Raw genomic sequence first — 115,343 nt, 5'->3', positions numbered from 1 at the left:
AATTAGGCGTTGATACTAACGAATTGTTAATTTCACAACCAGATCACGGTGAACAAGCATTAGAAATTTGTGATGCATTAGTTCGTTCTGGGGCTGTTGATGTGATTGTTGTGGATTCAGTTGCTGCATTAACACCAAAAGCTGAAATTGAAGGGGATATGGGCGATTCTCATATGGGATTGCAAGCTCGTTTAATGTCTCAAGCATTACGTAAACTGACTGGAAATATCAAAACTGCAAACTGTTTAGTGATTTTCATCAACCAAATTCGTATGAAAATTGGGGTGATGTTTGGAAATCCTGAAACAACAACAGGGGGAAATGCATTAAAATTCTACGCTTCTGTACGTTTGGATATCCGTCGTTCTACACCAATTAAAAATGGTGATGAAATTATTGGTAATGAAACCAAAGTTAAAGTGGTTAAAAATAAAGTTGCTCCACCATTTAGAGAAACCGTTTTTGATATTATGTATGGCGAAGGTATTTCTAAATATGGTGAATTATTGAATCTTGCTGTAGATCAGAAAATGATTGGTAAAGCAGGTGCTTGGTTCTCTTATGAAGGCGAGAAAATTGGTCAAGGAAAAGCAAACGCTATTAAATGGTTAAAAGAAAATCCAGAAACAATGGCGAAGATTGAAGCGGATATTCGTGACTTGTTAATGAATAAAAAAGAAGCTGATTTTGTTGAACTAGACTATGTTGAAGATGAAACAGTAGATAGTGTAGTAACAGAAGACGAATTCTAGTCTTTAATCTAATTATTCCCTCTATTTGAGAAAAGTAGAGGGAGTTTTTCTAAAAAAAATTTTATGTCTAAATATACCGCGATACAATATGTCGTTTACTTACTTGCTCGCCGAGATTATAGTGAATATGAGTTACGCCAAAAAATGGCTCAAAAAGAGTATTCTGAAAATGAGATAGATGAAGCTATTTTTGATGCACAAACACAAAATTGGCAGAGTGATGAGCGTTTTTGTGAGAGCTATATACGTTACCGTTCATCTGCTGGTTTTGGAATAAGAAAAATTCAGTATGAATTACAACGTAAAGGTGTTTCATCAGATATTATTTCAAGAAAAATAGATGAGAGTGAAGTTGATTGGTATAGCTTGGCAGAAACTGTCTTTTTTAAGAAAAAACCATCTGACTGGGATATGAAAGCAAAGCAGAAAATGTGGCGATTTATGATGAGTCGAGGTTTTGACAGTGAATATTTTAGTGATTTAATGAATGGACATTATGATGAATAAAATTACTTTTTTTACTCGTTTCGAACAAGATATTCTTAGTGGCAAAAAAACAATTACTATCCGTGATCATTCAGAATCACATTTTAAACCAAATCAAATTTTAGATGTATTTACTAATGAAACGGATCGCTTTTTTGCTAAAATCAAAGTGAAATCTGTGACGCCTATTCTATTTGATGAGTTAAATGAAACTCATGCAAAACAAGAGAATATGTCGCTAGATCAGCTAAGGGACGTTATTAAAGACATTTATCCAAATGATAATGAATTTTTTGTTATTGAATACCAATTAGTATCATAAATGAGTATTTTTCAATCTAAAAAACACGCTGAAAATTGCCCTGAATGTGGTGCTTCTTTACAAATGAAGCGAAGCAAACAGGGATTATTTTTAGGCTGTTCAGCCTATCCAAGTTGTGACTATTTAAAACCGCTACACAATGCAACACATATAATTAAAAATCTTGATGAACACTGTCCAGAATGTCATAACCCATTACAGTTAAAGCAAGGGAATTATGGTATGTTCATAGGGTGTAGCAACTATCCCGATTGTGATTTTACTGTACATGATGAAACCGAAGAAATAGAGTGTTTCTGTCCACAATGCGATGAGAATAAATTAGTTGCTAGGCAAGGTCGCTCAGGAAAAACATTTTACGGTTGTGCTGGATATCCTCAATGTAGATTTACATTGTTTAGCAAGCCTATTCAAAAAGAATGCCCGCTTTGTCATAGTCATATTGTGACGGCAAAAAAAGTAAGAGGAAAAAAAGTCTATACTTGTATAATGCCATCTTGCCAACATTCATTTATAGAGGAAGAATAATGTATTCTTTGGAACAAGTCGTTGAACAATTTTTTCAAAATAACGTCATTGCTTATCCAACAGAAGCTGTTTTTGGCTTAGGTTGTAATCCGAATAGTGAAGAAGCTGTAAATAGATTACTCGCATTAAAAAAACGCCCGAAGGAAAAAGGGCTTATTCTGATTGCATCAGAGCCAAAGTTTCTATTGTCTTATATTGATACCGAAAGATTAACAGAGGCTGAATGGCAACGATTTAATACAATTCAAGAGCAGGCGATTACTTGGATAATGCCCGCAAAATCAAGTGTTCCTGATTATTTAACAGGACAATTTGATACTATAGCGGTCAGATTATGTAAACTTTTTGCAATTTCTCAGCTTTGCACTGCAACACAAAGTGCTATTACATCAACGAGTGCTAATTTATCTGGAATGCCACCGTGTCGTACATCTGATGAAGTTCAACAACAATTTGGTATATCTTTTCCTATTCTTAATATGCCAACAGCAAACAAAGCAAATCCGTCCGAAATTAGAGATATTTTCACTCAGAAAATTTTTAGAGAAGGATAATTTATGAATCGTTATGCTGTTTGGGGGAATCCTATTAAACATAGTCTATCCCCAGTTATTCATCAACATTTTGCCAAACAAACAAATAAACAAATCGAATATGTTGCTCAACAAGGGGATAACACCTTATTTAAACAACAGATCTCACAATTTTTTGAATTAGGGGCAAAGGGAGCAAATATAACAGCACCCTTTAAGGAAGTAGCCTTTCAGCTTGCTGATGAGCATAGTGAATATTGTTTATTAGCAGAAGCTTGTAATACCTTGAAAAAGTTATCAGATGGGCGATTATATGCAGATAATACCGATGGAATGGGGCTTATTTTTGACTTGAAGCGATTAGGTTGGTTATCAAAAAATCAAAAGGTTCTTATCTTAGGGGCTGGCGGAGCAACACAAGGTGTTTTGTATCCTCTGTTAAAAGTACAACAGAAGATAACTATTTATAATCGAACTTTTAGTAAAGCGGTTAAATTATCAGAGAAATTTGCAAAATATGGCAATATTGGCGTGAACTCTTTTGATGAACTACAAACCAACTCTTTTGATTTGATTATCAATGCAACTTCTGCTGGCTTACAAGGGCAATGTATTGTATTACCAGAAAATCTTTTTCAAAAAAATACAAAAATTTATGATATGCAGTATGCACCCAATATGAATACCGCCTTTCTTAACTATGCGAAGAAAAATAAAGAACAAAATATTCAAGATGGATTAGGAATGTTAGTGGCTCAGGCAGGATATTCTTTTTATATTTGGGAACAAATACAGCCAGAAATAGAACTAGTTCTACAAGAAATCAGAAGAAAAATAGATAAGAAAATATAAATAATGGATAAATTGAAAACAAAATGTTGATTTTACATTCAAACGATACAAAAAACTGAATTTTTAATAAAAAAGTATTTGACGAACCCTCCCTAAATCAGCATAATACACCCCGCAAAGCCGATATGGTAAAGCAGAAAATAAAAATGGCTATGTAGCTCAGCTGGTTAGAGCACAACACTCATAATGTTGGGGTCACAAGTTCGAATCTCGTCATAGCCACCATTTTTATTTTTAACTGCGGAAGTGGCGAAATTGGTAGACGCACCAGATTTAGGTTCTGGCGCCGCGAGGTGTGTGGGTTCAAGTCCCTCCTTCCGCACCATTTTTTCGGTTTGTATTTTAAGGTTTTTGGGGTATCGCCAAGCGGTAAGGCACTGGGTTTTGATCTCAGCATCCCTAGGTTCGAATCCTAGTACCCCAGCCATATTAACCTAATGTTAAACTAACTTTTGTTAGTTTTTTCTTTTTTTGGGGTATCGCCAAGCGGTAAGGCACTGGGTTTTGATCTCAGCATCCCTAGGTTCGAATCCTAGTACCCCAGCCATTCATTCTCTTCACTCTGTAAATTAACTTTTCTGTTACATAAAATAATTTGTTTTATTGTATGTTAAATTGTAAATTTTAGCTAAAATCTAACCGCTTATACAACAATATGTAACTATTATTTTAGATGTATTTAATCTTATAGAACTTTTTACAAAAATCTTATCTAATAATTGGACTACTTTTAATCTATTTCTATCTTCAAGCCATCGGGGTGTAAAAGATAAAATAATAAGGAGAAATCATAATGAAGAAAACATTAGTCACTATTGCTATCGCAACTACATTAGCAGGGTGCCAATTAACCCCACAACAAGAAACTGCTCTCGGTGCTTTGGGTGGAGCTGTTGCTGGTGGTGTTATTGGTCATCAATTTAATCATAAAAATGGTCGCTACGTTGGTGCGGTTCTTGGGGCGTTAGCTGGTGGCGGTATTACTTATTATATGACTCAGCAACAACAGGATTTAGAAAAAGTATTGGAAAAATCAGGCATTTCTGTTACTCGTATTAATGATTCAACAATCAAGCTAAATATTCCAAGCGATATTACTTTTGCTGTAAATAAAGCTCAATTAAGTCAAGGAGCTATGAATTCTTTAAGTGCGGTAGCGAATGTACTTAATAAATATAAAGCAACAGCTATTCACGTTTTAGGCTTTACTGATAGCACAGGAAGCGATAGCTATAATTTAACACTTTCTCAAAAGCGTGCTGAATCAGCAGCTAATTTCCTTGCTTCTCGTGGTGTCGTTGCTGGGCGTATTGTTGCAACAGGTTATGGCGAAAGTCACACCATTGCTAATAATGATACAGAGCAAGGTCGTGCGATGAATCGTCGTGCAGAAATTTATATTCGTGCAATTGAAAAAGGTAATGAGCAGAGTGCTTATAGCCCAATTTATTGATTAGATAAGATAAAAAAGCCATTGTGATGTTTTACAATGGCTTTATGTATTTTGGATCAAATTTTAATATATTCTATATCAATATCTAAATAGGCTTTTGCAAGACTTTCTGTTACTTGCTTATGGCTTAGACCAGCTTCTTTCTCTACCATCACAATTCTATTGATTTTTACTTCACTTAAACTATTTAAACGTCGATAGTTTAATGCACTCTGTAATGGGGGGAAGCTAGGATTGAATGCGGCATTTTCTACATAGCGTCCTGTAATAACTTCGCCATTATCTAATGATAAAGCCACACCACAGAAAGCCTGACTATAAGGTGCGTGAGATTTATTTAAGGCTTGTAATGCTGATTGAGCAACATTGTCATTACGATTTAGTGTAAATTTATGATCTTGTTCATCAAATAATAATTTTGAAATATTAAGATCTTTTGGACCGAATGAATCAGGTAAATAGGAATGTAATAAATTATTTTGAGAATGAGGAAGGTGGACTTTTAAGTTTGAGGATACATTGAGCTCATTTAAAAATTGACGACAATGTCCACAAGGGGTGTAATTTACAACAATATCCGTTATGGATTCTTCATCAGCGTGCCAAGCATGGCTAATTGCACTTTGTTCAGCGTGAACGGTTTGTGCAATGGCTACACTGTTATATTCTTGATTTGCTCCAAAATAAAATGTTCCTGATTTTCCAATTGCAACAGCCCCCACATTAAAGTTTGAAATTGGTGTTAGGCCATAGCAACTTGCGATAGATAAACAGTTTAATGCTAGTTCAATTGTTGATAATTGGAATGTTTGACAAAATTCTTCAACAGTATTTGCTGATAATTGTCCTTTAAAAGAATGAATTGAGAGGTGATCAATAATAGCTGAAACGACAGCGTTATTTTCTTGTTGTGCTAATTGCATTAAACGTTCTGAGATAGTGTTATTTTGCATAATTACCCTCCTATTTATGCACTAATCTTGATCCTCTTTCTACAATTACGCCAACGCTGTTAGCTTGTGCAACAGCTTGTGGCTTGTGCAACTCAATTTTGATCCACGGAATATTAAATCTTACTTTTAATAATTTTACTAATCGGTAAGCGATAGTTTCAACTAGATCAAAATGTTGTGATTCTACAAATTTGATAACAGCTTGAGAAACAGTTGCATAGTTTAAACAGTTTGCAACATCATCCGATTGAGCCGCTTTTTCAAAATCCCACGCCATCTCAATATTAAACACTAAACGTTGTTTAATCGTTTTTTCCCAGTCATAAACGCCCACAGAGGCAAAAACAGTAAGTTCTTTTATAAATATAATATCCATCATTGATCGGTTTTAATTATTAAGTGATAGCACCCTAAATTTATTACAATAATTGTAGTTTTTGTTAGAAATATAAAGCCAGTTGCAATAACGTTATTCGCTTTTCTGATGATTGATAGGCAAGAATATAGAGACAACTGACCGCGTGGCAAAGATACCATATTTTCTATATATTGCAATATAAACGTGATTATATTCACAATAGTTTGTGCGATTTCTTACATTCTATTTTTCGATGTAAGCTTTTGTTTAGTTAAATACTTTCGCCTAAATGAATTTGATAGCCTAAATTGATAATATGGCTTTGTTGGGGGTGATTATTTAAACGTTCTAACAATTGCGTTGCAGCAACTTTGCCGATTTCCAAACGAGGCGTGATAACGGTGGCAAGTTGAGGTGTCATTGATTGACCGACATTGTGTCCGTGAAAGCCTGCGATGGCAATTTGCTTTGGTACTGCAATACCCAAACGCTGACATTCAAATAATGCCCCGATGGCTAAGTCATCATTGGTGCAAAAAATCCCATTTATATCAGGATATTGTTTTAATGCTTGGTGTAATTGTTTCGCCCCTAAGCTGAAAGATGAGGATTCTTCCGTAATGATACAGCGTGGTGTTAAAGCGTGTTTTTGCATTGCTTGTTGATAGCCTTGCATTTTCAGTTGGGTACGTTTATCCATTCTCGCACAAAAATAGACAATATTTTTATGCCCTCTATTTATGATAGTTTCAGTCATTGATTGAGCGGCTGCCACATTATCAAAACCGATAGCTTGATATCCCCCAATCTCTGAGCATTCCATAATTTCTATCACGGGAATATTCGCTGTTTTCAGCATTTTTAAGGTACGAGGGCTATGATGATTTTCAGACAAAATCAAGCCATCAACATTATAAGAAAGCAAACTTTCAATACGTTGTTCTTCTTTTTTAATGCTATAACCGTAGTGAGCAAGCATTGTTTGATAGCCAGCAGGATCGGTAACGGTTTCAATGCCTTTAATCACATTAGCAAACACTTGGTTGGTTAAAGAAGGAACAAGCACACCAATAGCGTGGCTTTTGGCATTAGAAAGAATATCAGGGGCTCGATTTGGAATATAGCCGAATTCTTCAATCGCAACAGCTATCTTTTTACGCGTTGCCTCTGCCACTGAATCAGGATTACGCAAATAACGGCTTACCGTCATCTTAGTAATCCCTAAATGTGAGGCAATATCTTGTAATGTTGGGCGTTTGTTTTTTGTCATTCTACTAAGCTACTTTGATGATAACTGAAACCTGATCACTTTGTGATAACGGTTTATCAATACGGGCAGTTTCCACACAAACCATTGTTTTATAACCCTCTTCACTCATTCCGCTGGTTGCTTTATGCCACGGATTCCAAAATACGGTATTACTTGCATTTTTATGAGAGATTTCAATATTACGTTGATAAATAGGATCAACAATGTGATGCGTTGCATTGTTTGAAATCGCATAAATACAGTCAATATTTTCAGCAACTTGGCGTGGCGAAGGCACTTGTTCTGGTTGTTGGGTCAGTGAATTGAAGCAACTTGTTGGCAAACCTTCCACCGAGATAGGATTGATATCTGCGATATTAAAATAGCTATGCAATGCCACTTCGGCATTTTCCACGCCATAGTGTTTAAAGTTAAGTTCACAGCTATCTGAAAACGTCATTGTGATTTTTGCTTCAATCAGATCATCATCAGAAAAAAGTGAAAATGCTAATGTTGCGTTGTCTTCAGTGATTTGATAATCACTTAATTGCCACATTGAAATGCGAGCATAGCCGTGCGAAGGCGAGCTTTTACCGCCAAACCAAGGATAACAAACCGGTACACCGCCACGAATCGCAGTGCCAAGTTTAAAGGGTTCAACCTCACTCAACCAGAGTACATTTTGAGCGGTGTGTTTAGGCTGCCAACTTAATAAATGTGCCCCTTGTAGTGAAATGATCGCTTGTCCAACGGGATGATCTAAGACGATCATAGGAATTTCATTATATTGCTGTAAGCTAAGCGTTGGGGCGATTTGTTTGATAAATTGAGGTTGAATGTTTAACATTTTAATGATCCTTTGATTTTTTTATTTTTGTAAATTCTTGATAAAATATGACCGCTTATATTTGCGGTTTTATCCAAATCAGGCTTGCCATTCTGCCTGTTTGTCCATCACGGCGATAAGAGAAAAACTTATTTTTTTCACTATATGTGCAATGCTCACCGCCAGAAATTTGCGTAATGCCTAATGTGTTTAAACGTTGCGTGGCGAGCTGATAAAGATCCGCAAAATATTTTCCTTTTTCATTAGGATCTGCTTTAAAGGCGGAGATCGCTTGTGGATCGACATCACAAAATTGTTCTCGTACATCATCACCAACTTGAAAGGCTTTTTGACTGATTGCTGGGGCGAGCCATACACTGATTTCAGAAGCAAGGCTTTGAAATTTCTTAACGGTTTCTTCTAAAATTCCATCGCATAAACCTCGCCAGCCTGCGTGAGCTGCCGCGACTTCCGTTCCCTCTTTATTACAAAATAACACAGGCAAACAATCTGCCGTCATCACTAAGCAAACTTGATTTGGTTGATGGGTATAAACCGCATCTGCCTCTAAATTATCGCCTGAATAGGGGAGGGTAATCACTCGGGTGCTGTGGGTTTGGGTCAGATAAATCGGTGGATTTGGTAAATTTTGTGATAAAAGTAACCGCTTACGATTATTAGCTACGGCAATGGGGTCATCCCCCACGTGATCGCCTAAATTTAAGCTATCAAAAGGGAAAAGGCTTTCGCCACCTGTTCGCAAGGTAGTGAAAGCCTGAATGTGTTTTGGTATATCCCAACTTGGTTGGATAACACGAATATTTGTCATTATTTTCTTACAGCGATAGCTTCAATTTCAATGCCCGCGTCTTTTGGTAAACGAGCCACTTCCACACAAGAACGAGCAGGGAATTGAGGGTGATTATTTTCTTTAAAGAAGGCATCATATTCTGCATTAACTGCGGCAAAATCGTTTAAATCTTTAACGAAAATGGTTGTTTTCACAATGTCCGCCACGCTCAAACCTGCTTGCTCAACAATCGCTTTCACATTTTCAAGAGATTGACGTGCTTGTTTTACGATATCCGCTGGAAATTCGCCGGTGGCTGGATCGATAGGTAACTGACCAGATGTGATGATCATATTGCCTAAATCAACGGCTTGTACATAAGGACCGATTGCAGCAGGGGCTTTTTCTGTATGGATAAATTGAGTCATTTTAATTCTCCTTTGAGTTTAAATAAACCTAGTTAAATAAATTACACGTGTGCTTTACAAGGTGGTAACGTCCCGACGATTTCAAAGACTTTGTCACCATCTTTAAAGAAAACATAGCCACCATTTTTCATTTCTATCCATTCTTCATTTTTAGTGAGCGGTTGAGTGGTGATAATGGTCACTTTATCTTGTTCTGTGGTGTATTGACTAAAATCAATCACAACATCATCTTCACGAAATACTTTGCTAAATGGGTGTTTACGTGTGACATAATGCAGTTTTGTGGCACAGCGAGCAATCATCCATTCACCATTAGAAAGGATAAAATTAAACACTCCTTTTGTCGCAATTTCTTCTGAAATATCCACTACCGCATTAAAAAGTTCACGCTCTGTTGGTTTTTCTGAAAAGCGTTTTTTTAATTCTGCTGCCATACAACAAAAAGCACGTTCCGAATCCGTTGTACCTATCGGCTGATAATGATTATTTGGGCAAATTTCTAAATCTTCAACTGTACCATTATGGGCAAACACCCAGTTTTCACCCCAAATTTCACGAATAAAAGGGTGGGTATTTTCAATATTCACCGCCCCTTGCGTCGCTTGGCGGATATGAGCGATCACATTAAAGGATTTAATACGATAATTTTTAACCACATCACCTAATGGCGAAAATGCAGCGGGTTGATTATCTCTAAAAATTCGAACGCCTTTACCTTCAAAAAAGGCGATACCAAAACCGTCTGAGTGTTTATCTGTGACGCCGGCACGACGTCGAAATCCTTCAAAAGAAAAAGAAATATCTGTTGGTGTATTGCAATTCATTCCTAATAATTGGCACATTGTTTGTTTCCGTTTGCTTTAAATTTTATTCTTGTTTATAGGGTGCATATTATACAGTAGTAATAAAAAAATGTTTAATTTTTACCAGCAATATTAACGCTCTTTTTTCCAAAGGGAAAGCATAAAAATTGTTGCGGCACAAATTACAACAGAAGGCCCTGCTGGGGTATCTTTAAGCCCTGAAAAGAGCAGTCCGCCAGTAACAGAAAGCACGCTAAATAAGATCGCATAAGCGGTCATATTTTCAGGACTTTTTGCAAATCGTCTTGCTGTTGCACAAGGGATAATCAGTAATGATGTGATTATCAATGCACCGACAAATTTCATACTCAGTGCAATGGTTAATGCGGTTAATAACATCAGTAATAAACGTAATCGAGTCACATTTAAGCCTTCAATTTGAGCCAATTCTGGGCTAATGGTAATTGAAAGTAGTTTTTTCCAAAAATACCCGAGTAATGAGGCGATAAAAATAACGCCAATGGCAATGATTTTGACATCATAGAAATCAATTGCGAGCAGATCCCCGAATAGATAAGCCATTAAATCTACTCTTACGTTATCCAATAAGCTAATCGTAATAACCCCCAAAGAAAGGCAGCTGTGGGCGATAATACCAAGCATTGTATCAACGGCAAAATCTGTTCGATGTTCCAGCCAAGCGAGAATCAAGGCGAGAATAATGGTCATCAAAATAACAGCAATATAAGGATTGATTTGTAAAAATATGCCTAATGCCACACCGAGTAATGCAGAATGAGAGAGGGTATCGCCAAAATAAGCCATTTTTCGCCATACAACAAAAGAGCCAAGAGGGGCTGTAATAAACGCCAGTAGCGTGCCAGCTAACCAAGCTGGAAATAAAATTTCAAACATAACTAAACCTTAATCTTTGCAATGACAATTTGTACAAACATCGCCGTGTAAGTCGTGATGATGATTGTGATGATGTGAGTAAAGTGCGATATTTTTCGCAAATTGATCCCCAAAGAAATCAATAAATTTGGGATCATTTGTAATTTTTTCAGGTGTACCAGAGCAACAAATATGATGATTTACACACAACACTTCATCGGTGTTTGCCATCACAATATTGAGATCGTGGGAGACCATTAAAATGGCACAATTTAGTAACGAACGCATTTTATTTAAAAGTTGATAAAGTTCCGTTTGCCCTGTGATATCAACCCCTTGCATTGGTTCGTCCAAAATCAAAATTTGTGGCGAATTTAACATTGCTCGGGCGAGTAATACACGTTGCATTTCACCCCCTGAGAGTTTCTGTAACTGATTTTCTGCAAGGTGTTCAATTGAAAATAGGGCTAACACATCTTGAATCATTTTCTTTGTCGATTGTGGTTTTAATGACAAAAATTTAACGACACTCATTGGCATTGAATTTTCAATATGCAATTTTTGAGGGACGTAACCTATTTTCAAATTCTTAGCGTGAATAACCTCGCCACTCTTTGGCGGAAGTAATTTTAACAATACTTTGAGTAGTGTTGATTTTCCCCCACCATTTGGGCCTACAATGGTGGTTATCGTATTTGGGTAAATATCTAAATGGATATTTTGTAATACGTGTTGGGTATTGAAATAAACATTGATATTTTTCAATGAAATAAGCGGTGTAATTTTAGTCATTTTTTGCAAAAAAATTTTCTAGGGTTGAGAAATGTGATAAAGCTAACGGATTTTAGAAAAAGTCGCAACATTTTATGAAATAAAAACTAAAATAATTCTCTATTAGGGTGTATAATCCGCAATCGCATTTTTTAATAATTATAACTAGATACTCAGAATTAAATCGGGATATGAAATTGAAACCTATAATTTTACCTTCAACACTTTCAAAAAAGAAACAATTCAGGAAGAAAATTACCTTTGTTATAGTGTTTGTTTTCTTGTTTATTAGTATTGTTATAACGCTAAAAAATTATCAAACAGAATCTGAACCCATTAACGATATAAAAACAAGCTATGAGTTACCTATGGATGATTTCTCCGTTGATGATATTAGCGATGATTCAACAAACATAGAGATCGATAAAAGTGATACTGCTGAGAAAGAAAATGCAGTAGAAAAAGAAGAAGCGAATGATATTAAAGAAAGCGGAGAAAATCAGGATGACACTGTTGAAAAAAAGCCTGAAATAATACCGAAACAAGATAATGAAGATTTACATATCAACGATCAATTCAATCATATTGTTACGCAAAATGATACATTAAAAACTATTTTTGAACATCAAGGATTAGATCCTGAAATTGCACAAAAATTATTACAGGATTTTCCTGATTTAGCCCATTTAAAAGCTGGTCAACAGTTCTATTGGGTCACTAATAATGATGGTGATATTGAGTATATGGATTGGCTCGTCTCTTATAGAGAAGAGCAAGTTTTCCAATTAGTTGCACAAGATAAATTTAAACGTGAAGTGCTTGTTAAAAAAGGCATTTGGAAAGAGAAAGTTTTAAAAGGGAAAGTTTCAGGTAATCTCAGTTCAAGCTTGCAAAAATTAGGTTTATCTTCTCGTCAAGTTTATCAGTTAGTTCAAGGGCTAAAACCACAGCTCTCATTAAAGCATTTACGTAACGGTGATAAGATTGAGGTGCTAGCAAATTGCGAATTTATCGATGATAAATTAGTCACCTTAGGAAAAGTTGAAGCGTTACGTCTCATTCGTGGTAAAGAAGTTTATTATTCAATCTTGGCTGATAATGGCCATTATTATGGTGAGAATGGTGCTGTAATAAATAAATCACAATTCTCACGTTATCCATTACGTTTTAGACCTCGAATTAGTTCACATTTTAATTTGCATCGCCGCCATCCTATTACACGCAGAGTGAGACCACATAAAGGGGTGGATTTTGGGCTTAAAATTGGTACGTTAGTTATTGCACCCGCTGATGGTGTTGTTACACGAGTGGCATATCAACGTAATGGTGCGGGCAAATATATTAAAATTAAACACGGTTCAAAATATGAAACTGTGTATATGCATTTAAGTCGTTCATTAGTTAAAATTGGACAAAAAGTGAAGAAAGGGCAACATATTGCTTACTCTGGGAATACAGGGCGTTCTACAGGACCTCATTTACATTATGAATTCCATATCAATGGGCGAGCGGTTAACCCAATGACGGTGCATTTACCTGGTATTGCTTCACATTCAGTAATGTCAAACAAAGAACGTAAAGCCTATTTAACAAAAGTAAAAAAAGTAATAGCAAAATTTAAATAAGGATCTAAAGAATGAAAAAGAAGGTAGCAACATTGCTTGGATTGTTAATTGCAACAAGCGTATTCGCTGATGATGCAAAACTACAAGATCAGTTAGAAAAAATGGGGGCGACTAATATTAAAATTAGTGATTCGCCGTTACCAAATTTCAGATCTGTTGTATCGGATCAAGGGGTATTGCAAATTAGTGAAGATGGACGCTTTGTGATTGAAGGAAGCGTGTTAGAACTAAAAGATGGCACAGTAAGTGATATTACCAATCGTCCATTGATGGCAGAGCTTGAAAGTATGAAAAAGGAAATGATTATTTTTCCTGCCAAGAATCAGAAACATACTGTGACGGTATTTACAGATATTAGTTGTGGATATTGCAAGTTATTACATTCACAAATGAAAGAATATAATGATTTAGGCATTACGATTCGCTATCTTGCATTTCCTCGTGCGGGGTTAAGAAGTCAAACAGCACGTCAGATGGAAGCTATTTGGCAAGCAGAAGATCGTAACCATAGCTTACATCAAGCTGAAAGCGGACATTTGCCAGCGAAACAACTTACGCCTAAACTGATCAAAAAACAGTATGATTTGGGGATTAAATTTGGTATTCGTGGTACTCCGAATATCATCACATCAGAAGGTGAAGTCATTGGTGGATATGTAGAACCAAAACAATTACTACAAATGTTAGAAAAATAATTCTTGTTTAAGCGGTCAGATTTACTTCATTTTTGCAAAAAGAACAATAAATCTGACCGCTTCTTTTCTCTTTTTAGCTTTTTTAAGCTATAATTTCAAAAATATTTTACACAAAATAGTTAAGAAAATAATTTTATCATAGGGAGAGCGAGCAAGGTCGTACAATCGTACTTTGAGAGAGCTTGATGTTAGGTAAATAATTTTTCTCCGACTATAAATTAATTTTAAGGAAATAATATGGGTTTTTTAGCAGGTAAACGTATTTTAATCACAGGGTTAGCGAGTAATCGCTCTATTGCTTATGGTATTGCACAAGCTTTTGCACGTGAAGGGGCAGAGTTAGCATTCACTTATTTAAACGATAAATTGAAACCTCGTGTGGAAAAATTTGCGGAAGAATTTGGGGCAAAAATTGTATTGCCATTAGACGTAGCAAGTGATGAAAATATCAAAGAGTGTTTTACGGAATTAAATAAACATTGGGATAAATTTGACGGTTTTGTTCACGCTATCGGTTTTGCACCAGCGGATCAATTAGACGGCGATTATGTTAATGCGGCAACGCGTGATGGCTTTAGAATTGCTCACGATATCAGTGCGTATAGTTTTGTGGCGATGGCACAAGTGGCTCGTCCGATGTTAAATCCAAATTCAGCATTATTAACACTTTCTTATTTAGGGGCAGAGCGTTCAATTCCTAACTATAATGTAATGTGTTTAGCAAAAGCGTCATTAGAAGCAAGCACGCGTGTAATGGCAGCAGATTTAGGTGGCGAAGGTATTCGTGTGAATGCGATTTCAGCAGGACCTATCCGTACTCTTGCAGCGTCTGGCATTAAGGACTTCAAAAAAATGCTGACTACTTTTGAAAAATCAGCACCGTTAAAACGTACTGTAACCATTGAAGATGTGGGTAATTCAGCAGCGTTCTTATGTTCTGATTTAGCCTCTGGTGTAACAGGCGAAATTTTACACGTTGATGCTGGTTTTAGCACAACAGCAATGTCAAATTTAGGCGAATAATCATCATTTAATACGCGTAGAGACAGGGCATGCCCTGTCTTTTCGTTATATATCATTAATTTAAGGAAACTTATGTTCCAAGATAATCCTCTCTTAGCACAATTAAAACAACAAATTCATTCAAATAAAACCTTCGTGGAAGGCTTTGTTAAAGCAACAGATAAAAGCTATGGCTTTTTAGAATGTGACAAAAAAAGTTACTTTATTCCGCCACAAGAAATGAAAAAAGTCATGCACGGAGATAAAGTCAAAGCCTCAGTTGTGGTTGATGGTGATAAAGAACGTGTTGATGTTGAAGAATTGATTGAGCCTATGCTGACGCGTTTTGTTGCAAGGGTTAAATTTAATCGTGAGGGGCGTTTACAACTTGCGGTCGATCATCCAAATGTGAAAAATCTCATTTCTGCAAATGTAAACAATAAAAAAGTGACACAAAAATTGCAGGAAAATGATTGGGTTGTGGCAGAGTTAAAAACACACCCATTACGAGATGATCGCTTTTTATTTGCACAAGTAACCCAATTAATTTGTGAGGCGGACGATCATTACGCACCTTGGTGGGTAAGCCTAGCAAAACACGAACAACCTCGTGAAGCGGTAAAAGGATTGGATAGTTATGAGTTACAAGATGAAATTGAGCGTAAAGATTTAACTCACTTAGATTTTACGACTATCGACTCCGCAACCACCAAAGATATGGATGATGCGTTGTGTATTGAGCCAATTTTAGACAATGGCACGCAAACAGGCTGGCATTTAATGGTAGCGATTGCCGACCCAACAGCCTATATCCCACAAGATTCAAGCCTTGAAAAAGAAGCACGTCAGCGTTGTTTTACCAACTATTTACCGGGTTTTAACGTGCCAATGTTACCTCGTGAACTGTCTGATGATTTATGTTCATTAGTGGCAGATGAAAAACGTCCTGCGTTAGTGGGTGAGATTATTACGGATTTAGAAGGCAACGTTACAGCGGAAACTGTATTTACCCTTGCGTGGGTTAAATCAAAAGCTAAATTAGTGTATGACAACGTATCTGATTATTTAGAACAGCAAGAAAATGCGTGGCAACCTGAAAATGAAGTAATTAAACAACAAATTGACTGGTTACACCAATTTACCCAAGCCAGAATGCAGTGGCGTGAAAAAAATGCCTTAATTTTCAAAGAGCAAGGTGATTATGCCTTTGAATTAAATGAGCAGGGTGATGTGGTGGACATCCACCTTGAACCTCGTCGTATTGCGAATCAAATGATTGAAGAATCAATGATCATTGCTAATATTGAAGCGGGTAAATATTTAGAAAAAAATGCAAAAACAGGGATTTTTAACACCCATTTAGGTTTTGATCCTAAAAATTACAAACTTGCTAAAGAGTTTTTAATTGCCACCTTAGGTACGCCTGAAAATAATGAAGAATTAGAAGCACGTTATAGCGTTGAGCGTTTAGCAACCCTTGAAGGTTACTGTGAAATGCGTCGTGATATTGACCAACACGATGAGAGCTTTTTAGAATTACGTTTACGCCGTTATCTGACTTTTGCAGAATTTAAAAATCAAGTGGCACCACATTTTGGTTTAGGGATTACTCATTATGCTACTTGGACATCGCCAATCAGAAAATATGGCGATATGGTGAATCATCGTTTAATCAAACAAACCTTAGCACAACAGCCGACACAGCTTGTCGAAGAAGATATTTTGATGCGTTTACAAGAAGCACGTAAACAAAACCGAATGGTAGAGCGAGATATTTCAGATTGGTTATATGCCCGTTATCTTGAACCAATGGTTGAGAAAAATATGGAATTTGATGCAGAAATCGTTGATGTTTCTCGTGGTGGATTGCGTGTGAAAGTCATTGAAAACGGTGCGATGATTTTTGTGCCAAACTCAACTTTACACCCTAATAAAGATGAAATGAATTTCCGCACTGAAGAGCTAGCACTTTATATTAAAGATGAAAAAACTTACCAAGTAGGGCAAAGCGTTAAAGTGAAATTAACCCAAGTGCGTATGGAGACAAGAAGTATTATTGGGAATATTGTTCAGTAATTTTTTACCGATAATCTGAAAAGCATTTTTAAATTTATATTTGTGAATTACCACCACGTAGGTTAAGTGTTTATATTAGACCTGACTTAGATGGTGGTTTTTTATTCTTTAAAATAATTGAAAATATATATTGCCAACGCCTATGACTTAAAATAAACTTCCCAAACTAGAATTTATTTGCATCAATAGGATTTTTTATGCGATCTTTTTCTGTCACTCTTCTTTTACCATTATCTATTTCTTTTGCTTTTGCGAATACGTCAGATATTTCTATTCAGAAAATTGATACTCAGAATCAACAACGTCAGTTATTACAAGATAAAATTCGGGAGCAAAAACTCAATACACAGCAAGATGTGAAGTTTGATATTCAATCCAATAAATTAACTTTACCTCATCAAGAATATCCTTGTTATCCAATACATAAAATTACTTTAACCGACTATTCCTCTTCAAAAACATCTTCTCAATTTACCCCATTACTTCAAGCAACTTTTAAAGATTTAAAACTCTCATTTCCGCATTGTTTAGGGGGCGAGGGGCTAAATATTGTAATGAAACAATTGCAAAATAAAATTCTTGAAAAAGGGTTTATTACATCAAGAGTTGTGGCAACAGAGCAGGATTTACACTCTGGAATATTGGCGTTAACGGTTATTAAAGGAAAAGTCCGCCATTTTATTGTTGAAGATCACTCAAAAATAGCGAGATTTTCAACATTATCTGCTTGGTCGGCGATAGCGTTGAAATCAGGGGATGTATTAAATGTACGAGATATTGAGCAATCCCTTGAAAATTTAAAACGCGTGCCAACAGCTCAGGCGAATATTGAAATTTTACCAGCTCAAGGAACGAGTGATGTGGGCGAAAGTGATTTAAAAATTAGCTACACGCAACATTTTCCATTTCGTTTAACCTTAGGCTTAGACGATAGTGGTTCTACTTCAACGGGTAAATTTCAAGGCTCAGCGACTTTTTCTGTTGACAATCTTTTTACCGCAAATGATCTATTTTATACCAGCCTAACGCATAGTTTAAAAACAAAAGAGGATGATAATGGCAAACGAGGTACTCAGAATTTTAGCTTTCACTATTCATTTCCTGTTGGCTATTGGTTATTCAGTTTAGACCAATCAAAAAATAAATATCATCAAGAGGTCTTTGGGGCATTTCAAAACTATATTTATTCTGGCGAGAGCAACACGCAAAAAGCAACTGCATCTTATACGCTATATCGTGATAACCAACGTAAAACGAGCCTATGGGGTGGAATTTGGATAAGAGAATCTGACTCCTTTATTGATGATGAAAAAATAGAAGTACAACATCGTAATACAGCGGGTTGGCAAGTGGGACTTAAACACAAAGAATATTTTAAACATTCCACTTTAGATTTTGGTTTGAGCTATAAACGAGGCACGGGGGCATTTAATGCAGAAGCCGCACCAGAAGAATTATTTAATGAAGGTACATCTCGTTTCAAACTTATCTCAGCAAATGTCTCTTTAACTACCCCGTTTAATATTGCGGAAAGTAGCTGGCAACACAGTTTGAAATTTAATGGGCAATATAACCGCACGCCTTTAACATCACAGGATCGTTTTAGTATTGGCGGACGTTATACCGTTCGAGGATTTAATGGCGAAGTGACATTATCAGGCAATCGAGGTTGGACGGTACAAAATGATATTTCTTGGTTAATCAATCCAGCGAGACAAGCTTATTTTGGCGTGGATTATGGCAAAGTGTATCAACAACAATCTGATTCATTGGGCAATGAACTTTCTGGGGCAGTATTAGGAATGAAAGGTGCTCAATGGGGAATCAATTACGACTTATTTTTTGGTGTACCTTTGCATATGCCGAAAGGATTTAGAACCTCTGATGTGGTCGCAGGATTTAATTTAAGTTATCAATTTTAAAAATGAAGTGAATTATTTTTTCACTTCATTTGCGTTGAATTAAACAAAGGAACGAGTTATGAACAAGCATTGTTACAGAATTATTTTTAGTAAAACGTTAAACTGTTTGGTTGTGGTGTCTGAAATCACAAAGGCAGAGAGCAAATCGTCGGCAAATTCGCCACAGTGTAAGCGAAAAAATAAATTGGTAAATCTTGTTCAAAATATTACCGCTTGTATTAAGCCTCTTTGTTTTAGTTTATTCTGTGCGTTAGGTTTTGTATCTTCTTCTTTTGCCGACACGCTTATTATCAAAGCAGATAATACCGCACCTAAAAATACGCAACCAATTGTATTGCAGACGGCAAATGGGCTCCCACAAGTTAATATCCAAACCCCAAATGCAAAAGGGCTTTCTCACAATAAATATACTCAATTTGATGTGGATACTAAAGGGGCGATTTTAAATAATAGCCGTAAAACAACGCAGACTAAATTAGGTGGCTATGTGCAAGGCAACCCTTATTTGGCTCGTGGAGAGGCAAAAGTTATTTTAAATGAAGTCAATTCCAATAACCCAAGTTTGATGAAAGGGTATGTGGAAGTGGCTGGGCAGAAAGCGGATGTGATTATTGCGAATCCGTCCGGTATCAGCTGTCAAGGTTGTGGGATTCTTAATTCCAATCAGGTCACGTTAACGACCGGTAAGCCACAAATCAGAGATGGACAAATTGAGAGCGTTAATGTTGAGCAAGGCACAGTATTGATTTCAGGCAAAGGTTTAGATAATAGTCAGGTAGATTACACGGAGATTTTATCGCAAAAAGCAAAAATTAACGCAGGTATTTGGACGAAGAAAAAACTGGCTGTGGTAACGGGGAATAATACGATTAAGCGGTCAGATTTAGATGAAAATTTGCAAATTATTCACAAAAAATCACCGCTTACTTCATCAACCTCTTCTCAATATTCGGTTGATGTGAGCGAGTTAGGTGGAATGTATGCAGGGCAAATTCATTTAGTCGGTACAGAGCAAGGGTTAGGTGTTCGCAACGTAGGGCATATTGGTGCAGGTGTTGGTGAAGTTGCGATTGATGTGAATGGTAAAATTATCAATTCAGGCATAATCAATGCAAATCAAGGTATTACATCAAAAGCAAGTGATGATGTAGAAAACACAGGGAAAATTGAAGCGAAGCAGAATGACATTCTTATAAAAACCAAAGGTGCTTTAAAACAAGATGGCTCTATCATTGCTCAAAAAGGCAATATTAAAATCAAAGCGGATAAAAATATTACGCAACAAGGTGAAACTATCGCCCATAAAAATATTGACTATGCAGCTCAAAAAGTGAATGCAACCACTTCTTCAATTTTAGCCTCAGGTGTTGAGATTACACAAACTCAAAAAGGTGAAAATCGTCAATTAGAAACGCAAAGTGAAACAGGTCAAAACATCACGGTTCACACCAAAGAAACTGCTACATTGCAGGGAAAAAATATTGCATCTGGAAAATTAGAGGTTAATGCAACAGCGGTTAATTTAGATCATAGCCAAAGCAGTGGTTATGATGTCAAAGTAACAGCGACAAAAGATAATATTGATGCGAATTCAGCAAAAATTACCGCAAAAAATAATGTCGATTTAACGATACCTAAAACCCTTTCAACTCAACATAGCCATTTAAAAGCGAAGAAAATTACGGTATCTCAACAAAATCTTAATACACAAAATGCCGTTTGGGAGCAAACAGGTAACGCTGATTTTAATTTAACAGCTGATAGCATAAAAAATAATGCAGGGTATATCAGTACACAGGGTAATTTTGAGGTTAACACCAAACAGCTTGAAAACACAAAAGGAACATTGTTAAGCGATAAGCAGTTTAGTATTAAGGTTTCAGGAAAACTAGATTCGACGGAAGGGGTTATTGCTTCAAAAGAAGATTTAAGTATCGATTCAGATGGGTTAAATAACGATAAAGGGCTAATTCAAACCAATCAAAATTTAGCCTTAAATACTAATGGAAAGCTCCTTAGTAATAAAGAGACCTTAGAAAAAGGGATTGTGGCACAGGGGAAAATCAACTTAAAAACAGCAACAATCGCAAATCAACAAGGACGTATTGCAAGTAAGGGTAACCAAGACATTATAGCGACCGAGATTGAGAATACACAAGGAAAAATCCAAACTGAAGATAGCTTTAATGTTAATGCAAAAAATATAGTGAATCACCAAGGTGAGATTAGTGCGAATCACGATGCGATACTCACCCTTTCAAATAATTTATCGCAACAAAAGGGTGTAGTTAAGGCGGGTGAATTAACTATTCAAGCGAAGCGATTACAATCTGAAAATAGCAGTCAAATTTTGGGAAACAAGATTGATATCGCTACCCAGCAAGATTTATCAAATAAAGCTAGTGCGATTTTAGCGAATAAGGATATCACACTCTCTTCCCAACAATTAGATAATACTCAAGGCGTGATTAGCAGTAAAACACAAGCGGTTAATATCAACACACACCAACAAGCATTAAATAATACACAGGGGCAGATTGGAGCGAAAGGTGGTTTGACGGTAAATAGTGGTGAATTGGATAATTTGACAGGGATTATTAAAGCTAATGAGAATGTTACGCTAATCACAAAAGCTATTGATAACCAACAGGGATATATTGGTTCAGCAGATAAAAATGTAGATATTAAAGCTCAACAAAAATTTGATAATACTAAAGGTCGCATTGAGGCAAAAAATAATATCGATCTATTGGCAAAAGGGATAAACAATCAATCAGGTATTATTTATACACAGCAAGGTCATATTGATTTAAATGCACAATCTCAAGCCTTAAATAACCAACAAGGCGAAATTATTGCAGGAGAAAACCTTAGTTTAACGAGTGGAAATCTAATAAATACTCAAGGAAAATTATTTGCAAATAATGATAATAATATCACCGCTATTCATTCAATGATTGATAATTCTCAAGCTGGAAAAATACAAGCATTGGGTAATCTTTCAGTAAAAGCAAAACAGCTTAATAACCAGAGTGGATTTATTCAATCAGGGAAAGATAATACGTTAACTATTCAGGAAAATATTATCAATAATAGAGTGGTTGAACAAGGTTCATTGATTGAAGCAGGAAAAACGTTAGCTATTACCACTAATAACATAAATAATCAAAATACGGTTGCAACGGCAAGTCAATTAGCACAAGGCATAATTGCTGAAAGCCTCGAGTTAAATGCCTTAAAATTGAATAATAACAAGGGTGGTGTTTATATTCAAAAACAAGGCGAGTTAATTATATCGAAAATACTTGATAACCAATCAGGAGAAATATTAGGTTGGCAGGATTTAACCATTGAAGGGTTTGATACTAATCTAGAGATCAACAACCACAAAGGTAAAATGCAAGCTCAAAATAATCTGGATATCAGTGCTAAACATCTTTCTATGAATGGGCATTTGGAAGCTAAGAACCTTTCCATTAAATTAAAAGATGATGTTGTGAGCGAGCAAGATATCAATGCAAAAAACAACCTAAGTATTGTGACACAAGGTGATATAACCAATAGTAAAAAATTATCCGCAAATAACCGTTTGATTTTAAACGCGAGTAATATTGAAAATATTGCTGAGGGAAAAATTAGCAGTGAAGAAACCCGAATTACGGCTCAGAATAAAGTAACAAATAGAGGGTTGATCAATAGTTTTTCAGAAAATAATCAATCTAAAACAGTCATCAAAGCGAAGACAATTCACAACTTAGGTACAGGTCGAATTTATGGGGATTATATGGCTTTAGGTGCTGAAAATATCTTAAATCAAGATGAAAGTGTTAATGGTGAAGATAAATCAGCGACCATTGCAGCAAGAAAACGTTTAGATATAGCAGGAAAAGAGATTATCAATGATACCACGCTTTATAATCCTGATAAGAAAGGTGGCTCAACTATTTATAGTGAGGGCGATATTGTCTTTGGTCGTAGTTTAAATGTGAATGACCAAGCCGAAGGTAAGGCTGAAACTCTGAAAAATAAAAGTAGTATTATTGAGGCAGTTGGTTCAGTAGGATTGCATATTGATGATATTACAAACAGTAATGAGCATTATTTGGGTAAGTTATTAGAAACTAGCAGTAAAGATGTGAGCAAGTATTATATTTTACCGCAGGGCATAGCAACAGGTAGTGAGCCTTATAATAATGGGAAATTAAATTATATTAACACAGATAAACTCTATTGGGCTGGGTTTAGTAGAGCTGGTAAATGGGTTGAAAATGTGAATGCTAAAGAGCCTGCTCTTATTACTAATATCGATCAAATAAGATCAAATACACTATTAGCTGAGCCAAATACGGTCAAATGCCAAGATGATAATGATTCAAGTAGTTGTAAAGTAATTGAGGCGAGTATTTATACTAAAGATAATCCTATATGGACATATTTTAATATTACACCACCAGATACTGAGCGACCAGAAGAACCCAATATCGATATAAAAGAGTATTTGAAAAAAACAGGTATTGATGTCGACAATTTAAGTGATGAGCAACTAGATGAACTAGAGGAAAATTTAACACCTCCAATTATGCCGACTAAACCAATTAAGCCATTAAAAAAACTTACAGAAACAGATGAATCATTTCAGCTAAGATTAGCTCAGTATAATCTAGATAAGGCAGAATATAATAAGGCTGTAACACTTCAAAAGGAATTTGAGAAATTTAAACCAATATTGGATTGGACAAATAAGAATGGTAATAAACTTAAAGAATTAAGTAAGAAAATTTCACAACATAATAAATGGATTTATGGAGAAGAGTATTATCGTTATTGGAATATTTGGGTCAATAAAGAGGTCGTCAAAGAAACAATGACGCTTGCGAGTTTACCTGGACAAATACTAGCAGGAAAAGATATTTATTATAATTCAAAGCAATTTTTAAATGATAAAAGTATTGTAATTGCTGGTAATAAGTTAACACAATCAGGTCAGGGACGCATAGAAAATAGAGATGATGAAGAAGCCATTCGTCAAGATATTGAACTAGGTTCAAGAAATTGGTCTTATTCTAAATGGAGAGGTGGGGTCAAGCGTTATCACGAAAGAAGATCATCAAATTATGGACCTTTAAAACGTATCAATGAAACTCATAAAGATATGAATCTTTTCCTAACAAAAGATCATACAAACCCAACGACTTATAAAGACTATATTGATGTTAAAAAACAAAACAATATTACGCAAAAACAAAATGAAGTTGTATTAAATGATTTATCAAAATTTGATACCAAGAAGCAAGATTCAGAGGCTTCAAGGGATATCAATGTGGTTAATGTAAACACGTCACTTAAATTGGAAAATACACAAGTTTCACAGCCATCTGTGTTAGAAATTCGTAGTATAGAAGTGGATGCTCGTTTACCAAATCAAGGCTTGTATAGAATCAATCCAAAACCAAATAGTCATTTTGTTGTTGAAACTGATCCAGAGTTTACTAACCATAAAAAATGGTTAAGTAGTGATTATATGTTTAATGCATTACGTTATGATCCAAATAATGTACAAAAACGCTTAGGTGATGGATTTTATGAGCAAAAATTAGTAAGAGAGCAAATAAACCGCTTAACAGGGCGTCAGTTCTTAGGAAACCATTCTGATTTTGAAGCACAATATAAATCGTTAATGCATAACGGCATAACCTTTGCAAAACGTTTTAATCTAGGCTTAGGTATTGCATTAAGCGAGGCACAGGTGGCACAGCTTACTTCTGATATTGTATGGCTCGAAAGCAAATCTATTACGTTACCAAATGGCAAGGTTGAGCAAGTGTTAGTACCGAAAGTGTATGCGATGGCACATAAAGGTGATATTACAGGTAATGGTACGCTTATTTCAGCAAATCGTCTAAAAATGAATGCGAATGAAATCATTAACGAGGGTACAATAGCCGGTCGTAAATTTGCTCAGTTAAATGCCAATAAACTTAAAAATAGTGGCAAATTAAGTGCTGAGAAATTAGAAGCTCATATCAACGGTGATGTTGAAAATATTGGCGGTGTAATAGAGGCTGAGCGTGATTTATTGTTGGATGTTGCAGGAAACTTAACTCATAGATCAACCACTCAGACGACAAAGGTTGATTTAGATGGTTTCAAACGTACTCAAACCACTCTTGACCGCAAAGCCTTACTCCACGTAAAAGGCAAAGACGGAAAATTACACATCAATGCGAATAATATCAACATCACTGGAGCAGATATCATCAATGACGGACAAGGTCAAAGCTATATTTCTGCAAAAAACAATCTAAATCTGACCGCTTTGGAGGTTGGTTTTGATGAGAAAATGGGGTATGGCAATCATTATCGTAATGAGAATGTGCAAGATGTGGAAATCAGTCATATCAAAACCAAAGGCGATATGATTCTGAAAGGTAAAAACATTGTGTCAGAAGGGGCGGAGCTTGAGTCGCAATCAAAACTAACTGCAATTGCTGAGAATGATTTAGTGTTAAATGGTGCAACAAGGAAATCAGATTTTGAAGAGTATCATTATACGAAACATAGCAGTACATTTAGTAAATCTACTCATACAACCTTTGACCAAAAAAATAAGATTTTGAAAAAAGGTTCTGAACTCAGTGCAGAGAAAATCACATTAGTTGCTGGTCATGATATCAAGGCAAAAGGTGCGGTTATTGTTGCAGATAATGATGTAGATATTCTTGCTAAAAATAATATTAATATTGGCGAAGATGTACAGAGTTTGAAAGAGGAGCATTTTGAGAAGAAAACTAAATCGGGATTATTATCAAGTGGAGGGATTGGCTTTACGATAGGAAGTCGTAAGGAAACTAAAGAGTCAGACCACGCTAAACTCTATGCGAAAGGTAGTCAGGTTGGCAGTTTATCAGGGAAGGTAAACATTGTGGCGAATAACGACTATAAGCAAAGTGTGAGTACGGTTACCTCTGTCAAAGATGATGTCACTATCAAAGCCAAACAGGTAGATATTGTTGCTGGTGATGATAAATATGAAACCAATTCAAAATATACGTTTGAACAAAAAGGACTTACGGTTGCAGTAAATGTTCCCGCCTTACAAGCAATACAGGCAGGTATAAACACAGCAAAAAGTATTGAAAAGGTAGGTAAAAGTAAAAATGACCGAGTAAATGCAATGGCTGCGGCTAATGCAGCTTGGGATGCAGCACGTACCTATGAAACGATAGGAGATGCAGCTAAAGCTACAGAGGCTCTTGCAAATGGTGATATGGCAAATGCTAATGTTAGTGTGTCTATCACCTATGGTGAACAAAAAAATACACAACAAAGCTCAACCAAAGGCACAATTGCCAATTCAAGTAAAGTAAATGCAGGAGGCAAAGCCAATATTATTGCGATAGGGGATAAAACATCAAATATCAATATTGTTGGTTCAGATGTTAGTGGTATAAAAGGTACTCAACTGCTAGCAGAGAACGAAGTGAATGTTTTAGCTAAATCACAAACTCACCAAGAGCGTAGTAGTAATAAATCACAAGGCTGGAATGCAGGTGTTGCAGTAAGTTATGGCTCTGATGGTTTTGCGATGGGAGTTACAGCGGGAGGTAATTATGGCAAAGGCTATGGTAATGGAGATGAGCAAAGCTGGGTAGCTAGCCGAGTGGGAGATAAAAATAGCCAAACCACCATTGTGAGTAAAAATGATACCACTTTAAAAGGAGCTCAAGTTGTAGGTAAAGGTGTTAGTATTGAGGCGAAAGACTTAAATATTGAAAGCCTACAAGATACGATGACTTATAAAGGTAAGCAAAAAAATATGAGTGGTCAGGTGACAGTGGGCTACGGCGTTTCAGGAAGTGCGAGTTATAGTCAATCTAAGGTTAATGCTGATTATGCAAGTGTAAATACACAGGCAGGTGTATTTGCAGGGGATGACGGCTTTAAAGTTAATGTAAAAAAACATACTAATCTTAAAGGTGGCTTGATTACTTCCACAGAAAAAGCAGAACAAGAGGGCAAAAATAGTTTTGTAACTGGTACTGTTACAACATCAAATATTGACAATCACGCAAACCATTCAGCAAGTGGATTTGGTATTAGTGGTGGAGTGAGTGTAAGTGGTAAAGATTTAGGTCAAGGAAAGGCAACAGAAAACCCTCATTTAGAAGATGTTGCAGGTAAAGGTGGCGTAAGTAAATCTCTTGGTTATGGCAGTGATAAAGATAGCCAAAGCAATACCACAACAGCAGGGGTTGGTACTCAAAATATCACCATTACAGATAAAGCTAAGCAGCAAAACCTACAATCAGATGTGCTAACAAACCCAAGTGGTATTCAAACAAAATACCATACCAAACAAGCACTTAATCAAAAGGGGTTAGAGAATAACTTTGATGCGAAAGCAGTGCAAAGTGAGGTTGAGTTACAAGTTGAGGTTACACGAGAGTTTGATAAAACTCGTCAAGGAGTGAAAGCTAAGATCTATCAAGAAGCAGATAAAAGAAGAGAAGAGGCTGTACAAATTCGCAAAGAAAATAGTGTAGAAGGTAAAAATGGTTATAGCACAAAAGAATCTTTGGCTTTAGATGATAAAGCGGACACATTAGAGAAAGTTGCATTTTATACTGATCTTGCATTGGGTGGGTTGTACGGTTATGGAAATAGTGATGCTTTAACTTATATGGGCGTAGCAACTACTGTTGATCCTGCTATACGAGCTGCAACTACACCAGCACAAGTTTGGGAAGTAAAATGCAAACAAGATGGATTATATTGTTCTAATAAATCTTATGATGGTAAAACTGTGAGACCAATATATGGAGATAAAGCTGAAATAGGAGATAAAAGACAAATTTTTGCTCTTTCAGAATTAACACCGTCAAATACAACAGGAGTAATTACCGTCTCAAATAATGGTATTTTAAATCCAAGAGATGATGCTTTAAAAAATGCTATTAAACAAAACAAATGGGAAACAAATAAAGATGGTATAGCAGTTGTGTACAACAGACCAACGAGTAACGTTGTTTCTGAATTAATTTATGCTCTTTATGATAAAACGAATGACTTAGCTGGAGGGCGATTACCTCTTACTTCGGCAGAAAAAATGAATATCAAAATTTATGATTATGCGAAGCAAAATAACTATCAGCTTGATCTTAATAATCATAGTCGAGGAGGTTTAACTGCAAGTGTTGCCTTACAGAAAGCTAATAGAGATGGCTTAAAAGAAATTCCAATTCGTGAATCACGCTTCTTTGGTACTGCAACGAATGTACAAGATTATTCTAATCAATTAGCAAATGTAAATAAATATACGCATACAGTACAGAATACAGATGGTACAACTTCACAACAGGGTAGCCAAGTATTGTCGGCAGTTCATTATACAGATTTTGTTGGTCGTACACCACTTATTGGGTTCCGTAGTAAATATCTAGTGGGTGGAAATAAACCAACAGGAGGAGTTGAAGATAAATGGTTCTTATATTCACATAGTAGTTATGTTGGGGAAGTGCCAACAGAAAATCTAATAGATGATAATGGTAGATTTATAGATGAAAAAGGAAATAGAGTCTCTAAAAAAATAAATAACCCATATAGAAAAGAATTTAAAGAAGTATGGTCTTTAGATGAAAATAATAAAAATTTATCGTTACCAATAGTTATTAAACCTGAATAAAGGATATGAAAGGAAAATGAAATATAAATATTATTTTTTATTAGTTGTATTTTTTTTAACATCTTGTTGTATTGATAGTTCTTCTTGCATAGCAGTTAAGTTTTGGGATGGCTATTATTCTAGGGAAAATGCATCTAAAGAATTTGATAAAGAAGAGCAGATTTTTTATGATAATGAGTCACCAAATAAAAAATTGTTAAGAAAGAAAAATGAGGCATTTTGTGATGAATTAACACCTAAACTTTTTGAACAGAAAAAGAAATATGACAAAAATGATGTTGTCAATATGTCTGATATATTTGTTTATTGTATGAGAATCAATAATACTCCAATATATTTAGATCTAAATAAAAACTATAATTGGCTAATTGAAAGTGATGTAAAACGATAACTATAAATAAGAATAATCCTTCATTACCAGTTTTAGTAAATCCATATATTATAAAAAATCAATAGGAGTCAATTATGAAAATAATTAATATGATAGTTATGCTGATTTTAATTATGTCTTTATCAGGTTGTATGGATACTATTACAAGGGCTTGGAATGGTGGACCTTATATTTCTGATAAAGAAAAAGAACTTTATCATATTTGTTTCGAAGAAGTAAAAAAGAATTATCCTATATCTGAAAATTCAACCGAAAGAGAACGTCTTAATTGGATAAAGTTAATAGTTCAGTGTGAGGAGGAAAAAAGTAGATGATTTATTATTTTAACTAAACTAAATATAAAAATTAAGGAGTTATAATATGAAGTATTTTTTTATTTTAGTAATATCTTTTTCTTTCTTAACTAGTTGTATGACTAGTTAAGATCCAGTAGTTTGGTTTTGGAATAATGGCTTTAAAATGTCTGATAAAGAAAGAGATGCATATAGATTTTGTAGGAAGTATCAAAAAGAAAATAATTATGATGATTATTATAATTGTATAAAAAAAAGAGGCTATTAAGGATGTCCTTTATGCCTATAAATAAAAATAATCCTTTATTACCAGTTTTAGTAAATCCATATATTATAAAAAATCAATAGGAGTAAATTATGAAAATAATTAATATGATATTTGTGCTAATTTTAATTATACCTTTATCAGGTTGTATGGATACTGCTATAAAGTTTTGGAACAATACTGGCTTGCTGAATTGAGTAATCGAACATCACAATGTGGTATGAAAAAAGAGAGAGCTAAATATTGATAAAAATGGTTTTAAAATATCTAATAAAAAAAGACAATATGAGAAATTTTATTTTAATAATAAGGATCTCACTATACCGATCTTGCATTAGGTGGCCTGTACGGTTATAGAAATAGTGATGTTTTAATTTATTGAATGGTTCTTATATTCACATAGTAGTTATTTTAGAGAAGTACCTAAAAAATATCTTAAAGATGAAAATGGTCATAATATTAATCAAAATGGTGAAATAGTTAATGATAGGATTAAAAATCCTTATAAAAAGGATTTTAAGGGAGCATGGAAAGAGGGAGTAAATCATAATAAAGTAAATGATAATCCATCTCTTCCTATATTAGTTAAACCTAATTTATAATAATTATGAGAAATCTACAATGAATAAACAAAATATAAAATTACTATGCTTTTTATTTGTAATATTTAGTTTAATGGGGTGTATGAATACTGCCACGAGGTTATGGAATAGTGGCCCATATATGTCTGATGAAAAAAGAAAAATTTATGACATATGTGATGATGAAACAGATAAATTCTATAGTGAAGAAAATCAACGCGAGCTATGGTATAAATTTTGGAATGAATGTTTGAAAACTAAAGAAAATCAATAGTTGTAGTGGCATAAATATACTGATAAAAATGGAAAAGAATGGAAAGGGTTAAGTAAGGCAAAATCAGCAGTTCATCAAGCTGATTTTGTAGGTAATAAATGGAATTTGGGATTGATGGGATTTAATAAAACAACTGGTGGTGCTTGTTGGTTTTGTTATTCACACAGTAGTTATTATGGTGAAGTTCCAGCAGAAAATCTAATAGATGAAAATGGTCATAAAATTGATGAAAATGGAACTAGAGTAACTGATCCAGTTATAAACCCATATTCCGAAGAGTTTAGGGAAAAATGGATAAATGATAAAAATAGAGAAAACCCATCATTACCTCAATTAGTAACCCCAGAAATTCAAAGCGGTAAGGAGTAAAATTAGTATGAATATCGTTAGATTTATAATAGTTATTTTTATAAGTATCATTTGTTTATCTGGCTGTATGAATCAAGTTATTCGTTTTTGGAATAACGGTGGAGCAGTATCAGAGGAACAATCTAGACTTTTTGAGAAGTGTTTTAAGAAAGTTGAAAAGCGTTTTCCTGTACCTGATCATTCAACAGAACGTGAACGTATTGATAGGTTAATACTTATAGATAAATGTATGAAAGCAACAAAATAGATCTAATGAAACAATATGGTCAAAAGGATCTGTTTATTGGTTCACATAGTCGAGGCACAATGACGGTTGGTAATGCATTGAGAGAGTTAAATACAGAAGAAAACCGAGAAAAAGCGTTGTTATCAAAAACAGATATAAAAATGGTGGGGCCTGCTGAAAATGTTTCACAAGTAGATAAAATATTAAATCAACTTCAAGGTCTAGGAGATGAACGAACTAACAAAGAGCATTCTATTAGAATTGAAAGTCACGAAGGAGATATGGTTGGAGGATTCCCAATAGGTAATAATCCTAGTACTACAAATACTAACACTCATAAAAAGGGAAATATCTCAATGATTCTCGATATCTTTGGTGATAAATCTTCGTCTCATAACTGCTACGGGTTGGGTCAGACGCAATGTATAAAAGATGGGTATAGAAAAGATAAAAAAGATTTGTATATGCATCCAGAGAATACCATATTTGAATTAAATAATTCAAATCAACTTAAAAAGGAGTAAGTAATGAAGGTTTTATTAGTATTAATGGTATTGATGAATTTAGCATCCTGTTCAATGGGAGGTTTTAAGCCACCTAGAGAAACTGAACATTGGACATCTGATGAATATATTCAATATCGTGATTATTGGGATAGAAGAAATACAAATATGCGAGAGTGTGGTATAGATCCTTATGAAGGATATCATAAATCAACCAAAGAAGGCTTATGTATGGAAGCTAAGGGCTGGTATTACACAGCTGGACCTGTTTGTAATGAATTTGATTCTGTGGATGATCCGCTTTGTGTTCAGTGGCGAGCAAAAAAAGGATTGCCTTATCCATCAGCTAAAGAAATTATAAGATAATTTTATTCAAGTTAATAGCGGTTAGATATTAGTGTTTTTAAGTGAAAATTTGCATTTTTTGATCTAAATCTAACCGCTATGTTTTTATTTAAATGCAGTGAAACAAAATCCAGAAGCAGCAAAAAATGGTAATTTATATGTGGTGATTAATAATCCTACTTATGAGAGTATTCCTAGTTTAGCAGAGCTTATGTATGCGGGTTATGACAAAGTTAATGACCAATTAGGAGCTGCTCTCCCAATTACTAATGCGGAAAAAACGAATGTTGCAATTAATCATTATGCAAAAGGTAGAGGGCTGAAATTAGAAAAGAGTAATCACAGTCGTGGTGGTTTAACAGAGAGCGTGAGTTTACAGCGAACTAATAATGTGGGAATAACCAATGTACCGATTGTCGAAAGTCGTTTCTTTGGTACAGCAACCAATGTGGAAGATTATCTTAAACAAGTCGGAAAAAATGGTTATGAGACAACCGTTAAACAAGCTACGCATAAAGCTGATTTTGTGGGTCGTCCGCTAGGCTTTAATCCAGCTACAGGTGGAGATTGTTGGTGGTGTTATTCTCATAGTAGTTATTATGGGGAGGTGCCTGAGAAAAAAATAGAAAATGATAGAAAGGAAAAGATTAATAACCCTGAATATGAAAGGTATATAAAAATATGGGGAAAACCTACAATAGGTAAAAATGGTAATCCCGTCAATCTATCACTACCAAAAGAGGTTATTGGGGATAAAAATGACAGCATTAAATTTAAAGGGGATAAATAATGAAAAATATTACTTTTATTCTATTTTTTATGTTCTTTTTATTTGGCTGCAAAGACACTGCATACTACTATAATTATGGAGGGATGAAATCAGCTGAAGAACTTCAAAAGGAAGAAGATATTTGGCTTGCTAGAAAAACTCTGGAGGAGAGAGAAAAGTATCGAAGGAATGTAGATACTTGTTATGACAGAGCAAAAACAATACAGAAAAGAGGAGGTAAGAAGCATTTTAATGTCTATTACAATGATTGTATGAAAGAACTTGGTGGTCCGATTTTTGAATGGTAGCCTAATTTCAGTATGAGCATTGAGCAGTATGTAAAATTGGAGTAAATATCAAAAAAAATCGTAGTGGTAATTGGATTAATAAACTTTTACCGAAAGAGATTATTTTGGATATAACAATATACAATTTAAAGGAAAAAAATAATGAAAAGATATCTATTGCTAAATATATTATTAAACATATTGCTATTACAAGGATGTAGTGCTGTAAAATTTTGGAATGGTTATTATTCAGTGCAATCAGCACATAGAGAGGCTGAGAAAAAAAGGAAAATTTATTATGATAAAGAGGCTCCAGAGCAAAAAGAGTTAAGGAAAAAGAATCGTCTTATTTGTAGAGAACTGGCCAATAAGATAGAAAATAGAATCCCAGAGAAAGGATTTCCAAACGGTGTTTGGAATGAAAGATTATTTGTACATTGTATGAAAGAAAGGGGAACGCCTGAATTTTAATGAAAAAAGTAATCACAGTCGTGGTGGTTTAACAGAGAGCGTGAGTTTACAGCGAACTAATAATGTGGGAATAACCAATGTACCGATTGTCGAAAGTCGTTTCTTTGGTACAGCAACCAATGTGGAAGATTATCTTAAACAAGTTGGAAAGAATGGTTATGACACAATCGTTAAACAAGCTACGCATAAAGCTGATTTTGTGGGTCGTCCACCATTGATTTTAGGTGGTAATCCAGCTACAGGTGGAGATTGTTGGTGGTGTTATTCCCATAGTAGTTATTATGGAGAAGTGTCTGAGCCAATAATAACCAATGACGAAAGTTAAAAATTAAAAATTAAAATCGCGGTATCAACTGATAGCGGCATAAGAATTGGCAATGGCAGCGAAAGAAGTAGAAGGTGTGGCTGATACTGTTTCTAATATGGCAGGTAGTAAGGCATTAACTGAAAATGCAAAAGCCGCAGAAAACCCAAGTGTGAAAATCTCGGTCAGTGTGGGTTCAAGCAAATCACAAAATGAGAGTCATACTAGAACGGTTACTCATCAAGGCAGTGAATTTAGTGCGGGTAATATCAAGCTCAAAACCACGGAGGGTGATATTGATGTTGTGGGTTCAAAACTGAATGCAACGGATAAACTGGAATTAGATTCAGCGAAAGCGATTCATCTTGAATCGACACAAGATAGCACAGAAAATCACTCAACGAATAGTAACAGTGGCTGGAGTGCAGGCGTGTTTGTTGGCTTTAATGGCGATAGCTATGGTTTTGGGCTAGAGGCGAGTGGACAAAAAGGTAAGGGCAAAGAAAACAGCACAACCATTACTCAAAATAATACCCAAATTAACGGTAAAAGTGTGGTGATGAAATCACGAGAAAATACCGAGTTGAAAGGGGCGAATGTCAATGCAGAAAAACTGACGGCAGACATCAAAGGTGATTTAATCATCGAAAGCCGACAAGATGAAACCAAATATCACAGTAAACAAACCCAAGCGGGTGCAAGTGCCTCGTTCACTTACGGCTCTGGAGGCGGTGGTTCGGTTAATTTCAGCAAAAATAAAGCGAAGGTAAACCAAGCACAGGTTGAAGAGCAAAGTGGAATTAGTGTTGGAAAAGGTGGAATGGACATTACTGTTGCCAATAACACACATTTAAAAGGTGGTTTAATTAAGAGTGAAGCAACAAGAGATAAAAACCATTTTAAAACCAAAACACTCACAACTGAAAATATAGAAAACCACAGTGAAGTGAAAGTGGAAAACATCAGTGGTGGAATTTCAACAAATATGGCTCAGACAGGAATATCAGCCGTTAGTTCGCTTGCCAGTGCGTTAGGTAATAAGAATGAAAGTAATCACACTACAACAAAAAGTGCAGTGGGTGACAACATCAACTTAACGGTTGAAAAAGGTACACCAACGGCGCTATCACGAGATGTTGCAAATTCTAATAAAAAAGTGACCGCTTATGATTTGGGTGAAATCAAAGAGCAGCAAGAGATGGCAGATGTGATAGGTGAAATTGCTCAAAACAGTATCACAATGGCATTGAAACCAAAACTTGATGAGGCAGAAAAACAAAAAGCTCAAGCGGAAGAAGTATTAAAAGTTGACCCAAATAATGCTCAAGCTCAGCAAGTGTTAAATCAAGCAAATCAAACCATCAATCAATATGGCAAAGGTGGCGATGTTCAAATGGCAATCCGAGCTGTGACGGGAGTATTGCAAGGATTGGCAACAAAAAACACCAATGGAGCAATTGTTGATGCTTTATCGCCTTATGCAAACAAACTTATCAAAGAACAAACCCAAGATAACCCAACGGCTAACTTAATGGCTCACGACGTACTGGGGGCTGTTGAAGCTTAAGCAACAGCAAGATTTATCACAGTATAAATTCTTAAAAATAGACTGAACAAAAGCACTAAACATTGGGTGATTAAGCACCAGTATTTATTGGTAATACTGATGCTTTATTTTTAATTTATTGTTTTAGATGTTGTTTAGTGCATTTTGGATATCATTGATGAGATCGTCTGTGTCTTCAATACCCACCGATAATCTAACCAATCCCTCTGTGATTCCTTGTTTTAATCGTTCTTCTTCTGGTACGCTAGCATGAGACATTTTTATGGGGTAAGAGAGAATAGACTCTACACCACCAAGACTCACTGCGATGATAGGATATTTTAAAGCGTCAGCAAATTTTTTGACATTTTCGGCATTACCTAAATCAAATGAAAGTACTGCTCCTCCGCTAGTTGCTTGTTTTTTATGGATTTCATAGCCTTGATGACTTTCTAAACCTGGATAATAAACTTTATTGATTTTAGGGTGTTTTTCTAATAATTGAGCAATTTTTAATGCGGAGTTGGTGCTTTTTTCCATTCGGATAGCCATTGTTTTTAAACCACGCATAACTAGCCAGCATTCTTCGATACCTGGTAATCCACCTAGCATTACTTGCTGTTTATGGAGTCTTTCAAAGAGTGTTTCATCGTTTACAATAACTGCACCTAAAATAACATCACTGTGCCCGTTTAAGAATTTTGTTGCACTTTGAATCACAATATCTACGCCTAATGTTAGAGGTTTTTGATATTGTGGGGTCATAAATGTGTTATCGATAGCGGTCAGAATATTGTGTCTTTTTGCAATTTCTACCACGCCTTGAATATCTGTGATTTTTAAGGTCGGATTTGATGGTGTTTCTATATAAAACGCTTTGGTGTTTGGTTGAATGGCACTTTCCCATTCCTCTAAATTGGTTTCATCAACGAACGTAACTTCAATACCAAAACGAGGCAGTGTTTCGCTGACTAATTGGAATGTGCCACCGTACACATCTTTACACATTACAATGTGGTCGCCCTTTGAAAACATCAATAAAACAGCAGAAATGGCAGCCACTCCTGAGGCAAAAGCAACACCGTATTTTCCTTCTTCAAGGCTTGCAATTGCTTCTTCTAATGCCTCGCGTGTTGGGTTGCCGAATCGTGAATAAATATATTTTTGTAGATTATTGATATCTTTTTGATGAAAGGTTGAGGCTTGGCAGATTGAAATAGATGAAGCCCCTGTATCGGGTGCAAGCATATTGTAGCCGTGTAATGTTTTTGTTCCAAATTTCATAGAGTCCTCTTTGGGGTTATTGGTTATGAAGCGGTCAAATTATATCTTTAAAATGCAAAAAAAAAATTCTCTACTTTTACTTAATTTAACTAAAAATAGAAATAAATTTCTAATAATAGGGCTATAATAAGAAAAAATTTCTATAATTAGCTGGGTTTATAATTTAAGGGGCAAAATATGTATGAATTAAATAAAATAGATAAACAAATTTTGAGAGAATTGCAAAAAGATGCGTCAATTTCTATTACGGAATTAGCAGAAAAAGTAAATTTAACCACGACACCTTGCTGGCGACGTATTCATCGCCTTGAAGAGTTGGGGATTATCCGTAATCGGATTGTGTCGATTGATGCCGATAAAGTCGATCTTGGGTTCATTGGATTTGTTCAGATCAAAACGAGTAATCATTCTGCTCAATGGTATCATCAATTTTCTAAAACAATAATTGATTATCCTGAAGTGATGGCGTTTTATCGTATGGCAGGGGAATATGATTATTTAATGCAAGTACGAGTAAAAGATATGCACGCCTTTGATATTTTCTACAAAAAATTGGTGAGAGAAGTGGAGGGGCTAACCGATGTTACTTCAACTTTTGCAATGGAAGAATTGAAATACACTCACGAGCTACCTATTTAGGAATTTTCTAGATTTAGCGGTAACAAACAAAAAATATTCAAATTGTTACATTTTATTCTTATTTTGCTATAATAAATCGAAAAATAGACTGTGAGGTGTCAATGTTTAGAGATTATAAAATGAGAATTGAATTATTATTCACGATGTTTATGTTGGTTGGCTGCCAGTCTCAGCATTTAGCTACTTCATCAGTTCCGAATGTTCCCAATGAGTCTGAGAATATTCCGACTAACTTTAATACGCAAGTAGAAAAAAACACGTCATTTGATCGTGCAAAACCTGTTTCTTTTCAGCAGGCAATGGATTATGTTTTACATCATTCTGATAAGCTTTCTGCTGCTCAGGCAGGCTGGAAAGCAAGTCAACTACAAGCTGATGCCCTTGATTTACATCAACCTGTTGTTATGCTGGGCAGTATGGCTGGGCGTTATAATGTGGAAACGGATATCAGTACTGCACATTTACGTGAACGTTTACAAGGTTATGGTACTGCATTAGCAAGTCAAGTTGGTGGTGTTGCACAGCAATTTCCACAGCTTGCACCATTATTACAAAAAGGGCTTGGCAGTATTGCTCAACTTCCTTCCCAGATTCCATCTGATATTCACTTGCAAAAACGAGATAATTTTTCACGAGCAAATGTAACCGCATTATTACCCCTTTATACGGGTGGACGCATTGATGCCATTCAAGAATTTGCTCAAGGGCGAGCAGATGCAGATGCGACAAAAATTGCGACCACAGAAGAAGAATTACTCAAAACCTTGATTACGCGTTATTTTCAAGTGCAGTTAGCGGAACGAGCGGTTAACGTGCGAGAAATCGCATTAAGATCTGTCAAAGGGCATAATCATTTAGCGAAACGTATGTTTGAATTGGGTGTGATTTCTAAGATTCAACGTTTACAAGCAACAGCGGCATTATCTGACGCAGAGTTTCAGTTAGATAAAGCAAAGGATAATTTGCGTCTTGCCCAACGAGCCTTAAATTCATTATTACAAACAAAGGATGTCAAAGTTGCGACAAAATTATTTGTAAAAAATGAAAAATTATTACCGCTTAATGCGTTCCAAGCGAAAGCCCAAGCGTATTATCCTATCTTTACTCAAATTAAAGCGAAAAGAAAACAAGCCAAAGCGATGGAAAAATTAAGTGATGCCGCGTGGAAACCAAATGTGGCGGCTTTTGGCGGTTATCAGCTGGGTAAAGACCATAATTGGGTTGTGGGTGTCAATGCAAATTGGACATTGCATCGTTCGGTAGATAGATCCAAAATGCAACAAGCTGCTCAAATGACATTAACGCAAATTGATGCGATAGAGCGTCAAGTGAAGCAAGACATCAATTTGTTAGTCGAAAAAAACTGGTTAGTGGTTGATGATTTGAGATTGCGTTATCAAGCCCTTGAAAAAGAAGAAACCTTAGCTCAACAAGTGTTAAAACTACACGAAGCTGGATTTAAAGAGGGTATCAATACGGTTATTGAGCTTAATGATGCCCAAGCAAAATTGGTTAAGGTACAAACGGAGCAAGCGAGTGTAGCGTATGAATATGTGATGGCTCTCGCTGAATTATTGGCTTCTACTGGAAATCTTCAAAGCTTTGCGAATTATATTCCTACAGATTTAATGAATTAGAAAAATAAGAGAGAACAAGATGTCTGAGAAAATGAATGAAAATACCAAGAAAAAGCTTAAACCTATTTTAGGATTAGTGATTGTCGCTATTGTAATCCTTGTGATTATTTGTGGCTATTTGAAGGTGTCTGAGCCTGAACCTGTGATATTACAGGGGCAAATGGAAGCCAAAGAAGTGAATATTGCGAGTAAGATTTCAGGACGTATTGATGAAATTTATGTGCAAGAAGGCGATAAGATTACCAAAGGTACACCGATTTTACATTTTGATAGCCCTGAAATTACCGCCAAAGTTGCTCAAGCTGAAGCCGTAAAAGATGCAGCAAGTGCGATTGCGAAAAAAGCAGAAACGGGGGCGAGAGAACAAGAAAAACAAATGGCATTTGAACAGATGCAACGAGCCAAAGCGGGTTTTGATGTAGCGAAGAAAACGTGGCATCGTATTCGTACTTTAGCCAAAGAGGGCTTATTAAGTCAGCAAAAAGCCGATGAAGTGAAAGCTAAATATATCAGCGCTGAAAAATTATATGACATTGCAAAAGCACAGTATGAAATGGCTCAGGAAGGGGCGAGAAAAGAAGATATTGTGGCGGCAAAAGCCAAAGCTCGTCAAGGACAAGCGGTGTTTGATGAAGCAATGGTTGCTGAAGATGCAGTGCAATTAAAAAGCCCTGTGAGTGGTGAAATCGCTGAAGTGATCCCAAGTGTCGGCGAGATTGTTTCCAAAGGTGTACCTGTGGTGACGGTGGTGAATTTACAAGATCAACGCTTAGAATTAAATGTGCGTGAAGATTATTTAAAATATTTTGCGATCGACCAAACTTTTGAAGGGGTTATTCCTGCATTAGATAATTTAAAAGTGACATTCAAAGTTTATGCAAGTTCGGTATTACCTGATTTTGCGACGTGGAGACCAACGCGTACCGATGAAGGTTTTGATATGCGTACTTTCTTAGTTAAATCACACCCAGAAAACGTGATTGAAGGAATGCGACCAGGTATGAGCGTATTAGTTGAATTACCACAAAATGATTGAGAAAGAGGCGAATAACGAATGTTAGCTTTGTGGCGAATCTTTTTACGCAGTGCTGTTTGGGAATGGCGACTTATTCAGCGAGAACGTGTAGAACGCATATTGCTTTTAGTGTTGCCTGCGTTAACGATAGGTTTAATTTGGTATACCTTTTCTGCATCACAAGTGCATAATTTGCCCATTGGTGTGATCGATAAAGCAAATACGAGCTTATCAAGAAAATTGATTTCAATGGTTGATGCCTCCCCAAATGTGGCGGTGGTTAAGCATTTCCGTGATGCCCAAGAAATGAAGCACGCTATACAAGACACCGAGGTTTATGCAACCTTGATTATTCCAAAGGATTTTTCACATCGAATTCATCAACTTAAAGCAAGTCCCGTTACTCTTGTAGTTAATGCTCAGTATGGAACGCATTCAGGTGTAATTCAATCAGGGGTTGGTGGTGCGGTTCGTACTTTTTCTGCGGGAGTAGAATTACGCTTGCGTACTAAAATGGGAATGTCTAAGGAGCAAGCACTTGATGGCATCTCACCGATTAAACCACAAATTAAAATGGCATTTAATCAATCTTTAAATTATCAACAGTTTCTCGCAAGCACCACAATTCCCGCCCTACTACACATTTTAGCCGCAGTTGTTGGCGTTGGACTTATTGGGCGAGAGCTACGTCATAGTACACTGGGTTGGTGGTTTGCAGGGGTCTCTCAATATGACAGAGAACAAGTGCCTCGTTTTCTAGCTTTGTTATTTGCCTTGATGGGAAAAATGGTTTGGCATTTATTTGTTTTTTGTGGCTGGATCACGCTCTCAATTTTATTGGTAACTTGGCATAATCCACTACCATTAGCAAATTTATGTATAACAATTTTTAACGGCTGCCTATTGATGATCTTATCCCTTTGGCTTGGTATTATGTTAACTGCAATGGCAATGTCTAATCGTGTGGGTTTATCTAATACAGGTATTATTACGGGACCTGCTTTTGCATTTTCAGGGGTGACGTATCCCCTTGTTGCAATGCCAGATTCAGCACAAGTGATCGCACAAATGTTACCTCTTACTCATTATTTACAATCGCAAATTGCTCAAATAGAAATGCGACAAGATTGGTATTTTGGTTTATCCACCAGCTACGGCTTTATTATTGCCATCATCATAATGATGTTATTATCGACACTATTTACCGCAATCGCATTACAACGCAAACATAAATGGGGTATGAGATAATGAATGATTTTATTTCAGCCATAAAGGATACCTTTAGAAGTATTTTTACTGACGCTGGCGTTTTGCTACTGCTGATCATCGCCCCTGTGATTTATGGATTATATTACCCTTTGCCTTATAGCACTGAGATTGTGCGTAATGTACCTGTTGCGATAGTGGATAATGCCCACGACAGCTTATCTCGTAAAATGATTCAAATGGTTACTGCTGCTCCTGCCGTTAAAGTGGAAGTCGTTAGCAATGAACGAAAAGCTAAAAAAATGCTTCTTGACGATCAAATAATGGCAATGATGGTAATTCCTGAAAATTTACAGCGTAATGTTACTTTAGGAAAATCGACAACAGTGAATATGGTCGGAAACGGCGGCTATATTCTTGCGAGTAAATACGCACAGCAAGCAATGGCAAGTGCGGTGCTGACTCTCTCAGCAGGGATAGAAATCAAAAAATTATTGCCTCTTGTAAAAAGTAAAGAAAAAGTGACCGCTATTAGAGAGCCTGTTCCCTTAAAAATCCAACCTCTTTATAACCAAACCGAAGGTTATGGAAGTTATGTCGTTCCTGCTGTGGCGTGGTTAATTTTACAACAAACCCTTTTGATTGCCTGTGCAATGTTAGTCAGCACGTGGTATGAGAAACACAATGCCTATGCAACCGCCACTCAATGGCTCGGACGTTTAACCGCAATCAGCTTCATTCATTACATTATCTGCTTAGGTTATACGGGGAGTATGTTCAGTTTTTGGGGTTATACCGCAGGGGCAAATCCACTTGGCAATTTAGTTTTGATTGTCTTATTCTCGCCTTGTGTCGCGACCTTAGGTTGTTTATTGGGGCTACTCATCAAAGATCGTGAACGAACTATGCAAATTTTGGTTTTTTCAGCCTTACCAATGTATTTTATGAGTGGCTACTCGTGGCCCGCCGATTTACTCCCACTTCCTTTACAATATCTACGTTGGATCTTCCCAAGCACAGCCGTTATTCCAGCAGGTGTAAGCTTAAACCAATTAGGCGGTACGGTTTTTGAAAATTTACACTATTTCCTTGCCTTAGGCATACTAATGTGGACAGGGCTCGCGATGTTATTTTGGTTTGGCAGAAAGAAAGTGTAAATTTGCAAATTTTTGAAAAAATATGACCGCTTAAAAAGGTTATAAATTTTCATAAATAATCTGTTAAAATAGAGCAGGTTAAAGGCTCTATTCATTTTGTGAATAGATTCAATATTGCTTTCATTTGTTAAAGCTTAAAAATATAAAAAGGATAGCAAAGATTCTCTTATGAAAATATTAGTCACCGGTGGGGCTGGATTTATTGGTTCAGCAGTAGTTCGTTATATTATTGAGAATACGGATAATAGTGTCGTCAATGTAGATAAATTAACTTATGCAGGAAATTTAGAATCTCTTGATACTATCTCTGATAATGAAAGATATAGTTTTGAACAAGTGGATATTTGTGAAGCGGTCAAATTAGAGCAAGTTTTTGCAAAATATCAACCAGATTTAGTTATGCATTTAGCGGCTGAAAGCCACGTAGATCGCTCAATTGATGGTCCTTCTGCTTTTATTCAAACTAATATTGTTGGTACTTATACGCTTTTAGAGGTAACGCGTCAGTATTGGCAAAAATTAGATGAAACGAAAAAGCAAAATTTCCGTTTTCATCATATTTCAACCGATGAAGTGTATGGTGATTTAGAGGGGACAGACGATTTATTCACAGAAACAACCTCCTATGCACCAAGTAGCCCTTATTCAGCATCAAAAGCATCAAGTGATCACTTAGTGCGAGCTTGGTATCGTACTTATGGTTTACCTGTTATCGTCACAAATTGCTCAAATAATTATGGTCCTTATCATTTTCCTGAAAAATTGATCCCTTTAATGATTTTAAACGCTCTTGATGGCAAATCGTTACCTGTTTATGGGAATGGGCAGCAGATCAGAGATTGGTTATTCGTGGAAGATCACGCTAGGGCGTTGTATAAAGTTATTACAGAGGGAAAAGTTGGCGAAACGTATAATATTGGCGGTCATAATGAAAAAGCAAATATTGATGTGGTAAAAACAATCTGTGCTATTTTAGAAGAATTGGTGCCACAAAAACCACAAGGCGTGGAAAAATATGCTGATTTAATTACTTTTGTCAAAGACAGACCTGGACACGATGTGCGTTATGCCATTGATGCAACTAAAATCCAGCGAGAATTAGGCTGGAAACCACAAGAAACTTTTGAGACGGGTATTCGTAAAACAGTTAAATGGTATTTGGATAATAAGACTTGGTGGAAGCGTGTTCTTGATGGTTCTTATAGCCTTGAAAGATTAGGTTCAGGAGAGAAATAGAATGAAAGGCATTATTTTAGCGGGTGGTTCAGGAACAAGACTTTATCCTATAACTAAAGGTGTCTCGAAACAACTTTTGCCTATTTATGATAAACCGATGGTTTATTATCCGTTGTCAGTATTGATGTTAGCAGGAATTAGAGAAATTCTGATTATTACAACGCCAGAAGATAATGAATCCTTTAAGCGATTACTCGGAGATGGGGAGCAGTTTGGCATTCAATTATCTTATGCAATACAACCGAGTCCTGATGGTTTAGCTCAAGCGTTTATTCTTGGTGAAGAATTTATTGGAAAAGATAGTGTTTGTTTAATTTTAGGTGATAATATTTTTTATGGTCCTAATTTTAGTGGCAAATTAAAGCAAATAGTGCAAAAAGAGGCTGGGGCAACCGTATTTGGTTATCAAGTCAAAGATCCTGAGCGTTTTGGTGTGGTTGAATTTGATAAAAATAACAATGTGAAATCAATAGAAGAAAAACCTACAAACCCCAAATCCCATTTTGCAGTTACAGGGCTTTATTTTTATGATAACCGAGTGATTGATTTTGCTAAAAAAATAAAACCGTCTGAGCGAGGAGAATTAGAAATAACCTCGATCAATCAGATGTATCTTGAAGATAAGAGTTTATCTGTTGAGTTGCTAGGGCGAGGGTTTGCTTGGTTAGATACTGGCACTTATGAAAGCTTATTAGAAGCGGGGCAATTTGTACATACTATTGAAAAACGACAAGGTTATAAAATAGCCTGCCTTGAAGAAATTGCGTGGCGAAATGGTTGGATAAGTAATGAGTTACTTATTCAGGCTGGAACAAAAATGCAGAAAAATGATTATGGCGATTATTTACTTAGCTTACTAAAAAGTGAATGTATTTAATAAGTTGAAATAAAAGGTTTTAATATGATGGATTTGAATAAAAAGATATTGGTGACATCGCCATTACTTCCTTCCCTAGAGGAGTTTAATCTTTATTTAAAAGATATTTGGGATAGAAAATGGTTAACAAATAATGGTTATTATCACCAGCAATTAGAAGATGAGTTGGCTAAATATTTAAACGTACCCTATCTCAGTTTGTTTACAAATGGAACGCTTCCGTTGATGGTTGCACTGAAAGCTTTAGATATAAAAGGGGAAGTTATCACAACACCTTATAGTTTTGTTGCAACTGCACATTCACTTTGTTGGTCAAATATCACGCCTATCTTTGTTGATGTTGATCCAAAGACTGGAAATATTGATCCAGAGAAAATAGAGCAAGCGATAACATCTAATACCACAGCGATTATGCCCGTTCACGTTTATGGGAATCCTTGTGATGTTGATGTCATTCAAGAAATTGCGGATAAGCATAATTTAAAAGTGATTTATGATGCAGCACATGCTTTTGGTGTTGAAGAAAATGGTCAGTCTGTTTTGCAATATGGCGATATTTCAACATTAAGTTTTCATGCAACGAAAACTTATAATACTATTGAAGGCGGAGCATTGATTTGTCATACCAAAGAGATGAAACAGCGTATAGATCAACTAAAAAACTTTGGTTTTGTTGATGAGATAAGTGTTGATGAATTGGGCATAAATGGGAAACTTGATGAAGTTCGAGCCGCTTATGGTTTATTACAATTAAAACATATAGATAAAGCGATTGAAAAAAGAAAAGAATTAACTGAAATTTATATAGAAAACTTAAAAAATATTGACGGTATTGATTTATTAGATATAAAAGCGGATAAATTAAATTATTCTTATTTCCCTATCTTAGTTGATGAAAGTAAATATCATCTTAGCCGAGATGCGTTATATAATAAATTAAAAGAAAATAATATTTTTGCCCGTCGTTATTTTTATCCTTTAATTAGTGAATATCAATTTTATCAGCAGTTAAATTTACCTTCAGCAGATAAAAATAATTTACCTAATGCTTATAAATTATCACAACAGGTGATTTGTTTGCCTATGCATCACGAGTTAAGCGGTGAAGAAATTTTGAAAATTTGCAATGTTATTGAGGGAGAATAAGATATGAAAATTGCTATTATGCAACCTTATTTTTTCCCTTATATTGGATATTTTCAGCTAATCAGTGCCGTGGATAAATTTGTGATTTATGATGATGTAAATTATATCAAAGGCGGATATATAAATAGAAACTCTATTTATGAAAAAAATAAAGGCAGGCAATATATCAATTTAGTATTAGATAAAGCCTCGCCTAATAAACTTATAAAAGATATATCGTTAAATCAGCAGAATATTTGGAAAGATAAATTATTGAAGCAAATCTCACAAAATTATAGTAAGGCTCCTTATTTTAAAAGTGTTTTCCCTATAATAGAAAGCATTATTTATAGTCCAGAATTAAATTTATCTTTATTTTTGCATCATAGTATTAAATGTATTTGCGATTATTTAGGTATCGAAACGGAAATTATTTCAACTTCTGAACATTATAATAATAAGGGAATTGGGCGATTTGAAAGAATAGTTGATATTTGTGGTAAAGAAAATTGTTCTGAATATATCAATCCTATTGGGGGTGTTGAACTTTATCATAAAGATGAATTCAGAAAATATAATATAGATTTATTTTTCCTAAAAACGAATACTATTGAATATAAACAATTTGATAATGAGTTTGAACCTTTTTTATCAATCATTGATATAATGATGTTTAATTCAGTAGAAAAAATCCAAGATTTTTTAAAAATGTATAAGGTAGTTTAATATGAGCAAGAAAGTAATTATTTTTGGGGCGACAGGAACTCTAGGAGCACCTATAGCATTACATCTAAAAAAATGTGGGTATGAGGTTATAGCTGTTGGGCATCGACAATCTGATAATGATTTTTTTAAAGATCATAATATAGGATATATTTCTGTAGATATTAGTAAAGAGGATAATTTTCACCGTTTGCCACAAAGAGATGTGTATGCAGTAGTACATTTTGCTGGGGCTTTACCAGCATCAATGAAGGGATATGAGCCTAGTTTGTATATTGATTCTATTATTCAGGGAACTATGAATGTTTTAGAATATACGAGAAAAGTGCAAGCTGATAGAATAGTATTTCCTCAGTCATTATTTGACGTTAGTTACTTATTTGGTAGTAAAGTTCCAATTCCTGCTGATTCATTAAGAAAAGCCCCATTATCTGGTGATCATGCTATTTATGTAATTGCGAAGAATACAGCTGTTGATTTGATAGAACATTATTATGAAATGTATGGTATTAAGAGATTTATTCTTCGACTATCACGAGTTTACCTATACCACCCAAATCCTTATACATTTACGGATGGTGTAAAGACACTGATTTCAGATCGATATTTAATTTATAGAGCAATGAAAGGGGAGAATATTGAATTATGGGGTGATCCTCATAGATTATTAGAAACTTGTTCTATAAAAGATTTTTTACAGATTGTACAAAAAGCACTTTCAGCAGATGTTGATGGTGGCGTATATAATATTGGAAGTGGTGGGAGTACTTTAGAAGAAAGAGTAAAAGGTATTATAGAAGTGTTCAATCCTAAAGGTAAAAAGTCTGATATTATTTATTGCCCGGAGAAAAAATCTGCTATGCAATTTGTCTTAGATATTAGAAAAACAGTGGATGAGTTGGGTTATCAACCTCAGTTTACTTGGAAAGACTATTTGCTAGATTTTAAGAAAGATATGGAGACGCAACCTTTTTCTAAACTATGGGGATGGGAAGAGAATTACTATCAATATGAGAGGTAATAAAAAATGTTAACATTTTTAAAGTTATTTAAATATTATTGGAAACATTTATTAAATTATAAATATGTTTTTAGAAAGAGGAAAATATTATCAAGTAAAATATGGGGAGATCAAATATTTAGTGATGCAATTAATACTTCTTTTAATGATTATTTAAGTCATTCAGAAAAAAGTAATTCTAGATTAAAAAGCCTACTCATTTATGACATAATAGACTGTTATAGTATGTATGGAATTACACCAAAAGAATATTTTGTATTAAATTTTAGAAATAAGGGTAAAGAGGAAAGAGCTAGTTTTTTAAGTATAAAAAATAAAGATGAGATGTGCCTTGTTAAACCCAATGCTTGGAATGTTTTTCAGCAATTAGAAAATAAATCTTTTTTTTATAGCATCACAAAGAAGTATTTTAGTAGAGAATTAATATCAATAAATAGTATTGATGATCAATGTATTTTTTCTGAATTTTATAAGAAGCATAATTCATTTATTATAAAATCAAATTTTTCTCATTCAGGTAAAGGTATTAAGTTAATTAGAGATGCTTCAAATGAAAATGTTACTTGTAGTGGATTATTCAATAAATTATTTTCTGACAATAATAAAAATGGATTTATAGTTGAAGAACTAATAGAACAAGCAAAATGGATGAAAGAATGGAACTCTTCATCAGTAAATACAATTCGAATACCATCTATAAGAAATAGTAAAGGTTATCATATATTAAATCCATTTCTTAGATTTGGACAACCTAATTGCGACATTGATAATGCAGGAGCTGGTGGTGCTGTCATCTTAATTGATAAAGATTCGGGTACACTTATATCAAATGCCCATAGGCAAGCTGGGGATGTAATTAAAGTAAAACCAGAAACGGGGGAGCTCATAAAAGGATTAATAGTTCCAAAATGGAAAGAACTTCTAATTCTTACTCAAGAAATACATAAAAATTTACCAGAAGATTATTATTATGTAGGATTTGATTTCGCATTGACAGAAGATAAATGGGTTTTAATTGAAGGTAATTGGGGCGCCTTTTTATCATGGCAACAAATTATGGATAAAGGCTGTAAAGAAGAATTTCAAACACTTATGGAAATATAAATAATATGAATAATTTTTTTGAAAAAATTAGCATTTATATGACGCTATTATCAAAATATAAATATATTTGGGGTAAAAAAAAATATTTATCTCAAACTATATGGACTGGTGAGATTTTTAATGAAGCAATTGACAATGCGTTTAGTCGTTATTTAACAAGTAGTGAGCTTAAAGATGTTAGCCTGAAAAATAAATTAATTAATGATGTAATATATTGCTATTATAAATACGATGCTATTCCAAATGAATATTTTTTCTTAAATTTTAGAAATAGCTCAGAGATAATAAGGAAAAATATAGCAACTAATAAGTTTAGAGATCACGTCATGATTAACCAAGTTGGCTTAGGAAACGAAGGATTTGAGTTCTTCAAAAATAAATATAACTGCTATTCTTATCTTAAAAAGTATTTTAAACGAGATATTTGTTTTATTAAGAATGATGTAGATAAAAATTACTTTATTGATTTTTATACTAAACATTATAGTTTTATTGTAAAACCCCTTATGGGATTACGTAGTATTGGTATTCATATTATAAATAGAGATGATTATTGTGGTTCTGCTGAGGAATGCTATCAATTCTTAAAGAATCAAGGAGATTGGATTGTAGAAGAATTAATAGAACAACATAATGAATTATCTTTGTTAAATCAATCTTCAGTTAATACTATACGTATAATTAGTTTTTTGACATCAAAGGGATTTAATGTATTTAAAGCATATATGAAAATTGGAAGAGAAGGCGATCTTACTGATGATGTGAATGGAGAAGGATTAAATGTAATTATTGATATTAAGACAGGAAAAATCATAAGTGATATTTTAGAGCATAAATCAAATAAGCATTATGGTAAACATCCCGATAACGGTATAACGTTACGAGATTTTCAGATACCAATGTGGAATGAGCTTTTAATATTTGTTGAAGAAGTTCATAGAGCAATTCCTTTTTATTATCCCCAAGTTTCTTGGGATTTTGCTTTAACTAATAGTGGCTGGGTTTTGGTTGAAGGGAATTGGGGATCTCTAACTTTTAGAGATGATGATATTATTAAAAAAGATGAATTTATGTCATTTTTTGATTAAAAATAAAAATATATGAAATTAGCAATAATAGGAGCATCTATTGGGCAATTGTCTCTTTGCTTAAAAGCAAAGGAAAAAGGTATTTATACAATATGCTTTGCTTGGGAAGAGGGTGCTGTTTGTAAGGAATATGTTGATAAATTCTATCCTATATCAGTAACTGATAAGGAGAAAATTGTGGCTATTTGTAGAGAAGAAAAAATAGATGGCATTATTACTAATGCGTCTGAATTCTTAGTCGATATTGTAAGTGATCTTTCTGAACAGTTGGGACTTATAGGGAATCCTTTAAATGTCATAAAAGATATCAAAAATAAGTATAAAATGAGGAATGTGTCGAACTATATTGATGGTCTAAAACGTATTAAATATACTTATTATAATGGCAAAAAAATTGATTTTTATCCTTGTGTTGTAAAGCCAGTAACTAGTTCAGCAAAAAAAGGTGTCTATTTTGTTAATACTCCTGATGATGTTAAAACAGCTATAGATTACGCCAAAAGTATTTCAGATGACATCCTTATAGAAGAATATATTGAAGGTGCTGAAGTGTCAGTAGAAAGTATTTCATATAAAGGGCAACACTATGTTTTACAAATAACGGATAAAGTAAATAGTGGTTATCCAAATTTTGTTGAATTAGCTCACCATCAGCCTTCTTCTTTAAATGAAGACCTCAAATACAAGATTAAGCAAGTGATTCCTTTACTGTTGGATAAAGTTGGCTTTGAAAATGGGGCAACGCATACTGAAATTAAAATTGATAGTAAGGGGAATTTATATTTAATTGAGTTAAATCCAAGAGGCGGAGGCGATGAAATATCTTCTCAATTAGTTTATTTAAGTACCGGATATGATTATATTTGGGGAATGATCTGCGTTGCTTTAAATATTTTTGAAAAACCGATAATGAAAGAGAGATCGTATTCAGGTATTTATTTTTTATGTAAACAATCTGAACAATATTTGCCATTATTTAAAGCTACAGAGTATGAATATTCTTGGTTGGTTGAGAGAAATGTAAAAAGTTATGAGCTTATAGATTCTAAAGGTAATCATAGTAGAAATGGATACATTATATATAAATCAGATCGTAGGATAGATGAAAATGACTTGTAGTGAGAAAATAAAAGTAAGTGTGATAACCTTGGCATATAACCATGAGAAATATATTCATCAGTGTTTAGAGGGGGTTATTAGCCAAAATACTAATTTTAAATTTGAGTTATTAATTCATGATGATGCTTCAACAGATAAAACAGCAGATATTATACGAGAATATGAAGCTAAATATCCTGATATAATTAAGCCAATCTACCAAATAGAAAATCAATATTCGAAAGGTGGAGATATAGGTAGAAGATTTATTTATCCAAAAGCCAAAGGAAAATACATTGCAATTTGTGAAGGTGATGATTATTGGATTGATCCTTTAAAATTACAAAAACAAGTCGATTTTTTGGAAAATAATCCTGACTATGGTTTGGTTTATACGAATCATTTAAATTATTTTCAGAAGAATGATTCTTTTGAAGAACATCATTGCGATGAAGTTCATGATATTGCTTATTTACTAAAAGGTAATAAGATTCCAACTCTAACAACTTGTTTCAAACGTGAGTTATTGCAAGATTATTTAGATAATTTTTATCCTAAAATGCCTAAATTTCCTTTTGGGGATTATTCGTTGTGGCTATATCTTTTTTCCAAAGCTAAATTTTATTTGTTACCAGAGGTTACTTCTGTTTATCGCGTGTTAGAAAATTCAGCCTCTCATTTTACTGATTATAAAAAAGAATTTTCTTTTGAACAGAAAGTATATGAGTGCCGATTGTTTTTTATAGAAAACCTTTATCCAAAAGAAACTTATTTAATTGAAAAAGTGAAATATAATTATTTTTATAAAATGTTAAAAATATGTATATTATATAATAATGAAAGTTTATTCATTGATAAAAAATTGCAGGATTATTATTTAGAAATGAAGAATAAGAATAATAAATTTGGGATAAAGTATCGCTTATTAAAATGTAATTTCTCTTTTTTCTCCCGTTTGTTTAGAAGTGATATTTATGTAAAAAATATAAAAATAAAAGTGAAATCTTTTTTTAACTTAAAGTAAATATAATAGTTTTTAATGAGTTAACGAAAATTATTAACTTAATTGCTTATAAATTTCTTGCAAATACAAAAAAATTCCTTAAAATGCGCCTCGCTTTCCATATAAGAAAAGTAGCAGGGAATTTGTAAATCTTTCCAATAATCTAACCGCTTATTATTTTAGGAGAAAAGTAATGAAAAAATGGGCGATTGCTTTAGTTTCTGGGGTTGCATTATTAGGTGCAACAAATATGAGTTATGCAGAAGAAAATGTGGTACGTCTTTATACATGGACGGAATATGTACCAGATGGTTTACTTGACGATTTTACTAAAGAAACTGGTATTAGAGTTGAGCGTTCAAGTCTTGAATCTAATGAGACAATGTATGCTAAGGTAAAATTACAATTACAAGGTGGCGATGGTGGCTACGATGTTATTGCTCCAAGTAACTATTTTGTTTCAAAAATGGCAAAAGAAGGAATGTTGCAAGAGTTAGATCATAGCAAATTACCTGTAATTCAAGACCTTAACCCTGATTGGTTAGACAAGCCTTATGATAAGGGAAATAAGTATTCATTACCTCAATTATTAGGGGCTCCAGGTATTGCATTCAATACTGATGTGTATAAAGGTAGTCAATTTAAATCGTGGGCAGATTTATGGCAACCAGAATTTACAAATATTCAGTTACTTGATGATGTTCGTGAAGTATTTAATATTGCGTTATTAAAAATTGGAGCAGATCCAAACACCAAAGATCCAGCTGTAATTAAACAAGCTTATGAGGAATTATTAAAAATTCGTCCACATTTAGTGTTCAATTCAGATAATCCAGCTAGCTCATTTATTTCAGGTGAGTTTGATCTTGGGCAACTATGGAATGGCTCTGTAAGAATTGCCAAAAAAGAACAAGCACCAATTGATATGGTATTCCCAAAAGAAGGTCCAGTTCTGTGGGTTGATACCTTAGCAATTCCTAAAAATGCAAAAAATGCTGATGCAGCACATAAATTGATTAACTATCTATTAAGTGCAGAAGTGGCGAAGAAATTAACTTTAGCAATTGGTTATCCAACTTCAAATATCAAAGCATTAGAAATGTTACCAAAAGAGATTACAGAAGATCCTGCTATTTATCCAACAGCAGAAGTGCTTCAAAAAAGTCATTGGCAAGATGATGTCGGTGATGCAATTGAGATTTATGAAAAGTATTTCCAAGAGTTAAAAGCTGCTCAATAGTAACTAGGCTTCTAATAAGTAAACTTAGTATCATATTCCAGTAATTCTTGATATAGTTACAAGAATTACTGGATTTCAGCACTAACTTTTAGTATCTTTGTCTAGATTAAGTTTTATAGAATCATACTAAAAGGAACATAAATGACAACCGATCAACATAAAATAGACGTTTTTGTTATTAACCTAGAAAAATCAATAGAAAGACGTCATATTATTCAGCAACAATTTGAAAAACTTCCTCAAAAAATAACTTTCCAATATTTTAATGCCATCAATGGAAAAGAAAATCCCAATTTTTATTTATTTAATAAACATAATGCTGAAAAACGTTTTCGATACAAAGGTAACAAAAGCACATTAGGACAGCTAGGCTGTTTTGCTAGCCACTATTTACTTTGGGAAGAATGTATGAAATTAGATCGTCCTATAATTATTTTAGAGGATGATGCTATTCTTCATCAAACATTCTGTGATGTATATTCTTTTTTAAATTCAAAACAGAATCAGTTTGAATTTTTGTGGTTGAGTCCACCATCTCCATCGAAACGTTCACAAAAAAGTGATTTTGTTACTAAAATTGATAAAACTTCAAATGAGATAAGACAGTTTTATAAAGGCTGGAGTAATACAACAGGTTATTATATTACTCCTAATACAGCAAAAAAATTGTTAGATTATACTCAAGAATGGATTTTTGATGTTGATATTACAATGGATAGATATTGGGAAAATAATATTAAACATTTAGCAATTACACCCTATTGTTTAGAGCCTGATTTATCTTTGGATAGTAACATTCCGGTAGATAAAGGTAGGAAAGAACGTACTCTTTTAGTTCGTTTAAGAAGAGAGTTATATGCTCTTAAAGACAGAATAAATAAATTTATTTTTGATATAAAAACTAGAGACTAAATATTTTTAATTATAATAAAAGGGGCTAAAAGCCCCTTGAAATCATTGATGTTAAAACTATTCTTCTTCAAATAATTTTAACTCACGGCTACGAACTTGTGTTTTTAGCATTTGTATAAATTCTTCAACTTTGATTGAGCCTAAATCCTTACCTTTACGGGTACGCACTGCCACTTTGCCTTCGGCAATTTCTTTATCGCCACAAACTAGCATATAAGGCACGCGACGTAAGGTATGTTCGCGGATTTTAAACCCGATTTTTTCATTACGTAAATCAGATTTCACACGTAAGCCTGCGTCAGATAACTGTTTCACCACAGAGTGAACGTAATCCGCTTGGCTGTCTGTGATATTTAACACGACCGCTTGTGTTGGTGCTAACCACGCTGGGAAGAAACCAGCATATTCTTCGGTAATGATACCGATGAAGCGTTCTAATGAGCCTAAAATCGCACGGTGGATCATAACCGGTGTTTTACGTTCGCTGTCTTCTGCAACATAAGACGCATTTAAGCGACCTGGTAACGCGAAGTCTAACTGGATCGTACCACATTGCCATTCACGACCTAAACAATCGTGTAAGGTAAACTCAATTTTAGGACCGTAGAATGCCCCTTCACCTTCTTGAATTTCATAGCTTAAACCATTGGTTTTTAATGCTGCTGCTAAGCCTGTTTCTGCGTGATCCCACATTTCGTCAGAACCGATACGGCTTTCAGGACGAGTAGAAAGTTTCACTTCAATTTCATTAAAGCCAAAGGTGCTGTAAATGTCGTAAACCATTTTGATACAGCTTGTTACTTCGCTTTCAACTTGGTCTTCCATACAGAAAATATGGGCATCATCTTGAGTAAAGCCACGCACACGCATTAAGCCGTGTAATGAACCTGATGGCTCGTTACGGTGACAAGAACCAAATTCTGCCATACGCAATGGTAAATCACGATACGATTTTAAGCCTTGATTGAAGATTTGCACGTGACCCGGGCAGTTCATCGGTTTTACGCAATATTCACGGTTTTCTGATGACGTGGTAAACATTAAATCGCCGTAATTTTGCCAGTGACCTGTACGCTCCCAAAGAACGCGATCCATCATAAACGGACCTTTTACTTCTTGATAATCATATTCTTTTAATTTGGTACGCACGAAGGTTTCTAGCTCACGGAAGATTGTCCAACCGTCATTGTGCCAGAACACCATACCTGGTGCTTCTTCTTGCATATGGTATAAATCTAACGCTTTACCGATTTTACGGTGGTCACGTTTTGCCGCCTCTTCTAAGCGTTTTAAGTAAGCTGATAATTGTTTTTTATCTGCCCACGCTGTACCGTAAATACGTTGTAACATTTTGTTATCACTGTTACCACGCCAATATGCACCTGCCACTTTTTGTAATTTAAAGTGTTGGCAGAATTTCATATTTGGCACATGTGGACCACGACACATATCGATATATTCTTGGTGATGATATAACGCAGGCGTATCACATTTATCAATATTTTCCGTTAAAATTTCTAATTTATAAGATTCGCCACGCGCTTCAAACGCATCGTAAGCATCTTGCCAACTACCCACTTTTTTGATCACTTCGTAGTTTGTTTTAGCAAGTTCTAACATTCTTTTTTCAATTTTTTCAAGATCTTCTAAGGTTAAAGAATGTTCTAAATCAACATCATAGTAAAAACCGTTGTCGATTGTTGGACCAATCGCCATTTTTACATTTGGGTAAAGTTGTTTAATTGCGTGACCTAAAAGGTGAGCACAAGAGTGACGAATAATCTCTAATCCGTCTTCATCTTTGGCAGTAATAATTTCTAATTTACTGTCTTGTTCGATAAGATCGCACGCATCACGACGTACGCCATTTACACGACCCGCAATCGTTGCTTTTGCAAGACCTGAACCGATACTTTGTGCAACTTCTAAAACTGAAACTGCATTTTCAAACTCACGAGTTGAGCCGTCTGGTAAAGTAATAACTGGCATAATTTTTTTCCTTACAGTGGTCGCCCATACAAAAGGCAACTTGTTATTGGTCTTTGAAAAAATGATTTTTCTTTGACTATATTAATAAAATAAAAAAGGCAGATATTTTCTGCCCCACAAATCCTTTGCTTATTTTTACCCTTACAATAGGCGAAAAAAGCGGTGCAATTTTAACATAAATTTGCAAATTCTCAAATTTTAGCAAAACGAAATAATACTTGCAGAATAAAATGGAAAGATTTACAGTATCCCCAAATAAAGGGAAGAAAATAACAGGTTTAACAATACGTTATTATGGCTGTTCGGGTAATATTTGTTGCAAGTCTTAATAAATACAGAAAGATAACCGATACAGAAATAAATAAAATAATCATCTTTAGATTATTTTTGTAAATTTTAAAATAAAAAAGACCGCTTCATCGTGGCTTTTGTTGTGTTAAAACTATTTATACTAAGGAGATACTATGTTTATCGAAATTTATGGGCGTTTGAGTTGCCCTTATTGTGTTAGAGCTATTACTCTTGCTGAAAAAATGACAGAGCAATTAGAAGATTGTAAATTTGAATTTACAGATATGATTGCTAAAAATATTTCAAAAGAAGACCTTGAGCCAAGAGTAGGCAAAAAAGTTGCGACAGTGCCTCAAATTTTCATTGATAATAAGCACATTGGTGGTTGTACTGAATTCCAATCTCTAGTTAGACAGGAATTCAGTATTACACTTTAAATAATTCAAAATAGAATTACGATTCAAAGAGGGGGGTGCTTAAATAACGCTCTGAAGCCGATGGCAAAATAGCAACAATTACTTTGTTTGCAAATTCAGGTTGTTTGGCTAAACGATCCGCTACAGCTACAGCAGCACCAGATGAAATACCAACTAATAGTCCTTCTTTGGCCATAAGTTGGCGAGCAGTGTTGAACGCCGTTTCACTATCTACTTGTTCAACTTTGTCAATTAAGCTTAAATCTAAATTTTTAGGGATGAAACCTGCACCAATGCCTTGAATTTTATGTGGTGCTGGTTTTATCTCTTCGCCTTTCAGTGTTTGTGTAATTACTGGTGATTCTGCTGGCTCGACAGCAACACTGATAATTGATTTTTGTTTTTCGTGTTTAAAATAGCGAGAAATACCAGTAATAGTGCCTCCCGTTCCAACACCTGCAACAATAGCATCAACCTTACCTTCTGTTGCCCTCCAAATTTCGGGTGCAGTAGTTTTTTGATGAATATAAGGATTAGCTGGGTTTTCAAATTGCTTTAACATAACATAATGGGTTGGATCGCTTTCAAAAATTTCATTTGCTCTATTGATCGCCCCTTTCATTCCAAGTGAGCCTTCTGTTAACACTAAATTCACTCCGAGACCGCGTAATAATTTTTTACGTTCAAGACTCATTGTTTCAGGCATTGTTAACGTGATTTTATAACCTCGAGCAGCCGCGACATAAGCAAGAGCGATTCCCGTATTTCCACTTGTTGCATCAAGAATTTCTTTTTCTGGCGTTAATATTCCATCCTTCTCGGCCTGCCACACCATATTTGCACCAATACGGCACTTCACACTAAAACTCGGATTACGAGATTCCACTTTGACTAATATGTTGCCGTTATTTCCAAAATGTTTTAAGCGAACAAGGGGAGTATGTCCAATGGTTAAAGAATTATCATCATAGATTTTCATTATAAGCTCCGTTATATCAAGAAATGGATTAGGATCATCATACTGTTTTTTTGATGAGATAGTAAGTGGAGATAATGATGAGATATAAAAAAACCTAAAAATAAATAATTATTTTTAGGTTTGATAATATTATTTTATCAGAATTATTTTACTAAATCTTTTAATGCTTTACCTGCAGTAAATGCTGGAACATTAGATGCTGCAATTTGAATTTCTTCTTTAGTTTTTGGGTTACGTCCTGTGCGAGCTTTACGGTGATTTACTTTAAAAGTACCAAAACCGATAAGTTGCACTGGTTCGCCTTTTTGTAAACTTCCAGAAATCGCATCTAGGGTTGCTTCTAATGCTGCTTTTGCTTGTTTTTTATTTAACTCAGAAGCACTAGCGATTGCATCAATTAGTTCACTTTTGTTCATAAGAATATCCTCTACAATTTAGTTTAAAAGAAAATTTTAGCTCATTTTTTATTTAGAGCAAGTATGTCGTACAGTTGCACTGCTTAGCATAATAGAAACTTAGAAATAATCAAAGTAAATAATGCAAAAAGTATGATAAATGTCACACTTATTGGTTGAATTTTAAACCAATATTGCTAATTCCACTTTCTCTAAGCTGGCTTTTAAGCTCTAGCAGTAATTCAATGTCACGTTTATCGCACTCTTTTAACTCTCGGTAAACCCACCATTGTAGGTCTAATTCTTGTTCAATTTCGGGCAATGCTTTTAACTCTTGTTCGTTAAATTCACGGTCTTCTAATGTCTCTAAATAAGAAATAATCGTTGAAATTGAAATTTGGCTCACCAAAATAGACTGTTCTAAATGCTCGCCCGCAATAATACTATGCAATAATTCTGCAACGGCTTTACAGGCATCTTCGGCTGGGAAGACGCCATAGAAATCAAATTCATTAGTATCAGGAATGATTTCTTCTAATTTTTGAAGTTGATTTTCAAAATTGATTTTTGCCCCTTTAATGGTTAAATATTCCCACACAAGGTTTAAAATATTTTGCAAAACTTTTGCATTTTCTGACCGCTTATCCTCTTTTGAATAAGCAACATCACAGAAAAGTTGAAAGTTTGGTAGCATTCTTTCACAAATACAAAGGCTAAAAGCCAAATGTTGCCAAGTGCTAAAACGTTCAATTCGTTTATGAATAGGATTTCTCATCTTTTATATTCCTATTATTTGGTTTCTTGTGCATCTAAAAATCTTTCCGCGTCTAATGCTGCCATACAGCCTGTTCCCGCTGATGTAATCGCCTGACGATATTGATGATCCATCACATCACCCGCAGCAAACACACCTTCCACACTTGTTGCAGTCGCATTGCCGTTTAAGCCTGAGTTCACGACGATATAGCCGTTATTAAGTGCTAATTGATTTTCAAAAATAGCTGTATTCGGTGAGTGACCGATCGCAATAAAGATACCGTCCACTTTCACTTCTTCCAAGCTATCATCTTTGGTTGATTTGATTTTCGCCCCAATTACGCCCATAGTATCGCCCAACACTTCTTCAAGAGTGCGATCGGTATGTAAAATCACTTTGCCTTCTTCAACACGTTTCATCAAACGATCCACAAGGATCTTTTCACAACGGAATGAATCACGGCGATGAATTAAATGTACTTCTGATGCAATATTAGATAAATATAATGCTTCCTCAACCGCTGCATTTCCACCACCGACAACCGCAACAGGTTTGTTACGATAGAAAAATCCGTCACAAGTCGCACAAGCAGACACACCACGTCCTTTGAAGGCTTCTTCTGATTCCAAACCTAAATACTTCGCTGAAGCGCCTGTCGCAATAATTAACGCATCACAAGTAAAGGTATTTGAATCCCCTTTTAAAGTGAAAGGTCGTTTTGATAAATCAACAGAGTGAATATAATCAAACACCATTTCAGTCTCAAATTTTTCAGCGTGAGCCAGCATTTTATTCATCAATTCCGTGCCAGTAATTTGCTCAAATTCCCCAGGCCAGTTTTCAATCTCATCGGTTGTGGTTAATTGCCCACCTTGCTGCAAACCGGTTACTAACACAGGGTTTAAGTTTGCACGTGCCGCATAAATTGCCGCCGTATAGCCCGCAGGGCCAGATCCTAAAATCAATAATTTACAATGTTTTGTTGTCATTTTTATTCCTTAAATTATAAGCGGTTATATTTTCATCAAAATTTACAAAAATAAATATCCGTCAATTCTACCATTATTATCATAACGAACCTACTAGATATTTTCTTTGGTCGGATGATCTTGCCTATTATAAAAATTGCTTCTTTATTCTAAAAAATGATCCACATCACATTTTTTGAATAAATTTTATAAAAAATTAAAATCACGCTCGACAGTTGTTTTTTTTTTGTACAATTATTGTCATCAATTATATTGTTATGGAGGTTGTATGAAAAAATCGTTTTTATTGATTATTTTATCTTTAAGTTTTGTGACTTCATCATTTGCTCAAAATTATTGGAGAACAAGTGAAATAGTTAAAGATTATGAAAGAACCAAAACCTGTGTTAATGAGGTAGAGGCATTTTATAAATTTTGGCAAAAACGCGAAGAGGTTATTGCTCAATGTGCTCGTGATTCTGAAAGTGTTTACATTTTTAAAAAAATGGAAAAATGTATTGAAAGACGGAATGCTGTAACAAAGCTCCTTGAGTCTGAAAGTACAACGTATCAGGAATGTGCAAAACGTATTTAAGAGTCAAGTCAGTGAAATCAACTAACGAAGAGTTAGAATTTTTACAGCAAAAATTAAAAAATATGCTTTCTGAGATGGGGCTGACTCAACAGAAAGCATTTGATATTATTTATGAAAAAGAAGAGCTTATAAATGATTTTGAGAACTTTAAAACAGTGTTTAAAAAAAGTTTTCTAAAATCATTTAAAAAAGAGAAAGTTGGTAAGCTACGCAACTATATCAACATCTTGAAATCAAGTGATGAATATCAAAATCTTTCCCGTACTCCTACAAATTTATCATCACAATTCTACTTGAAATATTCTCCGTTATCAGAAGATACAGAAGGAGATTCATTACAGGAAAAGCCACAGAATATGAAATTGTTTGCAGATGAAATCCTTCAAATAAAAAATATTGCTGATTTAAGTTATAAAGAAATAGCGGATGTTTTATCAGAAGAACTTGAAAAGGATATTTCAGAAGAAGCATTGAAAAAGGCAATTGCTCGGGGTAAAAGTAAACGCTTAGAACAGTACTATTATATTTTGAAAGAACACTGTGAAAAATATAAAACTTGCATTAAATATCGCTGTATTTTTGAAGCAGATGATCGTATTTTAAGTGAGGCGGAAATTAAAGAAGCCCAAAGAAAGGGAAGAGAAATTGCACGAAAATTAAAACAGGAAATGTTAGAAAAACAAGATGAAGAAGTATAAGTTGTAATGCTGTGATTTACTATATTCTCTTGTTTTTATAGGGTATTTCCGTTTATGACTTTATCTTTTAGGATTTTATAAAACAATGATTATTGTTCATCATATCTTCCCATCTTTTTGCAAAAAGTGATAAAAATATAACCGCTTGTTTTAGATTTGTTTAATAATAAAAATGAGGGAAATAGGCTTAATCGAAAAAATTTGAAATTTTTATTATTACTAGTTTTATAGGTATTAGAAAGGCTATGAGTAAAAAGAGTTTTTATTGTGACAGTAAATGAGATTGATATAAACATAATAGAAATTTGATAAAACCGAGGGATACTGTTGTATCTATGTATGCCATTTGCTTTTGATATTATGATTTTTAAAGATACTAATATCTTTGATTTTTTTGAAAGTAATCATGCTATTACAAATAGAATATTTATTGAATCTTATGCTAAGTACAGAATTCGTAGATATTAGTCATAAAGAAAAGTTGTTATTTGAAAAGTGGGCTAAAACACTATAGCATAGGTTTTTCCCACTTTTTTAATACTATTTAAATTGTAAAATAGTGTTTTTATTAGAACCCAACCACAATACAATCTGCGATAGGTTTGACTTTTTGCATGATCTTTTTTGCTTCTGATTTTGTGTTAATTGGTGCAATAATCACTCTATTCCACTTATTACCTTTGATTACTTGAGCGTTAAATCCAGCCATAGATAAGCGAGCATACATATTTTCTGCTTGATCACTGTTTCTAAATGCACCACACTGTACACCAAAACGAGCGGTGGGTTTAGGACTGTTTTGTTTAGCTTGTTCTCTTTGTGCTTGGCGTTGTTGTTCAAGTTTCTTTTGTTCAATTGCTAAACGTTCATCTTCGGCACGCTGTTGCTCTAAACGTTGCTGTTTTTCTTGCTCTTTATCTACCTTGCTTTCTTTTTGAATACGGATAATCGGTGTTTCAATAGGTTTAATTTGTGGGGTAGCAGAGGCTGTATTGTTTGCCTGCTCAATTTCAGCAAGGCGTCTTTGTTCTGCTAATTCTCTCTCTTTTAGTAATGCTTTTTGTTTCTCATTCAGCTGAGCAAGTTTATTGAAAGCCTGCTCATCATCAACAGCGATTTCTCTGGTTTCTAGATCACGGATGTAGCTATAACGCTCTTCTGGGCGGCTTGGTAGAATACTTTGTTCTTTTGGTTCTGGCTTAGTTATTACTGTTTTTTGAACAGGCACAGGCGCTTTTTCTTTTAAAAACCATAAAAATGATACTGCTGATAATAGAAGAATGATAATAATAGCAAAAATAAAGACTCTATTATTATTACTTTTTTTAGATTGGCGAACATAATCTCGTTTTTGCACAGGATAACCTTATAAAAATAAATCATAATTATGGGGATTTTACTTTAAAACAGATATTTTTACTAGGAATAGTCAAAAACAAGCGGTGTGATTTTGCAAATTTTTTACAAAATCACACCGCTTAGTAGGTTATTGAACCGATACTGAATTTTCGGTTTTTACTTGAATTTGGGAGTGAGGCACAATTTCAATCCCTTGTGGCGCTTTTTCTAAGGCTAGACTTAGTACCTCGTCAATGGTTTCTACAGCATAAATTGACAATGCTTGTTTTGCATTCTCAGGGATTTCTTCCAGATCTTTTTCATTCTCTTTTGGAATAATCACGGTTTTAATGCCTCCACGATGCGCTGCCAATAATTTCTCTTTTAAGCCTCCGATTGGCAAGACTTTACCACGTAAACTAATTTCACCTGTCATTGCTACATCAGCTCGAACGGGATTGCCTGTTAAGGTTGAGATTAACGCGGTACACATTGCAATCCCTGCACTTGGGCCATCTTTTGGTGTTGCACCATCAGGTACGTGAACGTGAATATCACGTTTTTCGTGAAAATCACTCGCAATTCCTAATTTTTCAGCTCTCGCACGTACCACAACCATTGCTGTTTGGATTGATTCTTTCATTACATCGCCCAGTGAACCTGTAAATGAGAATTTACCTTTACCAACAACGGAGGCTGTTTCTATCGTGAGCAAATCGCCACCGACTTCTGTCCACGCAAGCCCTGTTACTTCACCAATACGGTTTTGGGTATCCATTTTGCCATAATCAAAGCGTTTTACACCTAAGTAATCATTAAGATTATCCGAATTAACTGTAATTGATTTTAATTTTTTATCTAATACAAGGCTTTTTACTGCTTTGCGACAGATTTTGGCAATTTCACGCTCTAAACTACGCACGCCGGCTTCACGGGTGTAATAGCGAATAATGTCTAAAATTGCACTATCCTCAATGGTTAACTCTTTTTCTTTTAACCCATTGTTTTTCTTCTGTTTTGCAACTAAATGTTTCAACGCAATGTTCATTTTTTCGTCTTCGGTATAACCAGAAAGACGAATGACTTCCATTCTGTCGAGTAGAGCAGAGGGAATATTCATTGAATTTGAGGTTGCCACGAACATTACATCAGAAAGATCGTAATCTACTTCTAAATAGTGATCGTTAAAGGCTTTGTTTTGTTCAGGATCTAACACTTCAAGTAATGCAGAAGCAGGATCGCCACGCATATCCTGTGCCATCTTGTCAATCTCATCAAGCAAGAATAATGGGTTTTTAACCCCTACTTTTGCCATTTTTTGAATTAACTGACCTGGCATTGAACCGATGTAAGTGCGGCGATGTCCACGAATTTCTGCTTCATCACGCACGCCACCTAATGCCATTCGAACATATTTACGCCCTGTTGCATTCGCAATAGATTGTCCCAATGAGGTTTTCCCCACACCTGGAGGACCGACTAAACATAAAATTGGACCTTTTAATTTATTTAAGCGAGTTTGCACCGCTAAATATTCTAAAATTCGCTCTTTTACTCGCTCTAAACCGTGATGATCTTGATCTAAGACCTCTTGGGCTTTTTGCAAATTCTTCTTCACAACTGACCGCTTGCTCCACGGCACTTGTAACAGCCAATCAATATAACCACGTACCACCGTTGCCTCCGCAGAGCCTTGTGGCATTAGTTTTAGCTTTTTAAATTCAGCATCCGCTTTTTCTTTTGCTTCTGCTGGCATTTTAGCCTCATCAATTTTTTGTTTAAGTTGTTCTAATTCACTTGCTTCTTGTTCTTCGCCATTGCCTAACTCTTTTTGAATGGCTTTAATTTGCTCATTCAAATAGTAATCACGCTGATTTTTTTCCATCTGCTGTTTTACACGGTTACGAATACGGCTTTCTGTTTCAAGGGTATCAATCTCCGTTGCCATTGCAATCAGCAAAGCTTCAAAACGCGGAATAAGATCGATGGTTTCTAGCAGTTTTTGTTTTTGTTTTGCTGGGGCAACTAAATTTGCTGCCATCGTATCCGCTAAACGCTCTTCAAAGGTAATTTTTTGTAATTTTGGTAGAATTTCAGCGGGTACTTTTTTATTGTTTTTTACATAATTTTCAAACTCAGATAAGGTAGCCTTTGAAATTGCTTTCAACTCTTTTTCATCATAGATTTCGTCTGAAATGAGTGGTTCAACTGTTGCAAAAATTCCTTCTGGTGTTTCATTGGTATGTTTGATTTTGGCACGGTGTTGCCCTTCAACTAAGACTTTTACAGTACCATCTGGTAGGTTTAGCATTTGAATAATGTTAGCAATCACCCCCACATCATAAATATCATCTATTTTTGGATCTTCATTACTTGGATCTTTTTGAGTGGTTAAAAATAATTGCTTATTATTATCCATTGCTACTTGTAAACTTTTGATTGATTTTTCTCGCCCTACAAATAAAGGCATTACCATAAATGGAAAAACCACTACATCTCTTAATGGAAGTAGTGGCAAATCAAAACTCTCTTTTTTCATCGCCATAATAAACTCTATATTAAATTTTAATTATATTGCTCTATTATGGGGCTTGTTTTGAATATTTCAAGTTAAAATAAGAGAGATTTAAGGGAAGATAAGTGAATCTTCCCTTATTTTTGAGATTAGTTTTTTGTTGGATAAACTTGTTCTATTTTATCATCAGAAATTTTCAAGTAACCTTCATCGCCACTTAGCATTCCTGAATTTATTACACCAGTTTTACAATCGCTGATCGGCATATCATAACCTAATGTGTTGATAATAAAGGTTGCGAGTTGATGATGAATAAGTTTTTTACATTGTTCAAATTGTTTATCAATTGTCTGTTTTAAGGCTTTATTTGGGGTGTAAATAAAGACTGGAACAGTGTAGTTTGCTCCAATATTTGTTCCTTGATTATAAACTTTATTTGATACATTTTGACCGTGATCTGATGTGTAGATGAGTACCCAGTCATCATTTGGCTGTTTTTGTAAAAATTCAAATACTTTTTTGATAAATAAATCTGTATTATAAACGGTGCTATCGTAGTTATCCAAAGGGGTATTACCCTTAAAGATTTTTTCCTCTTCGGTTAAATATTTTCCATAAGGCATATGAGAACCACGCTGATGAAGCACCAAAAAGTGTGAATCATTAGATAAATTCATTTTTTCTAAGTATGGTAGTAATTTGTGATCGTTCATTCCTTCGTAGAGTGAAATACCTTTTTCCGTAGGAAAAGTTACTTTATCAATCCAACGTTTGCCCATAATATTTAAAATCCCCATTTCCCATTCTGGTTGAGAAGAATGGTAGTTTGTTTTAAATCCTTGCTCTTTGGCTAGTCTAAATAAATTAGTATTACCAGTATCAATCTGTTTCATACCATTTGGGTATGGAATGGCATTAAAAAAAGGAGGTAGTGATAATCTTGTAAGTAGCCCAGTAGAATAACTTGTTTTTACAATAGCTTGTTTATCATTGAGCATTTTGTCCAAGAATGGTGTTGTATTACGTGGATAACCAAATACATGTGCATTATTAGCACTCAAGCTTTCTCCAACAATAAAAATAATATTTTTTATTTTAGGTGCATTTGCTTGTGGCTTTGGGTGTGTATAAAAAGGAAGATCACTTAAATGGAAAAATTCATAGGGTAGTGTTTTCCCAATAAAATTAGTAAAAGAGTAAGTATTAGCTTTAATTCGAGAATAATTACTTCTTAAAATAATACTACTATCATGATCAGACTTAAAAGCTCGTCCGCAGAGAAAAATAATGACTAAGAAGAAGAGAATATCAGCAATAATAGAAGATGATTTTTTACGTCTAAATTTAGCAATAGAAAGGAAGAGTGTGAGTTCTACCCCCCCCCATATCATAGGAATAGCAATTCTGTCAAGCATAGAAAAACCAGCATTAGTTACTTCTGTTATTTCAGTAAACATGAGCAAATAATTACGGCTTGTTATCCAAGTTTCATATACTGCATAATGAATATTATTAACGATAAAACCGAAGGTAACAAAGACACCAATAATGATTTGAGTAAAACGATATTTTGCAAAGAAAAAGAGTGCAAGAATAACAAAAGTAAGCACAAAGGTTTCTAGTAATTTTCCTAATGGTGGGAGAGCTAGTAGATGGCGATACAAAATCTCACTGGCGAACAAAACCAATGAATAAATGGTTAAAATTAAAAGATTACGTTTCATTTAGTTTATCCTTAAATTATAGACACAAAAAATAGGCGTACTTTCATACGCCTATTCAGTTTCACTTAATTACAATGCTTCAATTTCTTTATATTGAACTTGTAATTTTTCTAAGCCAGTTTGGTAATCTGCCATTTTGGTTTTTTCTTTTTCAATAACTTGTGCTGGTGCTTTGGCAACAAAGGCTTCATTACCGAGTTTTTTCTCAATACGACTGATTTCGTTATGATATTTCTCGATCTCTTTGTTTAAGCGAGTAAGCTCAGCATCTTTGTTGATGAAATCTGCCATTGGCACTAACACTTCGGTATTACCCACTAATTTTGCTACGCTAAGCGGTGCTTTTTCATCAGCATTTAGCAAATTCACTTCATCAAGTTTAGCAATTGCTTTTAATAGCACTTCATTTTCCGCTAACATTAAGCGGTCATTTTCAGTCGCATTTCTGAATAATAAAGTTAATGCTTTGCTTGGTGCAATGTTGCTTTCTGCACGGATATTACGCACTGCCGTTACCACGTCTTTTAACCAGTTCATTGATTTTTCTGCATCAAGATCTGTTAATTCAGATTCTACTTGTGGGAATGCTTGTAGCATAATGGTGTCAGCTTCAATGTCTGCAAAACCTTTCACTTTTTGCCAAATTTCTTCGGTAATAAATGGCATCATTGGGTGTGATAAACGTAATAATTTTTCTAAAACGTTAATCAAGGTATAGCTTGCACCACGAATTTGAGCTTGTGTGCCGTTTGCAAAAACAGGCTTAGTTAATTCTAAATACCAGTCGCAGAATTGGTTCCAAGTGAATTCGTAAATTGCCGTTGCACACAGGTCAAAACGGAACTGTTTTAAGCTGTTTCTAAATGTTTCAACGGTGCGGTTAAATTCCGATTCGATCCAACGATCTGCCACAGAATATTCGATCTCGCCTTCACTTAAATCTAATTTTTCATTAGTTAGCACAAAACGGCTCGCATTCCATAATTTGTTACAGAAATTACGATAGCCTTCAAGGCGTTTCATATCCCAGTTGATATCACGTCCGTTGGTTGCTAAGGCAGAAAGGGTAAAGCGTAATGCGTCCGTTCCGTGAGCGGCAATACCGTCTTCAAACTGCTTGCGAGTTGATTTCTCAATTTTCGCTGCCATTTGTGGTTGCATCATATTGCCAGTACGTTTTTCAACAAGGGATTCTAAATCAATACCGTCAATCATATCTAATGGATCAAGTACGTTACCTTTAGATTTTGACATTTTTTGACCATTTTCATCACGAATTAAGCCTGTTACATACACAGTTTTGAATGGTACTTGCGGTTTGCCATTTTCATCTTTCACAAAGTGCAACGTCATCATAATCATACGTGCAACCCAGAAGAAAATAATGTCAAAACCAGTAATCAACACATCTGTTGAATGGAACATTTTTAATTCAGGCGTTTGTTTTGGCCACCCCAAGGTTGAGAACGTCCAAAGTGCTGATGAGAACCAGGTATCAAGCACGTCATCATCTTGGCGTAATGTGATATTTTCAGCAATATTGTGCTTTTGACGCACTTCTGCTTCATCACGACCCACGTAAACATTACCTTGCTCATCATACCACGCAGGAATGCGGTGTCCCCACCATAATTGACGAGAAATACACCAGTCTTGTAAATCACGCATCCACGAGAAATATAAGTTTTCATACTGTTTTGGCACGAATTGAATATCGCCATTTTCCACTGCTTCAATCGCAGGTTTAGCTAATTCTTGTACTGCAACATACCATTGATCCGTTAGCATTGGTTCAATCGGCACACCACCACGATCGCCATAAGGCACTTTTAATTCGTGTGGTTCAATTTTTTCTAATAAGCCTAATGCGTCTAAATCAGCAACCACTTTTTTACGTGCAACAAAACGCTCTAAGCCACGAAAATCCGTAGGAATTTCAGCGTTAAAATCAGCTAATTCTTTACCGTTTGATCCCACCACTTCTGGTACATCACGGATATCCGCATTGATCGTCATAATGTTGATCATCGGTAAATTATGGCGTTTACCCACTTCGTAGTCGTTAAAATCGTGAGCAGGGGTAATTTTAACCACACCTGTTCCAAATTCTTTTTCTACGTAATCATCGGCAATAATTGGGATTTCACGGTTTACTAATGGTAATAAAACGGTTTTACCGATTAACGCTTGATAACGCTCATCTTCTGGGTGTACCGCAATTGCCGTGTCGCCAAGCATTGTTTCAGGACGAGTAGTGGCAATAATCACATAATCTTTACCGTCTGCGGTTTTCTCGCCGTTCGCTAATGGATAGCGGAAATGCCACATAGAGCCTTTTGACTCTTTGTTTTCAACTTCTAAATCTGAAATCGCAGTGTGAAGTTTTGGATCCCAGTTTACAAGGCGTTTACCACGATAAATCAAGCCTTCTTCGTGTAAGCGAACGAATACTTCTTTCACTGCTTCTGATAGACTTTCGTCCATTGTAAAACGCTCACGTTCCCAGTCTACTGAGTTACCTAAACGTTTCATTTGCTCAGAAATAGTGCCACCTGATTGTGCTTTCCATTCCCAAATTTTATCAATAAACGCATCACGTCCATAATCGTGGCGTGTTTTGTTTTCTTCTGCTGCGATCTTACGCTCAACCACCATTTGTGTTGCGATACCCGCGTGGTCAGTTCCTGCTTGCCAAAGGGTATTATTGCCTTCCATACGATTAAAGCGGATCAACGTATCCATTAAAGTTTGTTGGAATGCGTGTCCCATATGTAAGCTACCTGTTACATTTGGCGGTGGGATTGCGATTGAAAAGCTTGGATTATTTTCCGTCATTGTCGGTTTAAAATAACCACTTTCTTCCCAGTGTTTATAAAGTGCTTGTTCTACTGCGCTGGCATTAAAACGATCTGCCATTTCAAATTTTTGTGTCATTGTGGTTTCTCTATTTTCTGTTTTCTAAATCGTTGTAGGGGAGTATTAGCAAACGTGTTTGCGTATATTCTCCCGCACGTTAATTTCTATTTTTCGGGAGGATATTCCATTCGCTACGCTCATTCAATCCTCCCCTACGGTGTTAGTTTTTTAAGCGGTGATATTTTTATAATATTTTGCAAATTCTTATAAAAATATCACCGCTTGTTTTAAATCTTTAATCGATTTTTTCAGTTTCTAACTGCCAACCCATTTGGCGAAGTTGTTTATAGCGTTCGCGAGCTTGGGCTTTTTGAGTTTCTTCAACAGGGACAAAATCAAAAATCTGATTAAAACTGCTGATAAAACTCGGTACTTGATTTTGTAAGTTAATCAATAAATCCCTGCGTTGCGTGTTGCGTTTTTCTTTCCAACTGACTTCAATAGGTGTCGCGTAAGTGGTGCTTTCGCCCGATAAATTATGCGGTACAAATTGTTCAGGATCTCTTGCCCATAATGCTTCATCAATATCAAGGGCTTGCTCTTCGGTTTCACAACTGATTAACACTCGCTTGCCTGAACGCCACGCAGTTGCGGCCAAATCACAGGCGACAGAAATAATTGCATCATATTCGCCGATTTTTTGTTGTTGAAGAAGATAAAACGTCGCTTTTTTCACAGATTTTTTGTGTTATTGAAAATAAAGGGTAATTCTAACGGAATAGAATAAAAATGTACACAGGCAAAAGGTGGGTAAAATCGCTTGTCGTATCAGGTGTAAAGGGTTAAAATTTCTAGTTCTGAATTCACTTTTAACTAATTGGTACACAAAATGACGAGCAATACCCCCCAACATATCACTGTTTTATTAAATGAAGCAGTGGACGGATTAGCAATTAAACCTGATGGTATTTATATTGATGGTACTTTTGGGCGTGGCGGTCATTCTCGATTGATTTTAAGTCAATTAGGTGAAAAGGGACGTTTGATTGGTATTGATCGTGATCCTCGAGCGATTGCGGAGGCTGAAACAATTTCTGATCCTCGCTTTCATATTGAACACAATGCGTTTTCTTTTATTCCTGAAATTTGTGAAAAATTACAATTAACAGGCAAAATTGACGGTATTTTGCTGGATCTTGGGGTTTCGTCACCACAACTTGATGAGGCGGAACGAGGCTTTAGCTTTATGAAAGACGGTCCGTTGGATATGCGAATGGATACCACAAAAGGTTTATCCGCAATGGAATGGTTGGCTCAGGTGTCTATTGAAGATTTAACTTGGGTATTAAAAACCTTTGGTGAGGAGCGTTTTGCGAAGCGTATTGCGACAGCGATTGTGAATTATAATAAATCGAATATTGAAAAAATTTCGCGTACCTTGCAATTGGCTCAAATTATTTCAGAAGCAGTGCCTTTTAAAGATAAGCATAAACACCCTGCGACACGTTCTTTTCAGGCGATCCGTATTTATATCAACAGTGAACTTGATGAATTAGAAAAAGCATTAAACTCAGCCCTGAGTGTACTTAATCAAGCAGGACGACTTTCTATTATTAGTTTTCATTCGTTGGAAGACCGAATGGTTAAACAGTTTATGCGTAAGAATAGTAAGGGTAAGTCAATTCCAAAAGGATTGCCGATTTTAGAAAGTGAATTAAATAAAGATATTCCATTAAAAACGATTGGCAAAGCAATTAAGCCATCACAACAAGAAATTGATGTAAACCCTCGTTCACGCAGCGCTGTGCTACGTATAGCAGAAAAGCGTGTGGCAGAAAAACAAATACAAGAATAAGGATTCAAAATGGCAAGTGAACGCTACCCATTAAGACAAGTAATTTTTGATGATTTGATCAATCATAATAAATTAGCCCTTTTTTTGTTATTACTTCTTACGATTACTGGTGTGGTTACCGTTTGGCTGACACATCAGACGCGTTTATTGATCAGTGAAAAAGAGCATTTAATTGCTTATAAAAATAAATTGAATGATCAATATTTGCATATGCAGTTAGAAGAAAATAATAAAACATTTAAGCAAGCCGTTGAAGCAAAAGCAAAAAGCTTCGGAATGCGACCAATTTCAAAAGATCAAGAAATAATTATAGTTGAGTAAATAATGATAAAGCCAAATCAACCTCCGAAACAATCCAAACCAACCAAAAGTTATTTATCGAATCGCTTTAAAACTGTCTATTTTTTTCTTTTTTTACTTGTTATTGCTCTGGTTGGAAAAGTTGCTTACATTCAGATTTATGATTCAGAAAATCTCATTGAAAAAGCAAATGATCGTTCTATTCGTACTCAGACTCTGGAATTTACACGTGGAAGAATTTTAGATCGTAATAAGCGTTTACTTTCTGTGAGCGATTTCCGTTATGCGATCACCCTCGATCCAAAAGTTTATTTTGAAACACTGATTAAGCGTGATAATACACGTTGGAAAGTGCTAGCGATGGAAGTAGGTGCTTCAGCAAGTGGCATTAAAACTAATTTAAGTAAATTTCTCGCTCAAAATAGAAAGCCAAAATATAGCGTGCGTTCTATTTTAAACCCTAGTGATAATAGATACTGGGAGCTGTTAGCACAAGTAACAGGGCTTAATTATAATTTATTGCTTACAAAAGTGCATAATAATCCTTATTCCGCTTTTGTCGCTCTGGATAAAGAAGCAGCAAAAATAGAAAAAATAAAAATGAATAAGTTGGCAAAGGAAGCGGGGACAAGTTATGGACGCTTGATGGCAAAAATTTACAAACACTCACGTCAGCGTTTTATGTATATTACGCGTCATCGTTCAGAAGATATTGCTAACTACGTAAAACAGTTACAGATTAGTGCATTGGTATTGAAAAAAGAGTATAGCCGAGTTTATCCATTAGCGGAGGCAACCTCGCAACTAATTGGTTTTACTGATGTTGACAATAAAGAAGGAATAGAAGGGTTAGAGCGAAGTTTTGATGCTCAGCTTGTTGGAAAAAACGGTAAAAAGATAATTCGTCGGGATTTTAGGGGGAATGTCATTGAAAACATTCACGCTGAAAAGCAACAAGATCCACAAGATGTCATATTGAGTATTGATGAAGAATTGCAGATGATGGTTTATCAAGAAATCAAGAAAGCAGTGATGGAAAATAGAGCGAAATCTGGCACGGCGGTTTTGGTTGATATTCAGACAGGTGAAATTTTAGCAATGGCGAATGCACCATCATTTAATCCTAATGATCGTTCAAAATATAAATCTGAATTAGCACGAAATAGAGCAATTACAGATACCTTTGAACCAGGTTCAACGGTTAAACCTTTTGTGGTTTTAACTGCATTACAAAATGGGGTTACTTATCGTGATGAAGTGATTAACACACGCCCTTTTATTGTGAATGGACATCGCATTCACGATGTAGCACCAAGAGAACAACTCTCTCTTGAAGGTATCTTACAAAAATCAAGTAATGTGGGGGTGAGTCGTCTTGCACTACGAATGTCTCCTGCTGTTTTAATGGGTACTTATTCCAAAATAGGCTTTGGTGAAGATACTGGTTTGGGGTTAGGCGAGCGTCGAGGAACGAATGGAGATCGTGTTAGATGGTCTGATATTGAACGTGCAACCGTTGCTTACGGTTATGGTTTAGAAGTCACACCATTACAGCTAGCAAGAGCTTATGCAACACTGGGCAGCTTTGGTATTTATCGTCCACTTTCTATCACGAAAGTGACTCCACCAGTGATAGGTGAACGAGTATTGCCAGAGCGAATTACAAGGGATGTGGTTCATATGATGGAAAGCGTTGCAAGAACTGGCGGTGGTGGTATTAAAGCTGCTGTGGATGGTTACCGTGTTGCTATTAAAACAGGAACGGCCAAAAAATTGGAAAAAGGGCAATATGTAGATAAATATATTGCTTACACAGCAGGAGTTGCTCCTGCGAGTGATCCTAAGTTTGCTTTAGTTGTACTTATCAATGAACCTCGTGGTGAGAAGTATTATGGAGGAGCAATTTCAGCACCGGTATTCTCAAAAATAATGGGATACACTCTAAAAGAACGCAATATTAAACCTGATAATTTAGGAAAAGAAGAATAACAATGAAACGTTTAATCACGATTATTCCTGAGCTTGCCGATTTAGGCTCAATGGAATTAAAAAATATTTGTTTAGATAGTCGTCAAGTGGGTGAAGGTGATTTATTTATCGCCCTAAAAGGTCATCAAGTTGATGGACGAGATTTTATTCCAAGAGCTATTGAGCAAGGGGCAAATTTAATTTTAAGTGAAGCAGATACTGAACAACAAGCGGTTACTTTTGATCAAAAATTTGCAAAAAATGAAAAAAATTCGACCGCTTGTATAGTGGTAAATGTTCCAAATCTCGCCCAAAAAGTGTCACAAATTGCCGGTGAATTTTATGGACATCCTTCAAAAAAATTAACCTTAGTTGGGGTAACAGGTACAAACGGAAAAACCACTGTCGCTCAGCTTTTAGCACAATGGCATAACTTGATTGGCGGAAAATCGGCAGTAATGGGAACGATCGGAAATGGTTTGTATCCTGATATGCAAGAGGCGGTAAACACTACAGGTTCAGCTATTGAAATTCAAGGTTATTTATCGCAATTTATTGAACAAAAAGCAGATTTTTGTGCAATGGAAGTCTCATCGCACGGCTTGGTGCAACACCGTGTTGAAGCGTTAGAATTTGATGTGGCAGTGTTTACGAATTTAAGCCGTGATCATTTGGATTATCACAAAACAATGGACGAATATGCAAAAGCCAAATTCCGTCTACTTAGCGAATTAAACACGCGGCATAAAGTGATTAACTTTGATGATGAAGTGGGCAAACAATGGTTAGAACAATTACCGAATGCCGTTGCGGTTAGTTGTGTTCCAAAGGCTGAAATCACGCAAAAACAGTGGTTACAAGCCACAAAAATTACCTTTAATCAGCAAGGTGCAAGCATTGAATTTGCATCAAGTTGGGGTGAAGGCAAAATTGAAAGTAAATTGATAGGGGCATTTAATGTCAGCAATTTACTTACTGCATTAGCGACCTTATTAGTTTTAGGACACAATTTGCAAAAATTGATCGAAATCGCACCGCTTTTAACAGGTGTATGTGGACGTATGGAATCTTTTAGCGGATCAGAATGCCCAACCGCAATCGTGGATTACGCTCACACACCAGACGCTCTTGAAAAAGCGTTGCAAGCCGCACGTTTACATTGTGACGGCGATTTATGGTGTGTATTTGGTTGTGGTGGTGATCGTGATACTGGCAAACGTCCACAAATGGCAGAAATTGCTGAGCGTTATGCGGACAAAGTGATCGTTACGGATGACAACCCACGCACCGAAGATCCTGAAACCATTACCGATGATATTTTAAAAGGCTTTATCAAACCGAAAAAAGTAACGGTAATGCACATTCGACAATATGCAATCCGAGAAGCAATGGCAAAAGCCGATCCAAAAGATGTGGTACTAATTGCCGGCAAAGGACACGAAGATTATCAAATTATTGGTACGAAAAAATACCATTTTTCAGATCAAGAAGAAGTGAAGAAATATATCAATGATTAAACTAAATTTAAAAACAATCGCAGATATTCTCAATGCTCGTTTGGTTGGCGATGAAAATATTTGTGTGGAAAACATTAGCACAGACACACGTCAAGCGGTGGAAAAAGGACTGTTTTTTGCATTAAAAGGTGAGAATTTTGACGCACATAACTACTTAGCCCAAGCCGTTAAACAAGGTTGTGTGGCGGTTGTGGTTGAGCAAGAAATGGAAATTGATGTGCCACAGCTTATCGTGAAAGATACGCGTTTAGCTTTAGGTCAGTTGGGAAAATGGCTTAAAGCAAAAATCAATCCGAAAACGGTCGCGATGACGGGATCATCGGGCAAAACAACGGTGAAAGAAATGATTGCAAAAATCTTGCAAAATATGACCGCTTACCCTGATGACGTGTTGTTTACTTTTGGTAATTTAAACAACGATCTTGGGGTGCCGTTAACCTTGTTACGTCTAAATGAAAACCATAAATTTGCGGTGGTTGAGTTAGGGGCAAATCATTTGGGCGAAATTGCTTACACGACGAATTTAGTCAAACCAGACGCGTGTTTAATTAACAATGTGACCTCTGCTCATTTGGAAGGTTTTGGTTCGCTAGAAGGTGTCGCAAAAGCCAAAGGCGAGATTTATCAAGGCTTGAATGAAAATGGCGTAGCGATTATTAACTTAGATTACCCTGAGTGGCAAAATTTATGGCAACAAACGATTGCAGGGCGAAAAACACAGACGTTCTCAGCAAATAATCAAACCGCTGATTTTTATGCAAAAGATATTCAATTAACCTTAACGGGGGCGAACTTTGTTTTAGGTACGCCACAGGGTGAGATTGAAATTCATTCCTCTTATTTGGGCGAACATAATATCAGCAATGCGTTGGCAGCAACTTCGTTAGCGATGGCGGTTGGGGCTGATTTGCAAGCCGTAAAATTAGGGCTTGAACAACAATCAAAAGTGAAAGGACGTTTGTATCCGATTGAAATCAATAAGAATTTATTACTGATTGATGATGCTTATAATGCGAATGTTGGTTCGTTAAAATCGGCAGTTTCCGTATTAAAAAATTATCCAGCATTTAGAATTTTAGCAGTTGCTGATATGGGCGAGTTAGGGGCTGAGAGCAAGGCTTGTCATCAGCAAGTGGCAGATTTTGTTAAAGACGCTGAGCTTGATTTGGTGGTTTCTTTTGGGAAAGAAAGTGCGGTAATCAGCAATAATTTAGAACATCATTTTACCGATAAACAAGCAATGTGTGATTTTTTAATGCCGATAATTTTGCAAAAATCACAACAAAAACAACCGCTTGTATTATTAGCAAAAGGCTCACGTAGTCAAAAAATGGAAGAGCTTATCGCTCTTTTAGTTAAACAATTAGAAAAATAAGGATAAACAATGTTAGTTTGGCTTGCAGAATATTTGGTGAAATATAATACCGTATTTCACGTCGTATCTTATATTTCATTTCGTGCCATTATGGCACTTTTAACCGCAATGGGAATCGGTTTATGGATTGGTCCAAAAGTGATTCGCCGTTTGCAAATCTTAAAATTTGGGCAAGAAGTACGTAAAGATGGTCCAGAAAGTCACTATAAAAAACGTGGTACGCCGACAATGGGCGGAATTATCATTCTGCTTGCGATTGGCGTAAGTACTTTATTATGGGCAAATTTAGCCAACCTTTATGTGTGGTTTGTGATGTTCGTTCTCTTTGGTTATGGTGTCGTCGGTTTTGTGGACGATTACTGGAAAATCACACGTCAAAGCACAGACGGTTTAATCGCTCGCTGGAAGTATTTTTGGCTTTCAGTTATCGCATTAGTCGCTATTTTTTGTATGTATGTAATCGGAAAAGACACCGCTGCGACACAATTAGTTGTACCATTTTTTAAAGAATTTATGCCACAGTTAGGAATTTTCTACATTGTTTTAGGCTATTTTGTGATTGTAGGTACGAGTAATGCAGTAAATCTAACCGATGGTTTAGACGGTTTAGCCATCGTCCCAACCATTATGGTCGCCTCTGCTTTTGGTTTGATTGCGTGGGCAACAGGGAACATTAACTTTGCACAATACTTACACATTCCATTTATTAAATTCAGTGGCGAATTAGCCGTTGTGTGTACCGCCATTGTCGGTGCAGGACTTGGCTTCCTTTGGTATAACACCTACCCAGCATTAGTCTTTATGGGCGACGTCGGCTCACTCTCACTCGGTGGTGCGTTGGGCGTTATCGCCATTTTAGTTCGCCAAGAATTATTACTTGTGATTATGGGGGGGGTGTTTGTGGTCGAGGCTCTGTCTGTAATTTTACAAGTCGGTTCATTTAAACTTCGCAAAAAACGTATTTTCAGAATGGCACCGATTCACCACCACTTCGAACTCAAAGGCTGGCCAGAACCACGTGTTATTATGCGATTTTGGATTATTACGTTAATGTTGGTATTGGTGGGGTTAGTGACGTTGAAGTTGAGATAGGTTGTTTGAAAATTGCATTTTTTACAAAAATGGAATCTAGAAATAATACTGTTATTTGTTATGGATATAGGAGGATAAATTGAATATTGATTTTAAAGAGTATTTGTCTGTAATGAAAAAAGATTATGAAAATATTTTTGATAAAATTACACATAATAATACAATTAATAATGTTGATGTAAATTTACACTTTAAATATATAAAGTTTAATCCCAATGGAGATTTAAAAATTGATTTACTTGTAGAGACACTTATTAGTTATTTTACTCATTATTGTTTCTCAGCAAAAAAAAGAAGTATAGATAATAACTTAAGTGAAATAGAGAAAGAAAAACAAAGAAATAAGTTAAATAATGAAGCTAGGAAGTTATTTAGAAAGTGGGTTAATGATACACAAATAACATCTGGCGAAGCTGGTGAAATGATTTTATGGTTATTAATAGAAGCTGTTCTTGAAGCTCCACAAGTAGTTGCCAAAATGGATTTAAAAACAAACCCTCAATTAGAAAGTTTTGGCTCTGATGGTATAAATATGAAAGTAATTGATAATGTATTAAATATATTTTTTGGAGAAGCTAAACTTTATCAAGATATTGGAAAAGCTCTAGATAGTATTTTTGACAGTATTGGTAATTTTCATCAGAACGCTTTAAAAAAACATGAGTGTAATATGGTCACTACTCATTATAAATATTTAACAGAAGGAGAAAAAGAAAAAGTATATAAGTTTATAAATGATAATTTAAATGCGGATAAAGTGAAAATTAATCATGCTTGTTTAGTTGGCTATGATTGGAATAAATACAAAGCATTAAACGATATAAATACAAGAAAATCTTTTATAGATAAATTTGAAGAGGAATATGAAAAAGAATCAAGGAGATTAACAAAATTAATACAAAAAAGATTTGATGAGTTTTCTAAAAAAACTTTAATTTTTGAAGTGTTCTTTCTTCCTTTTCAAAGCGTGCAAGAACTTAGAGATAAATTTAATGATGAGTTATAAATGAATAAATTAAATGAAAAAGAATTAATTGATAATCTTGTTAAATACGATTTACAGAGATATTTAATAGATCTTGGTTTTATTGTTGATAATTCCTCTTTAATAATCCTTACGGAGAATGATATTAAAAATTTATGTAATATATCATCTGTATTTGCATTATCAGAAAAAGAAGAAGAGCAAGAGATTGCTTATGAAATAATTACAAAATTATTTTTAAATTTTGTTGAAGAGTATCCTAATTTGTATTCTATTGCTTATGCTATTCTTTCTCGATTAGGAAATTTCCCTAATCGAGAGTTATTAAAATCTTGTATTAAAGATACTATAAGCAGAAATAATAATTTTTTATTTGAATTAGAAATAAATAGTAGAGAGATAGAAAATAAGATTTCATTAATAGAAGGTAATGACTTATTGTTAACCGATTTTCAAAAACAATTTTTTGATGTACTTACTGATACAAATTTTTTTAGTGTTTCAGCTCCAACTTCAGCTGGAAAATCATTTATATTTACATTAGCAATTATTCAAAGATTACTTAAAAATAATAAAGAAATAATAGTTTTAGTAGTGCCTACTAGAGCATTAATAAAAGAGTTAAGCGGTAAAATAATAGAAAAACTTAAAGAATTTGAATTAATTGATAATGTTGATGTTCGTACAATACCTATTATTGAAAATAATGATGAAATAAATAAAGGTAGGGTTTATATTCTTACACAAGAAAGACTAGTTACTCTGTTAGAGCAAGATAGCTTAAATATAGATACTTGTTTTGTAGATGAAGCACAAGAAGTACAAAGTAATAGAGGCGTAGTTTTACAGAATGCAATAGAGATACTATTGTCTAAATATAAAAATGTTAAACTTTTTTTTGCTAGTCCCTTAATAAAAAATCCAAATTATTTTAGTCAATTATTTAATTTAAATTTTCATGAAGAGTTTTTTATTGAGAAAGTATCTCCTGTCGGACAAAACATTATTTTTATATCAGAAGTTAAAAATAAGCCACAAAAAGCCCATATTAAGTTATTAAATAAAGATTCTAAACAGTATGATTTAGGAGGCGTTGATTTAAATTTTAAGTTTAGAAACGTTGACAAACTCATAGAATTAGCAAAACAGATCACAAAAGATGGAGAACTTTCATTAATATATTGTAATGGAGCTAATGAAGCTGAGAAAAAAGCCTTATCTTTATCTAGAGAACTTGAAAATATTGAAGATAAGGAAATAAATGACTTAATTAGTTTTATAAAAGAAGATATTCATCATGAATATTCTATTATTAAATGTTTAAAAAAAGGAGTGGCTTATCATTATGGAAATATGCCTTCTTTTGTGAGATCTGAAATAGAACAACTTGCGAGTCAAAATAAGTTGAAATACATATTTTGCACTAGTACCCTGCTGCAAGGGGTGAATTTACCAGCTAAGAATATTGTTCTGTATAAACCTAAAAAAGGTCATAATAACCCAATGAGAAGAGCCGATTTCTTGAATTTAATTGGTAGAGCTGGACGATTGAAATATGAGTTTCAAGGTAATATTTGGTGTATCGATCCTGATAGCTGGAGTGAAAAGAGCTTTGAAGGAGAAAAACTTCAATTAGTTGAAGGTTTTTTTGAAAAAACAATACTTAATGAAACGGAACAGTTAATTGGTATCGTCCATCAAGAAGATAGTAATGATTATACTCACGTATTTGGAAAATTTTATTCTGACTTTATTTTAGGAAATAAAAATATAGAAAAATATCGTGATAAAGATAGTTTTGATAAAATTAAAAAATTACTAGTAGAGTCACAAAAGCTTGAGTTTGATATAGACTTACCAGATAAACTTATTAAGAAGCATTGTACTATACATCCTTTAAAACTTCAGAAAATGTATGATGAACTTATGAAAATACAAGATTTAAATGATTTTATACCTAAAAATATAGGGCAGAAAAATATTAATCTAAATTTAAAAAATATTTTTCAACTCATTGATAATATTTTCTTAAGTAAAAATAACAAACAATATCAATTTTATTCTTATATTGCTTCTAGTTGGATTCATAATGTTTCAATAAAAGAAATGATACTAAATTATAAACAACAGTATAAAAAAGAAATTAATTCATCTATAAGAGAGATTTTAAAAACTATTGAGCGTTATATTAGATATACTTATGTAATAAATACTAATGCTTATATAGATATTTTAAAAATAGTCATTTCAGAGAAGTTACCAGATTATGATCCAGAAAGTATTCCTAATTTACCCTTATATTTAGAATCTGGAACATCAGATAAGACAATACTAAGTTTAATATCTTTAGGTTTATCAAGATTAACGAGTATAAAACTTAAAAGCTCTAAAAAATTTATCTGTAAAGATCCAACACCTATTAATTGTTTTAATGTTTTAAAACAATTAAATATAGATATGCTAGATATACCAGAGATATGTAAAAAAGAGATAAGAAGATTAGTGCTATAAACCATTTATAAAGTTTAATAAAGTAAGAAATATACTTCTATTAAAAGAGCTACTAGCCTATTTAACCAAGCGGAGGATCAAATGGATATTAAATCTTTATTGAAAGAATTAAATATTACTTGTCAGTGGTTTGATATTACCCCTTGTATAACCTGTGCAGAGTCGGCGGCGTTGTTGCCAGAAGATCGCATTGGGATTGGAACAAAAAATTTGTTATTCCGAGATAAAAAAGGACGAAATTATTTTTTGTTGGTCACAGATGAGTACAAAACGGTTGATTCAAAAGCATTGGCTGAGCAGATAGAAAGCACTCGGTTAAGTATGGCAAATGAAGAAAAATTACAACAATTATTAGGTGTTGGCAAAGGGAGTGTGTCTTTGTTTGCATTGGTTAATGATCCCGAACAGCAGGTTCAATTACTCTTAGATGAGGATTTGTTGAAAGCAACACACTGGGACGCTCACCCTAATCGCAATGACGCGGTGCTGATTCTCTCTCGTGAGGATTGGCTGAGCTATTTTAAGTATTTAAATCGTAGTTGGATAACAGTAAAAGTATAATAAATAATGAGAAAACCAAGAATTTATCACCCTGAACCATTAGCAGGGAAAAAAGAATGTAGTTTGAGTGAGGATGCAGCGAATCACGTTGGGCGTGTGTTGCGTATGAATGTGGGGCAAGAGCTGATTTTGTTTGATGGTTCGAACCATATTTTTGACGCAGTGATTACGGAAAGCACCAAAAAACGCGTTAACGTTGAGATTTTATCGCAAACTTTTGATGATCGTGAATCTCATTTGCCGATCCATTTGGGGCAAGTAATTTCTCGTGGCGATCGTATGGAATTTACCATTCAAAAATCCGTTGAGTTAGGCGTGAATGTGATTACTCCACTTTGGTCGGAGCGTTGTGGTGTCAAGCTAGATAGCGATCGTCAAGGTAAGAAATTACAGCAGTGGCAAAAAATTGCGATTGCAGCCTGTGAGCAGTGTGGACGTAATACTATTCCTGAAATTCGTCCTATTATGAAACTGACAGATTGGTGTCAAGAACAAGATGAAATGTTGAAATTAAATCTACATCCTCGTGCCAAGCAAGGCATTAAGCAATTAACCAACGTGCCAAAAGCGGGTGTGCGTCTGTTGATTGGTTCGGAAGGGGGCTTGTCGGCGGACGAAATTGCGATGACCGAACAGCAAGGATTTAGCGAAGTATTATTAGGTAAGCGAGTGTTAAGAACGGAAACCGCCTCATTGGCAGCTATTACCGCATTGCAACTTTGCTTTGGGGATCTCAGCGAATGACGACACATTTCAAAAATCATTTTTTAATTGCCACGCCAGATATGGACGATGACTATTTTTCTCGCACCGTCATTTATCTTTGTGAGCATACTGATGAAGGGGCGATGGGGCTGGTTATTAGCGTGCCGACGGATTTATCGGTAATGGAATTGCTCGCCAAAATGGATTTTATGATGGCAAATCAACGTGATTATGCCAAAGATCAAATTGTGTTAAGTGGCGGACCAGTTAAAACGGATCGTGGCTTTATTTTGCATACCAAAACGCAACAAGATTTTATGAATAGCCAAGAAATCACGCCGAATATTTACCTGACGACCTCTGGCGATGTTTTAGATGTACTCGGTACACCGAAATCGCCTGAGCATTTTTTGGTTTGTTTAGGCTGTGCAACATGGCAAGCAGAACAATTAGAACACGAAATTGCAAAAAATTATTGGCTTGTGACTCCGGCTGATGAAAAAATCTTGTTTGAAACGGGTTATATGGATCGTTGGAGCGAGGCAAAAGGCTTACTCGGTATTGACGGCATTTTAGCAAAAGCGGGGCGAGCATAATGGGGCAGACAATCATTGCCTTTGATTTTGGCACCAAAAGTATTGGTTGTGCGGTAGGGCAGAGTATCACTGGCACGGCACAGGGTTTGCCTGCATTCAAAGCCCAAGACGGAATACCAAATTGGCAACAAATCGAACAAGTGTTGAAAGAGTGGAAACCTGATTTATTAGTGGTCGGCTTGCCCTTAAATATGGACGGCACAGAGCAACCTTTAACGCAACGAGCCAAAAAATTTGCGAACCGTTTAAATGGACGCTTTAATTTACCTGTTGAATTGCAAGATGAACGCTTAACTACCGTTGCCGCAAAAGAAGAAATTTTTGCACGAGGTGGTTATAAAGCCTTAACCAAAGGCAAAGTGGATTCTATTTCAGCGTGTTTGATTTTAGAAAGTTGGTTTGAAAATAATTAGAAGAAGATAAAAATGCGACTGATTCGAGGACTTTATAATCTTAATAAAAACACAGAATTATCAAAGGGTTGTGTATTAACTATTGGTAATTTTGACGGTGTGCATATCGGACATCAACATATTTTACAACGCTTAAATCAACAAGCTAAGCAGTTAAATGTGCCTTCTGTTGTGATGTTATTTGAACCCCACCCACGAGAATTTTTTGCACAAAAATTTGCAAAATCTGATCAAAATATTACCGCTTCTGCCCCTGCTCGTTTAATGCGTTTGCGTGATAAATTGCATTATTTGAAACAGCAACAGATCGATTTTGTCCTGTGTTTGCGTTTTAATGAAAAGTTTGCCTCATTACAGCCCCAAGATTTTATTTCACAACTTTTAGTAGAAAAATTAAAGGTAAAATATTTAAGTATTGGCGATGATTTTCGTTTTGGTCAAGCAAGACAGGGGAATTTTGAGACATTGCAACAGGCAGGTAAAACCTTTAATTTTATTGTTGAAGATAGTCAGAGCCACTGTTTTGAAGAGCAACGCGTGAGCAGTACTCTTATCCGTGAGGCGTTACATAAGGATAATTTGCACCTCGTAGAACAGTTACTCGGTAAGCCTTATTCCATTCGTGGACGAGTGGTTCACGGTAAAAAATTAGGGCGAACCATCAATTTTCCCACCGCAAATATAATGCTCGATCGTTTTGTTGTGCCGATTCACGGTGTGTATGCCGTTAAAGTCAATTTGAATGGGCAGCAATTACAAGGTATTGCAAATGTCGGTAATCGCCCGACAATCAATGGTACTAACGCACTTTTAGAAGTGCATATTTTTGATTTTAATCAGATGATTTATGGGCAAAGTATTGAAGTGATTTTTGTGAAAAAAATTCGTTCTGAAATTAAGTTTGAGAGTTTTGAGGCGTTAAAAAAACAAATTGAGCAAGATGTCGTTACAGTACGACATTATTTTCAATAGAAATTAAATCTAAAAAGGATAAAAAAATGATTACACTTTACGGAATTAAAAACTGTGACACAGTAAAAAAAGCATTGAAATGGTGTGCGGAAAATCAGTTATCGGCAACGTTGCACGATTACCGAGTTGATGGGCTAGATGAAGAATGGCTCGTAAAAATGGAAGGGATTTTAGGTTGGGATAAGCTGGTAAATAAACGCTCAACCACGTGGCGAAATTTAGATGATGAGATTAAAAATAATCTTGATCGTGAACTTGCATTAAAAACCTTGTTAGAAAATCCGACCTTGATTAAGCGTCCGATCACCGTTAAAGATGATGTGGTTTTATTAGGTTTTAATGCCAAAGAGTATGCGACTCAGTTATTAAAATAGTTAGTCTAATATATTGATTTGACGAATGTAGGGGCTGATTAGCAAAGGTAGTTTGCGTATATCATTCCGCAATATATAGGTTGCAATAGTGATGAAATATTTTTGCAAATTTTAGAGAAAATATGACCGCTATTTTGAGAAGTCCTTATTAAAGAGCGGGCGGATATACGCAAACTACGTTTGCTAATGTCACCCCTACAAACATCTCGCTCAATCTTAGAACTTATTGAGAATAAAATGAAAAATGAAATTATAACACTCGCTCAAAACTTAATTCAGCGAGAGTCGATTAGTCCTGATGATAAAGGCTGTCAGCAAGTGATTGCTGAGCTTTTGGAAAAGGAAGGCTTTGAGATTGAGTGGTTGCCATTTAATGACACCTTGAATTTATGGGCAACACACGGTACGAGCGAAAACAAAAAAAATTCACCTTGTGTGGCATTCGCGGGGCATACCGATGTTGTGCCTGTGGGGGATATTTCACAGTGGCAAGTCTCGCCGTTTAGTGCAGAAATTATTGATGATATGCTCTATGGACGTGGTGCAGCGGATATGAAAGGTTCACTTTCAGCGATGGTTATTGCAGCACGTGATTTTGTGAAAAATAATCCTGATCATAAAGGTAAAGTGGCATTATTGATTACCTCTGATGAAGAAGCCGCAGCAAAAGATGGCACGGTAAAAGTGGTGGAAACGTTAATGCAACGCAATGAACCGATCCATTATTGCGTGGTGGGCGAACCGTCTAGTACGTTGCAATTTGGTGACGTGATTAAAAATGGGCGTCGTGGCTCGATCACCGGAAATCTATATATTAAAGGGATTTTAGGACACGTTGCTTATCCGCATTTGGCGGAGAATCCGATTCATAAAGCTTTACCAATGTTGAATGAGCTAGCAAATTATCAGTGGGATAATGGCAATGCTTACTTTCCCGCAACGAGTTTACAAATTGTGAATGTAAAGGCAGGAACAGGTAGCAATAATGTGATTCCTGATGAAATTTATGTGCAGTTTAATTTACGTTTTAGCACAGAAATCAATGCAGAAATGATTAAGCAAAAAGTGGCAGAATTGCTTGATAAATATGCTTTAACTTATCGTATTGAGTGGAATTTATCGGGCAATCCATTTTTGACAGATGAAGGTAAACTGATTGATGTAGCGGTCAAATCTATTGAAAAATTTGCAAATATTACCCCTAAATTAGAAACTACTGGGGGAACATCAGACGGACGTTTTATCGCACAAATGGGGGCAGAAATTATTGAGTTCGGTCCTTTAAATAAAACCATTCACAAAGCGAATGAGTGTGTGAATTGTGATGATTTAGCAAAATCTGGTGCGATTTATTTCAATATTTTAGAGCAACTGTTAAAATAGATCTTTTTGAGTGATTATTGTGGGATATTTTTTATGAATAAAATGCCAAATATTGGTTTTGTAAGTTTAGGTTGCCCTAAAAATTTAGTGGATTCAGAACGCATTTTAACGGAGTTGCGTACCGACGGTTACAACATTATTCCGACCTATGAAAATGCAGATTTAGTGATTGTAAATACCTGTGGATTTATTGACAGTGCGGTGCAAGAATCCCTTGAAACAATCGGCGAGGCGTTGGCGGAAAATGGGCGAGTGATTGTAACAGGGTGCTTAGGGGCGAAGGAAGATCGCATTCGTGAAGTACACCCAAAAGTGTTAGAAGTGACGGGGCCGCATAGCTATGAAGCGGTAATGCAACAGGTGTATAAATATGTACCTAAACCTGCTTATAATCCGTATTTAAACCTTGTTCCAACACAAGGCGTGAAATTAACGCCTAAGCATTATGCGTATTTAAAAATTTCAGAAGGGTGCGATCATCATTGCACTTTCTGTATTATTCCGTCTTTGCGTGGCGAATTGGAAAGCCGTTCGATTACCCAAGTATTAGATGAGGCAAAACGCTTACGAGATTCAGGGGTAAAAGAGCTATTGGTAGTGTCGCAAGATACCTCTGCTTATGCGTTAGAGCAGGGTAAAGAAAGCCAAGCAAAAACGGTATTTTGGCAAGGTAAACCGATTAAAAATAACTTAATGAGCTTATGTGAAGAACTGGGTTCATTGGGCATTTGGGTGCGTTTGCACTATGTTTATCCTTATCCGCACGTGGATAATTTAATTCCGTTAATGGCACAAGGTAAAATTTTGCCGTATTTGGATATTCCATTGCAACACGCTAGCCCTAAAATTTTAAAAGCAATGAAACGTCCGGGTTCGATCAATCGCACGTTGGAACGCATCAAAAAATGGCGTGAAATTTGCCCTGAATTAACCTTGCGTTCGACCTTTATTGTGGGCTTTCCGGGTGAAACGGAAGAAGATTTTCAATTGTTATTAGATTTCTTAACCGAAGCTCAGTTAGATCGTGTCGGCTGTTTTAAATTTAGCCCTGTTGATGGAGCAACGGCAACAGATATGCCAGATCAAGTGCCAGAAGATGTGAAAGAAGAACGTTTCCATCGCTTTATGCAACTTCAACAACAAATTTCAGCCCAACGCTTGCAACAAAAAGTGGGTAAAACATTGACTGTGATTGTTGATGAAATTGACAGTGAAGGCATTATTGGTCGCTCAATGGCAGATGCTCCTGAAGTTGACGGCGTAGTTTATATTGCTAATCCACAAAATAAAGCGATACAAATCGGCGAATTGGTTGATGTAACCATTACTGATTCTGATGAGTATGATTTGTGGGGAACGTTGGTTTAGTTTTTTTCAAGAATAGGAATAAAAGGGAAAAGTCGTTGATAATCTTATTCAGTTAAGTTTTAAACGACTTTTTAATGACTATAAAAAAATATTTGGCATCTAGCCTTAAATTTTCTTTAAACCAATCAATAAACAATATGCTGTTGTCATTATGGTAAGAGTTTCGTTGCGCCTAGTAACTTGAAGTCATGGGTATTTAGTGGTGAGCTTATTGATTATCTCGAAAAGTAAAGGTAGAAGTAGTTTTTTATATAAAATAATTGCTATATTCTTACGCTGAGTAATTAGAATATTCTTTCGACGTGTAATATCTTTTGGCGATTTTTTCGAGTTTTTTCCTCTTTATTTTTAAATACCTTATGAGCAGAAATTTAGTTAAGAGTCTATATCTTAAACTATGCCATATTATTTTACTTTCCGCTTACAACCTTTCATAAATCTGTTAAAATTCCCCTAATTATTCTTATATTATGCCTTTGAGGAAAACGTGGCTTTATTAAATCTTTCTAACGCTTTTTTAGGTTTTGGTAATCAACCTTTATTAGATCACAGCGAATTACATATTGAACCCAATGAACGAGTCTGTTTAGTGGGGCGAAACGGAGCAGGTAAATCGACCTTGATGAAGGTGCTTGCGGGCGAAGTTAAACTGGATGACGGCTCGTTAATTGTTGAAAAAGATATTGTGATTGCAAGGCTTGAACAAGATCCACCTCGCCATATTCAAGATACAGTGTTTGATTATGTCGCAGAAGGTGTGGCACATTTGGCGGATTTATTAAAAGAATATCATCATATTTTGACTCAAATGCAGACGGATTATTCCGATCAGTTAATGAATGAATTATCGCAAGTTCAAGCAAAATTAGAGCACGGCGACGGCTGGCGATTTGAAAATAAAATTCAAGATACTTTAAAAATCTTAGAGCTAAACCCTGATATGCGTTTATGCGAACTTTCTGGGGGCTGGGTGCGTCGTGCTGCGTTGGCACGTGCGTTGGTGTCTGATCCTGATATTTTATTATTAGATGAACCGACCAACCATTTGGATATTGACGCGATTGCGTGGTTAGAAAACCTATTATTAGAGTTTAAAGGCAGTATTATTTTTATTTCCCACGACCGTAGTTTTATTCGCAAAATGGCGACACGTATTGTGGATTTAGATCGTGGAAAATTGATCTCTTATTCGGGGGATTACGACACTTATCTTAACACCAAAGAAGAAGATCTGCGTGTTGAGGCATTGCAAAATGAACTGTTTGATAAAAAACTTGCTCAGGAAGAAGTGTGGATTCGTCAAGGGATCAAAGCAAGACGTACTCGTAATGAAGGGCGTGTTCGTGCCTTAAAAGCATTACGCCAAGAAAGACAGCAACGCCGTGAAGTGCAAGGTAATGTTAAAGTCACTGTGGATAACCGAGTGCGTTCAGGCAAGATCGTCTTTGAAATGGAAAATGTAAATTACAGCATTGAAAATAAAGTGTTATTAAAAGATTTCAGCACCGTGATTCAACGTGGCGATAAAATTGCGTTGGTGGGGACAAACGGTTGTGGTAAAACCACTTTTATCAAATTATTGCTTGAACAATTACAGCCAACATCAGGCACAGTGCATTGTGGAACAAAATTAGAAGTGGCTTATTTTGACCAACATCGTGCGGAACTAGACCTAGAAAAAACCGTAATGGATAATGTGGCAGAGGGCAAGCAAGATGTTGAAGTTAATGGGGTAAAACGTCACGTTTTAGGCTATTTACAAGATTTCTTATTCCCACCACAACGTGCGAGAACGCCTGTTAAAGCCTTATCTGGGGGCGAGAAAAACCGTCTATTATTAGCTAAATTATTATTAAAACCGAATAATTTGTTAATTCTCGATGAACCAACCAATGACCTTGATGTAGAAACCTTAGAGTTGTTAGAAGAAATGCTGACGAATTATCAAGGCACACTCATTATCGTGAGCCACGATCGTCAATTTATTGATAACACCGCAACGGAGTGTTATTTCTTTGAAGGCGATGGCGTGGTCAATAAATATGTAGGCGGTTATTTTGATGCAAAACAGCAACAAGATAATGTGTTTGCAACCCGTGAAAAATCGCAAAAAGTGGCACAAAAAGCACCGCTTAAAAAAGAAGAACCAAAACAAGCGGTCGTTTCTCCATCAAAAAATGCAAAAAAAGTAAAACTTTCTTACAAAGAAAATTTAGAACTAGAAAGCCTACCACAAAAAATGGAACAGCTTGAAACCGAGATTGAAACTTTACAACAAGAAGTAAACTCAGCAGAATTTTTTGCACGAGAAGCAAGCTATACCAAAGCACAATTACAAAAATTAGCTGACAAAGAACAAGAGCTAGAACAAGCGTTTGAGCGTTGGGAAACTTTGGAAAATATTAAGAATGGGGTTATTTAAATAATTCGTAGCGACAGGGCTCGCCCTGTCGAAATAACATATTAAATAATGAAAAAGAACAAGGCATGTCTTGTTCCTACAACAAATATAAATTTAATAATTATGACAAGAATAGACAACTACGAGCAACGCTTTGGCGGTATTGGTCGTCTTTATACGCCACAGGGATTAGAAAAATTACGTCAATCGCATATTTGTGTGATTGGTATTGGTGGCGTGGGTTCATGGGCGGTGGAAGCATTGGCTCGTTCAGGGATTGGCAAGATTACCTTGATTGATATGGACGATATTTGCGTCACCAATATCAATCGCCAAATTCACGCCCTTTCTGGGCAAATAGGCAACCTAAAAACTGAAGCAATGCAGGAACGTATCAAGCTGATTAACCCTGAATGCGAAGTGCAAATTATCGATGATTTTCTAACTAAAGATAATTTGAGCGACTATTTAATGCGTGGTTATGATTATGTGATTGACGCGATTGATAGTGTGCAAACCAAAGCCGCATTGATTGCTTATTGCAAACGCAATAAAATTAAGCTGATCACGACAGGTGGAGCGGGTGGTCAAACGGATCCAACCCAAATTCAAATTACCGATTTAAGCAAGACGATCCAAGATCCCCTTGCGTCAAAAGTGCGGAATATTTTGCGTAAAGAGTACAATTTCAGCACGAATCCAAAACGCAAATTTGGTGTGGATTGCGTGTTTTCAACTCAGCCGTTGATTTTTCCAAAAATGGGCGAGGGGTGTGAAGTGTCAGCAACGATGAATTGTGCTAATGGTTTTGGGGCAACAACGGTGGTGACTGCCACTTTTGGTTTTTTTGCAGTAAGTCGTGTGATTGATAAACTTTTAAAGCAGATTTAATGGCGATTTAATGTTAAAATTAACGCCATATTAAGAATTCATTATTTTTATTAACAAAGAGGATTTTATGAAAATTATTTTATTAGGTGCACCGGGTGCAGGAAAAGGAACACAAGCTCAATTTATTATGAATAAATTTGGTATCCCACAAATCTCAACAGGGGATATGTTCCGTGCAGCAATCAAAGCAGGCACTGAATTAGGTAAACAAGCAAAAGCGTTAATGGACGAAGGTAAATTAGTACCAGATGAATTAACCGTTGCATTAGTGCGTGATCGTATCGCACAACCAGATTGTGAAAAAGGTTTCCTATTAGACGGTTTCCCACGCACAATCCCACAAGCGGACGCATTAAAAGAGTCAGGTGTTGCGATTGATTTTGTTTTAGAATTTGATGTTGCTGATGAAGTAATCGTTGAGCGTATGAGCGGTCGTCGTGTACACCAACCATCAGGACGTACTTATCACGTCGTTTACAATCCACCAAAAGTGGAAGGCAAAGATGACGTAACAGGCGAAGATTTAATTATTCGTCAAGATGATAAACCTGAAACCGTATTAGATCGTTTAGCGATTTACCACAAACAAACTAAACCATTAGTGGAATACTATGGTAAAGAAGCACAAGCTGGTAATACTCAATATTTCAAACTAGATGGTACGAAAAAAGTAGAAGAAGTGAGTGCGGAATTAGATAAAATTTTAGGTTAAGCTGAAATTTTACTTTAAAATACAAAAAGATAAGCGGTTAAATTTTATGAAGAATTTGCAAATTTTTCTGAAAAAATGACCGCTTTATTGTATCAGATAAATACTAATTATAGAGAAAACTATGTTACTCATCGATATCGCAGGCTATACGCTGACCCAAGAAGAAAAAGAAATTTTGGAACATCCTTTGGTTTCAGGGCTGATTCTGTTTAGCCGTAATTTTCACGACAAAGCACAGTTGCAAGCCTTAATCCAATCTATCCGCAAAGAAATCAAAAAGCCATTATTGATAACTGTCGATCAAGAAGGCGGACGGGTGCAACGTTTTCGAGACGGCTTTACCACACTTCCCGCAATGCAATCTTTCTTAGCTTTAAATCAACCACAACTTGCCAAAGAAAGCGGTTGGGTGATGGCGGCGGAAATGTTTGCAATGGATATCGATCTCAGTTTTGCCCCTGTGTTAGATTTAGGTCATCAATGTAAAGCGATTGGCGATCGTTCTTTTGGCTCACAGGTGAGAGAAATGTTACCTATTGCCGAACAATTTATCGATGGAATGTTGGAAGTTGGAATGGCAACCACAGGTAAACATTTTCCGGGACACGGGCGAGTCATTGCCGATTCACATTTAGAAACGCCTTTTGATGAACGCCCGAAAACCACTATTTTTGAACAAGATATCGTACCATTTACAAACTTAATTCAAAAAAATAAACTCTCAGCGATTATGCCGGCACACGTGATTTATACTCAATGCGATTCCCAACCTGCGAGTGGCTCGCACTATTGGTTAAAAGACATTTTACGCAAACAGCTCAATTTTAATGGCGTGATTTTCTCTGATGATCTTGGAATGAAAGGCGCGAGCTTTATGGGAGATTATGTCGAGCGTAGCCAAAAAGCCTTAAAGGCGGGCTGTGATTTATTACTACTTTGCAACGAACCACAAGGCGTGATACAGGTTTTAGATAATTTACAATATGTTCCAACCCAACAACAAAAAGAGCGTCATTTTTCATTGATGAAGCGTAAAACCATTACGTGGCGTGAGTTACAATCTAGTACTCGTTGGAAAACCGCCACACAGCAATTAAGTCGATTACAACAGCAGTGGTTGGAATTTTGTTAGTTAGTTGATTTATTAAAATAATCTAAGATATTGAAACTTATGCCAATGATTATTTTCATGATATCTTGTATGAATTTGTCTCGTTGTGAATGAAATTTTAAAGCACAATAATACTAAAATAGAGTAAGTTATCCTAATAATGTCTATGAAAGTAAACCTATACATATTGTGTTTATTATAGGTGTAACTTATTTTAAATTTTTGATGTGATATTAGAAAGCTATTTGCAATCTATGCAATAAAGCTTTAATTGACTTTTTGAATGAAGTTAAAAATATGAAAAATATAATAGCTATAATATTAAGAAAATAGGAACGTTTAGAGATAAACAACGTATCAATGTAATCATTGTAACGACCAGTCCTGTTATTAAAAGAGTAAAATAAAATCCTAAACTAGTAAGTCTCATTATTCTTATAGGCTTGATAGCACTTTTAGGCGTTTAAATACAAGCCTTCCTTACTTCTTATATTTATCAATTAAATATGCATAACTTTTTAAATAAAATTGAAAGAAGCTTTGCTTATTTTAAGCAAAAAATTAAGGTGTCATAATGGGATAAAATTGGTGCAAAAAATGAAAGTTATTTGAGCTATTATTCCAACAATAGGTTCTAGAAACATTTTAATAAGTTGTGATTGTTATAGTATTTTATTAACAGTTCCACGTTTTATATAAGAGTGGCTTTCAGTACTGATTTTATCTTCAATATTCCGTTATTTAAGAATTTTTTAATGTGATCTTGGTATTCTTCTATATTAGAAAATTTATTAACGATGATTTTATATAATGAAATGGATTTATCTATTATAACAAAAAACCCATAAGCCGTAACTTATGGGTTCTTTGCAACTGTGATTATAAAATTGTTAAGTAATTAGATTACCATACAATTTTCATACCAACACCAACAGCTTTTTGAGTTGTTTTGTGTTTGTCTTGTTTACCTTTTTGATATTGAGCTTCAGCAAATAAACTTACATTTTTCGCTAATTTATAATCAACACCAACGTTTAAACCATGAATTTTTTCTGCTTTTTCATCTTTGTCAGCAAATTTAATTTTGGTATATGCATAAGTACCGAAAAGATCTACACTATCAGTTACAGCAACTTTTGCTCCCATAGCTGTGTGGAATAATTTATCTTTATCATTACCATATTTCATAATACCATAGCCTAAATCTAAACCTAAGCGTACGTTGTCAATTGTGTAGCCAAATGCAGCTTCAATAGCATCAACATAATCGTCTTTAGAATCCACAGATTTGTGGTTTACGCGACCTAAACCTGCTTCAAAAGTTAATGCATCTTTTGAGTAGTGAGCACCAACTTGGAATGCATTTTTTAGAGGCACTTCTTTTTCAAAACCTAAAGCTTCATATTTTACTTTCTTTTCACCATTTTCACCAAACACATAGTCTGCACCGAATGTCCAGCCATCAACAGCTTTATAACGGTAAGCAACTGTACGATCACCGCCAGTAGGAAGCACGCTTACACCTACACCGTAGATATTATCAAAAGTAGCTTCACCGATGTCATCAGCCATAGTTACTTGTTGACCAAAGCTTAATTGACCTACTTCTTTTTGACCAAATCCGATGAATGCTTTATCTAATTTTGCATCACCTGATTTCATTTGAAGTTTGTATTCACCAAATGCATATGCACCATTACCTAGATCGTAGTCAGCGTGAACACCTAATTTAGTTCCAGCGTTTTTCAACTTAGTGTGGCTTTCAGTTGATTCAGGCTGTTTAACACCGTCTTCTTTAACGGTTATTTTGTCTTGACCTAATGTGTATTTGATTTCACCAAAAACGTTAACATTCATTCCATCTTGGTTATATACAGTTACAGCTGAAGCTGAAGTTGAAGCTAATGCAGCAACTGTTAACGCGATAAGAGTTTTTTTCATAATAATCACCTTAAATTTTTAAATAATTTAATTGAATTAAAAAGCTATTTTATAAGGTATAAAACAACTAGTTGTCATCAATAATTCTCATACCTAAGAATATTGAACATGCAAATGATACAAAAAATAATAACAATGTCAAATGATCTAGCTCACACTTTTGAAAAAAGGTCTCATTTTTTTTAATTGAGTGGTCGTTTTTTGCCCAAAATTTGCATTTTTAGATTTGAAGATGGTTAAATTTTATTAAAAATGTCGTATTTGAAATATAAAAAACGCCCACTAATAATGTTATTTTCTGTAAATGACAATATACTTTTACCTATCTAAGTAATAAGATTTAACTGTTGTATTATACTCAATTTTCGAGTATTTAGATTCAATTTTTTAGCTATTTTTATAGAATAAATAAGATGATTTTTGTTATTTATCGTGCTGATTTTGATTGTGAATTTGGTGCTATGGATGTTTTTTGATAAAAATTATGAACACTATTTATTCTATGTTAATAACTAACATTTTTTTAATTTAGGTGTGTTAGGTGGAGATGAGAAATAATGTTATTTTCTGAAAATATTATTGTGAAAAATTGAGGTGTACTGAAACGAAATAAGCTTGGGTATAAGACTTACTTTTTTGATGTTATCAATGAAATAATAAATACGTTTCATTTTGATATTACCATTTATTTATAAAAAACAAAATGTTACCTCCAATTTGGGGAATGCATATTATGAAGCGGTCATTTTTTATAAAGATTTTGCAAAAATACTAAAATTTGTTCTCAGGGGCATTTGTTTTTTTACGCTGATTTTTGTATGTTTTATTGGTGAGTATATATTAACTGAATATCACTAATGTCAAAAACGCTATACGTGATGTAAGATGTCGCATATTTCCTCCTTTCATTGTGTTTTTCTAAAATTATAATAACAAGCGTTAAAACAGAGGAAATATCAACAGATAATTTCCTTACATTACTATGTCAGGCTTTGTGTATATGGATTATTTAAGCACTTTTAACGCTATTTTTTTATTGTTGATGGATAATATTTCAACACTAACTCTATCACCTTGATTAAATTGAGTATTCATGTTGCTCTTAATGTGTGCTAGCCCTTCAACACCTTTTACTAACTCCACGAAATAACCAAACTTAACGCAATTACTAATCACTCCATTTAACACATCACCGACTTGATTTTGTTCAATAAAAATATCATAAGGGTTGGGTTCAACTTGTTTAATGCTTAAATCTACTCTTTGTTCATTAAACTTTAGTAATTTAACGTTAATTTTATCCCCCTTTTTATAGTAATTTTCAGTCTTAGGTTTTCTATCAAAATAAGTAATTTCCGATTTATGTACCAGTCCTACAACATCTGTCGAAAGTTCTACATGATAACCATAATTACATACCTCAATGATTTCACCTAACATAACATCGCCTATTTGGTGAGTGTTAAAAAATAGCGTATAAGGATTTGGGCTTGATGCTTTGATACTCACACTTATACGGTTTTTTACTTTTATCAATATTGGTCACTTTTGCTTGAACTTTATCTCCAACTTGATATAAATCCTTAGCCTTAACTTTATTATATGAAATATCCGTATTATGACAGAGCGTTTTGAGTCCATTATCCAATAAAATAAAAATGCCATATGTTGAAATTTGTATAACTTTACCTTTCACAAGATCATTTATTTGCAAGTTATCCATTGTTATTATTCCTTAATTAAGGGGGGGATAGAATTCATTATACTGACAATAAATTGAAATATGAAACGCCCTGAAACAACAAAAGCCCTTTAATAAGGGCTTTATCGTGATTTCTGAAACGTCCTGAAACGATATGAAATAGTAAAATATTATTCCCACTCTATAATCTCATCAATATAAAAGTTTATAAAAATCAAGTTGTTACCTGTTATTTGTTATTTTTATACCGTCATTTATACCGTTGCTTTTGGTGTAAAAAGATCAGGATCTGTTTTTATTATATTGAAGTGCATAGTAAACTGATAAATAAAAAAATGGGCTAAAATATTTCATTTAATATTTTAGCCCATTTATCTGCACCTTTCTACATTACATTTTTGCCTTGTTCTTCTATCCAAGCTTGAACTTCACTGAGTTTCCAAGCAACGCGATTTTGGGAAAGAGGGTAAGGTTTGGGAAATCGCCCTGCTTTTATTCTTCGCCAAATGGTCGGGTAGGAGAGCGTCGTCATTTTACATAGTTTAGGTTTGCTGACCATCGTGTCATTTACATTCATAATTCTCTCCTTATCTAACCTCTTCTGTGATTTCCACTGTTCCATTTTTAGTTAATCTTACAGGAACAGCATATTCCCATTTAGAGCCATATTCTGACTCAAAGCGGTTATTAGCATTATTATATTTAATTACATCAGGGATTGTTCTGTTTCTTGCTTCTTTGTCTGAAACAGGGGATACCCAAGCTAAAATATATTGATCCTTAGCTAGTTTCTTAGCTAATTCACTTCCCCTTAACTTAGGTTTTTCAAATTCGATATTTGGATATAATTGTGAAAGTAGCTTGTGATTTTCTTCAGTTGCTAAAAATATTTTTTGAATCCCAGAAGCGTCTAAAGAGCCCTTATTAGTAAATGGAACATAAGAATTGAAGCACTGATCGCTATCTAACTTAATTGAGAGCCGGTTTCCCATCGCATCACGTTCAAGTGTATGAATTTTACAATCGTGATCCGGATAATATACCTTATCACCTGTTTTAAATGTCGTTGCTGTCATTGTTGTTTCCTCTCTTTTGTCTATATTTTTGTTTATCCAATGCTCAAGTTGTTGTTGAAAAAATTTAGCTTCATCAAAATATAAATCTGCTGAGTATCCATTACTTCTTTGCTTTGGAATATCCATACAAGTTTTACCTCCCCAGAATGTAATGCCTTCACCATTTAACTCTCTAACTGACTTTATTTGAATTTCTAGTAATGTATTACTCATCATCGTTCCCCTTATCCAAATTACCCCCTAAAATTGCATAACCTGCAATATCCTTCCAACTGTCATCATAGTTTGGATCACCTGATAAAATACGACCTATTTTTACACACATCATTTCAAGTGCTTCTAATTGATGCCCATCAAGGTTTTCACCATATAGATAGATAATTCCTTTTAACTCTTGAGCAATTTGTGCATAAAGTCCAAAATCCCCATAAACCGCACCACGCTCTTTAATTGTTTGTTGTACTGTTTGATTTTCCATTGTTTACTCCTTATTTAATCTCTTAAATGTCTATAATGTGAAATTTGTCTTATTTCATTTAGAGAAAGATAGTCTGTTGATAACTTTTCTCTTTTTGTTTTGTCAAAAAAGACAAACATTTGCGGGCGTTTTGCTCCTTTGGTTTCTTCGCCTGTTTGGCTATGTAAAAAAGGTATTCGTCCTAATGTTACAAATACAATTTTATTAGCGTGTTGAACGCACTTAGCAAACCATCTCGTAGAATTATCTACATTTAAAAGCATCACAACTTTTGCCCCTTTTTCTGACTCTGTGATTGCCTTTTCTATAAAAGGTAATGGATCAGAGTAAGGTGGATTACACCAAATACGTTTACTTTTACTCGCCCAATCAACGCTTAAAGCATCTTGTTCTTTTGAAATAAATTTCTTACATTTTCTATTAAATTCATTTGCGGCTGCATCTAATCCAAATCCTTTATTTTTATTAGAGTTTTTACAATTTAAAAAATACAATTCAGCAAAAGCAGTAACCCAAAAAGGCGTCGCCCATAAGTCTGTATTTTCCGTTTGATTTCCCATTGTTTTACCCCTATTTTTCGTAAATTTTCCCCAAAATCTCACCGCTTACTGCAATAAGATTTCATTACCGTCGTATTCAATACAGTGTTGTTTATCTAATTTAACCGTTCCTCCTTTTAAAAGTATGTAAACGTGGTTATTACTTATCCAATTTTCAGGAATGCCACGCCAACTTAATGCCATTTTTAACCGTTTCACTTCCTGTGGGTGCTGATCTAAGTAGTCGCTAACTGAAACATAGCCTAAACCCTTGCTATTAGGTTGGTTACAGTTATTGACACAAGTCCAAGCGGAGCAAAGCTCCGTATTTTTTGTTGCAGCACCCTCATCACTTTTTGATGATCGTGTTACTTTTTCAGCCTTTTTGATTGCCCATTTTTTCAAGCGAGTTTTTACTTGTTCCAATGCTGATTTAATTCCTGTAATTTTCTTTGAAACTTCGCCATATTGATTAGGCTCATTTTCTTCATAACAAAGATTGGCATATTGATCCGCACGTTTAACCAACGCACCGCCTTGCCCTTGCAAGTAGCACGCATATTCGCCCATATCAGCAAATAGGCGTAATTCTTCCAAACGCTCATCAGAAATCTTGCCCGCTAAACAGCGACGTAATTCACGCCACACCGACACATTGCCCGCACCGTAGAATTGAAACTGACGAATGCCCCATAAACTCGCCCACGCTCTCGCACGTTTTGAGTTTTCTTTTAAATCAATTTCTTCTAAAACTAATCCATTTGCTTCATCTTTAACGATGCCATCATCAGCAAAGCCATCAACGTTTTTTGCAATATATTTGGCAATGTAGCCTGCCGGTGTGCCTTTTGTTCGGTCGCATACTTTCACATCGTAGCGATTTTCTTTTGCACCCGGCTCATCACCATCTTCTTCTAAGGCTTTCATTTCAAAAAGCTCAACGGCTCTTTCTTTATGTTCAGCTTTAACAAAAAAGAGTAAATGCCAGTGCGGTGTTGCATCGTGGTGTGGTTCTGCCACACGCATACCGCTACCCTTAATCCCTTCTTTGCTTAATAACGCACGATATTGACGCCATACACGGTTTAAATATTCCTGCGTTGTACGTGGGCTTGCGCCATTCCATTTTGGATTGCGTCCACCTTTTGAAAGTTGAGCGTGGTATTTACTTGGTGCGGTTAAAGTTAAGAAAAGAGCAATCAACCCATTTTCTTCCGCCCATTCCTCAACACCACGCAAACGTGTCATCATTTCAATTCTTCTTAATTCTGGGTTTGAATTAGAACGCAAATATACATCTAATAACACACACTGTTCATTAGGGTCGTCAATGTCTTCCATAATCATATCTTTTAAAAATTTATAGCTTTTACGCATTTGTGCTTTCCAATCACGAAAGCCGTCTTTGGAAACATAAGGGCTGACTTTCTTTTGCACTTCGCCACATGCAATCGCAATATGCTCAACCATTCTTTTTTGAATAGTACGTAGTTGCTTAAACCAAAAATCTTCTTTGGTAATACGATTTAATGCCCCTTGCATTTTGCTCATCTGTGGACGTTTTGCTGTTTCAAAATTCTCCCAATAAGGCATCTCAAAGCAAACCTTTTTACAAATCGCACCACACTCAATAAAGCAAGCGGTCATAATCTGATTAATTTCTTCATCAGAAAAATCCTTGCCACTGTTCGCAAGATTTGTAAAAAAGTCTGTTTGCAGTACTAAAAAATTATCAGCTAATTTCTTTGCCAACGTTTTTAAGCGTTGCTCATTCAACAAGAAAAAAGGGACTTCCGCTTTTTTCTGTAACGCTTTCTTTTGTTTACGTCCTAAGCAACTTCTTAAAATTTCAGTGATCGTGCTTGGTGTTTCTAATTGCTGATAATCGCCTAAGTTCGCCATCACCTCGCGTTTTTGCCCTGCCTTGATTTTTAAATAAATATCATAAGCACGTTGCTCGGCAACACGACGATCTAACCACTCAAAATCAAATTGATATTGGTCTAAAACCAGGTTCAAACGTTTATCGAATAAATCACGCAGATAGCCATTTGCATAAGCCACTTGCTTATTGCCAATTGCAAAACCAATCGAACCATCATCTTTTACGCTTTTATACGCTCGCACATACAAGCCACGAAAATACTCACGCTGACGTTTAGTCGGCAAACGTCTTAACAAGGCTTCCACATAATCAAAGCCCTCTTGTCCTACCAAATCAAACAATTCAAGCTGATTGGTTGTCGCACGCGAATCATCAAGCTGTGGCTTAAGTTCCGCCTGATTAAGCGGTAATTTTTCAGCCACATTTTGCAAATTGCGTTGATAAACTTCTTTCGCTCGCTCTTGTTGAGCTTGCCAATCCCAACCAGCCATTAACAGGCTCTCCCATGAATAGCCACTTTTTTTAGTGCTTCCATACGTTTTTTTGCCTCACTAAAACGATAAAAGCGATCAATAAAAGTGCCACGCACGAACAACGCATAAAACTGCCCGCAATTCACTTCTTTAATTCTATAAATACCGTCCGCTGTCGCGAACACGGTTTTACATTGTCCCGTCATTTTTCTGCTCCTGTGTTCTAATTGTGCAAGTAATATCAATTCGGACTTGCTGAGTTTGTTCTACAATGAAGTCACTCTCTACACTTTCTGAAATATCTTTATTTGCAAAATAAAAAAAAGCATGTAATTTATTTTTGAATTCTTGAATTTCATCAATTGATGAATTTTCTTTAATTTCTTCATTAAATACTCTTCTCTTCATGGTCGCTTTTAATTCCATTGTTGTTTCCCTCTTAATTCCGCAATCATCTGCCACGCCTTATACGTTTTTATCCAATAACGTTGTTCACCTGTTTGATAAAATTTATTTGCAAAAAAATGATAAAAATGCACCGCTATATCTAACTGAGTTGGATTAACCATTGCTTACTCCTTTCTCAACACACGCTTTAATACACGGGTTAAAGCCTCATAAATAATGTTATCGGCGTGGGCATAGGTTTTAATGTCACGAATAGCCCAACTGATCGCATTAATTTGCTCTTTGCTAAAATTCGCCAAATCTTGTGCAGTCCAATCCTCTGTTTCAGGAATACCTGCCACTTTCAGCACAAAAGCACGGTGTGAAGGCGTATATCTCGCCCAACGGTCACGCAATAAAAACCAATCTTGTTTTGTTTTTGGTGTATGCTTTTTCTTCTCGTTTAAAAGCATTTGCTCACGTAACGCACGCCAACTATTGATCTTCATTGCGAACCTCCGAATTACTTTTTAAACACCTTTTTCCAAACACGGATAATAAAAGGCTCTTTCTTCGTTTTACTTGCTAAAAAACGTTGTGATTCTCTTTCCTGCAAGTCAAGTACAACAAGCTGCAAAGTGTAGATATGTTCATCTCTCTCTTTGAACGCTTTCTGCAATGCCTTAACCTGTTTTTCTAGCTCCAACGTATTCGTACGGTGCTTTCGCATATTGCGATAAAAACGCCATTTCAAATTACGTCTTCTACGGTTTTCTTTTCTCATTTTTAACTCCCATTTTTGTTTATAAAACATTCAAATCATTAAATTTAGGTTGCAAAAAACCCACGACTTAATTTTTTAGGCTAAGTCGTTTGTTATTTGATCGCTTTAAGGTTTAATTATTTATCTAAAGGTAGATTTTGTTGATTGGGATCTAACTCCCTTAATGGTTTATTTGCCATCTTGATTTCAGGACATTCCCTAAAATCAGGCACTTGAACATCTTCAATCAGTAGGCGTACATTCATTTTTGCACCACACCCATAATGAGTACACCAACATCTTTTTAAGTAACTTAATAATGAAAGTTGCTCTGATGTTCTGATAGAAACAGCTCCTTTACCACAAACAGGGCAAGGTACTAATCCTTTAATTTTGATTTTGCTTTTATTGATATTTTCGCCGACTAACATTTGTTTCCCCTAACACCTTATTTAACTTATTAACTACAATATTATTCATCTATATCAATAACATTGATGTATTCATCCCAAAGCTTCATAACTAATGGATAATCTATTGGATTGGTTTCGTCCAATCTTCTAAATTTAAACTTAGAAAATGAGCCATCTAATTTGAGTTTTTTTCTAAGTTCTTTTTCTGTTGTGAAGTGTTTTATTACTACTCCATTACGAAGAATTATTTTTACAAAAACAGGTTGAAAATCATCATCTATACACTTTATTACAGCAATAACTTTTATAGACTGAACTTCATTGATATTGACAAGCTGACAGTAGTTACCATATTCATCACCAAGTCTTAAAAAGTCCATCATGTTTCCCCTAACCTAAAATTAGTTATTTTTATTCACTTTTCTTGCTTTAAAGTATTGATTGATTTTTTCAGCCATAACCACTAATCCAACACCTAATAATCCACCGACAACCCCTGTTAAAAGTTTAGATGGATAATTAAGTGAATATCCTAAACCAACTAACCAAGTGGAAAAGATAATTCCTTTTATATGGTTACCTAAAAATACCTTAATATCTTTTACTGCACCCGTTAACGTAATGGTAATAACTTGTGGTTTGTTTTCGTTGTTCATTGATTACTCCTTATTAGTTACTTTAGTTTACTCACTCACACTTGCCACAATATCGGCAACGGTAACTTGTCCGTTTGTGGCTTGTTCTATTTTTAAAAGATATTTAGCGTTAATCCCATATCCCCTTAACCATAAGCTAACAGCATTCTGACTAACACCGCATTTTTCAGCTAAAACAGACTGAGAACCGCATATCTTTATTGCTTTATCAATGGTTTTATTCATTAAATTAAACCTTTACTTTTATTTTTAAACGTATATTAACAGATCTTTATATAATAATACAAGATTTATTTTAAAATATAAACGTTTTCTTTTTGAGAATTTAAAAGAAAACGTTTATATTAACTATAAATAAGGAAAAATTATGAATGATTTATCAGTAAGACTGAGAAAAACATTGAATGATAAAAGTATTACACAAGAAGAACTTGCGAATATGATCAATGTTTCTCAGAATGCGATTAGCCTAATTATTAATGGAAAAACTAAGAAGCCTAGAAATTTATTTGAAATAGCACAGGCTCTTGGTGTTGATCCTGTTTGGCTAAAAACCGGTGAAGGTTCGCCACAAGCGGTTAAATCTGATCAAGAATTTGCAGATGATGAAAATGTTATTCGTGTGCCAGTGCTAGATGTTTCAGCCAGTGCAGGATTTGGTATTGAAAATTGTGACTTTGTTGAAAATATTTCTTATATCGGCTACGCAGACGAGCATTTTACACAATATTTCAATCGTGCAAATGCAGACAATATCAGACTGATTAACGTTTCAGGCGATTCAATGGCACCGTCTTTTGAAAGTGGCGACTTGATTTTTGTGGACACCAGTATCAACACCTTTATCGGTGATGGCGTTTATGTGTTCACGTTCAACGGTCAACTATTAGTAAAACGCCTACAATTTATGGGTAAAGAATTGCTTGTGATTTCAGATAATGACTATTATAAACCTTGGTCAATTTCAATGGAGAATGAAGAGAGTTTCAGAATTCGTGCAAAAGTGCTTTATTCTCAATCACAAACAATGAAAAAATTTGGTTAATTTTAGTGGGGACTTCTGAAATGGAGTTCCTTTTTTTGTATGTAAAATAAAGGGTTAAAAATGTTAAAGTGTTTTTTCTATTGGATTGTTTTATGCCTTGTACTTACTCTAATGAGTAAAATCTTAGGCGAGGATGTAACAGCAATTCTTTTTCTTCTTTTCTTGGTTTTTGGTGGCTGTTATGGAATATGGGAAAAGATTAAAAATAGAAAAAAGGAAAAAGTACTAGAAAAAACAATAAAGCCTTTTAAGACAGAACCTAAAAATAAATCTGATAAAAGTCAAACTATCTTAGATACAAAACCAACACAAAGTATTTTTGAACCTGAGACTGAACCAGAATCTAAAATTTCAGTAGAACCTAAAAAAGTAAAAACAACACCAAAACAAAGCACTATCAATAGAGATGTTATCGAATTTGATTATGTGGACTATCACGGAAATCCAACTCGTAGAAAAGTGCGTGTAAGAGAAGTAGATGAAACTTACTTAGAAGGTTATGACTTAAATAGACGAGATACACGAACATTTAAACTTGAAAGAATTGGCGATGAAATTATTGAATTAGAAACAGGTTTAATTTCAACAAAAGAAGATTGGTTGAGAGATAACTACGATATAGAACTTGATGACCTAGATGATGATTTTAAGGAATATCTAAATTTAGATAGCAAATATAATGATCCAACCCTCGAAGTTTGTTTTACAGGATTTAAGAAAGCTGATAGAGAAGAATTAGAATTAGACGCTGAATTGACAGGTGATTTTATCGTAAGAAAATCAGTTACACAAAATTTAGATATTTTGGTTTGTGGTAGCAATGCAGGTCCAACTAAAAAAGCCCAAGCAGAAAGACAAGGTGTTCTGATTTTAAGTGAAGATGAATTTAGAGAGACTTATTTGAATGAGTAGGATATTGAAAGCGGTTTAAAAAAGAATAGATTTTGTAGCAATTATTATTTAATCAAATAAGGAGAACTTAAAATGAAAAAATTACTAACAATTATTGCGTTATTTATCTGTGTTCCTTTTGCAAGTGCAGATAATTTAGATAAAGCAAGGGAAGATGTAAAAAACTATTTTATCAGCGATAGTGAACCAAAAGTAATAGACGCTATATGGACATCTTCAAATACATTTAAAGTTGGTGTGGTTGATGATAACACTAATCGTGATGGCTATGCTCAATATGTTTGTATGGAACTCAATGACAAGGGATTCAAAGGTAAAAATGTTTTAGTTCGCGTTATTGATATTCAAAAACTTACTCAAACTGGCGAATGGGTTAATTTAGGTACGGCTTATTGTCAATAAATAGAGGAGACGTAAAATGAGAAAACTACTTTTAATTTCAATACTTGCCATTTTTTCTAGTTCAGCATTTGCGTCTTCTAATTATTCGTGCAATAGCAAAACCTGTAAAAAAATGTCATCTTGTGCAGAGGCAGTTTATCAACTCAAACAATGTGGTAAAAAACGCCTAGATAGAGATCACGACGGCATTCCTTGTGAAAGTCTTTGCGGTAGTAATGGCGAAAATATGCCAAAAGAAAAATCTAAATCAAGTAAAAAGAAAGGGAAGAAGAAATAGATTTGTTAAAGCTGATCAAACAATAAAAAAACAGGAGCAAAAAAGATGAACGGTTATAGACTAACACAGTGTGAAGATGATCACTTCACAAGACGAACTAGACCAAATCCAAATGATGAGGATAAGAAAAATGAAAAAATCAACAGAAGTCTTGGAGCAACGTAAAAAATCACTCCTTTTTGATATTCGCCGTTCACAACGCTATCATCAATATCGTATTCGTTTTTTTGCTTTTTGGGAAAAAATGACTAATTTTGTTAGTCTTGTGCTAAGTTCTGGGGCAGTATGTTCCTATGCCTCTGCTTACCCTAACTTAGTATGGATTTTTAGTATTATTTTAGCCATTTTTTCTGCTTTGGCTTTGGTTGTGGGGTTTGGAAATAAAGCCCGTGATCATCAGTCTTTTTTACAGGATTTTTCACAATTAGAAAATGATTTAATCAAGTCAACGCTTTCAGATGATTTAATTACCGATGTTGAAGCGAGAATGTTTGCCCTCGATAATAAAGAACCTCCAACACTGATTGCATTAGAGCAACGTTGTTATAATGAACAGATTGTAGCTGATGGTTTTGATATAGATAAATATTGTGTAAAAATTGCTTGGTATCAAAGATTGTTTGAGCAATATTTTGATATTTTTCCTGAAAAAATTAACTAATAATTATATTTTGAGAAAACGGAGCAATCGCTCCGTTTTTTTATTCCCCTTTCAACTCACATTCAATCCCTGTCGTATAACCACTATCTGCACTGATGTTGTGCGTTACCTGTCTAATAATCCATTTGTTCACATCAATTTCCTTTTTAAACCCAACCACTTTCACCGGCAATTCCGGCATTAACTCAGGATTGCCTTGTGCAAGGCTTAGGCTAAAGGTTGCTGTGCCACGTCCGAGTTTTTTAAATTCTCGGATTACCGCATTTTTAGCAGCCTGCTTAGATTTATAAGTGTGGCGAATGGTTTTGATATTATCTGAATCGGTAATCGCGGGCTTTGTCTGTTTTAGTTTTTGGCTTTTGCGAGTTTTCTCAATTTTGGTGTTTGCATCAAAATAAACCTGCTCACGTTTGCCTGTTTTGATGTCGTGATAATAAGCACGCACCGCTTTGTAATTTTCCCCTTCGGCGATTGCATAACGGTGTTGATCGCCTTGATTTCGTGTGATGTAAATTTCAGGTAAAACTTGACCGCTTGCAGTTTTTCCTTGTCCGGTTTCAATAAATAATAAATTCCCATTTTTCACCGTAGCGATCGCATCATATTCTTTCGCCATTCGGCTTAATAGGTTGATAGAGCTTTCGCCACTTTGGTCGATATGCTCGATGATTTGGTTGGAGAAACTTTTACCCACCATTGGTGTAAGTTTATTTTCCCCCGCAATCTGTTCCACAATTTTCTTGATTGTCTTTTTGTGAAATGAACGCTCTTTGTGTTCCAACAATGAGCCACGCATATCCGCACTTCTTGCCCGAATAGTTACAATATCAGGGCTTCCGCTGTGTTCCACCTCATCAACCGTATATTCGCCCTTATACACAATGCTTTCCGACTTCCAACCAAAACCGAGAGATAAAACTGCAGCACGTGGGGGTAAGTCTAATAAACCATCGCTATCATCTAAGGTTAAATCAAGTTGATCAGCTTCAAATCCACGAGAGTCAGTTAAGGTTAAACTAATTAAACGATGAGAAATCAGCTGTGAAATATCTTTTTTACCACCGTCTTTTGGTCGTACCGTTAGAGAGATAATCGGCGTTTTATGGTTACTGTTTTTAACTAAATCATTAAGCCACATTATACAAAATCCAATACATCATCAATGATATTGCTTAAAATAGAATCGTCCACGCGTTTTAAATTCATTGAAAATTCAATCTTACGTGCTTTACCATCACCAAAAAAGAAACTGCCTGAATGCGAGATACTTTCAATTACAAACCAACCCACAATCATAAAGGTTGCTCCCTCAATTAAAGGGTAAGGCTTACCTTTTTCTGCCATTAATTCAAGTAGTTTAATACTTAAATCACCCCCTGTAATTTCAGGCATAAGCGTACCTGAAATGGTAATTTGTTCGCTCTCTTTTCCTGTGAATTGCGTGCGTGGCAAACCACCCACAACTGCATTTGTTGGGTGTCGCCAACTCAATTCACGGTTAGTTTCTTGGTAGGGAATGGTGGAACGAGTAAAGACAAAATAGCCTAAACTCATCATTGCGGAATTTTGTAGCATTTACTTTCTCTTTTTGTTGTTCCTGGTAAGCTAAAATGTAATATACCGTTTACAAATAAGCGGTAAGATTTTGTTGTATTTTTACAATTTCTTACCGCTTGGGTTATTCATCTTCTGTCTCAACGCGTTTGCGTGCTTGCTCTCGCCATTCCATCAATTCATCTAAATACATTTTATCAAATGTACTCGGTTGCCAATGAAAGACGGTCGCAATATCAGCAATTGCATCTTCAACACAGGTAGTGATTAAGCATTGAGTGTTGCTTCGTCCTTTCCCGTTTCTTCATCTTCTTCTGATTCAGAACCGAAGAAACCTGCAAGTTCAGTGGATAATTTAGTAAAATCGGCAATTTCAAGCTGTTCAATATCTTTTTTAATTAACGATGGCTTTGTTACACGCGGCAACAACACCGTTAAAGCATTGACATCGAACTGCATTACATCAAGTAGTTTCAAGCCTTTTAAGGCTAAAACATTCGGTTTTAAAATTGTGACTTCTTTAATTTCGCTATTGCCACGTTTAATAGGAGTACTTAAAGTTACTTGTTTTTTCATTGTATTTTTCCTTTATGATTTTGGCGCATTCCACGCCCGTTAAATTAAAAATTAGAGACCAATCGCTTCACGATGTTTTTTATATACATCTTTACCGTTTACTTTTAAGATTGTGTTGAGCGTATCAATCTCAATAATTTCTTTACCACCCATAGTGAGTTTGTAATAGGTTAGAGCAGATTTGATTGTGGTTTCCCCAATCTCGCCCACTTTACTGTTTCCACCGTCAATTTCTTGGTGGCGTCCACGCATTAAGACTTCAACGGGGGTCACTTCGCCTGTGTCATCGCGTTCATAACTCCCCGCAAAACGAATCATTTCTTTGCTAATTTCCGCTTCTGCAAAACCAGTATAAAAATGTTCATCAACACCTGCGTATTTGTGAGTCAGTTCTAATTTCTCAATCCCTAAGTTGATCCCCACTTCAGTAAACATTCCACCTGCGCGGTAATCTTCTAACTTACTGCTTAATTTTGGCAATTCAGCTTCCTTCGCAATGCCATAATATGAATCGCCGTTTAAAAAGACGTTCATCAATTTTAAGGTTCTTGGTAATGCCATTCGTTACTCCTATGCGGCTGCTACTTGGCTAGCAAAATCAACCAAATATCTATCAGTAATATATTGTTTTAAGTTTAGATTTTCTAAACTTGGGACAGGGCAATAATCATATTTAATATAAAATTGCCCATCTTTTAGGGTATCTTTGCTGTTTTCGCCCCAATCTATCCACGCAGAACCGCCCACAACATATCCCTGAGATTTCCAAAAACGGAACTTACTATTGATCATTTCAAGCATATCTTTCACAAGAATTGGGGTAAGCGGTTTATCAATCGCCCAGTCGTAGGCTTCGCCAATGGTGTCACGGATAATTTGAGCAGTACGAGTATATTGCTCAAATGCAAAAAGCTTATCTGTTGCACAAGTACGACTTCCCCAAATGCGGAAACCATTAAAATTGATCGCACAGCTAATTTCTTTACTGTTTAAAAAGTTCGCGTCTGTTGAGCTGTCTTGAATATCAAAACTAATTGCCTTTGTAACACCGCTTACGCCATCAATCGTCATATTAGAAATCGTTTTATGCCAACCAATTTCTTTATCGGTATAAGCACGCAATCCAGCCGCATAAGCCGTTGCATAGGCGGTATCCGTTGCGTTTTTGTGGGTATTGAAGTTGGTAAAATCGCCATAAATTAAAAATGCCTCACGATCCCCAAAGTTTCGGCGATAAGCGACCGCTTCCTCTTTGTTATTTGCGTGACATTTGATGTAAGCCATACCGTGTAATTTCTTCGCCACAGCGACAAGTTGCGTGGCGACATCAAGGGTATCTAATTGAGGAATCGCAAAAATACGAGGTTTTACACCTAAGGTAGATTGAGCCGATAAAAAGGCTTTCATACCTGTTCCTACACCGTCTTCGCCGATAGTACCGATTAAGTTCGCGGTTAAGTGTTCCTCATCTTCGGGTACACGCACAATCACACAAGGGGTGCGAACAACGGTAGAAATCGCTTCAAGGGTACGATAAAGCGTGCCACCTTTACCGGCTTTACCCATTAATGATTCAGGGTTTGTAGTTAAAATGGCTTTATTCAATGGAAAGGTTTCAGCGTCGGCATCATCAGCGGTACACACAATCCCAATAATTGCCGTTGCCACTGTTCGAACGGTGCGAGTTCCCTCTGAAATTTCAGTCACTCGGACGCCGTGTAGGTATTCATCAGACATAGTTATTCCTGTTTGATTTAATTAAAAAAAGAGGTCAAACAAAGAATAAAAAACCGCTTGCAATATAGCGAGCGGTTGAGATTGTGAGAATATTTTTTACAAATTAAACAAGGGCAGAAAGCTGATTAGGACTAAATCGCCAGCCCTCATCACTGCCAAAAATCACGTTAAAACACCATTCAGAACAGAAATATCGATTACGATTTTGGGATAACCCCAAACAAACCCCGATAGCCCCTAACCAATCATATTTCTTGCCTTTGGTTTGCTGGAAGTAATCTAGAATTTGCTGTTCCGTGACATTTTCTAATGCGACCAAATCCCATTTTAAGCGGTCAAATTTTTTGATAAATTTACAACGCACCCCATTATCTCGTGGGCTTGATGAATAACTTAAAAATCCGTCTTTTTTTGCAATAGCAAGCTCACAATGAGAATATCTGCCTTTGGTGAAAAATCGGATTGCTTTATCAACAAGCTCACCCTTGCCTTTATATAACGCTAAATAGATAGTTGCCATTGTTCAATCTCCTGTTTAATTTCATCAAGTTGTGCTTGCTCAGTGGCTTTTTCTAGCTTATCCATAATCGCCTGCCGTTGACCTGCAATTATGCCTGTTACTGATTCAAAAGCAGTCGTTTTTCTAATTACTCTTGCAACTAATTCTGATAATTCCAAGTTGCGAGCAGTAGCAATTCCTGTAAGCACTGGTGTTGGATGGCTGTTATCTTTTTGCCACGCTATCGCCTCTTCTTTTTGAATCGCAAAACTAGTTTGTTCAATTTGTGGGTATTCATGTAGAAGTTGATTGCCCAGTTCATCAGCTTTATTTTTTAGGGTGATGATTAGGGCTTGTTGGTTAGCCTTAAATTGCTGTTTTTCTTTTTCAATATCTTTCACCCATTGTTGATTTTCACTGTCCCATTTGCAATTCTCAAAAGGTTGTAAAGCGGTCAGATTTTCAGGTAATTTTCCGACTTCTTTAATTTCTACTTTTTCTTGGGTTTGCGTATCATAAAACGTCTTACCTCTGTGGTCTTCTATATATTCCCAACCATTTTCAGTGCGTTTAATTGCAAAACCGTCTTTGTGTTCAAGCGGTTCGTCAAGATACGCATTTGGACTTATTGATGTATCAATACTTACCCATTCTTGTTCCGATTGAATAAAAAGATTATTCTTATCTACTTTATAAACGGTAATAAATCCACTTGAAAGGGCAAAGCCGTTCTCGTCAAATTGTACGTTTTGTTGTGTCATTTTATTTTCCTTTTCTATCTGGCTAAGCAAATATATTGAAATGCTATATTTTTCATTCTGTTCTCAGAAGCTGTCGGTACAACCGTTGAAGCATCAAAAGCAATTGTGTAATCACCTCCCGAACCACTACTTCTGTATGTTCGTGGTGCATAAGTATGCGACGCATTAAAAACCCCATTAGCTTTACCGAAAATCATCTCACTAAAATAAAATTCACCAGTAATATTTCTTATTGCATCCCCCTGCTCACTTAATAATGTACGGTCAGCGTCATAGCCTCGTCCATTGTCTAATCCTCGAATCACTAAGCCTCGTAAATCAGGCAATCTACCGCTTGGGTATTTCTCTGCCAACTCAGGATAAGCCGCTTTATTAAAGGCTTGTCCATTAAAGGCAAGACAATTCTCAGGGACTTGCATTAAAGGGTAAGGAATAGGTACGCCAATAAGTAAGTAATCGGTTCTATTTTGTTTTTTCCACGGATACCACCCTGTGGAACTTCTATTTCTAAAATAGATATGACCTGAATGATAGGTCTTGTATTCTTGGCGTACACCATATGCAGATGGAGTCACTACCAATGACCCAGCCTCTTCTACTGGATAATGTCTTTCAACTGTGGCATTCTTTGTCCACGGTTGACCATAAAGCCCTACGTCCGTGATTTCGTCTAAGTTTTCGTGTTTGAGTTCTTTGACTTTAAAATCTTTTTCTGTCACGAGCTTGTCAAGCTTCCAATCCTCATCCTGAGCATCTTTAGTTCGAAAATAATTATAGCCATTCCCTAAGCTTAAAAATTGAGTGGTTTGTCCATTTGATTTAAGCTGAAAACCGTCACCATCATAGCCCTCTGGCAAGCCTGTGTTTTGTGTTTTATTTGTTGAAAAATTAAACCCTGTGAACCCTTCAATATTGATGGCGTTTAAATCACCAGCAAATCCACTGTATAGAGAAGTCTTATCAACTTTTGTATCCACATCGCTTTCAAGAGCAAGCACGCCTGTTTTTTTAGGTAGCCATAATCGATGCAGAATGGTTTGACCTTTTCTGTATATTAAAGAGCCAAAATAACGGCTAGCATTTGGTTCAATTTGGGATTTTAAGACATAACCATCGGTATTTTTATATCCAATCCCGCTATAATCAGAATAGTTAATCTCCATATAGCCAGTGAATGTATCGCCCGTTTTTGATGCTTTCTTATCTGCAGTATTTTTAGCTTCAATCGCTTTATTCAATGCTACTTTAGCATCTTGTTCAGCTTTCTCTCCTTTATCATAAGCAATTTTTACAGCACGAGAGGTTGCAATAGTATCTGCACTGGTTGAGCTAACTGAATTAGATTTTTTACTATTATCAATCTTGTTATTAGCGATATTTTCCACAGCCCCTGCTTTATCATAGGCAATTTTAACCGCTTTCAAGGTTGCAGCTACGTCTTCACGCTCAGAAATCACAGATGTTGTTAGATTACCAACGATTTGTTTCCACGGATACCACCCTGTGGAACTTCTATTTCTAAAATAGATATGACCTGAATGATAGGTCTTGTATTCTTGGCGTACACCATATGCAGATGGAGTTACTAAAAGCGTTCCTGCTGAGCGTTGAGGGTAATTTCTTTCAGCAGTTGCTTCCGCATTTGCACCTTGTCCATAAATACCGTAAGTTGTAATATTATCTAAGTTTTCACGTTCAAGCTCTTGAACTTTAAAAAGTTCATCTGTTATGATTTTTTCAACGTGCCAACTATCGTGGTCACTATCCTTTGTTCTCAAGTAATGGCGTCCGTGAGCAATGCTTAAAAATTGAGACATTTGTTTTTCTGAGTTAACTTGAAAACCTATGCCATCATAGTTTATGCTCTCAGGTAATCCTGCCTTATCCGCACTTCGATGAGAAAAATCAAAGCTTGTGAACCCCTCAATATTGATAGCGTTCAAATCTCTTGCGAATCCGCTATATAGCTCCGCCTTGTCAACTTTTCTATCGACATCGCTTGTTAGTGCAAGTGTTCCGCTCTTTTTAGGAATTTTTATATATGCCTCGTTGATATAATTATGTCCATTATAATCTCCAACGGCACGATAAATGATGGAACCTATTTGAGTATTATTATCTCTTGTCGCCTCAAAAATCAAAGACTTACCTGCTTGATTGTACAATACAACAGATGACCAATCAGAGTTGGTGGCTTTAATTTTTAGAATACCCGTCATCGTATCGCCATTTTTCGATACCTTCTCGTTCGCTTTGTCATAGACAGTCTTAACAGCCGTTGATGTGGCAACAGTATCACTACTGTCTAAATCCACTCGGTCGCTTTTATCCAATGTTGTTAAATAGACTGTGCTAGAATCAACGTTTAAGGTCACATTTTCTAAGTGACCAAATTTTAAAATCAAACGAAAAACTGAAACCTTCCCACTTCCTTCGCTTGTCGTTGGTTTATAACTTTCAGGTGTATTTGCAATAGCAAGTAAATGATTATTTTTATCCAATAACCCTAGCTCACGTACATAGAACCCGCCTATATTTTCAGGAATCTGCAATTCAAAGACGACTTGTTTGTCATCTTTTGGATCTTGATAGCATTTTGTGATATTGGCTGAATATCGGCTATTTACTAATTGCGTTTGCTCAAAACTTGGTATTGTTGCTTGTCCATTACCATCGCCAACAGCCATTTTTAAATGTGTTAAAAGTTGTTGTTCACCAAGAGTCTGAGCAAGCATTTCTGCTCCCTTTCTTGTTAAAATTGAAAAATAAGTTTTACTCATTCTTGTTCCTTATTTGGGTTCAATAGTAATAATTTCGCCGCTGTATTCAGCCATTGCAACATTGCAAATTCCAACAGGGCTAATCAGTAATAATAATTTTTTTAAATGGCGTGAAATCGGGCGAACATCATCAATTAAGCGAACTAATTCGTTATAAGTTTCTTTGGTTAAGCCCAATTCAGGCACTTCAATTTGTAAACTAAATTCGCCGTTTTTCATTGGCTCAGTTGCATTAAACCACTCGGTTAATTCAACCAAATAACCAATCGGCTCAACCACTCGTTTAACGGCTGCAATCGTGCCTTTTTGTTTGTGGATCTGAAAAGAGCGTTTTATATGATTGCGTTTTACGGCTTCACTCCAGTTTTCATCCCACTTGTCCACAGAAAATGCCCACGCTAAATAAGGTAGAAATTCAAGGGGGCATTTGTCAGGGTTGATTAAATCCGCAATCACAATCGGATTTTGCAACGCAAGATGTAAACATTGGGACGCATTTTTTTCAAATGTGCTTGATCCAACTGGTAATAGTGAAATGCTTTTTTTAATATCAATAGTCATTTGAAATCGCCGTATCAATGGTTATATTGGTGCAGTAACCCGCTTGATTTGGGGTTAAAATTAAATCTGTGCTTGGTGTGTTTAAAACGACACGTTGCACCCCTTCAACCTGCAAGGTAGCATAAATACCAGAAAGGCTAATATCACGCCCCATTCTGCGTCGTTCTTTGACGAATTGTTGTAAGCTGTTGATGGCTTGATTTTTCACAATTTCGCTATCCGGAGAGCGGTACAGATAAATAGTGGCTTGAATTTGATAAGCCACAATCTCTGCACTTTTAACAATCACTCTATCGCCAATCGGTCGCACGTTATCATCATTTAACGCTAAATTAACCGCCGTTAAAATTTCACTGCTTGCCGTGCCATTTCCTTCTGTTGATAGAATTGACACCACGACTTCGGCTGGGTTGGGCGATTGCACGCTGACATCGGCGACTTGATGATGAGCGGATAAGGCGTGAAACACATAAGAGGCACGCGGACCCGCAACACTCATTCCTTCAAATGCCAGTTGAATTCGTAATCTAAAATCAGTATCGCTTTCTAAGACTTGTTGAATAGGGGGCGAGACACTGTCATCAGCTTGTACAATCACTTTGCGTTGTACGTTAAAATTGCCTCCAATCACATCTAAATCTGCACCAGTGGCATAAGCAAGCATT

General features: G+C 35.3%; 117 protein-coding genes and 4 tRNA genes (2 of these 121 running past the window's edge). 73 read left to right on the top strand and 48 right to left on the bottom strand.

Going from position 1 to position 115,343, the window contains the following annotated elements:
• The 11 genes from recA to DYE60_RS05725 form a co-directional block, all read left to right on the top strand.
• Nucleotides 1-752, top strand: the 3' portion of a protein-coding gene (gene recA, locus DYE60_RS05775; RefSeq protein WP_115315680.1) for a recombinase RecA. The gene continues 361 nt to the left of window position 1, outside the view; the window shows 752 of its 1,113 coding nt (coding positions 362-1,113); the start codon falls outside the window, past its left edge; it ends in the stop codon at nucleotides 750-752.
• 63 nt (nucleotides 753-815) lie between these two features.
• Entirely contained in the window at nucleotides 816-1,259 is a 444-nt protein-coding gene (gene recX, locus DYE60_RS05770) for a recombination regulator RecX (RefSeq protein ID WP_115315679.1), read from the top strand.
• Entirely contained in the window at nucleotides 1,252-1,560 is a 309-nt protein-coding gene (yqfB, locus tag DYE60_RS05765; RefSeq protein WP_115315678.1) for a N(4)-acetylcytidine aminohydrolase, read from the top strand. The genes recX and yqfB overlap by 8 nt, the downstream gene beginning before the upstream one ends.
• A complete protein-coding gene (locus DYE60_RS05760; RefSeq protein ID WP_115315677.1) occupies nucleotides 1,561-2,088 on the top strand; it encodes a DNA topoisomerase family protein in 528 nt (175 codons plus the stop codon).
• Complete coding sequence (gene tsaC, locus DYE60_RS05755; protein WP_115315676.1) at nucleotides 2,088-2,642, top strand: L-threonylcarbamoyladenylate synthase type 1 TsaC; 555 nt, start codon at nucleotides 2,088-2,090, stop codon at nucleotides 2,640-2,642. Before DYE60_RS05760 ends, tsaC begins: the two co-directional genes overlap by 1 nt.
• 3 nt (nucleotides 2,643-2,645) lie before the next feature.
• The gene (gene aroE, locus DYE60_RS05750) at nucleotides 2,646-3,473 is read left to right on the top strand and encodes a shikimate dehydrogenase (protein WP_115315675.1); all 828 of its coding nucleotides are present in this window, start codon (nucleotides 2,646-2,648) and stop codon (nucleotides 3,471-3,473) included.
• A 148-nt stretch (nucleotides 3,474-3,621) separates the two neighbouring features.
• Nucleotides 3,622-3,698: transfer RNA gene (locus DYE60_RS05745), tRNA-Met, on the top strand.
• A 15-nt stretch (nucleotides 3,699-3,713) separates the two neighbouring features.
• Nucleotides 3,714-3,798, top strand: a tRNA-Leu gene (locus tag DYE60_RS05740).
• Nucleotides 3,799-3,825: 27 nt separating this feature from the next.
• Nucleotides 3,826-3,900 (top strand) — tRNA-Gln (locus DYE60_RS05735).
• Nucleotides 3,901-3,945: 45 nt separating this feature from the next.
• Nucleotides 3,946-4,020: transfer RNA gene (locus tag DYE60_RS05730), tRNA-Gln, on the top strand.
• Between the two features lie 246 nt (nucleotides 4,021-4,266).
• Nucleotides 4,267-4,926, top strand: a complete 660-nt coding sequence (locus DYE60_RS05725) for a YiaD family glycine zipper/OmpA-like lipoprotein (protein ID WP_115315674.1) — start codon at nucleotides 4,267-4,269, stop codon at nucleotides 4,924-4,926.
• A 56-nt stretch (nucleotides 4,927-4,982) separates the two neighbouring features.
• Here DYE60_RS05725 and cdd read toward each other — a convergent pair whose 3' ends face one another.
• The 9 genes from cdd to znuC all read right to left on the bottom strand — a co-directional run bounded on the left by cdd (nucleotide 4,983) and on the right by znuC (nucleotide 12,019).
• Nucleotides 4,983-5,879 (bottom strand): cytidine deaminase, encoded by an 897-nt coding sequence (cdd, locus tag DYE60_RS05720; RefSeq protein WP_115315673.1) that lies wholly within the window; start codon nucleotides 5,877-5,879, stop codon nucleotides 4,983-4,985.
• 10 nt (nucleotides 5,880-5,889) lie between these two features.
• Nucleotides 5,890-6,258 carry a dihydroneopterin aldolase gene (gene folB, locus DYE60_RS05715; protein ID WP_115315672.1) on the bottom strand — a complete coding sequence of 123 codons (369 nt, stop codon included), beginning with the start codon at nucleotides 6,256-6,258 and terminating at the stop codon, nucleotides 5,890-5,892.
• A gap of 250 nt (nucleotides 6,259-6,508) precedes the next feature.
• Nucleotides 6,509-7,507, bottom strand: a complete 999-nt coding sequence (gntR, locus tag DYE60_RS05710; RefSeq protein ID WP_115315671.1) for a gluconate operon transcriptional repressor GntR — start codon at nucleotides 7,505-7,507, stop codon at nucleotides 6,509-6,511.
• 4 nt (nucleotides 7,508-7,511) lie between these two features.
• Entirely contained in the window at nucleotides 7,512-8,333 is an 822-nt protein-coding gene (locus DYE60_RS05705) for a D-hexose-6-phosphate mutarotase (protein WP_115315670.1), read from the bottom strand.
• Between the two features lie 55 nt (nucleotides 8,334-8,388).
• Nucleotides 8,389-9,141, bottom strand: a complete 753-nt coding sequence (gene pgeF, locus DYE60_RS05700) for a peptidoglycan editing factor PgeF (protein WP_115315669.1) — start codon at nucleotides 9,139-9,141, stop codon at nucleotides 8,389-8,391.
• Nucleotides 9,141-9,530 carry a RidA family protein gene (locus DYE60_RS05695; RefSeq protein ID WP_115315668.1) on the bottom strand — a complete coding sequence of 130 codons (390 nt, stop codon included), beginning with the start codon at nucleotides 9,528-9,530 and terminating at the stop codon, nucleotides 9,141-9,143. Before DYE60_RS05695 ends, pgeF begins: the two co-directional genes overlap by 1 nt.
• A 41-nt stretch (nucleotides 9,531-9,571) precedes the next feature.
• Nucleotides 9,572-10,372, bottom strand: coding sequence for a class II glutamine amidotransferase (locus DYE60_RS05690; protein ID WP_115315667.1), 801 nt, complete (start codon nucleotides 10,370-10,372; stop codon nucleotides 9,572-9,574).
• Between the two features lie 93 nt (nucleotides 10,373-10,465).
• Complete coding sequence (gene znuB, locus DYE60_RS05685; protein WP_115315666.1) at nucleotides 10,466-11,248, bottom strand: zinc ABC transporter permease subunit ZnuB; 783 nt, start codon at nucleotides 11,246-11,248, stop codon at nucleotides 10,466-10,468.
• A 9-nt stretch (nucleotides 11,249-11,257) separates the two neighbouring features.
• The gene (znuC, locus tag DYE60_RS05680; RefSeq protein ID WP_115315665.1) at nucleotides 11,258-12,019 is read right to left on the bottom strand and encodes a zinc ABC transporter ATP-binding protein ZnuC; all 762 of its coding nucleotides are present in this window, start codon (nucleotides 12,017-12,019) and stop codon (nucleotides 11,258-11,260) included.
• A gap of 347 nt (nucleotides 12,020-12,366) precedes the next feature.
• On the opposite strand from znuC, the gene mepM reads away from it, so the two are divergent.
• The 18 genes from mepM (at nucleotide 12,367) to DYE60_RS05590 (ending at nucleotide 35,645) form a co-directional block, all read left to right on the top strand.
• Complete coding sequence (mepM, locus tag DYE60_RS05675) at nucleotides 12,367-13,623, top strand: murein DD-endopeptidase MepM (protein WP_245942684.1); 1,257 nt, start codon at nucleotides 12,367-12,369, stop codon at nucleotides 13,621-13,623.
• Between the two features lie 11 nt (nucleotides 13,624-13,634).
• Nucleotides 13,635-14,318: a bifunctional protein-disulfide isomerase/oxidoreductase DsbC gene (gene dsbC, locus DYE60_RS05670; protein ID WP_115315664.1), complete on the top strand. Its 684-nt coding sequence runs from the start codon at nucleotides 13,635-13,637 to the stop codon at nucleotides 14,316-14,318.
• 237 nt (nucleotides 14,319-14,555) lie between these two features.
• A complete protein-coding gene (locus DYE60_RS05665) occupies nucleotides 14,556-15,341 on the top strand; it encodes an enoyl-ACP reductase FabI (protein ID WP_115315663.1) in 786 nt (261 codons plus the stop codon).
• Nucleotides 15,342-15,413: 72 nt separating this feature from the next.
• The gene (locus DYE60_RS05660; protein ID WP_115315662.1) at nucleotides 15,414-17,396 is read left to right on the top strand and encodes an exoribonuclease II; all 1,983 of its coding nucleotides are present in this window, start codon (nucleotides 15,414-15,416) and stop codon (nucleotides 17,394-17,396) included.
• Nucleotides 17,397-17,593: 197 nt separating this feature from the next.
• Complete coding sequence (locus DYE60_RS05655) at nucleotides 17,594-19,318, top strand: ShlB/FhaC/HecB family hemolysin secretion/activation protein (RefSeq protein ID WP_115315661.1); 1,725 nt, start codon at nucleotides 17,594-17,596, stop codon at nucleotides 19,316-19,318.
• Nucleotides 19,319-19,376: 58 nt separating this feature from the next.
• Nucleotides 19,377-29,000 (top strand): two-partner secretion domain-containing protein, encoded by a 9,624-nt coding sequence (locus DYE60_RS05650; protein ID WP_115315660.1) that lies wholly within the window; start codon nucleotides 19,377-19,379, stop codon nucleotides 28,998-29,000.
• A 16-nt stretch (nucleotides 29,001-29,016) separates the two neighbouring features.
• Nucleotides 29,017-29,391 (top strand): hypothetical protein, encoded by a 375-nt coding sequence (locus DYE60_RS05645; protein ID WP_115315659.1) that lies wholly within the window; start codon nucleotides 29,017-29,019, stop codon nucleotides 29,389-29,391.
• 74 nt (nucleotides 29,392-29,465) lie between these two features.
• The gene (locus tag DYE60_RS05640) at nucleotides 29,466-29,705 is read left to right on the top strand and encodes a hypothetical protein (RefSeq protein ID WP_115315658.1); all 240 of its coding nucleotides are present in this window, start codon (nucleotides 29,466-29,468) and stop codon (nucleotides 29,703-29,705) included.
• Between the two features lie 865 nt (nucleotides 29,706-30,570).
• Nucleotides 30,571-30,804 carry a hypothetical protein gene (locus DYE60_RS05635; RefSeq protein ID WP_115315657.1) on the top strand — a complete coding sequence of 78 codons (234 nt, stop codon included), beginning with the start codon at nucleotides 30,571-30,573 and terminating at the stop codon, nucleotides 30,802-30,804.
• A gap of 114 nt (nucleotides 30,805-30,918) precedes the next feature.
• Nucleotides 30,919-31,173, top strand: a complete 255-nt coding sequence (locus tag DYE60_RS05630) for a hypothetical protein (protein WP_115315656.1) — start codon at nucleotides 30,919-30,921, stop codon at nucleotides 31,171-31,173.
• A 7-nt stretch (nucleotides 31,174-31,180) separates the two neighbouring features.
• On the top strand, nucleotides 31,181-31,420 hold the full coding sequence (locus DYE60_RS05625) for a hypothetical protein (protein ID WP_115315655.1): 240 nt from the start codon (nucleotides 31,181-31,183) through the stop codon (nucleotides 31,418-31,420).
• A 5-nt stretch (nucleotides 31,421-31,425) separates the two neighbouring features.
• Nucleotides 31,426-31,923: a hypothetical protein gene (locus DYE60_RS05620; RefSeq protein ID WP_245942683.1), complete on the top strand. Its 498-nt coding sequence runs from the start codon at nucleotides 31,426-31,428 to the stop codon at nucleotides 31,921-31,923.
• A gap of 3 nt (nucleotides 31,924-31,926) precedes the next feature.
• Complete coding sequence (locus DYE60_RS05615; protein WP_115315654.1) at nucleotides 31,927-32,268, top strand: hypothetical protein; 342 nt, start codon at nucleotides 31,927-31,929, stop codon at nucleotides 32,266-32,268.
• Nucleotides 32,269-32,365: 97 nt separating this feature from the next.
• Entirely contained in the window at nucleotides 32,366-33,037 is a 672-nt protein-coding gene (locus DYE60_RS05610; RefSeq protein ID WP_147285449.1) for a hypothetical protein, read from the top strand.
• Entirely contained in the window at nucleotides 33,037-33,324 is a 288-nt protein-coding gene (locus DYE60_RS05605; RefSeq protein ID WP_115315652.1) for a hypothetical protein, read from the top strand. Before DYE60_RS05610 ends, DYE60_RS05605 begins: the two co-directional genes overlap by 1 nt.
• A gap of 141 nt (nucleotides 33,325-33,465) precedes the next feature.
• On the top strand, nucleotides 33,466-33,774 hold the full coding sequence (locus DYE60_RS05600) for a hypothetical protein (protein WP_115315651.1): 309 nt from the start codon (nucleotides 33,466-33,468) through the stop codon (nucleotides 33,772-33,774).
• 40 nt (nucleotides 33,775-33,814) lie between these two features.
• Nucleotides 33,815-34,099, top strand: a complete 285-nt coding sequence (locus DYE60_RS05595; protein ID WP_115315650.1) for a hypothetical protein — start codon at nucleotides 33,815-33,817, stop codon at nucleotides 34,097-34,099.
• Nucleotides 34,100-34,151: 52 nt separating this feature from the next.
• The gene (locus DYE60_RS05590; RefSeq protein WP_115315649.1) at nucleotides 34,152-35,645 is read left to right on the top strand and encodes a hemagglutinin repeat-containing protein; all 1,494 of its coding nucleotides are present in this window, start codon (nucleotides 34,152-34,154) and stop codon (nucleotides 35,643-35,645) included.
• A gap of 123 nt (nucleotides 35,646-35,768) precedes the next feature.
• On the opposite strand, the gene DYE60_RS05585 is transcribed toward DYE60_RS05590, so the two are convergent.
• Nucleotides 35,769-36,908, bottom strand: coding sequence for a trans-sulfuration enzyme family protein (locus DYE60_RS05585; protein WP_115315648.1), 1,140 nt, complete (start codon nucleotides 36,906-36,908; stop codon nucleotides 35,769-35,771).
• 177 nt (nucleotides 36,909-37,085) lie between these two features.
• Here DYE60_RS05585 and DYE60_RS05580 point away from each other — a divergent pair, with 177 nt between their 5' ends.
• The 16 genes from DYE60_RS05580 to DYE60_RS05505 all read left to right on the top strand — a co-directional run bounded on the left by DYE60_RS05580 (nucleotide 37,086) and on the right by DYE60_RS05505 (nucleotide 53,989).
• Entirely contained in the window at nucleotides 37,086-37,547 is a 462-nt protein-coding gene (locus DYE60_RS05580) for an Lrp/AsnC family transcriptional regulator (RefSeq protein ID WP_115315647.1), read from the top strand.
• 101 nt (nucleotides 37,548-37,648) lie between these two features.
• Nucleotides 37,649-39,184, top strand: coding sequence for a TolC family protein (locus DYE60_RS05575; protein ID WP_115315646.1), 1,536 nt, complete (start codon nucleotides 37,649-37,651; stop codon nucleotides 39,182-39,184).
• 19 nt (nucleotides 39,185-39,203) lie between these two features.
• Nucleotides 39,204-40,220, top strand: coding sequence for an HlyD family secretion protein (locus DYE60_RS05570; RefSeq protein ID WP_218563617.1), 1,017 nt, complete (start codon nucleotides 39,204-39,206; stop codon nucleotides 40,218-40,220).
• Nucleotides 40,221-40,238: 18 nt separating this feature from the next.
• Nucleotides 40,239-41,447, top strand: coding sequence for an ABC transporter permease (locus DYE60_RS05565; protein WP_115315645.1), 1,209 nt, complete (start codon nucleotides 40,239-40,241; stop codon nucleotides 41,445-41,447).
• Nucleotides 41,447-42,562 (top strand): ABC transporter permease, encoded by a 1,116-nt coding sequence (locus tag DYE60_RS05560; RefSeq protein ID WP_172460368.1) that lies wholly within the window; start codon nucleotides 41,447-41,449, stop codon nucleotides 42,560-42,562. Before DYE60_RS05565 ends, DYE60_RS05560 begins: the two co-directional genes overlap by 1 nt.
• 168 nt (nucleotides 42,563-42,730) lie before the next feature.
• Nucleotides 42,731-43,798 (top strand): dTDP-glucose 4,6-dehydratase, encoded by a 1,068-nt coding sequence (gene rfbB, locus DYE60_RS05555; RefSeq protein ID WP_115315643.1) that lies wholly within the window; start codon nucleotides 42,731-42,733, stop codon nucleotides 43,796-43,798.
• Between the two features lies 1 nt (nucleotide 43,799).
• Nucleotides 43,800-44,675 (top strand): glucose-1-phosphate thymidylyltransferase RfbA, encoded by an 876-nt coding sequence (gene rfbA, locus DYE60_RS05550; RefSeq protein ID WP_115315642.1) that lies wholly within the window; start codon nucleotides 43,800-43,802, stop codon nucleotides 44,673-44,675.
• 24 nt (nucleotides 44,676-44,699) lie between these two features.
• Nucleotides 44,700-45,821, top strand: coding sequence for a DegT/DnrJ/EryC1/StrS family aminotransferase (locus tag DYE60_RS05545; RefSeq protein ID WP_115315641.1), 1,122 nt, complete (start codon nucleotides 44,700-44,702; stop codon nucleotides 45,819-45,821).
• 3 nt (nucleotides 45,822-45,824) lie between these two features.
• Nucleotides 45,825-46,526 carry a WbqC family protein gene (locus DYE60_RS05540; protein WP_115315640.1) on the top strand — a complete coding sequence of 234 codons (702 nt, stop codon included), beginning with the start codon at nucleotides 45,825-45,827 and terminating at the stop codon, nucleotides 46,524-46,526.
• A gap of 1 nt (nucleotide 46,527) precedes the next feature.
• Entirely contained in the window at nucleotides 46,528-47,544 is a 1,017-nt protein-coding gene (locus DYE60_RS05535) for an NAD-dependent epimerase/dehydratase family protein (RefSeq protein WP_115315639.1), read from the top strand.
• A gap of 6 nt (nucleotides 47,545-47,550) precedes the next feature.
• Nucleotides 47,551-48,648, top strand: coding sequence for a sugar-transfer associated ATP-grasp domain-containing protein (locus DYE60_RS05530; protein ID WP_115315638.1), 1,098 nt, complete (start codon nucleotides 47,551-47,553; stop codon nucleotides 48,646-48,648).
• A 5-nt stretch (nucleotides 48,649-48,653) separates the two neighbouring features.
• Nucleotides 48,654-49,736: a sugar-transfer associated ATP-grasp domain-containing protein gene (locus tag DYE60_RS05525; RefSeq protein ID WP_115315637.1), complete on the top strand. Its 1,083-nt coding sequence runs from the start codon at nucleotides 48,654-48,656 to the stop codon at nucleotides 49,734-49,736.
• Between the two features lie 12 nt (nucleotides 49,737-49,748).
• Nucleotides 49,749-50,855 carry an ATP-grasp domain-containing protein gene (locus tag DYE60_RS05520; RefSeq protein WP_115315636.1) on the top strand — a complete coding sequence of 369 codons (1,107 nt, stop codon included), beginning with the start codon at nucleotides 49,749-49,751 and terminating at the stop codon, nucleotides 50,853-50,855.
• Nucleotides 50,845-51,858 (top strand): glycosyltransferase family 2 protein, encoded by a 1,014-nt coding sequence (locus tag DYE60_RS05515; RefSeq protein ID WP_115315635.1) that lies wholly within the window; start codon nucleotides 50,845-50,847, stop codon nucleotides 51,856-51,858. The genes DYE60_RS05520 and DYE60_RS05515 overlap by 11 nt, the downstream gene beginning before the upstream one ends.
• Before the next feature lie 172 nt (nucleotides 51,859-52,030).
• Entirely contained in the window at nucleotides 52,031-53,077 is a 1,047-nt protein-coding gene (locus DYE60_RS05510) for an extracellular solute-binding protein (protein ID WP_115315634.1), read from the top strand.
• A gap of 141 nt (nucleotides 53,078-53,218) precedes the next feature.
• On the top strand, nucleotides 53,219-53,989 hold the full coding sequence (locus tag DYE60_RS05505) for a glycosyltransferase family 25 protein (RefSeq protein WP_115315633.1): 771 nt from the start codon (nucleotides 53,219-53,221) through the stop codon (nucleotides 53,987-53,989).
• A 57-nt stretch (nucleotides 53,990-54,046) separates the two neighbouring features.
• On the opposite strand, the gene thrS is transcribed toward DYE60_RS05505, so the two are convergent.
• Nucleotides 54,047-55,978, bottom strand: a complete 1,932-nt coding sequence (thrS, locus tag DYE60_RS05500; protein ID WP_115315632.1) for a threonine--tRNA ligase — start codon at nucleotides 55,976-55,978, stop codon at nucleotides 54,047-54,049.
• Nucleotides 55,979-56,442: 464 nt separating this feature from the next.
• On the opposite strand from thrS, the gene DYE60_RS05495 reads away from it, so the two are divergent.
• Complete coding sequence (locus DYE60_RS05495; protein WP_115315631.1) at nucleotides 56,443-56,706, top strand: GrxA family glutaredoxin; 264 nt, start codon at nucleotides 56,443-56,445, stop codon at nucleotides 56,704-56,706.
• 16 nt (nucleotides 56,707-56,722) lie between these two features.
• Here DYE60_RS05495 and cysK read toward each other — a convergent pair whose 3' ends face one another.
• The 4 genes from cysK to trxB form a co-directional block, all read right to left on the bottom strand.
• The gene (cysK, locus tag DYE60_RS05490; RefSeq protein WP_115315630.1) at nucleotides 56,723-57,664 is read right to left on the bottom strand and encodes a cysteine synthase A; all 942 of its coding nucleotides are present in this window, start codon (nucleotides 57,662-57,664) and stop codon (nucleotides 56,723-56,725) included.
• A gap of 143 nt (nucleotides 57,665-57,807) precedes the next feature.
• Complete coding sequence (locus DYE60_RS05485; protein WP_115315629.1) at nucleotides 57,808-58,080, bottom strand: HU family DNA-binding protein; 273 nt, start codon at nucleotides 58,078-58,080, stop codon at nucleotides 57,808-57,810.
• A 148-nt stretch (nucleotides 58,081-58,228) separates the two neighbouring features.
• Complete coding sequence (locus tag DYE60_RS05480; protein WP_115315628.1) at nucleotides 58,229-58,834, bottom strand: YjaG family protein; 606 nt, start codon at nucleotides 58,832-58,834, stop codon at nucleotides 58,229-58,231.
• A 14-nt stretch (nucleotides 58,835-58,848) separates the two neighbouring features.
• A complete protein-coding gene (trxB, locus tag DYE60_RS05475) occupies nucleotides 58,849-59,805 on the bottom strand; it encodes a thioredoxin-disulfide reductase (RefSeq protein ID WP_115315627.1) in 957 nt (318 codons plus the stop codon).
• Nucleotides 59,806-60,073: 268 nt separating this feature from the next.
• Between trxB and DYE60_RS05470 the strand changes: the two genes are divergently transcribed.
• Together DYE60_RS05470 and DYE60_RS05465 are read left to right on the top strand one after the other, a co-directional pair.
• Nucleotides 60,074-60,379: a hypothetical protein gene (locus DYE60_RS05470; protein ID WP_115315626.1), complete on the top strand. Its 306-nt coding sequence runs from the start codon at nucleotides 60,074-60,076 to the stop codon at nucleotides 60,377-60,379.
• Between the two features lie 11 nt (nucleotides 60,380-60,390).
• Nucleotides 60,391-61,077, top strand: coding sequence for a hypothetical protein (locus tag DYE60_RS05465; protein WP_115315625.1), 687 nt, complete (start codon nucleotides 60,391-60,393; stop codon nucleotides 61,075-61,077).
• A 568-nt stretch (nucleotides 61,078-61,645) separates the two neighbouring features.
• On the opposite strand, the gene ftsN is transcribed toward DYE60_RS05465, so the two are convergent.
• From ftsN to DYE60_RS05440, 5 genes are all read right to left on the bottom strand, one after another.
• Complete coding sequence (gene ftsN / locus DYE60_RS05460) at nucleotides 61,646-62,434, bottom strand: cell division protein FtsN (protein WP_115315624.1); 789 nt, start codon at nucleotides 62,432-62,434, stop codon at nucleotides 61,646-61,648.
• 129 nt (nucleotides 62,435-62,563) lie between these two features.
• Nucleotides 62,564-64,960, bottom strand: coding sequence for an endopeptidase La (lon, locus tag DYE60_RS05455; RefSeq protein ID WP_424450090.1), 2,397 nt, complete (start codon nucleotides 64,958-64,960; stop codon nucleotides 62,564-62,566).
• A 119-nt stretch (nucleotides 64,961-65,079) separates the two neighbouring features.
• Entirely contained in the window at nucleotides 65,080-66,654 is a 1,575-nt protein-coding gene (locus DYE60_RS05450) for a phosphoethanolamine transferase (protein WP_115315622.1), read from the bottom strand.
• Nucleotides 66,655-66,723: 69 nt separating this feature from the next.
• On the bottom strand, nucleotides 66,724-69,588 hold the full coding sequence (locus tag DYE60_RS05445) for a valine--tRNA ligase (protein WP_115315621.1): 2,865 nt from the start codon (nucleotides 69,586-69,588) through the stop codon (nucleotides 66,724-66,726).
• A gap of 217 nt (nucleotides 69,589-69,805) precedes the next feature.
• Entirely contained in the window at nucleotides 69,806-70,246 is a 441-nt protein-coding gene (locus tag DYE60_RS05440; RefSeq protein ID WP_115315620.1) for a DNA polymerase III subunit chi, read from the bottom strand.
• A 153-nt stretch (nucleotides 70,247-70,399) separates the two neighbouring features.
• On the opposite strand from DYE60_RS05440, the gene rsmH reads away from it, so the two are divergent.
• The 20 genes from rsmH to nagZ all read left to right on the top strand — a co-directional run bounded on the left by rsmH (nucleotide 70,400) and on the right by nagZ (nucleotide 92,621).
• Entirely contained in the window at nucleotides 70,400-71,365 is a 966-nt protein-coding gene (rsmH, locus tag DYE60_RS05435) for a 16S rRNA (cytosine(1402)-N(4))-methyltransferase RsmH (protein ID WP_115315619.1), read from the top strand.
• Nucleotides 71,366-71,374: 9 nt separating this feature from the next.
• Nucleotides 71,375-71,686, top strand: a complete 312-nt coding sequence (ftsL, locus tag DYE60_RS05430; RefSeq protein WP_115315618.1) for a cell division protein FtsL — start codon at nucleotides 71,375-71,377, stop codon at nucleotides 71,684-71,686.
• A 3-nt stretch (nucleotides 71,687-71,689) separates the two neighbouring features.
• The gene (locus tag DYE60_RS05425; protein ID WP_115315617.1) at nucleotides 71,690-73,654 is read left to right on the top strand and encodes a penicillin-binding transpeptidase domain-containing protein; all 1,965 of its coding nucleotides are present in this window, start codon (nucleotides 71,690-71,692) and stop codon (nucleotides 73,652-73,654) included.
• Between the two features lie 2 nt (nucleotides 73,655-73,656).
• Nucleotides 73,657-75,150, top strand: coding sequence for a UDP-N-acetylmuramoyl-L-alanyl-D-glutamate--2,6-diaminopimelate ligase (murE, locus tag DYE60_RS05420; protein ID WP_115315616.1), 1,494 nt, complete (start codon nucleotides 73,657-73,659; stop codon nucleotides 75,148-75,150).
• Nucleotides 75,143-76,525 carry a UDP-N-acetylmuramoyl-tripeptide--D-alanyl-D-alanine ligase gene (murF, locus tag DYE60_RS05415; RefSeq protein WP_115315615.1) on the top strand — a complete coding sequence of 461 codons (1,383 nt, stop codon included), beginning with the start codon at nucleotides 75,143-75,145 and terminating at the stop codon, nucleotides 76,523-76,525. The genes murE and murF overlap by 8 nt, the downstream gene beginning before the upstream one ends.
• 9 nt (nucleotides 76,526-76,534) lie before the next feature.
• Nucleotides 76,535-77,617, top strand: a complete 1,083-nt coding sequence (gene mraY / locus DYE60_RS05410) for a phospho-N-acetylmuramoyl-pentapeptide-transferase (RefSeq protein WP_115315614.1) — start codon at nucleotides 76,535-76,537, stop codon at nucleotides 77,615-77,617.
• Between the two features lie 79 nt (nucleotides 77,618-77,696).
• On the top strand, nucleotides 77,697-78,623 hold the full coding sequence (locus tag DYE60_RS05405) for a HamA C-terminal domain-containing protein (RefSeq protein ID WP_115315613.1): 927 nt from the start codon (nucleotides 77,697-77,699) through the stop codon (nucleotides 78,621-78,623).
• Entirely contained in the window at nucleotides 78,624-81,113 is a 2,490-nt protein-coding gene (locus DYE60_RS05400; RefSeq protein WP_115315612.1) for a DEAD/DEAH box helicase, read from the top strand.
• Between the two features lie 81 nt (nucleotides 81,114-81,194).
• The gene (locus DYE60_RS05395; RefSeq protein WP_115315611.1) at nucleotides 81,195-81,674 is read left to right on the top strand and encodes a YbaK/EbsC family protein; all 480 of its coding nucleotides are present in this window, start codon (nucleotides 81,195-81,197) and stop codon (nucleotides 81,672-81,674) included.
• Nucleotides 81,675-81,680: 6 nt separating this feature from the next.
• Nucleotides 81,681-82,418 (top strand): 16S rRNA (uracil(1498)-N(3))-methyltransferase, encoded by a 738-nt coding sequence (gene rsmE / locus DYE60_RS05390; RefSeq protein ID WP_115315610.1) that lies wholly within the window; start codon nucleotides 81,681-81,683, stop codon nucleotides 82,416-82,418.
• A complete protein-coding gene (locus tag DYE60_RS05385) occupies nucleotides 82,415-82,975 on the top strand; it encodes a YqgE/AlgH family protein (protein ID WP_115315609.1) in 561 nt (186 codons plus the stop codon). Before rsmE ends, DYE60_RS05385 begins: the two co-directional genes overlap by 4 nt.
• On the top strand, nucleotides 82,975-83,388 hold the full coding sequence (gene ruvX, locus DYE60_RS05380) for a Holliday junction resolvase RuvX (protein WP_115315608.1): 414 nt from the start codon (nucleotides 82,975-82,977) through the stop codon (nucleotides 83,386-83,388). The genes DYE60_RS05385 and ruvX overlap by 1 nt, the downstream gene beginning before the upstream one ends.
• Nucleotides 83,389-83,400: 12 nt before the next feature.
• Nucleotides 83,401-84,360: a bifunctional riboflavin kinase/FAD synthetase gene (gene ribF, locus DYE60_RS05375; RefSeq protein WP_115315607.1), complete on the top strand. Its 960-nt coding sequence runs from the start codon at nucleotides 83,401-83,403 to the stop codon at nucleotides 84,358-84,360.
• A gap of 26 nt (nucleotides 84,361-84,386) precedes the next feature.
• Nucleotides 84,387-84,734 carry an arsenate reductase gene (locus DYE60_RS05370; protein WP_115315606.1) on the top strand — a complete coding sequence of 116 codons (348 nt, stop codon included), beginning with the start codon at nucleotides 84,387-84,389 and terminating at the stop codon, nucleotides 84,732-84,734.
• Nucleotides 84,735-84,971: 237 nt separating this feature from the next.
• The gene (dapE, locus tag DYE60_RS05365; RefSeq protein WP_115316430.1) at nucleotides 84,972-86,117 is read left to right on the top strand and encodes a succinyl-diaminopimelate desuccinylase; all 1,146 of its coding nucleotides are present in this window, start codon (nucleotides 84,972-84,974) and stop codon (nucleotides 86,115-86,117) included.
• Nucleotides 86,118-86,150: 33 nt separating this feature from the next.
• Complete coding sequence (gene rimO / locus DYE60_RS05360) at nucleotides 86,151-87,485, top strand: 30S ribosomal protein S12 methylthiotransferase RimO (RefSeq protein WP_115315605.1); 1,335 nt, start codon at nucleotides 86,151-86,153, stop codon at nucleotides 87,483-87,485.
• Nucleotides 87,486-87,972: 487 nt separating this feature from the next.
• Nucleotides 87,973-89,907 (top strand): ABC transporter ATP-binding protein, encoded by a 1,935-nt coding sequence (locus DYE60_RS05355; protein ID WP_115315604.1) that lies wholly within the window; start codon nucleotides 87,973-87,975, stop codon nucleotides 89,905-89,907.
• A 102-nt stretch (nucleotides 89,908-90,009) separates the two neighbouring features.
• Nucleotides 90,010-90,777 carry a tRNA cyclic N6-threonylcarbamoyladenosine(37) synthase TcdA gene (gene tcdA / locus DYE60_RS05350; RefSeq protein WP_115315603.1) on the top strand — a complete coding sequence of 256 codons (768 nt, stop codon included), beginning with the start codon at nucleotides 90,010-90,012 and terminating at the stop codon, nucleotides 90,775-90,777.
• Nucleotides 90,778-90,844: 67 nt separating this feature from the next.
• Nucleotides 90,845-91,489 (top strand): adenylate kinase, encoded by a 645-nt coding sequence (adk, locus tag DYE60_RS05345; RefSeq protein WP_115315602.1) that lies wholly within the window; start codon nucleotides 90,845-90,847, stop codon nucleotides 91,487-91,489.
• Nucleotides 91,490-91,610: 121 nt separating this feature from the next.
• Nucleotides 91,611-92,621 (top strand): beta-N-acetylhexosaminidase, encoded by a 1,011-nt coding sequence (nagZ, locus tag DYE60_RS05340; protein WP_115315601.1) that lies wholly within the window; start codon nucleotides 91,611-91,613, stop codon nucleotides 92,619-92,621.
• A gap of 882 nt (nucleotides 92,622-93,503) precedes the next feature.
• On the opposite strand, the gene DYE60_RS05335 is transcribed toward nagZ, so the two are convergent.
• The 17 genes from DYE60_RS05335 to DYE60_RS05260 form a co-directional block, all read right to left on the bottom strand.
• Nucleotides 93,504-94,541, bottom strand: a complete 1,038-nt coding sequence (locus tag DYE60_RS05335) for a porin (RefSeq protein ID WP_115315600.1) — start codon at nucleotides 94,539-94,541, stop codon at nucleotides 93,504-93,506.
• 1,005 nt (nucleotides 94,542-95,546) lie between these two features.
• Entirely contained in the window at nucleotides 95,547-96,050 is a 504-nt protein-coding gene (locus DYE60_RS05330) for a S1 RNA-binding domain-containing protein (RefSeq protein WP_279525342.1), read from the bottom strand.
• Nucleotides 96,004-96,264: a S1 RNA-binding domain-containing protein gene (locus tag DYE60_RS05325; protein ID WP_115315598.1), complete on the bottom strand. Its 261-nt coding sequence runs from the start codon at nucleotides 96,262-96,264 to the stop codon at nucleotides 96,004-96,006. Before DYE60_RS05325 ends, DYE60_RS05330 begins: the two co-directional genes overlap by 47 nt.
• Before the next feature lie 364 nt (nucleotides 96,265-96,628).
• Entirely contained in the window at nucleotides 96,629-96,820 is a 192-nt protein-coding gene (locus DYE60_RS05320; protein WP_174894763.1) for a helix-turn-helix transcriptional regulator, read from the bottom strand.
• Nucleotides 96,821-96,830: 10 nt separating this feature from the next.
• Nucleotides 96,831-97,535, bottom strand: a complete 705-nt coding sequence (locus DYE60_RS05315; RefSeq protein ID WP_147285448.1) for a hypothetical protein — start codon at nucleotides 97,533-97,535, stop codon at nucleotides 96,831-96,833.
• Nucleotides 97,525-97,797 (bottom strand): DUF6378 domain-containing protein, encoded by a 273-nt coding sequence (locus DYE60_RS05310; protein WP_115315596.1) that lies wholly within the window; start codon nucleotides 97,795-97,797, stop codon nucleotides 97,525-97,527. Before DYE60_RS05310 ends, DYE60_RS05315 begins: the two co-directional genes overlap by 11 nt.
• A 14-nt stretch (nucleotides 97,798-97,811) precedes the next feature.
• A complete protein-coding gene (locus DYE60_RS05305; protein ID WP_115315595.1) occupies nucleotides 97,812-98,357 on the bottom strand; it encodes a phage N-6-adenine-methyltransferase in 546 nt (181 codons plus the stop codon).
• A gap of 45 nt (nucleotides 98,358-98,402) precedes the next feature.
• Entirely contained in the window at nucleotides 98,403-100,712 is a 2,310-nt protein-coding gene (locus DYE60_RS05300) for a replication endonuclease (RefSeq protein WP_115315594.1), read from the bottom strand.
• Entirely contained in the window at nucleotides 100,712-100,900 is a 189-nt protein-coding gene (locus DYE60_RS05295; RefSeq protein WP_115315593.1) for a hypothetical protein, read from the bottom strand. The genes DYE60_RS05300 and DYE60_RS05295 overlap by 1 nt, the downstream gene beginning before the upstream one ends.
• Nucleotides 100,884-101,120, bottom strand: a complete 237-nt coding sequence (locus DYE60_RS05290) for a hypothetical protein (protein WP_115315592.1) — start codon at nucleotides 101,118-101,120, stop codon at nucleotides 100,884-100,886. Before DYE60_RS05290 ends, DYE60_RS05295 begins: the two co-directional genes overlap by 17 nt.
• On the bottom strand, nucleotides 101,111-101,263 hold the full coding sequence (locus DYE60_RS10215) for a hypothetical protein (RefSeq protein ID WP_172460367.1): 153 nt from the start codon (nucleotides 101,261-101,263) through the stop codon (nucleotides 101,111-101,113). Before DYE60_RS10215 ends, DYE60_RS05290 begins: the two co-directional genes overlap by 10 nt.
• A gap of 3 nt (nucleotides 101,264-101,266) precedes the next feature.
• Nucleotides 101,267-101,590, bottom strand: coding sequence for a hypothetical protein (locus DYE60_RS05285; protein ID WP_115315591.1), 324 nt, complete (start codon nucleotides 101,588-101,590; stop codon nucleotides 101,267-101,269).
• A 14-nt stretch (nucleotides 101,591-101,604) separates the two neighbouring features.
• Nucleotides 101,605-101,865 carry a hypothetical protein gene (locus DYE60_RS05280; RefSeq protein WP_147285447.1) on the bottom strand — a complete coding sequence of 87 codons (261 nt, stop codon included), beginning with the start codon at nucleotides 101,863-101,865 and terminating at the stop codon, nucleotides 101,605-101,607.
• A 116-nt stretch (nucleotides 101,866-101,981) separates the two neighbouring features.
• Complete coding sequence (locus DYE60_RS05275) at nucleotides 101,982-102,275, bottom strand: hypothetical protein (protein WP_115315589.1); 294 nt, start codon at nucleotides 102,273-102,275, stop codon at nucleotides 101,982-101,984.
• Nucleotides 102,276-102,316: 41 nt separating this feature from the next.
• A complete protein-coding gene (locus tag DYE60_RS05270; RefSeq protein ID WP_147285446.1) occupies nucleotides 102,317-102,640 on the bottom strand; it encodes a hypothetical protein in 324 nt (107 codons plus the stop codon).
• An 18-nt stretch (nucleotides 102,641-102,658) separates the two neighbouring features.
• Complete coding sequence (locus tag DYE60_RS05265; protein ID WP_115315587.1) at nucleotides 102,659-102,913, bottom strand: hypothetical protein; 255 nt, start codon at nucleotides 102,911-102,913, stop codon at nucleotides 102,659-102,661.
• Between the two features lie 27 nt (nucleotides 102,914-102,940).
• On the bottom strand, nucleotides 102,941-103,138 hold the full coding sequence (locus DYE60_RS05260) for a transcriptional regulator (protein ID WP_115315586.1): 198 nt from the start codon (nucleotides 103,136-103,138) through the stop codon (nucleotides 102,941-102,943).
• 142 nt (nucleotides 103,139-103,280) lie between these two features.
• On the opposite strand from DYE60_RS05260, the gene DYE60_RS05255 reads away from it, so the two are divergent.
• From DYE60_RS05255 to DYE60_RS05235, 5 genes are all read left to right on the top strand, one after another.
• Entirely contained in the window at nucleotides 103,281-103,958 is a 678-nt protein-coding gene (locus DYE60_RS05255) for an XRE family transcriptional regulator (protein WP_115315585.1), read from the top strand.
• 111 nt (nucleotides 103,959-104,069) lie between these two features.
• Nucleotides 104,070-104,870, top strand: coding sequence for a WYL domain-containing protein (locus tag DYE60_RS05250; RefSeq protein WP_147285445.1), 801 nt, complete (start codon nucleotides 104,070-104,072; stop codon nucleotides 104,868-104,870).
• A 72-nt stretch (nucleotides 104,871-104,942) separates the two neighbouring features.
• Nucleotides 104,943-105,272, top strand: a complete 330-nt coding sequence (locus DYE60_RS05245; RefSeq protein WP_115315583.1) for a hypothetical protein — start codon at nucleotides 104,943-104,945, stop codon at nucleotides 105,270-105,272.
• A gap of 16 nt (nucleotides 105,273-105,288) precedes the next feature.
• A complete protein-coding gene (locus DYE60_RS05240) occupies nucleotides 105,289-105,549 on the top strand; it encodes an excalibur calcium-binding domain-containing protein (RefSeq protein ID WP_115315582.1) in 261 nt (86 codons plus the stop codon).
• Nucleotides 105,550-105,679: 130 nt separating this feature from the next.
• A complete protein-coding gene (locus DYE60_RS05235; protein WP_115315581.1) occupies nucleotides 105,680-106,210 on the top strand; it encodes a hypothetical protein in 531 nt (176 codons plus the stop codon).
• A gap of 40 nt (nucleotides 106,211-106,250) precedes the next feature.
• Here the strand turns inward: DYE60_RS05235 and DYE60_RS05230 are convergent, their stop codons facing one another.
• The 11 genes from DYE60_RS05230 to DYE60_RS05180 all read right to left on the bottom strand — a co-directional run.
• Nucleotides 106,251-107,351, bottom strand: a complete 1,101-nt coding sequence (locus DYE60_RS05230; protein WP_115315580.1) for a phage late control D family protein — start codon at nucleotides 107,349-107,351, stop codon at nucleotides 106,251-106,253.
• Nucleotides 107,348-107,785 carry a phage tail protein gene (locus DYE60_RS05225; protein WP_115315579.1) on the bottom strand — a complete coding sequence of 146 codons (438 nt, stop codon included), beginning with the start codon at nucleotides 107,783-107,785 and terminating at the stop codon, nucleotides 107,348-107,350. The genes DYE60_RS05230 and DYE60_RS05225 overlap by 4 nt, the downstream gene beginning before the upstream one ends.
• Before the next feature lie 103 nt (nucleotides 107,786-107,888).
• On the bottom strand, nucleotides 107,889-107,999 hold the full coding sequence (locus DYE60_RS05220; RefSeq protein ID WP_342767606.1) for a GpE family phage tail protein: 111 nt from the start codon (nucleotides 107,997-107,999) through the stop codon (nucleotides 107,889-107,891).
• A 32-nt stretch (nucleotides 108,000-108,031) separates the two neighbouring features.
• Nucleotides 108,032-108,340 carry a phage tail assembly protein gene (locus DYE60_RS05215; protein WP_115315578.1) on the bottom strand — a complete coding sequence of 103 codons (309 nt, stop codon included), beginning with the start codon at nucleotides 108,338-108,340 and terminating at the stop codon, nucleotides 108,032-108,034.
• Nucleotides 108,341-108,391: 51 nt separating this feature from the next.
• Nucleotides 108,392-108,901: a phage major tail tube protein gene (locus DYE60_RS05210; protein ID WP_115315577.1), complete on the bottom strand. Its 510-nt coding sequence runs from the start codon at nucleotides 108,899-108,901 to the stop codon at nucleotides 108,392-108,394.
• Nucleotides 108,902-108,910: 9 nt separating this feature from the next.
• The gene (locus DYE60_RS05205) at nucleotides 108,911-110,077 is read right to left on the bottom strand and encodes a phage tail sheath protein (RefSeq protein ID WP_115315576.1); all 1,167 of its coding nucleotides are present in this window, start codon (nucleotides 110,075-110,077) and stop codon (nucleotides 108,911-108,913) included.
• 103 nt (nucleotides 110,078-110,180) lie between these two features.
• Entirely contained in the window at nucleotides 110,181-110,597 is a 417-nt protein-coding gene (locus DYE60_RS05200) for an enoyl-CoA hydratase (protein ID WP_115315575.1), read from the bottom strand.
• Nucleotides 110,579-111,337: a tail fiber assembly protein gene (locus DYE60_RS05195; RefSeq protein ID WP_115315574.1), complete on the bottom strand. Its 759-nt coding sequence runs from the start codon at nucleotides 111,335-111,337 to the stop codon at nucleotides 110,579-110,581. Before DYE60_RS05195 ends, DYE60_RS05200 begins: the two co-directional genes overlap by 19 nt.
• 14 nt (nucleotides 111,338-111,351) lie before the next feature.
• Nucleotides 111,352-114,117: a phage tail-collar fiber domain-containing protein gene (locus DYE60_RS05190; RefSeq protein ID WP_115315573.1), complete on the bottom strand. Its 2,766-nt coding sequence runs from the start codon at nucleotides 114,115-114,117 to the stop codon at nucleotides 111,352-111,354.
• A gap of 9 nt (nucleotides 114,118-114,126) precedes the next feature.
• Nucleotides 114,127-114,678 carry a phage tail protein I gene (locus DYE60_RS05185; protein ID WP_115315572.1) on the bottom strand — a complete coding sequence of 184 codons (552 nt, stop codon included), beginning with the start codon at nucleotides 114,676-114,678 and terminating at the stop codon, nucleotides 114,127-114,129.
• Nucleotides 114,668-115,343, bottom strand: partial view of a baseplate assembly protein gene (locus DYE60_RS05180; RefSeq protein ID WP_115315571.1) — the 3' portion only. 239 nt of this gene lie beyond the right edge of the window; only the last 676 of its 915 coding nucleotides appear in the window; its start codon lies off the right edge, out of view; its stop codon occupies nucleotides 114,668-114,670. The genes DYE60_RS05185 and DYE60_RS05180 overlap by 11 nt, the downstream gene beginning before the upstream one ends.

This window comes from Phocoenobacter uteri (assembly GCF_900454895.1).
Taxonomy (GTDB): domain Bacteria; phylum Pseudomonadota; class Gammaproteobacteria; order Enterobacterales; family Pasteurellaceae; genus Phocoenobacter; species Phocoenobacter uteri.
Note: the sequence above shows the minus strand (reverse complement) of the source record. Positions and strands in the feature narration are given on the sequence as shown.

Coding starts and splice junctions, on each gene's coding strand:
- recX (WP_115315679.1), top strand. CDS start 816: ATGTCTAAATATACCGCGATACAATATGTCGTTTACTTACTTGCTCGC.
- yqfB (WP_115315678.1), top strand. CDS start 1,252: ATGAATAAAATTACTTTTTTTACTCGTTTCGAACAAGATATTCTTAGT.
- DYE60_RS05760 (WP_115315677.1), top strand. CDS start 1,561: ATGAGTATTTTTCAATCTAAAAAACACGCTGAAAATTGCCCTGAATGT.
- tsaC (WP_115315676.1), top strand. CDS start 2,088: ATGTATTCTTTGGAACAAGTCGTTGAACAATTTTTTCAAAATAACGTC.
- aroE (WP_115315675.1), top strand. CDS start 2,646: ATGAATCGTTATGCTGTTTGGGGGAATCCTATTAAACATAGTCTATCC.
- DYE60_RS05725 (WP_115315674.1), top strand. CDS start 4,267: ATGAAGAAAACATTAGTCACTATTGCTATCGCAACTACATTAGCAGGG.
- cdd (WP_115315673.1), bottom strand. CDS start 5,879: ATGCAAAATAACACTATCTCAGAACGTTTAATGCAATTAGCACAACAA.
- folB (WP_115315672.1), bottom strand. CDS start 6,258: ATGATGGATATTATATTTATAAAAGAACTTACTGTTTTTGCCTCTGTG.
- gntR (WP_115315671.1), bottom strand. CDS start 7,507: ATGACAAAAAACAAACGCCCAACATTACAAGATATTGCCTCACATTTA.
- DYE60_RS05705 (WP_115315670.1), bottom strand. CDS start 8,333: ATGTTAAACATTCAACCTCAATTTATCAAACAAATCGCCCCAACGCTT.
- pgeF (WP_115315669.1), bottom strand. CDS start 9,141: ATGACAAATATTCGTGTTATCCAACCAAGTTGGGATATACCAAAACAC.
- DYE60_RS05695 (WP_115315668.1), bottom strand. CDS start 9,530: ATGACTCAATTTATCCATACAGAAAAAGCCCCTGCTGCAATCGGTCCT.
- DYE60_RS05690 (WP_115315667.1), bottom strand. CDS start 10,372: ATGTGCCAATTATTAGGAATGAATTGCAATACACCAACAGATATTTCT.
- znuB (WP_115315666.1), bottom strand. CDS start 11,248: ATGTTTGAAATTTTATTTCCAGCTTGGTTAGCTGGCACGCTACTGGCG.
- znuC (WP_115315665.1), bottom strand. CDS start 12,019: ATGACTAAAATTACACCGCTTATTTCATTGAAAAATATCAATGTTTAT.
- mepM (WP_245942684.1), top strand. CDS start 12,367: ATGGATGATTTCTCCGTTGATGATATTAGCGATGATTCAACAAACATA.
- dsbC (WP_115315664.1), top strand. CDS start 13,635: ATGAAAAAGAAGGTAGCAACATTGCTTGGATTGTTAATTGCAACAAGC.
- DYE60_RS05665 (WP_115315663.1), top strand. CDS start 14,556: ATGGGTTTTTTAGCAGGTAAACGTATTTTAATCACAGGGTTAGCGAGT.
- DYE60_RS05660 (WP_115315662.1), top strand. CDS start 15,414: ATGTTCCAAGATAATCCTCTCTTAGCACAATTAAAACAACAAATTCAT.
- DYE60_RS05655 (WP_115315661.1), top strand. CDS start 17,594: ATGCGATCTTTTTCTGTCACTCTTCTTTTACCATTATCTATTTCTTTT.
- DYE60_RS05650 (WP_115315660.1), top strand. CDS start 19,377: ATGAACAAGCATTGTTACAGAATTATTTTTAGTAAAACGTTAAACTGT.
- DYE60_RS05645 (WP_115315659.1), top strand. CDS start 29,017: ATGAAATATAAATATTATTTTTTATTAGTTGTATTTTTTTTAACATCT.
- DYE60_RS05640 (WP_115315658.1), top strand. CDS start 29,466: ATGAAAATAATTAATATGATAGTTATGCTGATTTTAATTATGTCTTTA.
- DYE60_RS05635 (WP_115315657.1), top strand. CDS start 30,571: ATGAATAAACAAAATATAAAATTACTATGCTTTTTATTTGTAATATTT.
- DYE60_RS05630 (WP_115315656.1), top strand. CDS start 30,919: ATGGGATTTAATAAAACAACTGGTGGTGCTTGTTGGTTTTGTTATTCA.
- DYE60_RS05625 (WP_115315655.1), top strand. CDS start 31,181: ATGAATATCGTTAGATTTATAATAGTTATTTTTATAAGTATCATTTGT.
- DYE60_RS05620 (WP_245942683.1), top strand. CDS start 31,426: ATGAAACAATATGGTCAAAAGGATCTGTTTATTGGTTCACATAGTCGA.
- DYE60_RS05615 (WP_115315654.1), top strand. CDS start 31,927: ATGAAGGTTTTATTAGTATTAATGGTATTGATGAATTTAGCATCCTGT.
- DYE60_RS05605 (WP_115315652.1), top strand. CDS start 33,037: ATGAAAAATATTACTTTTATTCTATTTTTTATGTTCTTTTTATTTGGC.
- DYE60_RS05600 (WP_115315651.1), top strand. CDS start 33,466: ATGAAAAGATATCTATTGCTAAATATATTATTAAACATATTGCTATTA.
- DYE60_RS05590 (WP_115315649.1), top strand. CDS start 34,152: ATGGCAGCGAAAGAAGTAGAAGGTGTGGCTGATACTGTTTCTAATATG.
- DYE60_RS05585 (WP_115315648.1), bottom strand. CDS start 36,908: ATGAAATTTGGAACAAAAACATTACACGGCTACAATATGCTTGCACCC.
- DYE60_RS05580 (WP_115315647.1), top strand. CDS start 37,086: ATGTATGAATTAAATAAAATAGATAAACAAATTTTGAGAGAATTGCAA.
- DYE60_RS05575 (WP_115315646.1), top strand. CDS start 37,649: ATGTTTAGAGATTATAAAATGAGAATTGAATTATTATTCACGATGTTT.
- DYE60_RS05570 (WP_218563617.1), top strand. CDS start 39,204: ATGTCTGAGAAAATGAATGAAAATACCAAGAAAAAGCTTAAACCTATT.
- DYE60_RS05565 (WP_115315645.1), top strand. CDS start 40,239: ATGTTAGCTTTGTGGCGAATCTTTTTACGCAGTGCTGTTTGGGAATGG.
- DYE60_RS05560 (WP_172460368.1), top strand. CDS start 41,447: ATGAATGATTTTATTTCAGCCATAAAGGATACCTTTAGAAGTATTTTT.
- rfbB (WP_115315643.1), top strand. CDS start 42,731: ATGAAAATATTAGTCACCGGTGGGGCTGGATTTATTGGTTCAGCAGTA.
- rfbA (WP_115315642.1), top strand. CDS start 43,800: ATGAAAGGCATTATTTTAGCGGGTGGTTCAGGAACAAGACTTTATCCT.
- DYE60_RS05545 (WP_115315641.1), top strand. CDS start 44,700: ATGATGGATTTGAATAAAAAGATATTGGTGACATCGCCATTACTTCCT.
- DYE60_RS05540 (WP_115315640.1), top strand. CDS start 45,825: ATGAAAATTGCTATTATGCAACCTTATTTTTTCCCTTATATTGGATAT.
- DYE60_RS05535 (WP_115315639.1), top strand. CDS start 46,528: ATGAGCAAGAAAGTAATTATTTTTGGGGCGACAGGAACTCTAGGAGCA.
- DYE60_RS05530 (WP_115315638.1), top strand. CDS start 47,551: ATGTTAACATTTTTAAAGTTATTTAAATATTATTGGAAACATTTATTA.
- DYE60_RS05525 (WP_115315637.1), top strand. CDS start 48,654: ATGAATAATTTTTTTGAAAAAATTAGCATTTATATGACGCTATTATCA.
- DYE60_RS05520 (WP_115315636.1), top strand. CDS start 49,749: ATGAAATTAGCAATAATAGGAGCATCTATTGGGCAATTGTCTCTTTGC.
- DYE60_RS05515 (WP_115315635.1), top strand. CDS start 50,845: ATGACTTGTAGTGAGAAAATAAAAGTAAGTGTGATAACCTTGGCATAT.
- DYE60_RS05510 (WP_115315634.1), top strand. CDS start 52,031: ATGAAAAAATGGGCGATTGCTTTAGTTTCTGGGGTTGCATTATTAGGT.
- DYE60_RS05505 (WP_115315633.1), top strand. CDS start 53,219: ATGACAACCGATCAACATAAAATAGACGTTTTTGTTATTAACCTAGAA.
- thrS (WP_115315632.1), bottom strand. CDS start 55,978: ATGCCAGTTATTACTTTACCAGACGGCTCAACTCGTGAGTTTGAAAAT.
- DYE60_RS05495 (WP_115315631.1), top strand. CDS start 56,443: ATGTTTATCGAAATTTATGGGCGTTTGAGTTGCCCTTATTGTGTTAGA.
- cysK (WP_115315630.1), bottom strand. CDS start 57,664: ATGAAAATCTATGATGATAATTCTTTAACCATTGGACATACTCCCCTT.
- DYE60_RS05485 (WP_115315629.1), bottom strand. CDS start 58,080: ATGAACAAAAGTGAACTAATTGATGCAATCGCTAGTGCTTCTGAGTTA.
- DYE60_RS05480 (WP_115315628.1), bottom strand. CDS start 58,834: ATGAGAAATCCTATTCATAAACGAATTGAACGTTTTAGCACTTGGCAA.
- trxB (WP_115315627.1), bottom strand. CDS start 59,805: ATGACAACAAAACATTGTAAATTATTGATTTTAGGATCTGGCCCTGCG.
- DYE60_RS05470 (WP_115315626.1), top strand. CDS start 60,074: ATGAAAAAATCGTTTTTATTGATTATTTTATCTTTAAGTTTTGTGACT.
- lon (WP_424450090.1), bottom strand. CDS start 64,960: ATGGCGATGAAAAAAGAGAGTTTTGATTTGCCACTACTTCCATTAAGA.
- DYE60_RS05450 (WP_115315622.1), bottom strand. CDS start 66,654: ATGAAACGTAATCTTTTAATTTTAACCATTTATTCATTGGTTTTGTTC.
- DYE60_RS05445 (WP_115315621.1), bottom strand. CDS start 69,588: ATGACACAAAAATTTGAAATGGCAGATCGTTTTAATGCCAGCGCAGTA.
- rsmH (WP_115315619.1), top strand. CDS start 70,400: ATGACGAGCAATACCCCCCAACATATCACTGTTTTATTAAATGAAGCA.
- ftsL (WP_115315618.1), top strand. CDS start 71,375: ATGGCAAGTGAACGCTACCCATTAAGACAAGTAATTTTTGATGATTTG.
- DYE60_RS05425 (WP_115315617.1), top strand. CDS start 71,690: ATGATAAAGCCAAATCAACCTCCGAAACAATCCAAACCAACCAAAAGT.
- murE (WP_115315616.1), top strand. CDS start 73,657: ATGAAACGTTTAATCACGATTATTCCTGAGCTTGCCGATTTAGGCTCA.
- murF (WP_115315615.1), top strand. CDS start 75,143: ATGATTAAACTAAATTTAAAAACAATCGCAGATATTCTCAATGCTCGT.
- mraY (WP_115315614.1), top strand. CDS start 76,535: ATGTTAGTTTGGCTTGCAGAATATTTGGTGAAATATAATACCGTATTT.
- DYE60_RS05400 (WP_115315612.1), top strand. CDS start 78,624: ATGAATAAATTAAATGAAAAAGAATTAATTGATAATCTTGTTAAATAC.
- DYE60_RS05395 (WP_115315611.1), top strand. CDS start 81,195: ATGGATATTAAATCTTTATTGAAAGAATTAAATATTACTTGTCAGTGG.
- rsmE (WP_115315610.1), top strand. CDS start 81,681: ATGAGAAAACCAAGAATTTATCACCCTGAACCATTAGCAGGGAAAAAA.
- DYE60_RS05385 (WP_115315609.1), top strand. CDS start 82,415: ATGACGACACATTTCAAAAATCATTTTTTAATTGCCACGCCAGATATG.
- ruvX (WP_115315608.1), top strand. CDS start 82,975: ATGGGGCAGACAATCATTGCCTTTGATTTTGGCACCAAAAGTATTGGT.
- ribF (WP_115315607.1), top strand. CDS start 83,401: ATGCGACTGATTCGAGGACTTTATAATCTTAATAAAAACACAGAATTA.
- DYE60_RS05370 (WP_115315606.1), top strand. CDS start 84,387: ATGATTACACTTTACGGAATTAAAAACTGTGACACAGTAAAAAAAGCA.
- dapE (WP_115316430.1), top strand. CDS start 84,972: ATGAAAAATGAAATTATAACACTCGCTCAAAACTTAATTCAGCGAGAG.
- rimO (WP_115315605.1), top strand. CDS start 86,151: ATGAATAAAATGCCAAATATTGGTTTTGTAAGTTTAGGTTGCCCTAAA.
- tcdA (WP_115315603.1), top strand. CDS start 90,010: ATGACAAGAATAGACAACTACGAGCAACGCTTTGGCGGTATTGGTCGT.
- adk (WP_115315602.1), top strand. CDS start 90,845: ATGAAAATTATTTTATTAGGTGCACCGGGTGCAGGAAAAGGAACACAA.
- nagZ (WP_115315601.1), top strand. CDS start 91,611: ATGTTACTCATCGATATCGCAGGCTATACGCTGACCCAAGAAGAAAAA.
- DYE60_RS05335 (WP_115315600.1), bottom strand. CDS start 94,541: ATGAAAAAAACTCTTATCGCGTTAACAGTTGCTGCATTAGCTTCAACT.
- DYE60_RS05325 (WP_115315598.1), bottom strand. CDS start 96,264: ATGGATAACTTGCAAATAAATGATCTTGTGAAAGGTAAAGTTATACAA.
- DYE60_RS05320 (WP_174894763.1), bottom strand. CDS start 96,820: ATGAATGTAAATGACACGATGGTCAGCAAACCTAAACTATGTAAAATG.
- DYE60_RS05315 (WP_147285448.1), bottom strand. CDS start 97,535: ATGATGAGTAATACATTACTAGAAATTCAAATAAAGTCAGTTAGAGAG.
- DYE60_RS05310 (WP_115315596.1), bottom strand. CDS start 97,797: ATGGAAAATCAAACAGTACAACAAACAATTAAAGAGCGTGGTGCGGTT.
- DYE60_RS05305 (WP_115315595.1), bottom strand. CDS start 98,357: ATGGGAAATCAAACGGAAAATACAGACTTATGGGCGACGCCTTTTTGG.
- DYE60_RS05300 (WP_115315594.1), bottom strand. CDS start 100,712: ATGGCTGGTTGGGATTGGCAAGCTCAACAAGAGCGAGCGAAAGAAGTT.
- DYE60_RS05295 (WP_115315593.1), bottom strand. CDS start 100,900: ATGACGGGACAATGTAAAACCGTGTTCGCGACAGCGGACGGTATTTAT.
- DYE60_RS05290 (WP_115315592.1), bottom strand. CDS start 101,120: ATGGAATTAAAAGCGACCATGAAGAGAAGAGTATTTAATGAAGAAATT.
- DYE60_RS10215 (WP_172460367.1), bottom strand. CDS start 101,263: ATGGTTAATCCAACTCAGTTAGATATAGCGGTGCATTTTTATCATTTT.
- DYE60_RS05285 (WP_115315591.1), bottom strand. CDS start 101,590: ATGAAGATCAATAGTTGGCGTGCGTTACGTGAGCAAATGCTTTTAAAC.
- DYE60_RS05280 (WP_147285447.1), bottom strand. CDS start 101,865: ATGAGAAAAGAAAACCGTAGAAGACGTAATTTGAAATGGCGTTTTTAT.
- DYE60_RS05275 (WP_115315589.1), bottom strand. CDS start 102,275: ATGTTAGTCGGCGAAAATATCAATAAAAGCAAAATCAAAATTAAAGGA.
- DYE60_RS05270 (WP_147285446.1), bottom strand. CDS start 102,640: ATGATGGACTTTTTAAGACTTGGTGATGAATATGGTAACTACTGTCAG.
- DYE60_RS05265 (WP_115315587.1), bottom strand. CDS start 102,913: ATGAACAACGAAAACAAACCACAAGTTATTACCATTACGTTAACGGGT.
- DYE60_RS05260 (WP_115315586.1), bottom strand. CDS start 103,138: ATGAATAAAACCATTGATAAAGCAATAAAGATATGCGGTTCTCAGTCT.
- DYE60_RS05255 (WP_115315585.1), top strand. CDS start 103,281: ATGAATGATTTATCAGTAAGACTGAGAAAAACATTGAATGATAAAAGT.
- DYE60_RS05250 (WP_147285445.1), top strand. CDS start 104,070: ATGAGTAAAATCTTAGGCGAGGATGTAACAGCAATTCTTTTTCTTCTT.
- DYE60_RS05245 (WP_115315583.1), top strand. CDS start 104,943: ATGAAAAAATTACTAACAATTATTGCGTTATTTATCTGTGTTCCTTTT.
- DYE60_RS05240 (WP_115315582.1), top strand. CDS start 105,289: ATGAGAAAACTACTTTTAATTTCAATACTTGCCATTTTTTCTAGTTCA.
- DYE60_RS05235 (WP_115315581.1), top strand. CDS start 105,680: ATGAAAAAATCAACAGAAGTCTTGGAGCAACGTAAAAAATCACTCCTT.
- DYE60_RS05225 (WP_115315579.1), bottom strand. CDS start 107,785: ATGCTACAAAATTCCGCAATGATGAGTTTAGGCTATTTTGTCTTTACT.
- DYE60_RS05215 (WP_115315578.1), bottom strand. CDS start 108,340: ATGAAAAAACAAGTAACTTTAAGTACTCCTATTAAACGTGGCAATAGC.
- DYE60_RS05210 (WP_115315577.1), bottom strand. CDS start 108,901: ATGGCATTACCAAGAACCTTAAAATTGATGAACGTCTTTTTAAACGGC.
- DYE60_RS05205 (WP_115315576.1), bottom strand. CDS start 110,077: ATGTCTGATGAATACCTACACGGCGTCCGAGTGACTGAAATTTCAGAG.
- DYE60_RS05200 (WP_115315575.1), bottom strand. CDS start 110,597: ATGGCAACTATCTATTTAGCGTTATATAAAGGCAAGGGTGAGCTTGTT.
- DYE60_RS05195 (WP_115315574.1), bottom strand. CDS start 111,337: ATGACACAACAAAACGTACAATTTGACGAGAACGGCTTTGCCCTTTCA.
- DYE60_RS05190 (WP_115315573.1), bottom strand. CDS start 114,117: ATGAGTAAAACTTATTTTTCAATTTTAACAAGAAAGGGAGCAGAAATG.
- DYE60_RS05185 (WP_115315572.1), bottom strand. CDS start 114,678: ATGACTATTGATATTAAAAAAAGCATTTCACTATTACCAGTTGGATCA.